This is a genomic window from Romboutsia sp. MSSM.1001216sp_RTP31141st1_G3_RTP31141_220114 (assembly GCF_039031195.1).
In the GTDB taxonomy this organism is placed as follows: Bacteria; Bacillota; Clostridia; order Peptostreptococcales; family Peptostreptococcaceae; genus Romboutsia_C; species Romboutsia_C hominis.
Genome location: NZ_JBCIUO010000007.1, coordinates 57,672 through 141,585, shown reverse-complemented (window position 1 = coordinate 141,585; position 83,914 = coordinate 57,672). Strand labels below are relative to the sequence as shown.

The window sequence follows — 83,914 nt, the reverse complement described above, 5'->3', positions numbered from 1 at the left end:
AAAAAGTTACATTATGTAGTAGTAAGAAAATAAATTTAGTTGATGCTGAGTTAAATGAATTTTTACTAGGATATAAAAATGTATTTAATAATAAAATAAAAGTAGTACTTTGTGAAAATTGTACAGAGTATGATTATTAATAAAAAATTCGCTTCATCTCATAATAAAAAAAGTGTATGATTAATTTTACTTAATCATACACTTTTTTATTAATAATTTATAGTTTTTACAACTTCTATTCCATTTTGTAGCATACTATTTAAAAATACCATGTTTAGAAGATTTGCAGGATGAACTTCGCTATCATATGTATCTACTAAATCAATAGGAACTATAATATTTTTACTTATATTATTTTGATTAAAGTATGACTTTAACGTTATTGCAAATTGATATACACATATATCTGTACAATCCCCTACAACTATTATATTTTTAGTATTTGAAAAATTTATATCTTTTAATGTGAAAAAGGCATTAGTAGAGTTTTTCGGAATAACTTTGATGTTTTCTATAGACTTAAGTTCATCTATTATATCACTTTCAAAACTATCTACCATACAGTGAGGAGGATAACTTAAAAGTTCTATAGAATCAGTAGTATGACAATCTGTAAAGGCAGTTATATCAGACACTTTATTAGATAAATATTTTGTAAAATTATAAATAGGATTTATCAAAGCATTTATCCTAGGTGAATAAAGGGAACCACCTTTTGCAAATCCATTATTCATGTCAACTATAAATAACTCAGTTTCATTTAGATTTAAATCATTAATATTTTTAGATTTAATGTTATCAATATTGTTTTTAATAGATTTTAATTCATTTAATAGATTTTCCATAATACACCCCTTATATATAAACTAATTATAGTTATTTTACATATATATAATACAGGTGTCAAGACATAAAAGAGCTATCTTCAAAGTTGAAGATAGCTCTTTAGAGGAATTAGTTATCTGCTAAAAGGTCAAATACATTCCTCTTAATATATATTATGCACTTTATATATAAATTGATACTAATTTAGAATAATAGATTAGCTATTAAAGTTATAATTGGTAGTGCTATAGCTGTACGTATTAAGAAGATAATAAATAAATCTTTTAGGTTTAATGGTATATCTGATTTTAATATTACAGCTCCAGTTTCAGTTAAAAATATTAATTGACTTATAGATAAAGCACCTATTATAAATTGAGTTATTTGGCTAACTCCATCCCCAGATACCATAATAGATGGTAAAAACATATCTGTAAATCCGACTAATACAGCAGGAGCTGCTATATGAGCATCAGGTATTTGTAATAAGTTTAATACATAAACTATTGGTAAAGATATTATATTAAATACTGGTGTAAACTCTGCAGCTATAAGTGCTAATGTCCCCCAAGCCATAACTAAAGGAAGTAATCCTAAGTACATGTCTATAACAGTTTTTATTCCTTGTATTATAATAGTATTAAAAGAAGGTGCATTTTCTGCTCTATATAAAGCTTTTTCAAAAGCAAATTCAAAAACATTTTTACCACTAGGAACTAATTCTTCCTTTAAATGAGCCACTCCGTTATAAGTAGAATCACTAAACTTATTTAATGGATATATACGAGGCATTATAAGTGCACAAGCTAGTGATGCAATACAAACTGTTCCATAAAATGGTACAAACATTGACATAAGCCCAAGTTGATCTGCTATAACTGTAGAAAATGGCAGTGACACTAAAGAGAAACAAACAGATATTATAACAGCTTCTTTAGTAGTGTAATAACCTTGTTTATACTGAGTGCTAGTAATCATAACTCCTAAAGTACCATCTCCTAGCCAAGAAGAAACAGCATCTACAGCAGCACGACCAGGAACTTTAAATAATTTATACATAAATTTAGATATTAAAGTTCCAAGTAAATCCATAAGGCCAAAGTCAACCACTAAAGGTAAGAAGAAACCTGATACTAAAAATATTGCAAGAAGACTTGGTAAAAGTCCTATTATTGTTTGACCAGTAACATCAGATATTATAACTTTAGGACCTACATTAAATAAAGTCATAGTTATAAATATAGCACCAAGTATTCTACATAATAGCCAAAATGGAGAGACATTTAAAACACTATTTAAAAACTCATTTTTTATATTTATAAATTTACTCAATATAGATAAAATAGCAGAAGTAATAATAACAACTAAGGCTATGTTTAACATATAATCAGCAAAAACTATTTTTATAAGCTCAGCAATAAATCCTATCCCAATATTTATAGAAGATAATCCTTCTAAAGGAATCATACTACCATAAGGTAGTGGAATAACAAATAATAATAAACCAAATAATGACGGTATTAAAAATTTAAAAAAACTACTTTTCGATGTAGAACCTACTAAATTTCCTTGCATAAATCAAACCTCCTAAATTAAATTTAAATATTAAAAAAGTCCCTTGGTCAAAAGACCAAGAGACGAAAATTCCGCGTTACCACTCTTATTAATAATATATGCGCATATATTACTCACTTAAGTCTCGTAAGGTGAGATATCCCGATTACCATACTTAGTTTCAGATAATCTTCTCCAAAGCTCTCTTCGATTAAACTTCAATGCCAAGCTTCCACCATCCTCGGCTCTCTATAAAATTCATTTAATGTACTCTCTTTTTCATTGAATTTATATTATTTATTTTCTATAATCTTAAAATAAATAATTTTAAATGTCAACAATTTTATTTCGTAAAATTAAAATATTTAGAAAATTTTTATTAACAATTAGTTTTTGCTATTTTCTATTTCTTCGGCTAGATTATTTAAATATTCCCATCTCTCATATTTAAATTCTAGTTCTTTTTCAAGATTAGCTTTTTCATCAAGAACTTCTTGAAGTTTAACAAAGTCAGTTGCATATTTAGTAGAATCACTTTCTAATTGTTCGATTTTTTGTTCTAATTTTTCTATATCAGAATCTATAGTTTCGAACTCTCTTTGTTCGTTATATGAGAACTTAAGTTTTTTGGCTGATTTAGGTTTTTCTTTCTTAGGAGTAGAGTTTTCTTTTATAATTTTTTCATCTTCAAATTCTATACCTTGTACTTCCTTATAAACCTGATAATCACTATAGTTACCAGTATATATATGAATATTTCCCATACCTTCATATGCAAATATTTTATTACATATTCTATCTAAGAAGTATCTATCATGAGATACTGTTATAACAACACCTCTAAATTCATCTAAATAATCTTCTAGTCTATTTAGTGTTTCTATATCTAAATCGTTCGTAGGTTCGTCTAATAATAGTACGTTAGGTGCAGTCATTAGAGTTCTAAGTAGATGAAGTCTACGTCTTTCTCCACCAGATAATTTATTTATTAAACTATACTGAAGTGTTGAGTTAAATAAAAATCTTTCACACATTTGAGAGGCTGATATTTTACTTCCATCAGAAGTTTCTATATAATCACTTCCTTCTTTAACATAATCTATAGCTCTCATATCAGGATGCATGTGAGAGTCATCTTGTGAGAAACATCCAATTTTAACAGTTTCACCAACTTCTATATGACCACTATCGGGGCTTAATTTACCATTTAATATATTAATTAACGTTGATTTACCCATACCATTTTTACCAACAATACCTATTCTATCAGTACGAGCTAGAGTATAGTCTAAGTTGTTTATAAGGCATTTACCATCAAAAGACTTAGATATATTGTGTATTTCTATTATTTTATTACCAAGTCTAGTAGAACCAACAGATATATCCATTTGCTCATCTGGTTTTATAATGTCTTGATTAACTAAGTCGTCAAAACGTTGAAGTCTAGCTTTTTGCTTAGTAGTACGAGCTTTAGCACCACGTCTAACCCATGCAAGTTCCTTTCTCATTAAATTTTGACGCTTTTCTTCCATACTAGCTTCAAGTGCAAGTCTTTCCATCTTTTTTTCTAAGAATAAAGAGTAGTTACCATCATAACTAAATAATCTACCTTTATCTAATTCAATTATTCTATTAGAAACTCTATCTAAGAAATATCTATCGTGAGTTATCATTATTAGTGAGCCACGTCTAGAATTTAGATATTCTTCTAAATAATCGATAGTTTCGTTATCTAAGTGGTTAGTAGGTTCATCAAGTATTAATAAATCACAAGGAGTTATAAGTGCTGAAGCTAGTGATATTCTTTTTCTCTGACCACCAGATAGCTCTTTTACCTTTTGACTAAAATTAGTTATGCCAAGCTTTGTTAAAATCATCTTAGCTTCACTTTCTAAATCCCAAAGACCAAGCGTATCTATTTTTTCTTGTAGAGATATCAGCTTATTGTTTATATCTTCATTGTAAGTTTTATTAAGTTTATCAAGAGTTTCTTGATATTCTAATAAGAGTTTCATTTCGCTAGATGTACCTTTAAATACTTGCTGTAATACAGTGAACTCTTCATTGTAGTCAGGATTTTGAGGTAGATATTCAACTCTAACTCTATTAGCTTTAGTAACAGTACCACTATCTGGAACTTCAACTCCTGCTATTATTTTGAGTAATGTAGATTTACCAGTACCATTGACACCTATAATACCTATTTTTTCTCCTTCGTTAATACCAAAGGATATATTTTCTAGCAATGTTTTTTCTGAATAACTTTTACATATATTTTCTAAAGTCATTAAATTCATAAAATCACCTAAATTCATATTAATTTTGATAATAGATTTTTTATTTAAATAAATCTATATAAGAGATTATATTTATGCATGTTTAATAAACTATTAAATATAGACATTAAAACCAAAAATAATCTATATAAATTACATGATGGGATAAATAGTGTTTAACTAAATTAATTTTACATGTAAAAATAATAGAGTATAATCTATATAAAGAAGTGAAACTTAAAATGCATATAATATAATTTGAGAAAAACATAATTATATTATATTATATCTTATAAGTGTTAAATATACTAAGGTATTTTAAATAGAAAATGGGGGATAATCGATGGATATATATATATCACAATTAGATGAAACACAAAAGATACTTAAAATTATTAAAAAATATAATGTAGGATTAGAAGTTGTTCAATTTGCAAGTCCTTATATACTTGATGATAAAGACATGTATTTAAAAACATATAAAGATGAAATAAAAGATATATATGGAAAAACTAATATATCAATACATGGACCTTATGCAGATTTATCTGTAGGAAGCAGAGATAAAGATATAGTAAAAGTAACTAAAAAAAGATTAAATGAAGGGTATAATATAGCTAAAAAACTAGGTGCTAAAAAAATAGTATATCATAATGGATATACACCAAATACATATACTAAGGAAGAATGGCTTAATAATGCAATAACTTTTTGGAATGATTTTTTAGCAGATAAAGATGACAATATAGACATACATATAGAAAATACTATGGAAAAAGATTATCTTTTTATAAAAGAGTTAGTTGATAATGTAAATCATAAAAATTTTTCAGTATGCTTAGATATAGGTCATGTAAATGTATTTTCTAATATAAGTATTAATGAATGGTTAGAAGGATTGGGAGATAGAATTAAACACTTTCATATACACAACAATTATGGGTCAAAAGATAGCCACAGTAGTATAGAAAGTGGTAATATAAATATAATAGAACTTATAAAATACATAAACAAAAATTTAAAAAATTCAAGTATATCTTTAGAAATAGTTGATACAAATGAACTAATAAATTCTTTAGAAATACTTAAAAAAAATGGATTATTATAGTATTAATAAAACAAAACTGGTCAGGGTGATGAAGATGAAAGCTGAAATAATAACAGTAGGAACAGAAATACTTCTTGGGGATATAATAAATACTAATTCTCAATATTTAGCAAAAGAATTAGCAAGTATAGGAGTAGATGTATACTACCAAAGTAGTGTAGGAGACAATGAAGAAAGACTTTTAAAATCATTTGAGGAAAGTTTAGGTAGAAGTGATATTGTTATAACTACAGGAGGACTTGGTCCAACTAGCGATGATATAACTAAAGAGGTGGCTTGTAAATTTTTTAATCAAACACCAGTACTTCATAAGCCATCACTTCAAAATATAGAAAAATATTTTAAAAAGATGAATATAGAGATAAGTGATAGTAATAAAAAACAAGCTTATTTCCCAGAAAATGCTATGGTACTAGAGAATAAAAATGGTACAGCACCAGGTGCAATACTAAAAAATAATAATAAAATTATAATAATACTTCCAGGACCGCCTAAGGAAATGAAGCCTATGTTTGAGGAGTTTGTTAAGCCATATCTACAAGATAAAACTAAAAGTGTATTAATGTCAAAGAATATAAAAATACTTGGTATGGGAGAGTCTTTGGTAGAAAAAAATTTGATAGATATCATAAAAGAACAAAATAATCCAACAATAGCGCCATATGTAAAAGAAGGAGAAGTTAGTCTTAGAATAACAGCAAAAGCTAAAACTAAAAATGAAGCAAGTAGTTTAATAGAACCTTTTGTAGATAAAATCAAAGAAAGGCTTGGAAATTGCATATATGCAGTAGGAGACATAAATTTAGAAGATGTTATAGCTAATATGTTAATAGATAAAAATATGACCATATCAGTAGCAGAATCTTGTACTGGTGGTATGGTAAGTTCAACTCTTATAAATTACCCAGGAATATCTAAAGTTTTCGTTGAAGGATGTGTTACATACTCAAATGAAGCTAAGAGAGAAAGGTTAGGTGTTAAAAAAGAAACTTTAGATAAATATGGAGCAGTAAGTGAAGAGACAGCAAAAGAGATGGCTTATGGCATAGCAAGTAAATTTAATACTAATATCGGAATATCAACAACAGGTATTGCAGGTCCTGATGGAGGAAGTGAAAAAAAACCGGTAGGACTTGTATATATGGGTATATATATAAATGGTAAAACATATGCTATAGGTCAAATTTTTAATGGTGATAGACAAATGATAAGGTTAAGGGCTACTAAAACTATACTCAATGAATTAAGACTAAAATTATTAGAGCTATCTTAGGAGGACATATGATAAAGTATATATTTTGTGATTTAGATGGAACTTTATATAATGGACATATAGATGATAGAGATATTTATGAGATAAATAAAGTTCAGAAGGAAGATGTAGTATTTAACATAGCAACAGGTAGAATATTTCCACATGCATTAAATATTATAGATAATCAGATTGAAATAAAAGGTTACTATATATGCGAAAATGGATCTTATATTTATAATAAAGATAAAGAATTAGTATTTAAGGGTACTATAGATGATGAGATAGTTAGAAAAGTTATAGCCAGATTTGAGTCAAATGATGCAAAATTATATTTTAAGTATAATCAAACTGTAATACTATGCGAAGAATGTAATGTATTTAGTAAGTATACTAATAATTATATCCTTGATAAAGAATTTATCCATAGAAAAAGTTTTGATAATCTAATAGGAAATATAGGTGTAGTATCAGAAAATATAGAGGAACTAAGCAAAATAGAAATAGACTTAAAAGCAGAGTTTAATGAAGTATTAGATATATATTTTTCATCAGAAAATACATTAAATATTACTCCTAAAAATGTATCTAAGAGAAAGGGTATAGAGTATATATGTAAATCTTTAGGAATAAAAGAAGATGAAATAGCTACTATAGGTGATTCTCCTAATGACATAAATATGCTAAGTGGAGTAAAATATAGTTTTGCAATGAAAAATTCTAGAGATAGCGTAAAAGAACATGCAAACTATATTGTAGATAGTGTAGCTGAAGCTATAAAAACAATAAATTACATAAATTGTAAATAAGAAGGAGGATTAAATAATGAAAAAGGTATTAGTTATGTTAGCAGATGGATTTGAAGAAATAGAGGCAATATCAGTGGTAGATGTATTAAGAAGAGCAAATGTTGTATGTGATATGTGCTCAATAAAAAAAGAATACGTAAGAGGAAATCATGATATAGTTTTAAAATCAGATTGCAGTATAGATGATATAAATGTTAATGAGTATGATGCCATAGTGCTTCCAGGTGGTTTACCAGGTGCTACAAATTTAAAAGACGAAAGAGTTAAAGATTTTGTACAAAAGTTACATAAATCAGGTAAAATAGTAGCAGCAATATGTGCAGCACCAGAAACATTAGAAGAATTTGAAGTATTAAAAAACAGAAAGTGTACATCTTATCCAGGATTTATAAAGGATAAATCTAGTGTATCTTATGTAGAAGAAATAGTAGTAAGAGATGAAAATATAATAACTAGTAGAGGACCAGCAACAGCTATTGAGTTTTCTTTAGAACTACTTAAAGCATTAGGGTATGAAGAAAAAGCGAAAGAAATAAGAGAGGAAATGTTAGTTAATTTTTATAATAAAAATGCTTAACAAAAATATTAAAAAAAGGATATGTAAACTTGCTAAAGCAAGTTTACATATCCTTTTTTTAGTAAATAAATATCTACAATTTTATTTATTATTAAATTTAATACCTTGATAAGAGTCACGTCTTTTTAGTTCTGCATCTATATCATTTAGCACTTCCCATTTTTTTAAACTCCATAAAGGCCCGACAAGTTCATCTCTTTTACCGTCACCTGTTAATCTATGAACTATCATAGTATCAGGAAGTATTTCTAGTTGATCACATACAAGTTTTATATATTCATCTTTATCCATTAGATTAAGCATGCCATTTTGAAGCATTTTTTCCATAGGCGTATCTTTTATTACATGAAGAAGGTGTATTTTTATACCATCAACACCCATATTTGCAACTGCTTTAGCAGTTTCCATCATCATATCATAATCTTCTCCAGGAAGTCCATTTATTATATGAACGACAACTTTTATATTTCTAGCTTTTAACTTTTCAACACCTTTTAAAAATTCTTCATAATCATGACCTCTATTTATAAGTTTAGATGTTTTATCATGAATAGTTTGAAGCCCTAACTCAACCCAAAGGTTAGTCTTTTGATTTAACTCATCTAAATAATCAACAACATCATCAGGAAGACAATCAGGTCTTGTAGATATAGAAAGACCTATGACATCATCAAGCTCTAATATTGTTTCATATTTTTCCTTTAAAACCTCTAAAGGAGCATAAGTATTAGTATATGCTTGGAAGTATCCTATATATTTAGCTGATGGCCATTTTTTATGCATCATTTCTTTTATATCATTAAACTGTTTTATAAGATTATCCTTTGGATTTCCAGCGAAATCTCCAGAACCTTCTTTACTACAATAAGTACATCCACCATAAGAAACCTTACCATCTATATTAGGACAAGTAAAACCTGCATTTATAGAAACTTTGAAAACTTTCTCGCCAAATGTATTTCTAAGATAATAATTCCATGTATGGTATCTTTTATTATCAAAAGCATATTTAAACTTCGTCAAATTTATCACCTTTTCTAATCAATATAATTTATATCTATCTATATTACCATAAAAAAAGTATATGTACAAACTAGAATAACTAGTCTAAAAATAAGAATTACAATACTGTTACATAAAATTTAGAATACAAATAACATCTCTTTAATAATATTTATTAACAAAGTATTAGGGGGGCAAAAATGAGTAGTAATAAAGAAGAAAAATCATATAAAGAGATAATAAAAGAATGCTTAAATACTATAAAAAGCAAAATAAATGGTATAACTAAAAAACAATGTATAATAATCATAGTTTTTTTTGTTATATCATTATGTGTGTGCATAAATATAGTTGTAGCTAAGTATGACAAAAGAGTTTACCCAGGAGTTAGTATATACCAAGAAGACATATCTGGAATGAATTATAATGAACTAAGAGAAAAGTTAGAGGTATTAAAAAAAGAAATAAATGAAAAAGAGGTGAAAATAAAAATAAAAAAAAATACATATGTACTTAGTATGAATGACATTGTATCAAATTATAATACAGATAAATTATATGAAGATATAGTTAATGAAAATAAAAATAAAAATATATTAGAAAAATTTATGACTATAATAAAAAACAAAGAAAAAAATTATAAGTTTAACATAGATATAAATGAAGATAAGATAGTAAGATGTGGATATATTATAGATAAAGAAAATTCTAAAAAGCCACTAGAACCTAAAGTAATTATAGACAATGAAGTTGTAAAATTGAAAGAAGGTAAAACTGGTAAAAGATTAGATTTAAATAGACTTGTAAAAAATATTTTATATAACATTAATAATGAAAATATATACAGAGAGGACATGGTTATAAACTGTAAAGAAATAAATGAACTGCCTACAATAAAAATAAATAGTTTAAAGAATATTAATCATAAGATATCATCATACTCAACTTCATATGCATCAGGTGGAGGAAGAGGAGATAATATAGAAGTTGCAGCAAAAAAAATAGATGATTTATTACTTATGCCAGGAGAAGAATTTTCATATGAAAAAGCTTTGGGACCAATAGATAGAGAAAATGGATATAAAAATGCACCTGTAATAATAAATGGAGATTTAAAAGATGGAATTGGTGGTGGTGTATGTCAAGTTTCATCAACGTTATATAATACTCAATTAAAGTCTGGAATACTACCTACAGAGAGAAGAAACCATTCAAAGCCAGTTAGCTATGTGCCAAGAGGATTAGATGCTACATTAGCTACAGGGAGTATAGATTATAAGTTTAAAAATACTTTAGAATATCCAATAGTTATAAATACTAAAACAAGTAATAACTTATTAACTATAGAATTTTGGTCAAATGAAAAAGCTTTAGATGGAATAGAGTATGAAGCTGTAGGATATTCTAGTGGAAAAGTAGCTAATACGTATTTGTATGGATATAATGAGAAAGGGAAAAAAGTATATGAAAAACATATAGATACTAGTGTATATAGATAAAAAGAGGAGAATGTCTCCTCTTTTTAATTATAAAATTTAATCAACTTTATTTATAATATAATCACATTAAATTTTTATAATATGTCAATATTTTTTAATTTATTACCTACTGATAATATACTAAAACCTATAAGTATCAATATTAATGATAATATAGAAACTATAAATCTAGATAAGAAAAATGGTGAAAATATTAATATAAATCCAAATATGACTTTAATTAAATTAAAAGTACCGAATTTATAGTAAGGGTTATTTTTATTTCTAATTAAGTTTATTATTTGAGAATATATTATATATATTCCAAATATTGAGGAGATAAAAATTTGAATTTTAGTAGGGAATACTATCAATAATATGGCAGAAATCAAAAGTATACATTGTATACCAATAAAAGGTTTAATTTCCTCTTTAGGAGCATATCTTCTAAGTTCATTTATATTCTTTAAATTTAAGTATGCAAAAAATAAAAGTAATAAAGAAAAAGCAAAAGAAAGTAGTTTAATTCCGATTCCTTTATTTATAAAAGATAAAACAGCAAAGCCTATAAGTAATACTCCTATAATCATAAACTTAACCGAGTTTTCTTTTTTATACATGTTACTAAAGTTTATATTAAACATTTGAAACATAGATTGTCACCTCTAACATTATTTTATATAAATTTAAAGTAATTATAACAAAAAATAGATATTTATTAAATAGTGAAAAATAAATTGTAAGTAAGCATTAATAGACAAGCTATATCATAGATTAAATAGAGAACATTTAAAGGAGGGATATAGTGGGGAATTTAGGGGCAGTTTTATTTGCTATATTAGCAGGCGTTTCTACAGCAATAGAAGCATTTGTAAATGGAGAACTTGGAAAAAATACAACTGCATTAATAGCTACATTTATAAGTTTAGTAGTAGGAGCATTATTTTTTTTAATAAGTATATTATTAGCTGGAGATTTTAAGGATTTAGCTAATATAAATAGTATAAATCCTAAACTATTAATAGGTGGTATACTTGGTGGGTTAATTATATATTTTACAGTAAAATCAGTTCCAAGTTTAGGTGTATCTAATACATTAACACTTATAGTGCTATCCCAGATGCTAATAGGTTTTTTTATAGACGCTACTCTTTTAAAAGAAAGTATACATCTTTATAAATACATAGGAGCAATACTTCTTGTTATTGGTACTTTTTTTATATTAAGTTAATCTAAATATAAATTTAAAAATAAAAACTTAATTAAGAATAATAAAGCTATAAGTATATAAAATTATATATTTATAGCTTTATTAATTTTTAGATAAATTTACTCTTTAAAATAATAAGGGATTATATATCTATTGTTCTTTTTCCCAAGCTATAATAACAAAATCTTTTTTAGTTATATTTCTTAATTCTTCCTCTATTTTTTTTATTGCTTTTTCTTCATCCCTAGATACATTTGCTATTTTATAGTTTGTATTGAAAGATTGATTATTCATAAATACCTCCATAAAAATTTATTCAATTATAGTATTTACAAATAAAAAGTATATATTTTAATGACTTATTTACATCTTTGGATAAATTTTATATATGTTATTTACTTAATCCAAATAGGTGATGTTACAGATGTTTTTTCATTGTCTTGAATAATTTTTACATAATAAAAACTATTTTTATTAGACTTCATTGAAAATTCTAATCTAGCTATATTAGAATCGAAATTTTTACTCTTTACTACTTTACCTTTGTTACTTATAACTTGTATCTCTTTTATCTTATCATTTTTGTCATTATCAACAGCACTTATATAGAAGTTTAGTCTTGAACATTTAGTTATTTTACTTCCCATAGGAAGATTATTTATAGTGTAATCTACTTTTAAATTTTTATCTTCAGATGCATATACCCTCATATTTTTTAAAGCGTCGTATAAAGCATCTTTAGTAAGTTCGCTACATAATACTACTGTTCTAAATTCATTTGCTATACCAAAATTAACTCTATGATTATCTTGATTGCATGTAGGCGCGACATGCCATCCTTTATCTAATGCTAACTGATACATATCATAAGACTTAATATTTTTACTATCATCAGAATTATATCCATTTCTTACTTCTAGTAATGAGATAATAGCATCTCCTTTAGGTGAATACTCTAAATTATTGAAATCTCCAAATTTTTCACCAGGATGATTAAATTGACCTATTAAATTTTCTTGGTTATATATATAATTATAAAAATTATCTAAATTCATCATATCACCATGTTTTTCAGTTATAAATCCCTTAGAATTAAATATGTTAATATGTCCTATAGGATTATCTACATTATAAGGATAGGTCATTTCAAATCCATATAGACCTAAAAAATTTTTTTCACATGTAAATTTATCACTAACTTTTACAAGCTCAGACCATTTATTACTTTTAGAAGCATTATTTATATCGCACTTTGAGTTATTATCTAGCATATTAGAATGCTCCGTTATGAAGAAAAAATCTAAATTAGCTTTATCACGAGCTAGATAATAAGCATCACTATAACTACCATGACCATCGCTTGCACTAGTATGAGAATGTAAAAGACCTCTATAATGCTTATAAACAGGTGTTCCAACTGTAAAATACCACTCAATATTAGACTTATTTTTATTTGGAGATAAATCTTTTATTTCAAGATTTACTACTTGGTTTCCTCTTTTAAATTTTTTATCTGGTATATAAGTTATACTAGAATCTGAAATAGTGGCTTTATTAGTTACATCTTCATAATTGACGAGTAATCTAATTGAAGATTTATCTATTTTACTTTCATCAAAGTATTTAATTTTTATAGTAGGTTTTGACACTATATATTCAGAACATTTACCAGGAGATATAGATTTTATAGTAGGAGGAGTATTATCAAAAGAACCAACATGTACAGAATCATTATTTAAATAATTAACATGTAATATATTTCTATTAAAGCCTAAAATAGAAAATGTAAAAGATATAAATAAAATTAAAATTGTTAATAGAAGGTTTAATCTCATAAATAATCAATTCCTTTACCTTATATTGTGTTATTTATCATATGTATTTTTTATATATACATACATGAAAATATAGGTAGTATTAATATAATTTATTAATATCAAATACTATAGGAGGATAGTATGAGAATAGAGGCAATGGAAGTTAATACAAATAAAAAAGATATACTCAAATATATATTAAAAAAGATGCCTTTAATGAGCAGAGTTTTACAATTTAATATATTAATAAAAGATATACATTTAGAATATGTTGAAATTAAAGTTCTTAGCTATGAAATAATAAGTAAAGAAAGAAGTATTGGCATATTTAGAAACAAAATAAGTACATATAAAATAACTATGTTAGTTAATACCTATAATGGATACTCAGAGTCTGTTAATATTATACCAAGTACAATAAGTAAGTATGTAGATAAGAGTTATATAAAAAGATCAAAAATATCGGAAGAGTATATGGTTGAAAATGTTAAATGTGAGATAATGGGATTTTTAAAAAATAAAAAAAGTAAACTTGAAATAGAAAAAGTTAACCTTCAAGATATTAATATAAAAGAAGTTAAGAGTATTTATAAACCTTATTGGGTAGCAAATTTTAGGGGAAAAAATATACTAATAGATGCTTAAAGTAAAGGATACAGAGATATCTGTATCCTTATAAACTATTTATTTTTAACTAGATAATCAAGTGTTTCTAACTTATATCCCTCTTCCTTCCAATGAGTTATAACTTCATCTAATATTTGAGTATTAGTAGTAGAGTTTGGATGAAGTAAAACTATAGCACCAGGATGAGTTCTTGAGTAGATTTTTTCCTTTGCATATTCAGGCGTAGGTTGATTATCATTATACCAATCTACATAAGCAAAGCTCCAAAATATAGAACTATATCCTAAGTCTTGTGTGTATTTTAATGATTGCTCACTAAATTTTCCCATAGGTGGTCTGAAAAACTTAGGCATATCTTTACCAGTGACATCTTTATAAGCATCCTCTACACTTGTTATTTCATCTTTGAATTTTTCAAAATCTGTTATTTTAGCCATTGAAGGATGATTTTTAGAATGATTGCAAACTAAATGACCTTCTTTTTCCATCCTTTTTATAAGCTCTGGGTTATTTCTTATATAACTTTCTACAACGAAAAAGTGGGCTTTTACATTATGTTTTTTCAATGTATTTAGTATACTTTCAGTTGTTCCATTTTCATATCCTGCATCAAATGTTAAGTATATTATTTTTTTATCCTTATCACCGACATAATATGAATTATACTTTTTAAAGAAATTAGCTTCTTTAATAGGTTCTGGTTGTTTTCCATCGTTTCTTGGATTGAAGTACCAGTTATATTCTGTGTTTATAGGATTTAATATTTGAGTTTTAGATTTATTTACTATATTAAAATTTGTAGTAAATATTAATGTAAATATAAGTAAGAAAAATCCTATTAGTAGATAGTTTGTTGTATTTTTTTTATTCATAAAGTCACCTCTAGTAGTGTAGTAAATTTATATATAGTTTTAATAATTAAGTTAAAAATATACTAATAAAAGTAAATGGAAATTATATTTTTACTTTTTGGATAAACTTATCATATAATTATGTATACAAGACAATGAAATAAATATGTTTAAGCACAGACATATTTGATGGAAGGTAAATGAAATGGAGAAATTTATACATCAATTAACTAGTAAGTTATATAGTGTTTTAGATAATATAACTTACTTAAATATAGAAGTTAGCAAAAATTCAAATAAAATTAAGTTAATAGGAGTAAAGTTTTTTAATAATCAAGTATACATTTTTGAGGAAATAATAAATAATGATGATAAAAATTATAAGATAAATAGTTTAAATGATTTTATAGGAGATAGCTATATAGCAATGTTTGATTTATCATCTAATAAAAAGTTTATAGAGAACTATATAAACGAGAAGATATTAGATGTAAAAGAGTTAGTGCATGTAATTAAGCCCTATTATAGTGATTATAATATTAAGGATTTAAATGATATATTAACAAATGATAAGTATATAAGTGATTTAATAAGTATTGTAAATATTGTAAACAATATAATAATAAGTATAAAAAAAGAAGATAAATTAACATTAGAGCCTTTAACATTTAAAATAAATTCTTACTTAAATAAATTTTCACTACCTAATTGGGAGTGGAGTGAGTTAATAGATAGTGTAGATGATATTAAAGAATTAGAAAGTTTAGAAAAAAAAGCAGAAGAAAAATTAAAAGATAATAAAAAAGAAAAACTAGTAATAAGAAAACTAAATGAAAATGAAAGAAATTATGAAGAATTATTAAAAGATGAAAGTATATGGGCTAAAAAAGAAGGATTTATATATGAATACAGGCCAGGGCAGTATGAATTAACCAAAACTATAAGAGAAACTATAAGTAGTGCTACTACTTATAAAATAGCATGTATAGAGGCCCCAACAGGAATAGGTAAAAGTGTAGGATATTTACTTCCAGCTATATTAGAAGCAAGGTTAAACAAAAAGAGAATGATAATATCTACAGACACTAAAGAGCTTCAAATACAATTGATCAATAAAGATATACCTAATGTATTAAACTCATTAGGTCTTATGGGAAAGATAAAGTATGGATACATAAAAGGAAAAAACAACTATATATGTGTAGAAAAATTAGAACAGTATAAGAATGAATATACCTCTAAAAAAACAACTAAAAAAGAAATACTAGGGATACTACTACTAGAACAAATAGTTAAGGAAGGAAAACACGGTGATATAGAGGAGATAAGTCCTTCTATATTAAATGAATTTAATGTAATAGGTGATCATATAAAACATGTTAGTTGTGATCCGAATTTATGTAGACCTAAAAAGTGTAATAAAGAATGTCTATACAAAAATAGGGTAGAAGAATTAAAAGAAGAAGATATAACTGTTATAAATCACTCTTTATTGGCAAAGTGGCCTTATAAAGAAGAGAAACCACTAGAAAATATTATAGTGGATGAGGGTCATAATTTAGCTGAAAAGGGATATGATTTTTTCTCAAGTACTATAGAATACAAAGCACTAAAATATTTTTTAAAAGAAATATATCCATATGAATATATAGGAAATAGTCCTTTCATATATGAAAAATATAAAACATCTAGAAAGATAAAGTATTTTGATAAGTTTTATCATCATGTTCACTTTGGAAGAGATATAAAAGAAAAAATAAGTAGGAATATAAATTTAATTTTAGAGGAACTTAACTCTGTTCTAAGATTTGGTATAGAATCAGATTATAATTATTTAAGTAAGTATAACTTAAGGTGGGAATTTAACCTACAACAAAGTGAAGTGCTAGGAAAGGTAAAAAAAGAAGATGAATATATAGAATTAACATATTTAAGTTATAGTAATAAGATTAGAGATAGTTTTGATAAAATACTAAGAAATTTAATAGCTATATTAGTTATAATTGATAGAAATATAGATGATGATAGTATAGATAAGGAATCTGATATATATAAATTTGGTAAAGCAAGAATAAAAGAACTAGAAGATATAAGGACTACATTTGAACTATTTATGGAATTTGCTGAAGAAGACGATTTTGCAAGAATTATTGAAATAGATAAAAATTATACTAACTTCGAGGCTAAAGTTGTTCCTTTAAAACTAGCCAAATTGTTTGAAGAAAATATATTAAGTCAAGTGGAAAGTGGTATATTTATATCTGCTACTTTGAGCGTAGAAAACAATATGAATTATTTTAAAAATACTCTCGGTATAAATAGGGTTGAAAATATCGAAAAAGTGATAGAGCCTTTATATAATTATAAAAACAAAGTATTAACATTAGGGTTAAGCGATTTATCAAATTATAATAATAAAAACTTTACAACAGACATATCAAATACTATATACAAAATATGTGAGGTAACACATGGACACTTATTATCATTATTTAATAGTACAGATAGATTAGATAAAACATACGAAGATCTAATTCATATATTAAATGGAAAAAACATAGATATATACAAAAACAAAAAAGGAATTAGAAATTTAAAGAATATGAATCAAAATTGTGTGGTATTAGGATCGAAAGGATGCTTTGAAGGTGTAGATGTTCCAGGGGATGGACTTGTGTGTGTAACCTTAGATAAAATTCCTAATCTAAATCCGAAAGATCCTTTATACTCAACTATTATGAAAAAATATGGCTTGACCTATCAATCTATAAACTACCCTCAGATGGCTATTAAGGTAAAACAAGCTATGGGAAGGATCTTAAGAAGCAAATATGATTACGGATGTTTTATAATCTTTGACATAGGAACTAATGGGCATACTTTAAAAAAATTAGAGAGAGATCTTCATGGTTGTAAAATAAATATAGTTAGCAAAAATAATATACAAAACTATACTAATAATCATCTAAATATATGTAGAAAGCAGGTTATGAGAGAGGTATTAGTAGATGTTAGGAACTTACTAACAATTACAGATATAGATGACATAAAAGATATAGAACAGTTTGTAGTTGAGCAAATGAATCAAAGGTATATAAAGTGCAGAGTTACTTCAAATAATAATGATAAATTAAATATAAAGTACTTTAATCATAGATATACTATACCAAAAGAAAAAATCAAATTAAAATCTAAGGTATGAGATTATAAAAAGACTTTACCTATATTTTAATTATTGAATAAGATTAGATATTTAAGAAAAAATAAATCTTATAAAAGTAGTTAAAAGAAAGGATGTAAATATGAGTTATATATTACTTATAATAGGTTTTTTAATTCTTATAAAAGGAGCAGATGTATTTGTAGTTGGCTCATCATCTATAGCAAAAACATTAAAGGCCCCAACACTTATAATTGGGCTTACAATAGTTGCTTTTGGTACTAGTGCACCAGAAGCTGCAGTAAGTATAACAGCAGCATTAAAAGGAAGTAATGATATGGCTATAGCCAATGTAGTAGGGTCTAATATATTTAACTTTTTATGTGTTTTGGGAGTCGTAGCAATAATAAATCCTATAAAGGTACAAAAGAGCACTATAATTAAAGAATTCCCATTTGCAGTACTTGCAACTATAGTACTATCTATATTATCTCACGATATAAAGTTTCAAGGGTATACTCAAAATGATTTAACAAGAGCAGATGGGCTGATGCTACTAACTTTATTTGGTATATTTATGTATTATTTAGTAGAGATGGCCATAACATCTAAAGAGGAAATGGAAATAGATCAAGCTGATGAGAGCATACCTATGAGTAAAAGTATACTAATGAGTATCCTTGGTATAATTGGAATAATAGTAGGTGGTCAGTTTGTTGTAGATAGTGCAAGCAATATTGCTTTAGCTTGGGGTATGAGTGAAAATCTAGTAGGCTTAACTATAGTATCTATAGGAACATCTCTTCCAGAGTTCGTAACAAGTATAGTTGCGGCTAGAAAAGGTGAAAGTGATATAGCTATAGGTAATGTAGTTGGTTCGAATCTGTTTAATATATTATTTGTTTTAGGTATATCCTCATTTATAAGCAATATACAAGTTCATAGCATAGTGTTTGTTGATATGATGATTATGATAATAATAACAATATTAACATATATATTTGCAGGAACTAAGCAACGTATAAATAAAAAAGAAGGTATATTATTAGTTATAATGTATATATTATATATGACATTTATAATAATAAGAAAATAAAAAAGAGTCTTTAAAGACTCTTTTTTATTTTAAGCTATTCCGTTTTCAAATTCTTCTATTAAATCTTCATCAGAAAGTTTTTCTATTGTTAATCCTGTTAATCCATAGAATAATGATATTAAAGGACAAATTAAGTTAAAGAATGCATATGGTAAAAATACGAAAGATCCAATTCCAAGTGTTGCTGACATATATGCTCCACAAGTATTCCAAGGAATAAGTGGAGACGTTATAGTGGCACTATCTTCTAAAGCACGAGAAAGATTCTTAGGAGATAAACCTTGTCTTATAAATGCATCCTTATACATACTTCCTGGTATAACTATGGCTAAATATTGGTCTGCAACTGCTAAGTTAGTACCGATACAAGTAAATATTGTAGCAGCTATAAGTCCAAAAGTACCCTTTGCAAATTTTAGTATAGACTGTGCTATAACTTGTAACATACCAGTTTTTTCTAATACCCCACCTACAGTTAAAGCACAAAGTATTAATGATACTGTCCCTAACATACTGTCAAGTCCACCTCTAGTAAGAAGATCATCAACAAACTTCATTCCAGTAGATGAAACATAACCAGACTTAGCAACTACAAGTATATCAGCTATAGATGCACCTTGAAATACTACTGCACAAACGCCACCTAATATAACACCACCTATAAGTGCTGGTATTGTAGGGACTTTAAATATAACCATTGCTATAACAGCACAAGGAACTAAAAGTAAAAATGGAGATAATGTATTGTAATTACTTAATAAAGCATTTTGAATTTGATTTATTTGAGATATATCCATTTCAGAACCTGCATATTTCATTCCTATTATACCGTATAATACAAGTGATATTAAAAGAGCAGGACCAGCTGTATATACCATATGTTTTATATGATCAAATAAAGTAGAACCAGCCATAGCAGGAGCTAAGTTTGTTGTATCAGATAAAGGAGACATCTTATCCCCAAAATAAGCACCAGATATTATAGCACCTGCAACTATTTTACCAGGTATACCTAAGGCACTACCAATACCTAAAAGAGCTATACCTACAGTACCAGCTGTTGTCCAAGATGAACCAGTAGAAATAGATACTATAGCGCAGATTAAAGTAGTTGCCACTAAGAATATTCCAGGTGATAATATTTTAAGACCCCAATATATCATAGCAGGAACTATACCACCAGCTATCCAAGTACCTATTATCATACCAACTACTAAAAGTATAAGTATTGATTGCATTGTCGTATTTATAGTAGATAGTATACCTTCTTCTAATTCCTTCCAATTAAAACCTAATCTAAAAACTGCAACACCACTTGCAAATGTAGCTCCTATTATAAGTGGTATATGAGCAGATATTTCATACTTTCTTAAAAATACTAAACATGTCACTAAAACTGCAACTAAAACAGAGACACATAGTAATGCATCAAATAAAGTTGCTTGTTTTTTAACCTTTTTTGTCATAAAAGTCCTCCTAAAATTTATACCGAATATAACGTTAAGGAGAAAAGAGATAATAAAAAAAGTCTAGGTGTAAAGATATTATCCTAGACTTAAGCATTCAACCGTACAATTAAAAATACGCTTAATCTAAAGATAGCACTCCACATATAAATGTGACAGTGTTATACATATTTTGCATAACCCCAATATATAAGTTTAAAGCTTCCCTTATATATTTCGGCATAGTTACCTTTTATTTTGCTTCTTCGTGCTTACCTCCACAAAACTACTATTTAACAATGCGACCTCTACCAATAGTTATATTCGATTTATTTGATAATAAAGATTATACCATAAATTAAAAAAAAATAAAGCATGAAATATTTAGGAATAAAAAATTTAAGAAAATTTTCACAATAATATGTAAAATAATAAGTCTTTAAAAACTACTTATTTTACTATAGAATAGTTATTAAATGTATGATTTAGAAAAATATAAATTTTATATAAATAGTTATACGAAAGGAAGTGAAAAATTTGGCTAAGGTTAAGTTTTATGCAGTAAGAAAAGGAAGAAACAATGGTATATATAATACATGGAATGAATGTAAGGAACAAATAAATGGTTTTTCAGGCGCTGAGTATAAAAGTTTTACTACGATAGAGGAAGCAAAATCATATATATATGGTGAAAGTGGTGTAAAAATACAAGAGGGAAAAGAACTTGTAAAAGCTTATGTTGATGGTAGTTATGAACATTCAATAAGAGAATATGGTTCAGGGGTAGTTATAATAAAAAATGAAGAAGTTATAAAAACTTATAGCAAAAAAGGAAATGATAAAGATTTAGTTGGAATGAGAAATGTCGCAGGTGAAATAGAAGCTGCAAAGATTGCGATGAATTATTGTATAGATAATAACATAAATAATTTGATTTTATATTTTGATTATGAAGGAATAGAAAAATGGTGCTTAGGATTATGGAAAACTAATAAAGAAGGAACTACTAAATATAAGAAATTTTATGATAATATAAAAGATAAGTTAAATGTTGAGTTTGTAAAAGTAAAAGCACATAGTGGCAATAAATATAACGATGAAGCTGATAAATTAGCTAAGAAAGCTATAGGAATATAAAAGTCTTGCAAAGTATTTTGCAAGACTTTATTTTTAACTTAATCCAAAATCCTCTAATTCAGCTAAAACAAAAGAAGGTCTATTTATACCATCATACATAGCTTTTGCCAAAATATTTGCCTGGTCATATGTCGATGTCCAAGAAAAAATGCCACCAAGACAATTATCTAATACATATAGAGCTTTTATATAAATAGAAAGGGTATCCTCATAAGACATTGAGAACTCTCCATCTTTTACTAGATAAGGTACTTTAGCATCTCTATCAAACATTACTGTATGACCATTTTTATTTATATAATCCCTTCTAAGTTGATCATATGATCTTGTAATTGCAGCTCCAAGTCTACCATAAAAAGGAACTCCAAGTAGTATTTTTTCACGAGGCATACCGGCATTTATTAAATTTTGTACCATAGAATCTACACTATATCCTCTTAAAGATAAATTAGAAGGATATAAATTAGCATGATGTTTCTTAGCATTTTCACCTGTTTCTCCAGCTGTAAAATCATAACTCATTAGATTAAAATAGTTTATTAAAGGAGCTATTTTAGATATTTCAGCACTTCTATTTATATAACCAATATCTCCAGTACCAGCAACACTTAACCACTTATTATCTCCTATAACATCCCTTAGAGCGGTTAGTAAAAGTGTAAAATTTTCTTTATCTTCAGGTCTAGATTTTATACCCGCACCACTACTTCCTGGATATTCCCAGTCAATATCAATACCATCTAAATTATATTGCTTTATAAGCTTATTTGCTTCTCTAGCAAATGCATATCTAGATGCAGGAGTTAAAGCAGCATCAGAAAAACCTTCAACTCCCCATCCACCAATGGCAGCAATAACTTTTAAAGTAGGCTTAATATTTTTAAGACTTATAAGTTGATTTAAATAATTAGGAGTAGGAACTCGTAATGTTCCATTTTCATTAATTTCTACGAATGCATAGATTACAGCATCAAGTAAATTAGGATCTACGTTTCCAGGATTACCAAATACATACTCCATAACTATTGGACTAACATCAGGACAACTTATAGCAGGCTGTTTATCTGGGTCTGTTATTTCAGGTCTTTGGCACTTTTTAGTATTTTTAGATTTTATAAATACATCTTTATTATGTTTTACATTAATAGTGGGTCTATCCTTATCAGGCATAAAGCAAAGATACCAGTCCATATACGCATATTCTTTCTCACAGTTTTTAATTTTATTTTTTAACTCTTTATAAGTTTTAGGAGATGGTGTTATGACTGGCATACCAGGAAACCAGTTAGCAGGAGTTACTACTTTATCTTTATCACTAGTTTGAAGTGCTTCTATAATTCTTAAAATCTCAGGAATATTTCTACCAGTTGTGAGAGGATAGTAAAGTATAGTTCTGAGTATTTGTTTATCATCTATTATAAAAACAGATCGTACTGTAGAAGTATTACTCATTTGTTCTGAAATCATACCGTATAGCTTAGCTACATATTTATCATTATCATCTATAACTGGAAAAGGAATATCAATACCTGTCATAGTAAATATATTATACATCCAAGCTAGATGAGACGCATTACTGTCAACACTTAGGCCTATTAATTCTGTGTTTCTTTTTTTAAATTCATTATGGTATTTAGCAAAGCATAGAAATTCTGTAGTGCATACTGGAGTAAAATCTCCAGGATGAGAAAATAAAACTACCCATTTACCATTATAATCAGATAATTTTATAGGCCCAAATGTTGTGTTAGCCTTAAAATCAGGAGCTTTCGATCCTAAACTTGGAAGGCATGGCATATATATCACCCCTTAATTAATAAAATATAACCTAATTATATTTTATTAATTAAGGGGTGATATTGTTACGAAGAAAATATAATTGTAAATACTTTTAGAAAAATAACTAATAAGAATTGCTATTTATGTGCATATTTGATATATTTAAAGATAGATAAATGTAAAGATTTGTTATTATACGGGGTGAGAATGTTGAAATCTATCCTAAGAAAGATAGAAAGTATATTTAAGGTTTTAGTTCTATCATCTATTATATCTTTTGTTATAACATTTGGACTTATACTGTTAAATGCTATTATGGGAGTGTTTATAGGGTTAGAATATTACTTTATGTTATTTACAGGATTAACTTTATGTTTAACAGTTATGTTAGTAGTTGTAGACTACAATAGAATATTTAAAAATAAAAAACATATACAAAAGACTAAAGTTAGCAAGAGTAAAAATATTAAAAGAGGAAATACAAAAGAAGTTGTTAAAGCAAAAAGAAAAATATCTTAATATTAAAATGATTTAAAAAGGCACAATAAAATAAACTATGGTGTCTTTTTTGCTTATTAATTATTATATCTATTTATAAATTATGCATAATTATTGAACTTATAGTAATAGGTTAAAAAGTAATGATACCACTTTACACGGTAGCAAAAAAGAACTTTTCGGTAATAGATAAAGTCACTTAAATAAAGTTAAAATTTTACTTAAGAAAATAAAATTTTAGTTATAAATATATAAAACCTATAATAAAAGATAATTAAGAACAATTATAGGAGAGGTTGCTTATGGAATACAATATATTTTCAGAAATGGTAACTGGTTATAAAAATATATTAAAAAAATCGAAATCTCAAGATTATTTAGATTTCGATTTTTTTGATAAAGGAATAGTTTTTGCTGTGTCTGATGGCCATAGTAATGATTTTTTCAAATATAGTGATAGAGGAGCTAAAATAGCTTGTAATATTGCAGTAGGCATGCTTAAAGATTTGGCAGATTTAGATACAAAAGATTTAGTTAATATGCTAGAAGAAAAAAAAATACAAATGGAAATTCAATCAAAATGGATGGATTTAGTTAAGTTAGATTTTGAAAGATTTCATCCATTAGTTTTTAAAACAGAATATATAAAATATTCTACAACATTAATAGCAGTGTTGGTAACTAATAGATTTAGGCTATATTTAAAAATAGGAGATGGAAATATTATAATAAAAGATGATACTGAGTTTAAAGAAGTATTAGAAACTAGAAAAAGTGATACAGTTGATTCTTTAGGAAGAATAGATTCATATAAAAATATTATGTATTATATAGATGATGAAATAAATAAATACAAAGAAAATATTATTATATTTACAGATGGATATGAGCAGTCTTTTGACAATAAAAATGAATTGTACAAAAGCCTTAATGATACAATATATATGTACAATAAGAGTGTATTTTCTAGGGAAGTTCTAAAAAGAACTTACAAACAGCGACTAAGTAAGTTAAGCAAGCAAAAAAGTCAGGATGATATAAGCATTGTGTTTTTAATATAAATAAAAAAATAAGTCAATATTATGTATTTAAAAAGTTTTATAGACATTATATTGACTTATTTTTATTTATAAACAATTAAAATACATATATTTACTAATAATATAAAATATGGTTAAAGATATACATATATGATATAATAAATAATGATATTTACATAAAAACTAAATAGGAAAGGAAACGATAATGAATTTTAAAGAATTATTTTATAAATGTGTAGATTTTATAGATATATATAAAAAAAATATAATCACAATTTCATTATCAGTATTAGGTGTAATAGTATTAGTTATAGTATTTTTCATAAGTAGTGATGAATTAAGCGTACAAAAAGAGGTTGATACATTATTGGAAAATATAGAAAATCGTAGATACAATATAGCTATTGACAATTACTCTAACTACGAAAAGAAATTTTCTGATTCTAAAATGAAGAGAATTGATAAAACATTATCTAAAAAGATAAATAAATTACTTCTTGAAAGTGGAGATAAATACGTAAATAAAGAAATTACAAAGGAACAATATGTAGGTATGATAAATACCATAAATGCAATAGAAAATATTGAGGTAGATGTAGGTCGTATAATAGAACAATCTCAAAGAGTATCTGATATGTATAAGGAAGAAAATACAGATTATGATACAGCTTTATCTTATATAAGTATGGCATCTACTCTAAATGGAATTTCAAATGAATTAGATGGATATAAAAGTAATATAGAACAAATACATGAATCTAGATTGGTGTATGAAAAAGCAAATGAAAACAAAGAAAACCACATGTATTATGAAGCAATACAAGATTATGATAAAGTACTAGACAAAGATGATAAATATTATAAAAAAGCACAAAAAGAAAAAGATGAATGTATAGACCTTATGTATGATGATTATATAGAAAAAGCTGATGAAAGTAACAAAGATGGAGACTATGAAAGTGCATTAAGATACATAGAGTATGTAAAAAAATATTATCCAGATGATGAAAATATACTAAATTTAGAGAAAAAGTATAAGGAAAAATTATCAATATACACATTATCAGCAGATGATATTATTAATTTAATATCTAAAAAAGGAAACATATCTAAAAATAGCCTATCTATAAATTCTTACTACCAAATGATAGATGGTGAAAAATATTATTGTGTTGAAGTGTTAGAGTATGGAATGTTAACCGATGAAATACTAGTAAATGCGAAAACAAAGGAAATATATTCATATAAGGATAGTAATAAAGATTACAAAAACACTTACTGTAATGGGTATTTTAGATATGATAATTCAGGAAAAGTACAATTTGCAATAAGTGAAGAAAAAGCTAAATTTATACTTCAAAATAAATTAGAAAAAAATGACGAAAAGTACAAAGAAATATATGAAGTATCTAAAAATAAAGCTGACAGATATGTAGAAGATGAAAAAGGATTAGAAAATATATTAAAGGGAAATGAAGGCTTATATTACTATGAAATTGTAAATAAAGGATTCTTTAGGCCTAAAGAAGCTTTTATGATAAATATGTATAGTGAAAAAGTTTATATAATTTCTCAAAAAGAGATTAAAGAATATTAAAAGTGTGTTTTTTAACACACTTTTTTTAAAATATTGAAATATAAAAGAGGATATATAAACCTTATAGCTAAGTAATAATATGTGAGAAAAATGGGAGATTGAGGAGAGTAAGACATGAAAGATGTAAAAAAATATGTATACGCTGCAACGGGTGTAATATTATTGGGGATAATCGTTTTTATAGGTTTTATAAGTTTTCAAATAAACGGAAATAAAATACTTAAAAACACATATGTTAACAGCATATCAATAGGAAATATGACAAGAGAAGAAGCTAAAGATGTACTAAATAAAAAATATGACATAAAACAAATATACATTTCATATTCAGATAAGTTATGGAAAATAAATAGTAAAGATATAGATTTAAAATATAGTTTAGACGAGACTATTAATGAGGCACTATCTATAAATAGAGAAGATTCTATGATAGATAATATTAAAAAAACTATAAAAGCAAATTTCGGAGCAAAAAATAACCTTGAGCTTAAAATAGACTATAATAAAGAGAAATTAATAAAATGCGTTAAAGATATATCTAAGGATATAAATATTGATATGGAAGATGCAAAATTAGATATAAATAACTCGAAAGTAGAGGTATTATCAGGACATAAAGGACAAGAAGTTGATGTAAATAAGAGTGTAGAAAATATAATTAGTCAACTTAAAAAAGGCAATAAAAAAGAAGATTTAGCAGTAAAAGTTACTAATCAGAATGTAAAAAAAGAGGATATACAACATATAGATACATTATTAGCTAGCTATTCTACCAAATTTGATTCATCAGTAGCTGGTAGAACAACTAATATAAGATTAGCAGCAAGTAGAACTAGTGATAAATTGCTAATGCCTGGTGAGACATTTTCATACAATGAAAATACTTTAATGAGAACTGTATCAAATGGTTATAAAAATGCACCAGTTATAGTACAAGGAGTAGTACAAGAAGGTGTAGGAGGTGGAGTTTGTCAGGTATCATCTACACTATATAATACGGTGTTATATTCAGGATTAGAAATTGTAGAACTTAAAAATCATTCTATACCATCTACATATGTAGCAAAAGGGAGAGATGCAACTGTAACTGATGGAGGAATAGACTTTGTATTTAAAAATAACTTAAAGCAGCCTATATATTTAAAAAATTATGTATCAGGAAATAGAGTTATATGTCAAATCTATGGTAGTAAATCAGATAAGCAAAATGTAGATATATTAACTAACATAGATGGAGTATCTCAAGCTCCTATAAAAAGAGTCGATGATCCAACTCTTCCAAAAGGGAAAGAAAAACAATTAGAAAAAGCAAGAAATGCATATACAGTATCAACTTACAGAGTATATAAGAACAGTAATGGAGAAGTGCTAAAAAAAGAAAAAGTATATACATCATATTATCCTAAAAAGCAAGGTGTTATCGCTGTTGGAACTATGGAGGTTAAAACACCAGAACAAAAACCTGTAAGACCAGAAAAACCAAATCAACAAGAACAAAAACCTGTACAACCAGAAGCTTTAACACCACCACCAGAACAAAATCCTAATCCAGACACACCAAGTGTATCTTAAGAAAGATTATAATATTAGTTAAAAAAAGATAGCCTATAACGTAGGTTATCTTTTTTTATAATAATTTGCCTAAAAATATGAAAATATGTATATCTTTGACTTGTAGTGTTAAATGTGTTATCTTAGAATATATATTTAAATTAGGAGGAGAATATGATTTTAGGTAAAATTATCAAAAAAGATATAAAGCAAATGCCTAGAAAAATTTTAGATATATCTTTAGTTGAAGATAACAAAAGTGATTTGACATTTTTTAATATAGATGAAGAAGAAACGAATGAGACATTAAAGGCATTAAAGCAAAGTTATGTAACTAATAACTATAAAGAAGAAACAATATTAAACTTACAAAATACACTAAAGAGTAATTCAGAAGATACTTCAAAAGAATTAAAGTTAGAATCATATAAAAGGTATAATAATGCACTTGATTTATCTTTAAAGGGATATTTAACTAGTGCTTATGAATTAATAGAAAAAGCTATAGAGATAAATCCAAAAGATGTAGATATACTTAATTTAAAAGGATTACTTACTCTATTAAAATGTGATTTTGCTAAGGCTTTTGAAAGTTTTTACACTGCTATGTGTTATGGTAACAATGAACTATCTAGAAAGTATGTAGATATGTTATCATCTGATGAATTTAAAGTATTCTTAGGTAGATATAATCACTCTATAAGATTTATTAATGAGGAGATGAATCAAGAATCAATACATATACTTGAAAATATGATAGATGATGACCCAGATTTAATAGAGCCATATATAATACTTTCTTTAATATATGATAAGATAGGTAACGTTAAAAAGAGAGAACATTATCTAAGTAGATTAAGAGAAGTAGATAAAGATAATCCTTTGTTTGAAAATAAGAAGGAAGATAAAGAAGAGAAAAAAGAAGATATTAAGCCTAAGAAAAAGTCTAAGAATAGTAAGCCATTTTTAATATTTGGAGTATGTTTACTTTTGGCATTAGGTGCATATCATATGTATAGCAAAAATAAAATTGATAAATTAAATGAGAAATTAAGTAATCACGAGCAAGAACTAGATAAAGCTGATAAAAAACTAAATGAAAAAGAACAAGAAATAAAAGAGAAAGAAAAAGAATTAGATAATGCAAAAAGCGAAAATAAAAAAGAAGATACACAAGTTATAGTTTCTGATGAGGAAACTTTATATAATAAAGCAGTTGATGAGTCTAAGGATAAAAATTATAAAGAGGCTATAAAAAACTTCGAATATATTGTATCTCAAGGAAAAAGTAAGAAATATATATCAGAAGCTGTATACCAGTTAGCATTATTAAATGAAAAGATAGGTAATGATGATGAAGCTGTAAAATATTATAAAAAATATATAAATACTTATACAAAGAATGATCAATATTATGATGATGCATTTTACCAATTAGGAATGCTTTATTATAAAATGGGTGACTTAAAAGATGCAAAAAACACATTCTATGGGCTAAAAAATGAAGTACCAGATAGTATGTATAACAATTCAAAAGTTAATGATATATTAAAAGAAAAATAAAAACTACCAATAGGTAGTTTTATTTTTTATTATCTTACAAATCACAATCATATATAATACTACCTTTAAATAAACTTATAGAAGGGGATATTAAGTTTTAGCGAGGAGGATAAGTATGGATAATAAAGAGCTTTTTCTCCCGATACTTAGGGATGGAAAATATGGATTTGTAGATAAAGAAGGCAATGTTATTGTAAGGCCTAAATTCAAGTATGTATCAGAGCGACTAAAAGATGGATATAGTGTCATTACATATATAAAAAAAATAAGAGGAATCAATAGGTGGATATTTGGGTATATAGATAAATTAGGAAATACTAAAGTCTATTTACACATAGATAGTATATCTGATTTTAATGAAGGATTATCTAGAGCCAAAGCCTACAATAAATATGGATATTTAGATAAAAATTTAGATTTAGCCATAGATTTTAAATATGAATGTGCGGGTGATTTTAGTGAAGGTTTAGCTAATATAAAAATAAATAAGAGGTGGGGGTATATAAACTCTAATGGAGAAGTGATTATAGCTCCAAAATATACTTATGCAAATCAATTTAAAGATAATACTTCATTAGTAGAATATAAAAATAAGTATGGCTATATAAATAGAAAAGGGGAGTTTATAATAAAACCTACATATGAAATAGCAACAGACTTTAGTGAAGGATTAGCAGCTGTTAGAAATAATAATAAATGGGGGTATATAGATAAATATGGGAAATTAAAGATTGATTTTAAGTTTGATAAAGCAAAGCCATTTAGCGAAGGATTAGCAGCTGTATGTATAAATGAAAAATGGGGATATATAAACAAAAATGGTGATGTAGTTATAGATGCTATATTTGACTATGCTTGTAGCTTTAAAGAAGGGTTAGGTAGGTTTAATATAGATACTAACTCACTTATAAGAGGAATAAATAATAATAAATGTGGGAAATGGGGATTTATAAATAAAAGTGGTGAGATAGAGATACTTCCAATATATGAATCTCTATCTGATTTTAAAGATGGATACTCTGAAATAATAAATGGAAAAAATAACAATTATATAGATAAGTATGGAAAATTACTACTATAAATTTGAAAATATCTAAAAATATGATAAAGTATTATACGGGGGGAGTATTGTAACTCCCTTTACAATTTCATTAAAGATTTAGTCAGAATTAAAGGAGGCAAAAATGAAATTATTTAATCAATTAGTATTAATACTAGGTGTATGGGCTTTAGGTGAGTACATAAGCTCATTCATACAAAATATAGTAATTGTACCGGGTAGTATAGTTGGTATGATATTACTATTTATACTTTTAAAAGCCAATATAATAAAAGTGGACAAGCTTGAAGATATAGGTAATCTATTGCTAGATAATATGGCTTTATTTTTCATACCGGCAGGGGTTTCACTTATAAGATCGTTAGGTCTTATTGAAAAAAATGTATTTGTATTACTAATAACTATATTTTTTAGTACTATTTTAGTTATGTACATAACTGGAATAGTAGTAGAAAAGATGATTAAAAATAAAGTTAAGGAGAATTAGTCATGTATAATGTTTTAAACACACCTATATTTGGGATAGTAATAACTATAATATTTTTTAACATAGGACTTTATATACAAAGGAAAACTAAAAGTGCTTTAATGAATCCACTTTTAATTGCAATAGTTGGAATTATATTACTTTTAAATATAACTAAGATACCATATGAAAGTTATAAAAAAGGTGCAGATAGTATAAATTACTTTTTAGGTCCTGTAACGGTTATATTAGCAGTACCATTATATAAGCAATTTGACTTATTTAAAAAACATATACTAGAAATATTAGTAGGTATAACTACAGGTGTAGTAGTATCATTTATTTCTATAAAGATAATAGCTGGTTTTACAGATGCAGATATTAGTATAATAAATTCTTTAATACCTAAATCTATAACGACACCTATGGGATTATCTCTTACTAATACTATAAATGGTATAGAGTCTATAACTGTAGTGGCAATAATATTTACAGGTATACTTGGTGCTATAATGGCAGAGCTTGTATTTAAGCTTGGAAGAATAAAACATCCTGTAGCAAAAGGAATAGCACTTGGAACATCAGCACATGCACTTGGAACATCAAAGGCTTTAGAATTAGGAGAAATAGAAGGTGCTATGAGTGGATTATCTATAGGTATATCTGGGATAATTACAGTCATATTAATACCTATAATAATCAATATGATATAAAAAGTTTTTTCTTATAAATGAAAATATATATACTAAAATATCAAAAAATGAAGGTTAAAATAAAATATTTTCAAATTAAAAGTATATATTACACAATAAAAGGCAAGGAACAAAATATGTTTCTTGCCTTTTATTGTGAATTAAATTGTTCAGTATTTATATATTATGCAAGAAATTATTCGTTTAAATCTTTTATTGCTAAATAATTTTATAATTATTCAAAAGTTAAAAAAAAGTAAAATAGGTAAAAAAAAATTAACTAGACATATTAAAAAAAAATAATATAATATATCATGTGCAATGAATAAAGAGAAGCATAATTTAAATTACCTATTGATTTATTAGGTGATTTGTTTAGGTCGAATTGAAGGGAGAACAAAATGAGCAAAGTTAACACCACTTTAGAAGATAATGCTTTTTTAAGATATTTAGTGGTAATAGGTGGAATGCTTGTAGCATGTATAGGTGTCAATGGTTTTTTAAGACCAGCGCATCTATTAAGTGGGGGAGTACCAGGTGCCTCTACAGCTATAAATTACTTAACTGGAATAAACATAGGTCTTTTAACATTTTTAATAAATATACCTATATTTATATTAGGGTTTATATACTTAGAAAAAGAATTTTGTATATCTAGCTTAATAAACATGATGATATTTTCTTTTTTACTAGGTATAACTCAAGATATAGCTCAATATATACCTATAAATGATGTATTACTTCAAAGTGTTTATGGAGGGATATTATCAGGAATTGGAAGTGGTATTGTATTTAGAACAAAATCATCACAAGGTGGTACAGATATATTAGCTGCAATATTGAAATTTAAGAAAAATATTCCCATGAAAGATACAACACTATCTATAAATATACTAATAGTATCTATAGGTGGAGTATTATTTGGAATGGATTTAGCATTATACACATTAATAGGTATGTTTATAAGTGCATACTGTATGAACTTTGTAAAAGATGCTATGAATTATCAAAAGTCAGTTATGGTTGTATCTAGAGAAAGCAATAGTATAGCAAAAGAGATAATGAGTGAACTTCATAGAGGTGTAACTTTCTTAGAAGCTGAAGGTGCATATACTCATGAGAAGAAAAAACTTATATATTGTATAGTATCATCAAATGAGATACCTAAAATAAAGGAAATTGCTTTAAAATACGATAAAAAATCATTTATATCTGTAAATGATGTAAGTGAGGTTAAGGGTAGAGGATTTAAAGAAAAGTACTTATAAAATTAAAAATAAATATAACTAAAATATAGATGAGATTGATTAAATATACTTAACTCTACAGTTAAATATATAAACGTATTTGGATTTGGTGAATTAGAATGGCACAAATTAGTTATAAAAAAGGGGTATATCAAATAGATATATCCTTTTTTAATGACATAAATTTATTAACATATCTTATTTCATGTAAATCTATTATATTTAAAAATATATAGAAAAGTATATAATTTATAATATATAATAAGTTTAGACTATAATAAATTTAGATTTGATAGGAGAAACATAATATGAGTTTATCTAATGAATATTTTGATATATATAATCAGTATGTAAAGTTTATAAATAATATAAAAAGAGAAGTTAAATTTATACAAAAGTTAAAGACAAAGAAAAAAGAAGTTGCTACTGAAGAAGAAGTTAAAGCAATAGAAGAAAAGAATACAATTGAAAGTGATATAAAACAAAGAAGACCAGCTAGTAAAGTATACAATTTTTCAAATGGAGATGTATATATAGGAACAGTTATAGATGGCAAGATGAGTGGAAAAGGAATATACACATTTTTAGAAGGAATAGAATATAGTGGTGAGTTTAAAGATAATATGAAAGATGGAAATGGAGAATGCATATTTACAAATGGAAATATGTATATAGGTGAGTTTAAAGAAGATTTAATGAGCGGAATAGGAAAAATGGTATATAGTAATGGTAATGAATATATAGGTGAGTGGTGTAGTGGGAAAAGACATGGTGTAGGAGTATATACATGGAGTGATGGATGTATATATTTTGGAGAGTTTAAATACAATAAAATGGAGGGTATTGGCGAGTGCTATGATCATGAAAAAGAACTTATATATAAAGGAGAATGGAAAAATAATTTAGCTCATGGTAAAGGAACCTATATATGGCCAAATGGAAAAAGATATGAAGGTGAATTTGCACATGGGAAAAAGCATGGTGTTGGAATATTTTATATAGATGATGAATTGGTATATGAAGGCACTTGGAAATTTGATAAACCATCAATATGTAATAGAACACTGGATGAAATATTTTCTTATATAAAATAACCTGCGTTATTTAACGCTAGGTTATTTTTTTATTAAAATTATCACATATAGTATATATTATGTATGATAATTTTAAAGATGTCTATCATCCTAATATAAACTGTATGGGAGAGTGATACATTGAAAAGTATATTATTAATAGGAGGAGTAATAACAAGCTTATTACTTTTTAATTTAAATATAGATAATAGCAAAAAAGAGATAGATGCAAATAATAATGTTAATAATAAGTCTATAAATATTAGTAATACAAAAGACATTTATAATATAAAAATTGGAGAGCGTAAAGAAAAATTATTATCGTTATTTGGTCAACCAGATAGAATAGATGAAAGTGAATATGGATTTAATTGGTATATATATAATAATGATTATAATAATTTTTTTATGGTAGGTATTGAAGATGAAGTTGTCAAAGGAATATATAGTAATTCATTAAATTCATGTGAAACAGAAAATATAAATATAGGTGATAAAAGAGATGATGTAAGGAAGTTGTATACACCTATAGAATATAAGAAAAAAGGAAATATTAAATATATTATTAATTCAGAAGGTCAATATGACATAATAGAGATAAATAATAAATATATAACATTCTTTTATGATATACATGATGAATATAAAATATGTTCATATCAAGTTATAGATTCTAAAAATGAAAGTGATACGAAATCTATATATGCAAGCCCAAGCGAAAAATTAAAAAAGAGTTTTGAACTGCAAGTTATAGATTTAACTAATAGCGTGAGAGCAAAAAATGGATTAAATAAGTTAAAATACAGTGAAATGGCTACTACAAGTTCAAAAAAACATAGCTTAGATATGGTAGATAAAAACTACTTTGATCATATTAATAAAGAAAATGAAACACCTTTTGATAGGATGAATGAAGAAGGTATTAAATATATAAGTGCAGGAGAAAATATTGCAGCAGGTCAAACTAGTGCAATATATGCTCATGAAGCATTAATGAATTCTAAAGGACATAGAAAAAATATTTTAGGTAATTATAATAGTATAGGAGTAGGAGTTGAATTTGGAGGAGATTATAATATTTATTACACTCAAAACTTTTATAGATAATATAATCTGAAAGGAAGACATAATATGAAGCATAGCATAATAAAAGTTATGACAATAGCAATAAGTATAATGCTAATTGCTAGTTTAAAAAATCCAGTAAGTTGTAATGATAAAGTATTTATAAAAAATGGTTCAAGAGATAAAAAATTAATAGCGCTTACTTTTGATGACGGTCCACATCCAAAAGAAACCAATGAAGTGTTAGATGTATTAAAAAAATATAATGTTAAAGCAACATTCTTTGTAGCAGGAAAACATGTTAATTGGTATCCAAAGCCTATTATTAGAGCTAAAGAAGAAGGTCATGAGATTGGAAATCATACATTTAATCATCCAGATATAAGTAATTTAAGTCAACAACAATTAGAAGATGAAATAGTAAAATGTGAAAAAATAATTAAAGAGGTTGTAGGGGTAAAGCCTACTTTATTTAGGCCACCATACGGAAGTTATAATCAAAAAACTTTAGGTCAAATAGCAAGTAAATATAAATATAAAATAGTACTTTGGACAACTGTTGACGCAAGAGATTGGCAAAATCCTAAAGCATATAAAATAGCAGATACAATAATAAACAATGTAAAAAATGGAGATATAGTATTACTACATGATTACGCAACTAATAACACTGTAGAAGCTCTAGATATACTAATACCTAAGATGATAGAAAAAGGATATAAATTTGTAACTGTATCAGAAATGATAGAAAATAGCTAATATATATGAAATAATAATATATAGCAATAATTTATAATATATACACTTTACTATTAAGATATATCTAAAAAATAATTTAAAAATAATGTAAAAATAATAAAAAAACGAAACAATTGACTAAAGAGATAATATACATATATTAAAGACTATCTTGAAAAGGATTGATTTAATATATGTATAATAAAATATATGAAAAAAAAGGTTTTATAATATTTCAAGTAAAAGAAGGATATGTTGTATATAATACTAAAAAGGATTTTCAAGAAGGTCACACACATTTGAAACATTTTGAAGCAGCAAAAACGGCAATAGATTTGGTTATAAATAAAAAAATACCTAAAAGCACAGATGTATATTATTTATCTAGTCTTGTTAGAATTTCAGATGACGATGATTATATAAATCATATTAAAGAATTAATAGAGGCTAGAAAACAAAAAGGTAAAAAAGAAAAATATTATAATAGTGGATATAAAGTAGTAAAGAGAAGTTTATAGCTTCTCTTTTTTTATATAAATAAATATAAAAAATTAGACCAAAGATGACTATATTGACATAGATTTCTATAAAAATATATAATTAATATTGTATATAGGAGATACTTAAAGAGAATAAACATAATAAAAAGTAGTATTTAGGGGAGGGCAATAGATATGATTCTTATGATTGATAATTATGATTCTTTTGTATATAACTTAGTACAATATATAGGTGAACTAGGTGAAGAAATCATAATTAAAAGAAATGATGAAGTAACGATAGAAGAAATAGAAAGAATAAATCCAGAGATTATAGTTTTATCACCAGGACCATGTTCACCAAATGAAGCAGGAGTATGTATTGATGTTGTAAATTATTTTAAAGGTAAAAAGCCAATACTAGGTATTTGTTTAGGTCATCAAACTATAGGATATGCATTTGGTGCTAATGTTATAAAAGCTATAAAGCCAGTACATGGAAAAGTACATAGCATAAACCACGCAAATAAAGGAGTATTTAAAGGTCTTAATAATCCTTTAAATGTAACTAGATATCATTCTTTAGTAGTTGATACAAAAAATCTTCCAGAAGAACTAGAAGTAACTGCAATCACAAATGAAAATGAGATAATGGGAATTAGACATAAAAAATATCTAATAGAAGGGGTACAGTTTCACCCAGAAGCTATTTTATCAGAACAAGGGCATGACATACTTAAGAACTTTATAAACGAAGCTAGATTAGGGGGACAAGCATAATGATAAAATTAATAGATACTAAATTAAACTCATTTGAAATATTTACTATATTTAAAGATGATAGTAATAGTTTTATATTAGATAGTGCAATGGACCCTAATAAACTAGGTAGATATTCATTTATAAGTAGTAACCCATTTAAGATTATTAAATATAAAAATACAGAGAATAACCCACTAGATAATCTACAAGAAGAATTAAATAAATATAAAGTTGAAAATAATACACACCTTCCTTTTATTGGCGGAGCAGTTGGATATTTATCTTATGATTTAGGAAATTATATGGAAAAATTGCCTAGGACTGCAAAAGATGATACAAATGCTTATGATTTATATTTTGGCTTATACAATTGGGTTATAGTCATAGATCACTTAGAAGAAAAGACATATATAGCCACACCAAATTTAAATGAAAAGGAAGAGGGAAAAATAGCCCTTGATATAGAAAAAAGAATTGGTGAAGCTACTAAAAAGGGAATAGACACTATATGTTATGAAAAAATAGAAGTTAATCCTATAAAACTTAAATCAAACTTTACTAAAGAAGAATTTATGAATTCAGTTAGAAAAGTACAAGATTACATAAAACAAGGTGATATATACCAAGCAAATCTTACTCAAAGGTTTGAAGGAGAAACTACACTTTCTAGTTATGAACTTTACAGAGATTTAAGAAATATAAGTCCAGCACCATTTGGAGCTTTTTTAAACTTTGAAGATACTAATGTATTATCTAACTCTCCAGAAAGATTTATAAAATGTATAGATAAAAAAGTTGAAACTAGACCTATAAAGGGAACTAGACCAAGAGGAACAACAAAAGAGGAAGATTTAAGATTACAAGAAGAACTTAGAAATAGTGAAAAAGATAGAGCAGAGCTGCTTATGATAGTAGATTTAGAAAGAAATGATATAGGAAGAATATCTAAAATAGGAACGGTAAAGGTACCTGAATTATTTATAATAGAACCATATGCAAATGTAAATCATTTAGTTTCAACAGTAGTTGGAGAGCTAGATGATAACAGAAGTTGTGTGGATGTTATAAAAGCAACATTCCCTGGAGGATCTATAACAGGAGCACCTAAAATTCGAGCTATGGAAATTATAGATGAATTAGAACCTACTCAAAGAAATATATATACAGGTTCTATAGGTTATATAGGTTTTAATGGTGATATGGATTTAAATATAGCAATAAGAACTATTATAAAACAAGATAAGAAAGTATACTTCCAAGTTGGAGGAGGTATGACTTGGGATTCAAATCCAGAAGATGAATACCAAGAAACATTAGATAAAGCAAAATCTATAATGAAAGCATTAAGAGGCTATTATGAAGAATAATGTGAATTTTTCTAGCAGTTTAGCTAAATTTGGAATAGGGGTTTTTGAAACTATAAAAGTAGATAAAAGCCCAATAGATATAGATATACATATAGATAGAATGTTTAACTCACTTAGTGAGTTAAACATTTTAATTAATAATGATAAAGAATTTTACAAAGAAGAAATATTAAAATATATTAAAGAGAATAATATTGAAAATAAAGCCTTAAGATTAACAGTATTCGATGAAGGATATAATATATCGGTTAGAAATATACTATATAACAAAGAAATGTATGAAGTTGGATTTAGATTAAATATATCCCCTATAAGAAGAGGAGATAGTATAATACATAGACATAAAACTACTAATTACTTTGAAAATATATATACTAAAAATTATGCTACTGAAAATGGATATGATGATGGTATATTTTTAGATGCAGAAGATAACATACTAGAATGTTCTATGAGCAATATATTTTTCATTAAAGATAAACAGATATTTACTATAAGTGATAAATTTCCTATACTTAGTGGAACTGTAAAAAGAAGGATTATAGAAATTTGTGGCGAATTGAATATACAACTATTAGAAACTAATATAAACATAGATGAAATTAAAGAATTTGACTTTGTATTTATAACAAATAGCATAATGGAAATGATGAAAGTTATTGAGATAGAAGGTATCAAATTCAATAATAGAAATGAATTATTTGATAAAATAACAAAAGCATATAAAGATAAAATATATAAATAGAAATTAGGAGAAATAAATGGGAAATAGGGTTTATGACATATATACTAAAGAAATAGAAAAAATTATAAGTTATGAAAATACAGAAAGTGTATTTTTAGTAGGTTCCTCTAAGAGTATAGATATAGAAAATAGTAGTATGATTATAAATGATTTTGATATATTTGTAATAGTTAGTAAGGGGAATACTCAAACTAGAATTATAAAAACTATAGATAACTTAGAATTTGATATAAATATTTTTTCAAAAGAAGGTATTTATAAGTTAATAGATTCAAGAGAGTATTTTTTCTTAAAAGAAATGTCAAATCCAAAAATATTATACGATTTAAATGATGAAGCAAAAGACTTAATAAGCATATGTAAAAAAAAGCTAAGCGAAGGGCCTAAAAAACTTTCACAAAGCGAAAAAGAGTTTTTAAAATCTCAAATAAAAGGTAATCTAGATAGAATAAATAATAATAGTAAAATAGATTTTTTTGAATTTGAGTTTTTGACGAATTTATATTTAAAAGATATAATAGTTGGGTATTTTACTATAAACAATAAGTGGGTACCTAAAGATAAAAAACTACTTAGTACACTAAAAAAAGAAGATATAAATCTATATAATTTAGTTGAACAAACGCTAAAAACAAAAAAATATGAAGACTTACTAAATGTGCATAATTACGCATTTAATAATATAAAAGTAAGCAAAAACATAAAAATAACTTACTAATCAAGGGGGCTAAACCAATGAGCAAGGTAGATAAAGATAAAATAAGAAAAGCTGTAAGAGACATATTAGAAGCTATAGGAGAAGATCCAAATAGAGAAGGGCTAATAGGAACTCCAGATAGAGTAGCTAGAATGTATGAAGAAATATTTGCAGGTCTTCATCAAGACCCAAGTGAGCATTTAAAAGTAATTTTCCAAGATGAAAGTCATGAAGAATTAGTGTTAGTTAGAGATATACCTTTTTATTCATGCTGTGAACACCATATAGTTCCTTTCTTTGGAAAGGCTCATATAGCATATATACCTAAAGACGGTAAATTAACAGGTCTTTCAAAATTGGCAAGGGTAGTTGAAACATTCGCTAAAAGACCACAATTACAAGAAAGAATAACTAAGGGAATAGCGGATATAATAATGCAAGAATTAGAACCTTATGGAGTTATAGTTGTTGTTGAAGCTGAACATATGTGTATGACTATGAGAGGTGTTAAAAAACCAGGTTCAAAAACTATAACATCAGCAGTAAGAGGTATATTTGAAAAAGACATAGCGGCTAGAGCAGAAGCTATGAGCTTAATAACTATGAAGTAATAGGAGATTAAAAATGTTTGATTACTCAAAGAGAACTTATATAATGGGAATATTAAATGTTACACCAGATAGTTTTTCTGATGGCGGTGACTTTAATAATATAGATAAAGCTATAAATCGTGCTAAAGAAATGGTAAGAGAAGGTGTAGATATAATAGACTTAGGTGGAGAATCAACAAGACCAGGTCATAAATATGTTGAAGCTGACGAAGAAATAAAAAGAATCATTCCAGTTATAAAGGAATTAAAAAAAGAAGTAAATGTTCCCATATCAGTAGACACATATAAAGCTAAGGTTGCCGATGAAGCTTTAAAATTAGGTGTTGAAATGATAAATGATATATGGGGACTAAAAAAGGATAAAGATATGGCAAGTACTATTGCAAAATATGATGCACACGTTTGTATAATGCATAACCAAGATGGTACTAATTATGATGGTGATATTATAGAAGAAATGAAAAAATCCTTATTAGAAAGTATAAAAATAGGACTTAATGCAGGCATAAAAAAAGAAAAAATAGTACTAGATCCAGGTATTGGATTTGGAAAGAATGTTGAACAAAATTTAGAAGTATTAAGAAGACTTGATGAATTAAATTCATTAGGGTATCCTATCCTTTTAGGAACATCTAGAAAGTCAGTAATAGGACATGTATTAAATGTAGAGCCAAAAGAAAGATTAGAAGGAACTATAGCAACTACAGTTTTAGGTATTAGAGATGGTATCTCTATAGTAAGAGTGCATGATGTTAAGGAAAATTTAATGGCAGCAAAAATGGCTGATGCTATATATAGAAAGTAGGTATTAAATTGGATAAAATATTAATGAATAACCTAGGTTTTTATGGATATCATGGTGTTTTAAAGGAAGAAAGTGTATTAGGTCAAAAGTTTTTTATTGATATAGAATTAAATGTAGACACAAAAAAAGCAGGAATAAGTGATAATATGAATGAATCAGTAAGTTATGCTGATGTATATGTTGTAGTAAAAGAAATTGTAGAAAATAAGAGATTTAATTTAATCGAAGCAGTAGCAGAAAATATAGCTAAAGAAGTACTTGAGAAGTTTGATTTAGTTAAAGGCATAATGGTTAGAGTTAAAAAGCCAGAGGCTCCAGTAAATGGAATATATGACTATTTCGGCGTTGAAATAAGGAGAAATAAAGATGAATAAAGTATATCTGGGTCTTGGAACAAATATGGGGGATAGACTTAATTACTTAGACTCTGCTTGTGAATTAATACAAAATAACAGTAAAATAAAAGTTTTAAAAAAATCTAAGATATATGAAACAAAGGCTTGGGGATATACTGACCAAGCAGATTTTTTAAATATGTGCTTAGAAATAGAAACAAGTTTAAATGAATATGACTTGCTTGAGTTTTGTCATGAGGTAGAACAAAAGTTAAATAGAGAAAGAATTATAAGATGGGGACCAAGAACTATAGATATTGATATATTATTTTTCAATGATATAATATTGAAGGATGAAAATTTATACATACCTCATCCAAGAATAAGTGAGAGAGCATTTGTGCTTATCCCTCTTATGGATTTAAATAAAAAATTAAAAATTAAAAATAAAACTATAGAGGAATACTTAAATTCGCTAACTTGTGAGGAGAGAGAACAAGTAAAGGAGTACGTAGGCGATGAAGAAAAATTTGTTTGATGACAACATAAGGATTGAGATAAATACGGATAAAAACTCTAAGCTAATAGTAAAGGAAAATAAGCTTGTAATGGCAGGACCTTGTGCTATTGAAAGTTATGAACAACTCTTAGAAACAGCTAAATTTGTTAAATCAAAAGGAGCAAATATTTTAAGAGGAGGAGCATATAAGCCTAGAACATCTCCTAATTCATTCCAAGGATTAAAAGAAGAAGGATTAGAAATATTAAAAGCAGTTAAGAAAGAAACAGGAATGCCTGTTATAACTGAACTTATGGATGCAAGAGAATTAGATAAACTATATGAAGTAGCTGATATAATTCAAATTGGATCTAGAAACATGCAAAATTTTAGTTTACTTACTGAAGTAGGTAAACAAGATAAGCCTGTTATGTTAAAAAGAGGTTTATCATCTACTATAAGTGAGTGGATAGGAGCAGCAGAATATATTGCCATAGGTGGAAATCAAAAAATAATCATGTGTGAAAGAGGAATTAGAACATATAATGATTATACTAGAAATACATTAGATTTAGCAGCTGTACCTATAATACAAAAGGAGACAGGTCTTCCTATTGTAGTTGATCCATCTCATGCAACTGGAGTAAGATATTTAGTAAAACCAATGTCTATAGCATCTCTTGCAGCAGGTGCTGATGGTATAATGGTAGAAGTTCACCCAGATCCTATAAATGCATTATCAGATGGTATGCAGTCACTTCACTTTAATGAATTTGAAGATTTAATGAATTCAATTAATTTATAAAAAAAGAGGTAATTACCTCTTTTTTTATTTTGCTAAAATTAATTTAATTAATATTAAAAAATAAGGGTATTTATATTAAAATAGGAAAAATTATATAAGAATAGATTTAATCTGCAAAAGACATATTTAATTCAAAAAATATGTGATATTTTAAAATTGTAGATAAATAACGTATAATAAATATATAGATAGAATTAAATAATAAAAAAATAAAAAAATAAGAAGGATGTTAACAAAAAAAGTCGAATTGTGTATAATGAGGATTTGACAAATTTAAAATATAATGTAAAATAGTAATGTTAGAAAAAATTACACCAGAAGGTGATAATATGAATGATATAAAAGATATAATAGAAGAAGTTAAAAGTAGATGTGACATAGTAAGCACAATATCCCAGTATATAGAGCTTAAATCATCTGGGATAAACTATAAGGGACTTTGTCCTTTTCATGGCGAGAAAACACCATCATTTTATGTAAATGAATCTAAGCAAATTTATAAATGCTTTGGATGCGGAGAGGGTGGAGATGTAATTAACTTCGTTATGAAGATGGAAAATCTAGATTTTATTGATGCAGTAAAAGTTTTAGCTCAGAAGTATGGAATTGAAATTAATACTAATATGGATGAAGAATCTAAGAAAAAATTAGAAAAGATAAAAAAGTTCCAAGATATACACACAGAAGCGGCTAGATTTTATTTTTCTAACCTACACACTAAGAAAAATAGTGGATATGCATACCTAAGAAGTAGAGGATTAGATAACAAAATCATAAAAAAATTTGGACTTGGGTATTCACTAGCATCTTGGAATTCACTTATGGACTATTTAACATCAAAAGGTTATAGTAACAAAGATCTTATAGAATGTGGGCTATTAGCACATAAAAAAGAAAGTAACAAAATTTATGATAAATTTAGAAATAGAGTTATGTTTCCCATATTTGATTATAGAGGAAATGTTATAGGGTTTGGAGGTAGGGTACTTGATGATTCATTACCTAAATACTTAAATTCCCCAGATACAATAACGTTTAATAAAAGGTATAATTTATATGGCCTTAATTTCTCAAGGAAAGAAATAAAAAATAAGACTTTGATATTAGTTGAAGGATATATGGATTTAATATCTCTTTATCAATATGGTATAAAAAATGTAGTAGCTACGTTAGGTACGGCACTTACTAAAGAACAAGGTATGTTAATTAAAAGATATGCTGATAATGTTATTATATCATATGATTCGGACGAAGCAGGTATAAAAGCTACATTAAGGGCTATAGAAATATTAAGTGATATAGATATAAATGTTAAAGTATTAAATTTAAAGGATTGCAAAGATCCAGATGAATTTATAAGAAAATATGGAGTTAAAGGATACCAAGAGGCAATAGATGAGTCAATAAATCAAATAATATTTAGAATAAATAATCTAAAAAAACAATTTAATCTAAATAAAGATGAAGATAAGGTTAAATTTGCAAAAGAGGCATCTAAAATAATAAAAAAAGTAAAAAGTCCTGTTGAAATTGACTATTATACTAAATACTTAAGTGATTTAATACAAATAAGTATAGATTCCATAAAAAGGGAAATATATGGAAAAAGTTATAATAAAAATGGAAATAATAAATACCAAAAAAGTAAATATATAAAAAAAGACGAAGTTGTAATAGAAAAACCTAAGATTATAACAAATGGAGAAAAGTTTGTTGAGAAAAATCTTATAAAATTAATGATAGAAGATAAAAAACTAAGAGATATAATCGTACTAAAAGTAAATGACAATGATTTTTTATTAGATGAAAGTAAAGAAATTTTAAATTGGATAATTAAAAATCAAGAATTGGACAAAATAACTATTGACAAAATTAAAAGTTTAAACATATCCGAAGAATACATTAAAGATATAGAAAATATATCATTGAATAATATGAGCTTGAATAATGTCAAGGGTGTAGATGATATTATTAAGAATGTAAAGAAAAATACTCTTAATGAAAAAATGAATAGATTATTAAAAGAACAAAAAGAAATTGAAAAAAATAAAAATAATAGTGACACGAAAGAGGTAGATGGTAAGATTATGGAAATTGCTTTAAAAATCGTGGAAATAAGAAGAATGCTACAAAAGCTTTAATGAAGGGAGGTCTGAGTGTGGAAAATAAAACAAATAAAAAAGAATCAAAAAGAATAACAGCTAAGGGATTAATTGAAAAAGGTAAAAAGCAAGGATCTCTTACTTTAGGGGAAATAATGGAAGCTTTCTCTGAAACTGAACTTGATAAAGATCAAATAGAAAATTTATATGAAACTTTAGGAAACTTAGGTATAGAGGTTATAGAAAGCAAACCTCAAAATGCTGATATTAATTTCTCATCAGATGATGATTTAGATATAGATGTGCTAGAAGATGGTGTAGATGAAGAATTATCAAAAGATGATGCACCTATGGAATTAGAAGCTATAGATTTATCATTACCTAAAGGTATAAGTATAGACGATCCTGTTAGAATGTATCTAAAAGAAATTGGTAAGATACCTTTACTTAAGCCGCATGAAGAAGTAGAATTAGCTAGAAGAATGAATGAAGGGGACGAAATGGCTAAACAAAGACTAGTTGAGGCAAACTTAAGACTAGTTGTAAGTATAGCTAAAAGATATGTAGGAAGAGGTATGCTTTTCCTTGATTTAATACAAGAAGGTAACCTAGGTCTTATAAAAGCTGTTGAAAAATTTGACTATGAAAAAGGATTTAAATTTAGTACCTATGCAACATGGTGGATAAGACAAGCTATAACTCGTGCTATAGCTGACCAAGCAAGAACTATAAGAATACCAGTACATATGGTAGAGACTATAAATAAATTAATAAGAGTATCTAGACAGCTTCTTCAAGAATTAGGTAGAGATCCAAAGCCTGAAGAAATAGCTAAAGAAATGGATATGACAGAAGAAAAAGTAAGAGAAATAATGAAAATAGCTCAAGATCCAGTATCTCTTGAGACTCCAATAGGAGAAGAAGAAGATAGTCATTTAGGAGATTTCATAGAAGATGATGCAGCACCAGCACCAGCAGAAGCTGCAGCATATTCACTACTTAAAGAACAAATAGAAGAAGTTTTAGGATCTTTAAATGAAAGAGAACAAAAAGTATTAAAGTTAAGATTTGGTCTTGAAGATGGAAGAGCAAGAACTCTTGAAGAAGTTGGTAAAGAGTTTGATGTAACAAGAGAAAGAATAAGACAAATAGAAGCTAAGGCTTTAAGAAAATTAAGACACCCAAGTAGATCTAAAAAATTAAAAGACTACTTAGACTAGATTATACCAAAAACTCGCCTTTATATAAGGCGTTTTTTTGCATCTAAGAAATAAGGAAAGGACTATATAAATGAAGTTAACAGATAGATTATTAAAAATAGCATCTTTAGTTACTAAAGGCAAAAAAATTGCTGATATAGGAACAGATCATGGATATATACCAGTACATTTATTAAATGAAGGAAACATAGATTTTGCAATACTTGCAGATGTTAATAAAGGACCGCTTGAAAATGCAAGAAAAGAAGTTAGACATAATAATTTAATTGATAAAGTTGATTTGAGATTAGGATCAGGTATAGAAGTATTAAAGAAAGGTGAAGTTGATGAAGTTATAATAGCAGGTATGGGTGGAATACTTATAAGTGAATTGTTAGAAGCTAATATAGAAGTAGCACAAAGTACTGAAAAATTTATACTTCAACCAATGCAAGCACAAAAAGAACTTAGAAAATATCTATTAAATAATGGATATGAGATATTAGATGAGGTTTTAGTTAGAGAAGATTTCAGAATATATGAAATAATAGTGGCTAAATATACTGGGAAAAATACTAATGTAGAAGATGAAATATTTTATGAAGTAGGAAATAAACTTATAGAAAATAAAGATGAATTACTAAATGAGTTTATAGATAAAAGAATACATACATACACTTCAATACTTAATAAATTAGAAGGAAAAAGTGGAAAAGGGATAGATGAGAAAATAGAAGATAGTAGACTTAATATATCTAAATTAGAAAAATTAAAAACTTTATAAGGGGAATGATATTATGTTACTTAAAAGTCTTATAAAAAATATAGAAGCTAAATACCCATTAAACTTAGCTTATGACTGGGACAATGTAGGCCTTTTAGTGGGTGATTTTAACAGTGATATTAAAAAAGTATTAGTAGTTCTAGAAGCAAATGAAAGAGTTATAGATGAAGCTATAGAAAATAATATAGACTTAATAATAACTCATCATCCATTTATATTTAAAAAGATGAATAAAATAAATACATCGGATTTAAAAGGAAGACTTATACATAAATTAATAAAAAATGATATAGCACTTTATTCTATGCATACAAACTTTGATATAGCATTTGATGGTTTAAATGATTACTTCATGGAATTAATGGGATTTGAAGATTGTAAGGTATTAGAAGTTACAAATAACGAAGTATTATATAAGCTAGTAGTTTATGTTCCTGAGACTCATATAGATAAGGTTAAAAATGCTTTAGGAAAAGCAGGAGCAGGTCATATAGGAAATTATAGTCACTGTAGCTTTACATCAAGAGGAGAAGGTAACTTTATGCCTTTAGAGGGCACAAATCCATTTATAGGAACAAAAGGAGAGATAGAATGTGTTAAAGAGGTAAAAATAGAAACTATTGTACCTCAAAAAATATTAGGCGGAGTCTTAAGCTCTATGATAAATGCTCATCCTTATGAAGAAGTAGCTTATGATTTATATAAACTAGAGAATAAAGGAAATTCAGTTGGTTTAGGTAGAGTTACTAAGTTAAAAGAAAAGATTAGTTTAAAAGATTTAAGTAATTCTATAAAAGAAAAGCTAAATATGAAACATATTAGAGTAGTAGGTAGTTTAGATACTACTATAAGTAAAATAGCTTTAGTTACAGGTTCTGGTGCTGATATGGTTAAGAAAGCTCAAAGAAGTGGTTGTGAAGTTATAATAACTGGAGATGTTAAATATCATGATGCACAAGATGCAATAGACATGGGGATGTGTATAATAGATTGTGGGCACTTTGAAACTGAAGATATATTTAAGGATGTTATGAAGAGATTTTTAGATGATATACATGATATAGAAGTTTTAAAAAGTAATATAGATTTAAATCCATTTAAAATAGTATAAAACACAAAAAATAATGACATATTTTTATGTCATTATTTTTTTTACTATTTATTAGAAAACATATCTATATATTAAATATAAGCTTATAGAATGCTTACTAATATGAATAATATACTTTCATTATAGCAAATACTATATATAAATATATGTATGAGGAGAAGTAAATGAAAGATAAAGAAAGTGTATTTTTAAATTCAGATATAAATAAGTTATTTTATAAGTATTTAATTAATAGTGTCTTGGGTATGCTAGCAGTATCGTTCTGTATACTAGCAGATACTATGTTTATAGGACAAGGTATAGGAAGCGATGGATTAGCTGCTTTAAATATATGTATACCTATATTTAATCTATTTAATGGATTAGGGCTTTTGTTTGGTATGGGAGGGGCTACAGCCTTAAGTATAAGTAGAGGAAAAGGAGAAATAGTTGAGTCACAAAGGATATTTACAAAATCTATTATAATAGCTATTTTAGTAGGAATTACATTATCTACTTTAGGGAAAATATTTACTGAGAAAATAGGGTATATACTAGGGGCTAATATAAGTAATATATATATGGTAAAAGAGTATTTAAGTGGTGTTTTAATATTTTCATTTAGTTATATCTTAGCTCATACTACATCAGCTTTTATAAGAAATGATCATAATCCAAGACTTGCTATGATAGCTACTGTAACTAGTGGTTTATCTAATGTTATTTTGGATTATTTACTAATATTTATTTTTGATATGGGTATAAAAGGTGCTGGTTTAGCTACATCAATAGCATCACTTATAAACCTATTAATACTTTTAACTCACTTTATATCTAAAAAATGTAGCTTAAGATTTATAAAATTTAAAATCAATGTAAAAGATATATCAAGGATACTATTTAATGGTTTACCAAGCTTTATTGTTGAAATATCATCTGGAATAGTAATATTTATATTTAACTTGAAATTACTAAATATAGTAGGTAATATAGGTGTTAGTGCATATAGTATAATAGCAAATGTATCTTTAGTAGCAGCAGCTATATTTACGGGGATATCACAAGCTATGCAACCTATAATAAGTGTAAATTATGGTGCAAATAAGATAGATAGAGTAAAGAGAGTAAGAAAAAAAGGTCTGAAGACTTCTATAATTGTTGGATTAAGTTTCTATATTATAGGTATATTATTTCCACAATTTATAGTAGGAGTGTTTACAAGTGAAAAAGGTCAGATTGTAGATATAACTGTGAATGCCATAAGATATTACTTCTTAGCATTTATATTTATGGGGATAAATATAGTTAATGGAGCATATTATCAATCCATGGAACATAGGATATTATCTAATGCAATATCATTATCAAGAGGGATTATACTAATTATAATAGGTATAACTATACTTCCCATATTCTTAGGTGTAAATGGAGTATGGTTAAGTGCTGTGTTTGCTGAAGTATTAACTTTAATTATAACTTATATATATGTATATAAAAAAAAATGACCCTAATTTAAGGGTTATTTTTTTATTTTTAATAGAAGAATTTTTTATTAGATAATACAAATACTATTAATATAGTATATGACATTTAAGGAGGAAAAAGTTCTATGGTAAAGTACTTAGTTAAACGTAAAATGAAAAATGAAGTCAACGTAAAAAGTAAAAAAGCCTTAGTATATACAGGAGGAGTTTTAGTTGGATTAGGGGGCTATTTTGCATATAAGGCTATTAAGAATAAAAGAATGAATAAAAATTTCAATTGTTGTAATGATTATAAAAATGAATCTTATTATTATGATGATTATGATAGCAGAGCTTATTGTTGTGATGAAGACATGGATAGTTTTGACGATGACTTAAAATCCAAAGTAGATGAATTTAATTCAAATAGAATAATAGAAGAAAATTGTACAAATGTAAGTAAAGAAGAGTTAGAAGGATATGTAAATAAAGCAATAGAAGAAAGAGAACATGAAGAACGAGAAGTAAATAAGCATAGACCTGGAGTTGGTATACATTACGACGACATAAAACATTAATATGGTAAAAAGTCTTCCTAAAGATTATAGGAAGACTTTTTACCATATTAATGTTTTATATTAAATTTTAATGTCCAGTTAAGTCACTTTCATTAAATTTATCAGTTATAGGTTTTGTATATTTATTAATAATACCTTTAAATAGTATAGTTAATATTATAGGTATTATTAAGAATACTATTAATACATATATATCTTTTATCAATACTGGTTTGTAAATACCACCTACAGTCTCTCTAAGAGCAGATATAGCATAAGTAAATGGTAAAAATGGGTTTACGTATTGGAAAAATGGAGGAGTAACTTGTATAGGGAAAGTACCTCCTGATGCAGCAACTTGTATAACTAATAGTATTACACCTATTGCTTTTCCTACATTTCCAAATATAGAGACCAATGAGTATACAATAGCTGTAAATACAATACTTGTAAACATTGATAATAATACAAATGATAAAGGATCAATAACTTTAACATTTAGAATATATAAATCACCAGCACTTACGATAAAAGCTTGTATTATAGCTATAGTTAAGAAAGTAAGTCCTCTACCAAAGTATATCTCAAATGGTTTGTAATCTCCATGTACATTAGCAGACAGTAATGACATTAATAAAAGTACACCAACCCATAAAGATAATACTGTATAAAATGGAGTCATACCAGCTCCGTAGTTAGCTACTGGATATAATTTATCTGTAACTAGCTCTACTGGTTGCTTTAAGAACTCAGCACGTTTTATAGCATCGCTTTTAAGTAAAGATATTAACTCATTAACATCGTCACTTGAGTTTATTTTTTTCATAGCATTAACTAATTCATCAATTGTTGATTTAGCTATAGGTAGTTTTTTTCTTATAAATGATATATTATCTTTTGCACTATCTGATAATGATATCGTAGTATTTAGTATATCCTCAACTTGAGGTAGTTTTGCTTGAGCTTTATCTAACACACTAATAACTTCATTAGCAGTATTGAAACTTCCCTCAAATATGTTATTTATAGGATTTACTATTTTTGAATCAAAATTATTTAAAATTGATGTAGAAATTTGGTTTACATCATTTACAACCTTTAATATACTATTTAACTTATCTAAAGAAGGTTTTTCTCCATTTGCAATCTGTCCTTTTATAGCATTTAAAGCGTTAGTAGCATTATTTAAACTATTATTTATAGACTGTAAAGATGATATAGCATTTTCTAGAGGCCCACCTGGTTTAATAGCATTTAATTTATTTAAAAAGTCTAGTACTGTATTACTTGTACTTGATAAAGTAGAAAGCTTTGATGATAAGCTATCTATAAGTTGAGGTATATTATCAGCACCGTTATTTATCGCATCTATTATAGATGATATATTTGATGAAGCACTTGATGAAACTTTAGATACTATTTGCAAATCTTCTTTTATTACAGGAGCAACTTTATCTAAGCTACCTTTGCTATCTTGCAAAAATACTTTTACATCTGATGCTAACTTTTTAGTATTAGATATAGTAGAAGTTATTAAAGGAACATCTTTTTTTAATTCCTTAGCAAGATCTTGTACTTTATCTGTAGCATCTGAAGCAAGATTTACAGTTTTATATATATCTTTAAATTTACTTTGAACATCTATAAGTTCACTTTCTAAATTAGATAGCTTTGGAAGTTGATTTTCAAGTTCTATACCTAAATTATTAGATACTTCAAATATAATTTGACTAACAGTTTTTACTACTGTTTGATTAACTTCATTTTGTATAGTTGAAGCACCTTTATCTGTAATTTTAGGGGCTATCGCGTTTATTTTTTCATTAACTGTGTATACTATCTTACCTTTTTTTACTTCATCAGAAGTTAATGAAGTTAAATCTTTAGAAAAGCTTTCTGGAATTTCAACTGAGGCATAATATGTACCTTTTTTAACTCCATTTATTGCGTCAGCTTTATCTACAAATTTCCAACCTAAATTATCATTTTCTTTAAGTTTTTTTACTAATTCATCACCAACATTTATATCCTTACCCCTTATTTCAGTACCTTTATCATTATTAACTATAGCAACTGATATATTTTTAGTACTACCATAAGGATCCCAAGATGCCTTTATATTAAACCAGGCATATAATGATGGTAAGACAGTTAGTCCTAGTATTATTACTAACAATACTTTGTTTGTAAAAATATCCTTTATGTCTTTTTTATATATTTTAAAAATATTTTTCACGTCTTTACACCTCCATGTTGACTAAATAAGGTTAGATTTAGAACTATTTTATATTATATTATTTATACAATAAAAAGTAAAGTTAAAAAATTGTAATATATATTAAAATAGTAAATTTATAATACCTGTATGATCATTGAATATGTTCAAACCTATTAAAATAAGTAATACTCCTCCTATTATTTGAGCAGATGATTTGAATAAATTACCAATTTTTTTTCCTAATAAAACACCTAAAAAACATACTATAAATGTAACTAAAGATATAGTAAGTGATATAGGAATTATATTTACACTTAAAAAGGAAAAACTAACTCCAACAGCAAGTGCATCTATGCTAGTTGCAATTGACAATATAATGAGATCTTTATTATTTATGTAATATGAAGTAGTATCTTCAGGTTTGTCTTTTGCATCTAAAATCATTTTCAAACCGAGAAAGCTTAGTAAAATTAGAGCAATCCAGTGATCAAATGCTTTTATATAGCTTTCAAAATTTACACCTAATAAATAACCAATTAAAGGCATACCGCCTTGAAATAATCCAAAGAAAAAAGCTACTTTAGAAGCTAGCCAAAAATTTATATTCTTTAGAGTCATACCTTTTGTAAGAGATACGGCAAATGCATCCATTGAAAGTGCAAATGCTGTAAAAAATATAGTTAAAAATCCCATAATATCCTCCTTGTTTAAAGTTATAGCTAATCTTATTTTATAAAAAATATGATAAAAATATTCGTAATTTAGTGATAAGTAGATTAGGCAAAATAAAAACAGCTTAAATATATTAAGCTGTTAATAGTTAAAGCAAAAATTATTATTTAAAATTTATATAAGATTTTATAGTTAAATAAAAAATTAAAGCATCTTTAAAGTTTTTCAAATCAAGATTTAGTATTTCTTTAATTTTATCTAATCTATATATAAGTGTATTTCTATGTAAAAATAATGATGATGAAGTTTTAGAAATATTTTGATCATTTTCTATAAAGCATATTCCTGTATTTAACAAGTTTATATCCATTGTTTTTATAGACTCAAAATCTATCAAATCGTAAAAAGGTCTGTCGTGTTTTATAAAATATATAGATTTATATATTATTAAATCATTTAAAGTTATGTAGTTTTTAAAAAAAGTGTTATTTATAAGGAAGTCTTTAGGTATTTCATTAAAAATAGATACTCTAGACTTAAATATATTTATGTCATATATTTCACCTAAATTAATAATATAAGTATTTCTATAAGTCTCTGATTCTATTATTTCTGGTGTATGAAAATTAATATCTAATTTATAATCTGAATTTAATATTAATAAATTTTCATATAAAAATAATTTTATATTATCATATAAGTTATATAATATTCCCTTTAAATTATCTAGTTCACAGTCTTGTTGATAGAATATATAAAAATAACCTTTTATATTATCTATAGTTATATCTTCTATAAACTCTATAACATAAGCTTTATCATTAAATGTTACTACATTTTGGTTTTTGCTAATACTTTGATTATTATACTCGAAAAAATTAATTTTTTTATTTGTCTTTCCCTCTATAAATTGTATCAAATTTTGCATGAAGACCACCCCTGAAGTTTTCAATTAAAAAAGTAAGATGATTAATCATCCTACTTTAAATATATCATTAATTTAGAAATATTTATATATAAACTAGAGATTTATTTATAGCTTCTTGTGTTTCTTTATCAAATATATGTATTTTATGTTTATCCATAGCAAGTTTTAATTTATCTCCCATTTTAACTCTATACCTACCATCAAATCTTGCAGTTATACTTTGATTACCTGTTTTTAAGTAAGCATATATTTCAGCACCCATAAGTTCCCCAAGTTCAATAGTAGCTTCAAAAGTACTATCTAAGCTATTTTCGACAAATATATCTTCCATATGTATATCTTCAGGTCTTATACCTAGAACAACTTCCTTACCTATATATCCTTTTTCTATTAAACTAGATGATTCACCTTTATTTAATGCTATATCAAAACCATCAGCTTTTGCATGTATTTCTCCATTTACTTCAGTTAGAATAACATTTATAAAGTTCATTTGTGGAGCGCCTATAAATCCCGCAACGAACATATTGTTTGGTTTATCGTATATTTCTTGTGGAGTATCTATTTGTTGAACTATACCATCTTTCATAACAACTATTCTATCTGCCATAGTCATAGCTTCAACTTGGTCATGTGTCACATATATAAATGTAGTACCTAAAGACTTATGAAGTTTAGTTATTTCTGTTCTCATTGATGTTCTAAGTTTTGCATCTAAGTTTGACAAAGGTTCATCCATTAAGAATACTTTTGGGTTTCGAACTATAGCACGCCCTAGTGCAACTCTTTGCCTTTGACCACCTGAAAGTGCTTTTGGTTTTCTATCTAATAATTGATCTAAGTCTAATATTTTAGCTGCATCCCTAACCTTTTTATCTATTTCATCCTTAGGCAATTTTCTAAGTTTAAGAGCAAATGCCATATTTTCGTATACTGTCAAGTGAGGATAAAGTGCATAGTTTTGAAAAACCATAGCTATATCTCTGTCTTTAGGATCTACATCATTTACTAAATTTTCTCCTATATAAAGTTCACCATCACTTATTTCTTCAAGGCCTGCTATCATTCTTAGAGTAGTAGACTTACCACAGCCAGATGGTCCAACTAGTACTACAAATTCCTTATCTTGTATATCTATATTTACATTTTTTACTGCATTAAATCCATTTGAATATGATTTACATATATTTTTTAAAATTACCTTAGCCATTACCATTTCCCCCTTTTAACAACTATATTTTAATTTCATTTTATATTTTAATAATATCAAAAAAATGTTTTCTTAGTAATGTAAAAAATAACTAAAACTATTTAGATAAAATATACAGATTGTATAAAAAACATAAAAATTTTAAATAACATGTTTAAATAAAAAAACAAAAGGTATATATATAGTATGTTAAAAAGAAACTAAATAAAATTTATATAAATTTGGAGGAATAAAATTATGAAAAAATTTGTTTGTACAGTATGTGGATATATACATGAAGGAGAAACTGCACCAGAGAAATGTCCAGTATGTGGAGTTGGAGCTGATAAGTTTGAAGAAATGAAAGGTGAAATGGTTTGGGCTGACGAGCATAGAATAGGGGTTGCTAAAGGTATAGATGAAGAAATATTAGAAGGACTTAGAGCAAACTTTGTTGGAGAATGCACAGAAGTAGGAATGTATTTAGCAATGAGCAGACAAGCTGATAGAGAAGGATATCCAGAAGTTGCAGAAGCTTATAAGAGAATAGCATTTGAAGAAGCAGAACATGCTGCTAAATTTGCAGAATTATTAGGAGAAGTTGTTGTAGCTGATACAAAAGCTAACTTAAAAGCAAGAGTAGATGCAGAGTATGGAGCAACAGAAGGAAAATTAAAAATAGCTAAGAGAGCTAAAGAATTAGGACTTGATGCTATACATGATACAGTACATGAAATGTGTAAAGATGAAGCAAGACATGGTAAAGCATTCTTAGGTTTATTAGAAAGACATTTTGATGCTAAGTAATATATAGAATATAAAGGCTGCCTTATACAGGTAGTCTTTTTATATATTAATCACTGTTACTATATAAATATAAAGAGGTGAAATTATTGGAATTAAAAAATATAATAGAACATTTTATGATGAATTATGGACTTATAAGTATATTTATAATAGTAGCACTAGAGTATGCTAATGTACCTCTTCCTAGTGAAGTAGTACTTCCAATTGCAGGTATGTTTGCATATAAATATAACTTTGGATTTGTAAATGTAATAGTAGTATCTACTTTAGGTGGGGTTATAGGTTCCTTGCTAAATTATTTTCTAGGATTTAAATTTGGAAAGCCTTTAATAGATACTATAGGTGAAAAGTATCCAAAGACCAAATCAATTATAAACTCATCTTATATTTGGTTAAAAAAGCATGATAAATTATCAGTAATTTTAACTAGAGTAATACCTTATGCTAGGACATTTGTGTCAATAATAGCAGGGTCTATAAAAATGAATATATTTACATTTATGATGTGTTCTGCTATAGGAATAGGGATTTGGAATACTTCATTAATAAGTATAGGTTATGTTTTAGGAGATAACTTAAAATTTGTAATGTCTTTAGTTACTAAATACTCATATATAATGGTTATTTTATTATTAATAATAACTATAGTATATGGATTTATAAAATATAGATTAAAAAATAAAAAAATATGCAAATAAATGTTTAAAACAATGTATATGAGGTATATATATAGTATGTTAAAAGAAAGTAAATAAAATTTATATAAATTTGGAGGAATAAAATTATGAAAAAATTTGTTTGTACAGTATGTGGATATATACATGAAGGAGAAACTGCACCAGAGAAATGTCCAGTATGTGGAGTTGGAGCTGATAAGTTTGAAGAAATGAAAGGTGAAATGGTTTGGGCTGACGAGCATAGAATAGGGGTTGCTAAAGGTATAGACGAAGAAATATTAGAAGGACTTAGAGCAAACTTTGTTGGAGAATGTACAGAAGTAGGAATGTATTTAGCAATGAGTAGACAAGCTGATAGAGAAGGATATCCAGAAGTTGCAGAAGCTTATAAGAGAATAGCATTTGAAGAAGCAGAACATGCTGCTAAATTTGCAGAATTATTAGGAGAAGTTGTTGTAGCTGATACAAAAGCTAACTTAAAAGCAAGAGTAGATGCAGAGTACGGAGCAACAGAAGGAAAATTAAAAATAGCTAAGAGAGCTAAAGAATTAGGACTTGATGCTATACATGATACAGTACATGAAATGTGTAAAGATGAAGCAAGACATGGTAAAGCATTCTTAGGTTTATTACAAAGACATTTTGATGCTAAATAAATTATAATATATTTAAAGGTTGTCTAAATTTAGGCAACCTTTTTTTACGCTTAAGGAAATTATGATATTTTAAAAATGTGGATAAATATTGTAGTTAGGTAATATGTGAGTTAAAGTTACAATAGCTAATTAAAAGGACCTATAATTTTAAATAGTTATATTTTTGAAATAATTGTATTATATAGACATATTGCAAAAAATAAGGTAATATGTATGAGTAAAAAGTCGAAAGTTTTAAAAGAGGTGGTTATAAATGACAAATCCAGATGCAATAGCAAAAGAAGTGTCGAGTAAGGTACAACAAATGAGTAAAATGCCACTTGATACACTTATTGAAAAATTTATAGGATGGGTTACTGAATATGGAATAAAGCTTATAATAGGTCTTATAGTTATATCTATAGGATTAAAGATTATAAAAAAGGTAGTAAAACAATTTGGAGTATTTTTAGAAAAAAGAGATGTTGATATAACATTAAGAAGATTCATACAGTCATTAACAGCAGGTGTGTTAAAAGTTATATTATTTATAGGAATTCTTGGCTATTGGGATGTTAAATTGACAGGTCTTGCAGCGATTGTAGCTTCTGGTGGGGTTGCCATAGGTTTAGCCCTTCAAGGCAGTTTATCTAACTTTGCAGGTGGTTTTATAATATTATTACTTAGACCATTTAAAGTAGGGGATTATATACAAACTGGAGTTTATGAAGGTACAGTTGAAGAAATAGGGTTATTCTATACTAAATTGACAACTATAGACAATAAGTTAATATTAATACCAAATGGAACATTGTCAAATGGTAGTTTAATAAACTATTCAGCAAAGGAAGAAAGAAGAGTTGATTTAACATTTAGTGTAGGATATGAAAATAATATACTCCATGTTAAGGAAGTATTAACGGATATCGTAAAAAAACAAGAGTTTGTTTTAGATAATCCTAAACCATTTATAGGTGTTAGTGCTCATAGTCCAAGTTCTGTTGACTTTATAGTTAAAGTATGGTGTAAATCGGAACATTATTGGGATATACATTTTAGCCTATTAGAGAAGGTCAAATTAAGATTTGATGAAGAAAATATAAGCATACCTTATCCACAAATGGATTTACATGTGAAAAAGGAAGGTTTAGGTCTATAAATAAAAGCTAATACGGAAGTTTATCTGTATTAGCTTTTATTTATTTTAATTAATATATTAGAAGGAGCTATTTAAAGGTTAAATGGCAGCAATTGTTATATGAAGTTTTAGTCAAAATATGGTGAATTTAAGTGAAAATAGTGTATACTATAATATATAATAGACATAAGGAGAAATAGATTATGGAATATATTCAAGAATTAAATCATTTTGCACAAAACTATTGGATTTTAACCATGATAATAGGATTACTAGCAAGCTTTATTGAAAGCTTTTTACCTATACTTCCTCTTATGGCTATAGTAGGAGCTAATGCACTTTTACTTGGGCTATTTGGAGGTCTTGTACTATCTTGGATAGGATCTGGTTTAGGTACTGCATTGCTATTTTTAATTATTAGTAGATTTAACGATAATAAGTTATTTAATAAATTTAGAAATAAAAAAGTAAATAAAGCAATAAAATGGATGGACAAAAAAGGATTTAAGTTACTATTTTTTGCTTATTCTTGTCCCTTTGTACCAAGTTTTTTAGTAACAATAGCATCTGCATTTTGTAAAGTGGATCCTAAATGTTTTATACCTGCAATGCTATCAGGAAAGTTTATAATGTTTTTATTTATAAGTTATCCAATGAGTGACATAAAAGGTTTTATAAACAGTCCTGTTAAAATATTAGTATTTTGTTTATTAGTATTTTTATCATGGACTATAGGTAATAAAGTTAAGAAAAGTTTAGAGAATCATGAAAAAGATAATGAAACTGAAAATGTATAGAATATATAAAATAACCCATCTAATATTAGGTGGGTTATTAAAGTAATATATAAAATCTATATCCTAGTAAAAATATAACTATAAAGTTTAAAGCTTTGCATATTAACTTTTCTGTCTTAGAATTAGTTTTTATAGGAAGGAATGAAAAATTAATGGTTATAGGGTAAAAAATCTCTATACCTTCCTTAGTTAGCAGATCTAAAACTAGATGAGATACATATCCTACTAAAAAGCCGCAAGATACACATATAAATACTATATTACTATCTGTAGATTTTATTAAAAAATTGAAACCATAAGCAAGTAAAGATATAAAAATTAGACTATGTGTAAAGCTCCTATGCCTAAATCTAGAACCAAAATATTTATATATAATAGGATATCTTTTACTTATATAAGAACCTCTCATATCGATATCAGGATATAATGAACCTATATATGCAAAATATGTGTATATTAAAAGCAAAATAGCTTTATAAAATACACTATAATTATTTAAAAATGTTTTATATAAATAAGGGAGCGCTAAAAGTGCAAATATATAGCCTCCCTTAGTATGAGTTTCTTTTACCATTAAACCTCCTAGGTGATAGTATAATATTATTGATAATTATATTTGTATTAATTATATAGTAAATTGTAAATATTTTCAAAAACTATTTTTAAAATATAATTTTAAAAGGATTGAATATACTTAAAATCTACAAATTATTATAAATTTTTATTTTAGATTTTGAATATAGTTTTCTTCCGCTTTACTCCAATTTATAATATTAAACCAATTATTTATATATTCGGCCCTTTTATTTTGATACTTTAGATAGTAAGCATGTTCCCATACATCGATTCCAATTATAGGTTTTAAGTTTAATGTAATAGGAGTATTTTGATTTTGAGTAGTTATAATCGATAGATTTCCAGAGTCATCAGATACAAGCCATGCCCATCCAGATCCAAATACACTTAGTGAAGCTTTATTAAATTCATTTTTAAAATTATCAAAAGATTTAAAGTCTCTGTTTATGGCACTTTTTAATTTTCCATGTAATTTTTTCCTATTAGGAGACATTATTTCAAAGAAAAATTCATGATTATATACTCCTCCACCATTATCTTTTATAGTTTTAGCTATTTCACTAGGCAAACAATCTAGACAAGTTAATAAATCAGAAATACTACAAGCATAAAGGTCAGGGTATCCTTTTATGGCATTATTTAATTTATCTAAGTAAGATTTATAATGTTTATCATAATGTAAGATCATAGTCTCTTTGTCTATATAAGGTTCAAGAGAATCATAAGAATAAGGTAGAGGCATAGGTTCTTTGGGGGTATATATTGGAGATAAAGAGAAAATATTTTGTGGATTAAAAAATATAGTTAATAATAAAGTTATAAATAAAAATTTTTTCATAAAATCACCTCATAATTAGTATGTTTACTATTTATAAAAAAATTTACAAAAGGTATAATAATTTATAAATTTAAATATAAATAACAAAATTATTATATATTATTTATAAATGATATAAAAAAAATCTTTTATACTTGAAAATAAAAATAAAGGTATATATACTATTAATAATAAAAGTGAATAAAATAAAAAGGGTAGAGGTCGCAATATTTAAAAGTACTAATGAGGAGTTAAGCGCGTAGAATCATTAGGAAAGGAACTATTGCCGAAGGGTATAGCTGATGCTTTAAGGTTATATGCCTGGGGGTACATAAAATATATGTATCACTGTCACAATTTATTTTGTGAAGAGCTACATTTGAGAAAAATTTATACATAGGTATAGTTATATTGCTGTGTCTAAAAAGTTAATGTATAACTTTATGTAAAAATTTATAAGTCTTGAGTGTATACTCAAGACTTTTTTACGCTTTAGGAAAATATGATACTTTAAAGAATGTGGATAATTATTGAAGTTGAGTAATACCAATCAGTTTGCAGAGCGTAAAAAAGACATTTTGAGCAACGGACGAAGTCGTTGACGACATGAGCGAAGCGAATTTTTTATACCCTTATATTCACTAGAGACTAAACAATTTTAAGGGGGAAGTTTTATGAGAAGCAAGAGAAATTTTAGGGTATTATTAATGACTATTATAATTTTTATGATGTCTATGCCATTAGTATTTGCAGGGGGGGATGATATATCAACTATAAATTCAGAAAGACTTAAGATGATAACTTTAATACCACCATTAGTTGCTATAGTTTTAGCATTTATAACTAAGAATGTAGTAATATCGTTATTTGTAGGTATATTTTCAGGAAGCTTTATAATAAACATGTCATCTGGAAATGTTATAGTTGCTTTTGTTAATGCATTTTTAGATATAGTAAATAGGGCATTAAATTCATTAGCAGATCCATGGAATGCAGGTATAATACTTCAAGTTTTAGCTATAGGTGGGGTTATAAGCCTAGTAGCTAGAATGGGTGGTGCAAAAGCTATAGCAGAGAGCCTAGCCAAAAGATCAAAGACCGCTAGAGGGACTCAACTTATAGCATGGTTTTTAGGATTATTAGTATTCTTTGATGATTATGCAAATTCATTAATAGTTGGTCCTATAGTTAGACCAGTAGCAGACAAAATGAAACTATCAAGAGAAAAACTAGCGTTTATAATAGATGCTACAGCTGCACCTATAGCTGGGCTTGCTATAATATCTACATGGATAGGTCTTGAAGTTGGACTTATAAATGATGCATTTAACGGTATAGGAGTAGAAGCTGATGTATTTGGAGTATTTTTAAATACCATACCATATAGATTTTATAATATATTAATATTAGCATTTATAGTTATATCAGCAGTTCTAGCTAAGGATTTTGGACCAATGAGAGAAGCTCAAATTAAAGCCCGAAGTGTTAATAAAAATAATAACAATTCAAACAATGTTAGTAATGATAATTCTGATTTAGAGCCAAAAGAAGGTATAAAATTAAGTTCATGGAATGCAATAATACCTATAGGAACATTAATAATAGCTGCGTTAATTTCTTTTTATTATAGCGGATACACAGCAGCTATGAACTCAGATAACCAAAATCTAATACAATTATTTACTAATTCTCCATATTCATTTGATGCTATAAGAGAGGCGTTTAGTGGAGCAGATGCTTCGGTTGCATTATTCCAGTCAGCTTTATTTGCAAGTATTGTAGGCATAGTTCTTGGAGTTAGTAAAAATATACTTACAATCTCTGAAGCTATAGATGCTTGGATAGATGGAATGAAGGGACTTATTATGACTGGGGTTATATTAATACTTGCATGGTCATTAAGTTCTGTTATAAAAGAACTAGGAACAGCTAAATACTTAGTAACATTATTATCTGGAACACTACCAAATTTTTTATTACCAAGTGTAGTATTTATACTTGGAGCCATAATATCATTTGCTACAGGAACAGCTTATGGAACAATGGGAATACTTATGCCTCTTGCAATACCACTAGCTCATTCTATAAACCCAGAAATGTCGTTTATAGTAGTTAGTACTAGTGCAGTACTAACAGGCGCTATATTTGGAGATCACTGCTCACCAATATCTGACACTACAATAATGTCATCAATGGGAGCTGGATGTAATCATATAGATCATGTTAATACACAGATGCCTTATGCATTATTTACAGCCGTAATAACAGTATTATTTGGATATATACCGGCAGGACTTGGTATACCTGTTTATATAGTATTACCAATAGCTTTATTAGCTACATTTATAGGTATACATGTATTAGGTAAGAAAACGTATGAAGAAGTTGATAATATTATTTATACTATGGATTAGTTTTATTAAAAATAATAGAGTTTGTATTATATAGAATAATAATTATAAAATAAGATAATAATAATTGTAAAAAAAGAAAACGTAAAATATATTTTACGTTTTCTTTTCATCTAAAAGCAAGGAGTTATTCTATGGGATATATAAATTTTGAAGAAGAAAAGGCCGTAGTGAATGAACAATTATCAAATAGAAAAAAAAATAACGAAATATTTTATAAAGATGCAACTACAAAAAAAATAGAACTAAATGATTATGATAATAATTCAAAATATAGCTATAATAAAATAAAAGATAAACTAATCGGCAAAGATGGTATATTTGACGAACAAGATTTTTATGAAATAGTAGAGCAAGATATAATTTGCGCTAAATTTAGAAAATGTGATTTTAAAAATATTAAATTCAAAGACTGCACATTTATAGGTTGTACTTTTAATGATTGCAATTTTAGCGGTGGAGGAGTTGTATTTGAAAATTGTATATTCATAAAAGAAGGAAGTGAAAAACGACCTTCTTTAAATAAAAAAGACAATATAGGGTGTAGTTTCTATAATTGTGATATATATGCAAAATTTTTAAATAGTGACTTATCATATTGTATTTTCGAAAAATGTAAGATTAGTAACACAAGTTTTGAATTAACATATTTAAAATCTTCAATTATAATAAATAGTGAAATTGATATGTTTGAGATTATAGATTGTGATCTTTCAGGCTTTAAAATTTCAAATACATATATACAAGATATAATGTTTGATGATAAATTTACAACTAAATTTGATGCTAAAACATTTTTTGATAAAATTGAACCTAGAGTTAAGGATAAAAATGAATATGAAGGTATATATATGACATATAAAACTTTGTCCGAAAAATTTAAGGAAAATAACTTGAATAATAATTTTGGAGAATATTATTATATAGGGAAATGTACACAAAGAAAATGTGTTAAATTTTTACCTAAAATAAATTCGTATATATATTGGTTAGCATGTGGGTATGGAGAAAGACCTTGGCTTTGTGTATTATCATCTTTAGTAATAATGATAATATTTGCATTTATATTTTTAGCAGTAGGTATTGAGTTAGATGGACAGGTTATAAAATATAGTTTAAGTAATATTGGTACATGGAACCTAAAACAGTTTATTAAAGATTTTAATGAGGTTATAAATTTAAGTGTAGGTATGTTTGGAGCTGTTGGGTTTAACAATTCAAAGCCCACAGAAGTAGCATACATGGTAGCAAATATTGAAATGCTTGTAGGAATCATTATGATGGGAGTAGGTATAGGAACTCTAACGAGAAAAGTTGTAAGATAGTAATATATATAAAAAGAACGTAGAATTATCTACGTTCTTTTTTTTATATATTATGCTGCAGAAGATTCTTCTGTTCCACGTATCTCATCAGCAGTAAGTATTTTTGTATTTTTGAATAATGTATGTCCTATTAAAGCACCTATTATACTAACTACTATACATCCAACAGCAGCTATTAAAGCAGGAGTTCCGTTTTGACCAACTGCAACAGCGAAACCAGCTATAGGAGTTGCCATACCAGGAACACTTATTGCAAGTGGTGCAACATAAGAACTTACTAATGCAACTACAACACCTGATAATGCTCCACCTATGAAGTTAGTAACAAATACTGGTATTGGATTAGCAGTTATTATATCTGATTGAGTTAAAGGCTCTATAGCAACAGCTATTGTATCTTTCTTTGAACCAAATTTCATTTTTGAGAAGAATACAAAGTTCATGAAAGAAGAACCAAATACTGCTAATGCACCTATTGCCATTGGAAGACCTGTTAATCCTATTATAGATGTTAAAGCCATTGATGATAATGGAGCAGTAGCAACAACTGTTATTAAACCACCAAGTATTATACCCATTAATATTGGAGATGTAGTAGAGGCAGCTGTTAAAGCTTGTCCTATTTGCATTAATGTATCATTAACTATAGGATCCATAAATCCTGCTATTGCTCTTGTTAAAGGAGCAGCAATTAATATTATAACTATTAAATCAAGACCAGCAGGAGTTTTCTTTTCTAAGAACTTAACAACGAATGATATTAAGTATCCTGCAACGAATCCTGGAAGTATTCCAAATCCTGAAACTGTTAAACCAACTAATACAGCGTATACTGGAGATACACCTAATGCTAAAGGTACTAATATAGCAGCAGCTACACCACCTAAAGAACCGTTAGCAGCTCCAACTTTCTCTAAGAAAGATATACCAAATTGTTGTCCAAATAGCGAAGCGTGGAATGCTTCAACTAAGAAACTTGCGCAAGCAGCACTTGCTAATGCACCCATTGCCTTCATTCCGTGAGGTGCCTTGTAACTAAATAATGTGAATAATGCCAGTACAACCAATAATAATGCTGTACTTGTAAGTATTTGCATCATGCTAATTTTCCTCCTAAGTATATAAATGTAATGTTTTATTTGCTTAAGGTATTGTTTTCCTTAACGTCATATTTACTTAAAGAAATCTTAAGACAATTTTGATTATAAAGCACATTTCGACAATTGTAAATAGTTTTGTTAAAAAAATGCTAAAATTAAAAGAAAAATGTATTATTATTTTAAAATATGTAAGAAAGTTTACAGTAAATGTTAATTGAATTTAAAAAAATGAAAATATTACCTCTAAAAAGTATTGAATACATAAAATATAATAAAAAAATAAATTATTATTTTAAAATACAATAAAAATATATAATATAAACTATAACACATAATTTTGTCTAAATAAAACTCTTATGATAATATGTAGGTATAAATTAACTAAATTACAAGGAGAAAAAAATGACAGCAAACGAAAGAATAAAAATATTTTTGCAACTACAAAATAAAAACTTAAAGTTTCAAGATATAGCAGATAAGATGGAGATAAAACCACAAACATTAAGAAGTTACTTAAATAAAAAAGGGTACAAATTAACAAATGGAAAGTACGAATTAAAAGATGACATAAAAGAAGAGAAAAAACAAATAGAATTTAATGAAATTAAAAACACTAAAGTAGAAAAAAAGGAAAATGTAAAAAAAAATAATACTAAAAGAAAAACACAAAAACCTAAAAGAGATAAGAAAGTAAATTTAACACCTGAGGATATGGACAAGTTATGTGAAGTATATGATTGGTACTTACAAGTTAGGGATGTTAAGGCAATAAAGCCTAAGACAAAAACTTCTAAAAAAGACATAGTAATAGAAAAAAATAATATAGATGAACTAAAATCAACTAGCATAAGGGTAGATAAAAAAATATGGGAAGATTTTGAAAGGTTATGTAGTAATTCAAGTTTTACTAAACAAGAAATAATAACTCAAGCATTAAAAAACTTTTTAAAGGAAAATAAACATTTACTATAAAGGGTTAAGTATACAAATAAAAAAGAGGGGATTGAAGTGAATAAATCGTATTTATATGATTAATAATAAGGTTAAATAAAAAGGGGTGGTAAACATGAATGAAAATAATTACAATAAAGAAGAGATAGACTTTGAAAAATTAAACTCAACATTAGCTAACCCTGATTTTGCAAATTGGTACTACAATGAGTTTATGGTAAAAGACAATGTCGTTTCTATTGATGAATTTGTAAACATAATAAATACTTATAATTCAAATAATATTCAAAGTTAATAAGTAAGGCTTTAAATAGACATTCCTATATTAGACAGTGTTAAAGATGTAAAAGTTATATACATTAAATATGAGGAAAAATAAAATTATGATTAAAAATGATGAAAAACCTATTGTTAAGTTTATATTATAAGCTATACATTAGGTTTTTTTATTTGGTGACTGTAAATGTTTTAAAAAAATATATATGTATTGTATAATTATTTATATTATATAGGAAATTAATAGTAATAAACTTATATTAAAATTAAGGAGATTGGTATGAAGGTTTTAATTGTTGAGGATAATTCTAAACTTTTAGAAAGTCTAGAGGAGGAACTAAAAAATCATTTTGAAATAGATTCATGTAGTTTTGGAGAAGAAGCCATATACAATATTAAACAAAATATATATGATTTAATTATACTAGACTTAATGTTACCTGATATATCAGGATTAGATATATTAAAGTCTATAAGAAAAAACGGAATAGATACATTAGTACTTATTTTAACTGCTAAAGAAAGTTTAAACGATAAGGTATCAGCATTTGAGATAGGAGCAAATGATTATCTAACAAAGCCATTTTATATGGAAGAATTAGTAGCAAGAGTATATGCAATGTTAAGGACTAATGGAAAAATAAAATCTAATAATAAAATTGTATTTAAAGATTTATATTTAGATACAAATAATAAAACTGCATCTATAAATGGTGAAGATTTAAATCTTCAAAATAAGCAGTTTAATTTACTTGAGTATTTTATAATAAATAAAGGAACAATACTTTTAAAGGAACAAATATATGATAGAATTTGGGGAATAGATTCAGATGCTACTATAGAAATAGTTGAAGTTTATGTTAGCAATTTAAGAAAGAAGCTTAGCAAGTACGGATATGATAACTATATAAAAACTAAAAGAAAAGTAGGATATATATTTGATGATAAATAAAAATGTATTTAGTAAAACTAAAAATCGTTTAATAAAAATAAATATAGCCGTAGTAGTAGCATTTCTTATAATATTTTCTATATTTATATATTCTTACTTTAAAGGACTTACATATAGCAATATAGACAAAAATCTTAAAGCTGAATTAGAAAATATAACTATGCAACTTAATAATAGATCTATATTTTATCCAATAGTGTTAAAAGACCCAAGTAATATGGTCTATGTTTATGAGGGAAATAGAATAAGATATTACACAGAAAATGGCTATTTTAATGAACTATTACCAAGACCTAAAAATAATAAGAATGATACTTTCTTTACGTACACTGAAAATGGATATACTTTTAGAGAATTAAACATTGATATTGGTAAATATAAAATACAAATAATAAGAAATATAGATTCGGAAAGAAACTCGTTAAAACAACTTATATTTGTATTTATAATAGGAGTATTAGTAGCTGTAATAATAACATATTTTGTAGCACTTTATTTAACTAAAAAAGCACTAATACCAATAGAAACTGCTTGGAATAATCAAGCTAAATTTGTTCAGGATGCATCTCATGAGCTTAGAACTCCAATAGCCATAGTATCTTCAAAGTTAGAAAGCTTATTAAAGCATCCAGATAGTACTATATCTGATGAAGTTGAATCTATAGCTGATGCTATGAAAGAAACAAGAAGAATAAAGAAGATGATAAGTGATTTATTATCATTAAGTAAAGAAGATAGTACTAATGATATTATAAAAGAAAATGTAGATATAAATATAATGATAGATGAGATAAGTAAAAATTATGCAGATATAGCAGAGATTCAAGAAAAAGAATTTCATACTAATATTAAATTAAAGAATAAAAAAATATTTACAGATAAAAATAAGTTAAGACAGTTATTATTAATATTTATAGATAACTCTTTTAAATACACAAAAAGTGGGGATAGTATATCAATAAGTGCTTATGAACAAAATAACGATATTATAATATATATAAAAGATACTGGAATGGGTATAAAAAAAGAAGATATCGATTATATATTTGACAGATTTTTTAGAAGCAATAGTATAAGACATAAAGATATAGATGGCTCAGGAATAGGATTATCTATTGCAAAAATGATTGCTATAAATCTTGGTATAACAATAACTGTAGATTCTAAAGAAAATGAGTATACATATTTTAAACTAATAATCCCTAGATAAACAAATTGTTTAGTGATATATATAGGGGGTATATAAATAATATAAATTAATGTTACAAATAATAACTATATTGTAATATAATTCATATTATAGATAAGAGAGTATTTAGGAGGTAAGAAAATGGCTAAAATAATAAAAACATCACAATTTAAAGGGGAAGTAGAAGAAAGTAAAGGGGTAGTTGTAGTAGATTTCTTTGCAACTTGGTGTGGACCTTGTAAAATGTTAGCACCAGTATTTGAATCATTAGGAAATGAAATGGATGATGCAAAATTTATAAAAGTTGATATAGATCAAAGCTTAGAAATAGCTCAAAAATTTAATATATCTACTGTACCAACAATGATGATATTTAAAGATGGAAAACCAGTAGAATCATTAGTAGGATTTATGCCAAAAGAAGCAATTAAATCAAAAGTTAAGTCACATTTATAAAATGATAGGTGGTTAATATGAGATATGATATGGCAATAATTGGAAGTGGGCCAGCAGGACTTTCTGCTGCAATAAATGCAAAAATAAGAAATAAAAATATAATAGTATTTGGAAATGATAATTTAAGTAATAAATTAGTAAAAGCTCCATCAATAGAGAATTATCTAGGATTTTATGATATAAGTGGAGAAGATTTAAGAGATAAATTTAAAGCACATATAGAAAGTATGGATATTGAAATAGTAGATAAAAAAATAAATAACGTATATGCTATGGGAGATTACTTTGCTTTAATGTCAGGGGATGAAATGTTTGAAGCTACTACAGTTATACTTGCAACAGGTGTAGAGTATGGTAAGCCAATAAAAGGTGAAGAAGAATTTCTAGGTAAAGGTGTAGGGTATTGTGCAACATGTGATGCTCCTTTATATAGAGATAAAAAAGTAGCTATAATAGGTTATAATAAAGAGTCTGAAGAAGAAGCTAACTTCTTAAGTGAAATAGCATCAAAGACTTACTTTATACCTATGTATAAAAGAGAAGGTCTTATGAGATCTTCAGATGGTTTAGATAGTTCTATAGAAGTTATAAATGATAGACCTGTTCAAATCCATGGAGAAAATTTAGTAAATAAAGTAGAATTAAAACAACAAGAAATAGACGTAGATGGAGTATTTGTAATAAAAGATAGTGCTTCGCCTAAATCATTAGTGCCAGGAATAGAGACAGAAGGACCACATATTAAGGTTGATACTAATATGAACACAAGTATAAATGGATGCTTTGCAGCAGGAGACTGTGTTGGTAAACCATATTCTTATATAAAGTCAGCTGGTCAAGGTCAAATAGCAGCATTAAATGCAGTAGCTTATTTAGATAAATTAAAAATAGAACAAAAAAAGAATAATTAATAAAAAAAGCACTTAGATTAAAATCTAAGTGCTTTTTTTATGCCATATTTCAATACATCTGTTATAAAAAACACTTTTACAATAAATGTAGATATGATACAAGCTAATATTAATAAAGAGATAAGTTAATAATTATATTAATAACTTACCTATAAAATAAATTAACATAATAAAATAAAATTAAAAGACACTTAGAAAAGTTAGTAAAATAACTAAAATCAATGGTTTAAGTTAAATTGAATTTATTGTAAAATTAGAAATTTGCAAATGGAAAAATTAATTATGCAAAAAATGACTTGAAAAGTATTGAAAATATAGTTATAATGAATAAAAAAGAAATATTAATTCAAAAATATTTATTAGCCAGTAATTTTTGAAATATATAATAATATTTTTAAAAAGGGCAATTATATAAAAGTATTTATAATTAATTTAGGAGGGATTGAAATTGGAAAATTTAAATAGCTTAATATTAAGCATTAACGATTTTATATGGACATATATATTAATAGCTATGTTAGTAACACTTGGAATTTACTTTAGTGTTAAGACTAAGTTTGTACAATTTAGATATTTTAAAGAAATGTTTAAGCTTTTAGGAGAAGGTGCATCTAAGGAAAATAAAAAAGAAGGACAGGTATCGTCGTTTCAAGCATTTTGTATAAGTACTTCATCTAGAGTTGGAACAGGTAACATTGCAGGGATTGCTATGGCTGTTGTAGTTGGAGGACCTGGTGCTATATTTTGGATGTGGATAACAGCATTAATAGGTTCTGCATCAAGTTTTGTTGAAAGTACATTAGCACAGATATTTAAGATAAAAGACAAAGATGGATTTAGAGGTGGACCTGCTTATTATATAGAACAAGGGCTAAACAAAAAATGGATGGGAATATTATTCTCTATTCTAATAACTATATGTTTTGGATTTGTATTTAATGCTGTTCAAGCTAATACAGTTTCACTTGCATTTAATTCAGCATTTGGAATTGATAGATTAACTATAGGGATAATAATTACAATACTTACAGCAATAGTTATATTTGGAGGAGTTCATAGAATAGCTAAAGTATCTGAGATAATAGTTCCAATATTTGCAGGACTTTATATATTAGTAGCATTATTTGTAGTTGTAATAAATATAGGTGAAATACCAAATGTACTTAAGCTTATAGTTGAAAATGCCTTTAATTTTAGAGAAATGTCAGTAGGTACGACAGCAGGAATAATACTTACTGGAGTAAAAAGAGGACTATTCTCAAATGAAGCTGGTATGGGTAGTGCACCAAATGCAGCAGCAACTGCAGATACATCACATCCTGTTAAACAAGGATTAATACAAACACTTGGAGTATTTACAGATACTATCTTAATTTGTACATGTACAGCATTTATAGTACTTTTATATCCAGGATACTCAACTAGTGGATTAAGTGGAATAGAGTTAACTCAAGCAGCACTATCTTCTCATATAGGAAGTTTTGCACATATATTTATAGCTTTATGTATATTCTTATTTGCTTTTAGTTCAATAGTAGGTAACTATTACTATGGAGAATCAAATATAGAGTTTATGAATAGCAATAAAACTGTTTTAAATATATTTAGAGTGTTAGTTGTATGTATGGTTTTATTTGGTTCAGTAGTTCAAGTAGATGTAGTTTGGAATTTAGCAGATGTATTTATGGCCCTTATGGCTATAATAAACTTAATAGCAATAGCTCTTTTAGGAAAATATGCTTTTATAGCACTTGAAGATTATACTAATCAAAAGAAAAATGGAATTAAAAGTCCAGTATTTGATGCATCAAATATAAAAGGACTTGAAAATGTTCAGTGTTGGAACAATACTGAAATAAGAAAAACAAAGAGTATGTAATATTGAATAAATTTAAGTGCCTTTTAATTAAAAGGCACTTTTTTAGTTAAAATCATTAATTTTAATTATAATTCATAGCTTTCTAGGTATCTACAAAAATCATGAAACTCATCTATATTTTTAATTTCTTGTAAGTTTCTAATATCAATAATTACATTACTAGGAATATGCAACATAAACTCCATATCAAATAGCTCACACTCTATAAATCCTTTTTTGTAGTCATATTTATAAGGTATATATTTATTGAAATTTTTTTCAAAATACTTTATTTTAGCATAACATAACTTGTGTATATAAAATAATAAAGCTAGAGTTGAGTGATTTTTAGCAAACTTATTGGAAAAATATTTAACTTTAGGGTATTTCTTATGGTTTGATTCCCAATATAAATCATCATTTAATTGAAGGTTATATTTTTTTAGTAGATTATATTTTTCTTTAGAAAGATATTCGGTTTCTTTTAACATAAATTCCTCCAGTATTAAGAGAATTTAATATATTATTACTACTTAATAATATGAATATTGAAAATTTTAAATACATAATATAAGCTTTTTCTATAATGAAGTTAAATTATATATAGATATTAAATATATAAATTTTGTAGTTACTAAATAGTTAAAATTAAAATCTTGTGGTAAGATAAAGTAAATTAATAGAATTAAAATTAATTAAGATCTAAATACTCCAAAGGATATATTATGCAGTTAGGAGGGTTATAAATGAATATTACACCGTTAGATATATTAAATAGGTATTATGGATATACAAACTTTAGAAAAGGGCAAGAAGATATTATAAATTCTATAATTAATAATAACGATGTTCTTGCTATAATGCCAACAGGAGGAGGTAAATCCATATGTTATCAAATACCTGCCATGGTACTAGAGGGAATAACTATAGTTGTATCTCCTCTTATATCACTTATGAAAGACCAAGTAGATACACTAAAGGTTATGGGAATAGAAGCTGAGTACATAAATAGTTCTCTTTCAAATAGTGAATATGAAAAAGTACTTAACAATATAAAAAATGATAAATGCAAAATATTATATGTAGCACCAGAAAGGTTAGATAGTTCTGATTTTTTAACAGTAATATATGATAAAGTTGTATGTCAAGTTGCAATAGATGAGGCACACTGTGTATCACAATGGGGACATGATTTTAGAGTAAGTTATAAAAAAATACCATATTTTATAAATAACTTAAGAAATAGACCAATAGTAACGGCTTTTACAGCTACAGCAAGTGATGAAGTTAGAAAAGATATAGTAGAAGTACTTAATTTAAATAATCCAAAAGTATTTATATCAGGGTTTGATAGAGAAAATTTATCTATAAATATAATTAAATCCCCTGCTAAAAATAAATACTTATTAGATTATGTTAAAAATCATGAAAATGAATGTGGGATAATATATGCATCAACTAGAAAAGAAGTAGAAAATATACATGATGGACTTTTAAAAAGAGGTTATTTAGTATCTAAATATCATGCAGGTCTTAGTAATGAAACAAGAAAAGAAAATCAAGAAAAGTTTATAAATGATGATATTAAGATAATGGTAGCAACAAATGCTTTTGGTATGGGAATAGATAAACCAAATATAAGATGGGTAATTCATTATAATATGCCACAAAGTATAGAAAACTACTATCAAGAAATAGGTAGAGCAGGAAGAGATGGCGAAGAAAGTGAGTGTATATTATTATTTGCTCCACAAGATGTTCATACGCAAAAATATTTAGTGGAAGCGTCCATAGAAAATCCTCAAAGAAAGATAGCTAAATATACTAAACTTCAGCAAATGGTAGATTTAATATATACTAGTGATTGCTATAGAAAATGTATACTAGATTATTTTGGAGAAACTATGGAAGATGAATGCAATAACTGTAGCAACTGTTTAAATGATGGAGAGGTAGTAGATAAGACACTAGATGCTATGATGGTAATATCTTGTATTGCTAGAATGAAAAGAAGCTATGGAATAACCATGATAGTCGATGTTCTTAGGGGTTCTAAAAATAAAAAAGTATTAGAATTAGAATTTGATAAATTATCAACTTATGGTCTTATGAAAAAGTACTCTAGTGAAGATTTAAAAAACTTTATAAATACATTAGTATCACATGGATTTTTAGATATAGTAGAAAATTTAGGACATAGAGGAACATTTCCAACTATAAAATTAAATGAACAATCAATGAGAGTTATAAAAAAGGAAATAAAAGTTGAATTAAAAGAAGCTAAAGCAAGTAAGTCTAAGTATGTAGAAAATGAATTATACGAAGAATTAGTAAGCTTAAGAAGTAATATAGCAAGAGAAGAATCTATAGCTCCATATATGGTATTTGGAGATGCAACTCTTAAAGGTATGGCAAGTATTTATGCTACATCAAAAGAAGAAATGCTTAGTGTATCTGGTATAGGCGAAGTAAAGTATGAAAAGTATGGTTCTAGATTTAAAGATGTAATAGAATCATATATAAATAGAAACAATATTGATAAACAAAAAGTATTAGATAATAATACAAATAAAAAAGACAACACAAAAATTAAAGATGAATATTTTGAAGTTACTACAGATAAAGATCTATATAATATTTTAGATGATTTAAGAAAAGATATAGCAAAAAAGGAAAAGACTATACCTTATATGGTAATTAGCAAAAATTCTTTAAAAGAAATAAGTGGGAGGTATCCAACTACTAAAGAACAATTAAAAGATATAGGTGGTATGGGTCCAGTTAAAATAAATAGATACGGTGAAAGTATATTAGATGTAGTAAATTCATATATAAATGAAAAAAATATAAGACCAGAGTGGGAAGATAAAAAAAGACTTAAGCTTATAATAGATGGAGAAAATAGAAAAAATAATGAAATAGCCCTAGATTTATTGAATCAAGGGAATGATATAAAATATGTATGTGAAGAAATAGAAACATCTCTTTCTACAGTTTTAGGATATATATATGATTATATAAAAGAAGGAAATTGCATAAACTTTAATATAGATTTAGAGAGTATGTATGAACAAAAAGATAAAGCAATGATATTAGATGCATGTGAAAGGTTTTCTGAAGATAAGATAAGTGTAATAAAAAAGTCACTACCAGATTATATAAAGTATGAAAATATCAGAGCTGTAATACTTGAAAAATATATATAAAATATTGAATAAAAAATAGCTTGATGCTAAAAAGTATCAAGCTATTTTTTATGTTAAATTAAATTTTATGTAACTTAATGAATATTTTGGAAATAATCTAAAATATGTAAAAAATTAACTTTAAAATATTGAAATAAAAATATTATTATGCTAAGATATTGATACCTGGTATTAAAACTTAAAGTAATAACTTAGATATAAAAGAAGAGTTAAAAAGTTGGAGGAAAAATGAATAATATAAAAATAATATGTGATAGCTTATCGGATATACCTAAAGAATTTATTGATAAATATGATATAGAAGTAGTACCACTTAGCATAATTTTTAATGGTAGAGAATATATAGATGGAGTAGATCTAACTGAAGATGAATTTTATAAAATGCTAAGGGAAAATGAAAGTTTACCAAAAACATCTCAAGTTACGTATATGTCATTTAAAAATGCATTTGAAAAATACATAGATAAATATGAAGAGATTTTGTATATAGGAGGATCATCTAACGCATCTGGTACATATCAAAGTGCTGTTATGGCTAAAAATGATATAGAAAACAAAAATATACACACATTTGATACATTATCATTATCTATAGGAAGTACATGCTTAGTACTTAGTGCAGCTAAGTTAGCTAAAGAAGGCAAAAGTATAGAAGAGATAATAAAACATCTGACAAATTTAAAAAGTAACTTATCTGTTTTATTTACAGTAGAAACGCTAGAGTATTTGCAAAAGGGTGGTAGAATGTCTTTAGCTAAGGCTACAATAGGAAATATGTTAAATATAAAGCCAATACTTCGCTTAGATGAAGGATTAGTTAAACATTTTTCACAAGCGAGAGGTAAAAAACAAGTAATAAACAATATAGTAGAAATTATAAAAGAACAACAAGGTGAAGATTTAACTAATAAGACTATAATAATTGGTTATGGAGATAATGAAGGAGATTTAAAAATATTAAAAAATAATTTATGTGAAAATCTAAAAGTAAAAGACATTGTTGTTGTAAATATAGGAAGCTGCATATGTGCACATACAGGACCTGGAGTGCTTGGAATTGCATGTTGTGATATATAATAATGAAGATAAACTATAAAAGTTATATAATTTAATTTTTATAGTTTATTTTTTTATTTAAAAACATAAATTAACGTATATTGCTTTAGTATTTACATTTAAAAATTCTAAATTTATCTAAAATTTTAATTATTATAAATATACAAAAACATAATATAAAAAATAAATATTATGTTATAATGGAATCTGTGTGAATTTAAGGGGGGTGTATTATGAACATTGATAGAATTTTAGATTTTTCATCCAATGCAGGAAGACTTATGCTTCAAAGTGGAGGAGAAACGTATAGAGTAGAGGAAACTATATCAAGGATCTGTCAGTCTTTTGATGTAGATGAAGTAGAAGTATTTGCAACACCTACAGCGGTAATGGTTTCTATATTTCTTAATGGTAAGATATATTCAGTAGTTAAAAGGATTAACTCAAGAGGTGTAAATTTAAATAGAGTTCATAATATAAATTCTCTTTCGAGAAAGATATATCATGATAAGTTAAGCATAGATGAATGTGAACTAGAACTAGAAAAAATATGTAAGGATGATATGTATAAGGATAATATAGTATTATTATTTTCAGGTATATCAACAGCTATGTTTACATTATTGTTTGGTGGTAATTTTAATGCTATTTTAGGATCTTTTATAATTGGTATCATAATAAAATATATATATAACAAATTAAGAAAATCATCATTAAATGAATTTTTTATAAATAGTTTATGTGGAGGAGTAGTAGCTATATTTTCTGTATTAATGTATGATATTGGTTTTATACATGAGATAGATAAAATAATAGCTGGAAGTATAATGCTTTTAGTTCCAGGCCTTGCACTTACAAATTCTATAAGAGATATTATGCAAGGAGAATTAATATCAGGGCTTACTAAGGTCGCAGAAGCTTTATTAATAGGTGTATCTATTGCAGTTGGCACAGGATTTGTAATAAGTATGTATCTTCAGATGGGAGGGATGTAGTATGATTATAGAATCAATAGCATCTTTTTTTATAGGAATAGGATTTGGAATTATATTTAATATAAAAGGAAAGCGACTAATAGTAGCAGGAATAGGTGGAGGCATAGCTTGGTTTTCATACAAATTTTCTCTACATTGTATAGGATCAGATGTAATATCATATTTTATATCTGCTATATGCTTTAGTATATACTGCGAAATATGTGCAAGAATATATAAAACACCAGCTACAACATTAAGTGTATGTTGCCTTATTCCTTTGGTTCCAGGATATGGAGTATATAATACAATGTATCAGTTTATAGTAGGAGATTATATGAAGGCTATAGAATATGGGGTAAATACATTAGCAATATCTGGTGCATTAGCATTAGGTATAATATTTGTATCTACTATATTTAGAAATATAAAGCTAGGAAAGTTTATAGGAAAAAGTACTAAAAATAAAAATAACTCTAGTATAAAATCAGGAGAAAATAATTTAGAAATAGTTTAAAGAATACCGATAATTTTTATCGGTATTTTTTTATATTAAAATAGTAAAGTTTATAGAATAAAATAAGGCAATAATATATACTCATTAGTAATAGGAAAATATTTTAGTATAAAATAAGATGGAGGATATATATGTTAATATTAACTACAGAATGTATACCAGGTAAGAATATTATAGAAGTTAAGGGATTAGTAAAAGGAAGTACAATTAGAGCAAAGCATATAGGAAAAGATATAGGTGCAAGTTTTAAGCAATTAGTTGGTGGAGAACTTACAGGATACGATGAGATGTTAGCAGAAGCTAGAAAAATAGCAATAGCTAGAATGGTAGAAGATGCTAAAGCACAAGGTGCTAATGCAATAATTGGATTTAGATTAACATCAGCAGCAGTTATGCAAGGAGCTGCCGAAATGTTAGCATATGGTACTGGAGTTGTTATTGATGAGTAATATAGGGCTCATAATAGCTTTAATACTTGCTGTAGGAACACCACTTGTTATTATAGTTGGAAGTATAGTACTTATTATAGTTAAAATAATAGAAAGAAAAAAAGAAAAGAAAAATGAAGATTTTGATAAATATGATAAATATTAAACTAGAAAGTATAGCGATACTAATACGTGTGGCTATACTTTTTTGTATGAAAATTAAAGCTTTTAATAAAAATTATTATATTTAATAATTACGAATTATAATATATAAAAAAATATAAATGTATTGTATAATACTATTAATAAAAAAATTTACATTGATAAATGTTTGGAGGATTGGACGAAATATGATAGTAGTAAGAGGTGCAGGAGATTTAGCCAGTGGAGTAATACATAGATTAAATAGATGTGGGTTTGATGTGGTTTGTTTGGAAGTTGAAAAACCATTAGCAATAAGAAGAAATGTAAGTTTTAGTGAGGCTGTTTATGAAGGAGAATTTAGTGTTGAAGGTGTTTGTGCAAAGCTTTGTAATAGTATAGATGAGATAAAAAAGACTATAAAAGATAATAATGTAGCTTTAGTTGTTGATGAAAAAGGAGAGTATATAAAGTATTTAAAACCAGATATAGTAATAGATTGTATTTTAGCTAAAAAAAATTTAGGGACAAATAAAGATATGGCTAAACTTACTATTGCATTAGGCCCAGGATTTTGTGCGGGTAAAGATGTAGATATAGTAATTGAGACTATGAGAGGTCATAATTTAGGAAAAATCATAAATAGTGGATATGCTCTAAAAAATACTGCTACCCCAGGAGTTATAAATGGTGTAGGAAAAGAAAGAGTCGGGTATGCGAAAGAAAGTGGTATTATAGAAAATATAGCTAGTATAGGAAGTATAGTAAAAAAAGACGAGGTACTAGCTTATATAATAAATAAAGAAAATGAAAAAATTGATGTAAAAGCAAATATAGATGGGGTTTTAAGAGGAATTATAAGAAATAAGTCTAATATAGTAAAAGGATTAAAAATACTAGATATAGATCCAAGAATTGAAGAAGTTAATAATTGTTATACAATATCAGATAAAGCTAGATGTATAGCTGGAAGTGTTTTAGAGGAAGTTGTAAGATTTTATAATAAATAGTCAAAAGCTAGATAGGAGAATTAATTATGGATGAGATGATATTAGACAGAGTAAGTAAAGAAGTTAAATGTGGAAATAGGGTAGCTTTTGCAACTATAACTGAAGTAAAAGGTTCTAGTCCAGGAAAAGTAGGTGCTACACTAGCGTATTTTAATGATAAAAGTATACTAGGAACTGTAGGTGGAGGAATATTAGAACATGAAGTAATAACTGAATGTGAAAAAGCATTAGATAGTGGATTTGATAGAGCTTTTAAACATGCTTTAGATGAAAATTCTAAAGATACTCCTATGCAGTGTGGAGGAATGGTTTGTGGTTTTATAAAAGTATTTAAACCAAGACCAAGACTTTTAATAGTTGGAGGAGGACATGTAGGTTATAATATATATAAAATTGCAAATACATTAGACTTTTATAAAATAATAGTAGATGACAGAGTAGAATTTGCAAACAAAGAAAGATTTGAAAGTGCAGATGAAGTATATGCTGGAAATATAGATAATATATTAAATGATATAAATATAGATGAAAACACATACGTAATAATTGCAACCAGAGGATATGAAAAAGATTTAGAGGCATTAAGAGAAATAATAAAGAAAAATCCTTCTTATATAGGCATGATAGGAAGTAAGAAAAAATGGAATACCTTAAAAGAAGAACTTTTAAAAGAAGGTGTAGAAAAAGAATTATTAGATAATGTATATGCACCTGTAGGTCTTAATATATCGTCAAATGATGTTTCAGAAATAGCCTTTGGTATAATGGCTGAATTATTACTAGTAAAAAACAAAGGGGAATTATCACATAGAAAACATACTAAATAATATAAAATTGGGAGGTAAATATGTTTAAAGTAGCTATAGTAACACTTAGTGATAAAGGATATATAGGAAAAAGAGAAGATATAACGGGAAAAAAGCTAAAAGAGTATATAGAAGAAAGTAATGAATACAAAGTAGTACATTATAATCTGCTAAAAGATGATAAGGATATGTTAAAAGAAGAGCTTATAAATATTTGTGATAATAATATAGCAGATTTAGTGCTTACTAATGGGGGAACTGGTTTTTCTAAAAGAGACACAACGCCAGAAGCTACAAAAGAAGTTTTAGAAAGGGAAATTCCAGGTATAAGTGAATATATGAGATTAAAATCTAGTGAAATAACTAAAAAAGCGATACTTAGTAGAGGAGTAAGTGGTATAAGAAACAATTCTATTATAATTAACTTACCAGGAAGCCCTAAAGGTGCAATAGAAAATTTAGGATTTGTATTAGATGTATTACCCCATGGAATAGAAATATTAAAAGGTGAGGCAACAGAATGTGCCACTACAACTAAAAATAGTATATAATTAGTTATATAAAATAGGCAAAAAAGAGGGTAGCTAGTTATGATTGATAAATATGGAAGAAATATAAATTATGCACGTATTTCTTTAACTGAAAAATGCAATCTAAGATGTGTTTATTGTATGCCAGATGATGTAAGCTTTAATGAATACGAAAATACACTTAGTTTAAATGATTATAAATTTATTATAAATGGATTATCACAAGTAGGAATAACAAAAATTAGATTTACAGGAGGAGAACCTTTATTATATGAAGGTTTATCAGAAATTATAAGATACACTTATGAAGAATGTAATATAAAAGATGTAGCTATAACTACTAATGGGATAGGCCTTTATGATATGGCATATGAATTATATGAAAGTGGCCTTAGAACTGTAAATATAAGTCTAGATTCATTAAAAGAATATAAATATAAAAGTATTACTAGAAATGGAGATATAAAAGAAGTATTAAAATCCATATCTAGATGCTTAGAACTTGGAATGAAAGTTAAAATAAATTGTGTACTTATAAATGGATTTAATGAAAATGAAATAACAGATTTTATACTTATGACAAAATTTAATAATATTGATGTAAGATTTATTGAACTTATGCCTTTAGGAGAGGCTAGTAAAATATATAGAAATGGATATGTTAATATACAAGATATAATAAGTCAAATAGATGGACTATATAAAATAGAAAGTAGTGAAAATTCTACTGCTAAATACTATAAATTAGAAGACTCAATGGGAAGGGTTGGAGTAATAACTCCTATGTCATGTTCGTTTTGTAGTGAGTGTAATAGAATAAGAATAACTCAAAATGGAACAATTAAATTATGTCTTCATTCAGAAGGAGAGTATGATATAAAATACTACTTAAATAAGCCATTAATTTTTAGAGAAGTATTAAAAGAAATAATATTAGACAAACCAGAAAGACACTACTTAAATGAAAATAAAGTTAGTGATACTAAAAGGAGTATGTATCAAATAGGAGGATAATATGCTAACTCATATAAATGAAAAGGGATATGCAAAAATGGTTGATGTAGGAGATAAAGAAAATACAAAAAGAACTGCAACTGCAAAAGCTAGCATATTAGTAAGTGAAGAAATAATAGATAAGATATTAAATGGACAAGTTAAAAAAGGTGATGTATTATCAGTAGCGCAAGTTGCAGGCATAATGGGTGCTAAAAATACACCAATGAATATTCCTATGTGTCATCAGATAAATTTAGTAGGTTGTGATTTAGATTTTAATATAGATGAAAAAGAGAATATAATAAATATATATGCAACATGTAAATCAGTTGGAAAAACTGGTGTTGAAATGGAAGCTGTAAGTGCAGTAACAATAGCAGCACTTACAATATATGATATGTGCAAAGCTATAGATAAAAAAATGGTAATAAAGGATGTACATCTACTAGAAAAAAGTGGCGGTAAGTCTGGAAATTTTAAATTTTAAAAAAGGATGGGGAGTATGGCTAAGATCGTATCTATAAATATAAGTGAAAAAAAAGGTGTAGTAAAAGTACCTGTAGATAAAGCTACTTTAAAAATAAATCATGGAATAGTTAATGATGCACATGCAGGAAATTGGCATAGACAAATATCGTTACTAGCAAAAGAAAGTATAGATAAAATGAGAGAAAGAGGATTTGATCATTTAAAATTTGGTGATTTTGCAGAAAATATAACAACAGAAGGAATAAATGTATACAAACTTCCTGTAGGAACTAGATTAACTCTAGGTGAATGTGAAGTAGAAGTAACTCAAATAGGTAAAAAATGCCATGGAGGATGTGAAATAAAAAGAACTACAGGTGACTGCGTTATGCCTAGAGAAGGTATATTTGTAAAAGTTATAAGTGAAGGAACTATAAATATAGGTGATGAAGTAAAAATATTAAAAGAGAGTATGGTTTAAGCCATACTCTTTTCTTCTTTATAGTTAAACTCTAACATTTTATATTCCATTTTATTTTTTATATGGTCAGCTAATATACTAGATTTTAACTTAGTATTTTCTATATGTTTATATATAGGGTCTAAAAATTCAACCTCTATAGATTTTGAGTGAATTTTACCGATAGGTTCATAGCCATCATAAATACCTTGAGAGTTTTTTATAACTAAAGGAACTATAGGACAATTTGCCTTATAAGCTATTTTTAAAGCACCACTTCTAAAAGTTGATACTAAAGAATTAGGTTCTTTTACCCAAGTTAAATCACCCTCTGGGAATACTGCCATACTGTGTCCTAAGGTTATATTTTTAGATGCTTGTATAATACTTTTTATGCCTTCTCTATTATTTTTTCTATTTATGTATACACATTTTATAAGTTTAGTCCAATCTTTTAAAATAGGAATATTTCTCCAAATAGGCTCATCTGCTATAACACACCCAATAGGTCTATCTACACTAGAAATTAGTATAAAACTATCTAAC

84 protein-coding genes, 2 riboswitches and 1 other annotated feature (1 of these 87 running past the window's edge) are annotated in these 83,914 nt (G+C 26.5%); of the genes, 65 read left to right on the top strand and 19 right to left on the bottom strand.

Annotation, left to right across the window (positions count from 1 at the left end; all coding sequences use genetic code 11):
* Window positions 1-140, top strand: a 140-nt coding sequence (locus ABCP60_RS11490) for a DUF3867 family protein (RefSeq protein ID WP_343101790.1), incomplete at its 5' end; no start/stop codon positions are given.
* Window positions 141-209: 69 nt separating this feature from the next.
* Here ABCP60_RS11490 and ABCP60_RS11485 read toward each other — a convergent pair.
* The 3 genes from ABCP60_RS11485 to ABCP60_RS11475 all read right to left on the bottom strand — a co-directional run bounded on the left by ABCP60_RS11485 (window position 210) and on the right by ABCP60_RS11475 (window position 4,676).
* Window positions 210-845: an isochorismatase family cysteine hydrolase gene (locus tag ABCP60_RS11485; RefSeq protein ID WP_092924870.1), complete on the bottom strand. Its 636-nt coding sequence runs from the start codon at window positions 843-845 to the stop codon at window positions 210-212.
* Between the two features lie 184 nt (window positions 846-1,029).
* Complete coding sequence (locus tag ABCP60_RS11480) at window positions 1,030-2,400, bottom strand: YjiH family protein (protein WP_240275671.1); 1,371 nt, start codon at window positions 2,398-2,400, stop codon at window positions 1,030-1,032.
* Between the two features lie 55 nt (window positions 2,401-2,455).
* Window positions 2,456-2,671: a binding site (T-box leader), on the bottom strand.
* A 94-nt stretch (window positions 2,672-2,765) separates the two neighbouring features.
* Window positions 2,766-4,676 carry an ABC-F family ATP-binding cassette domain-containing protein gene (locus ABCP60_RS11475; RefSeq protein ID WP_092924872.1) on the bottom strand — a complete coding sequence of 637 codons (1,911 nt, stop codon included), beginning with the start codon at window positions 4,674-4,676 and terminating at the stop codon, window positions 2,766-2,768.
* A gap of 322 nt (window positions 4,677-4,998) precedes the next feature.
* On the opposite strand from ABCP60_RS11475, the gene ABCP60_RS11470 reads away from it, so the two are divergent.
* From ABCP60_RS11470 to ABCP60_RS11455, 4 genes are read left to right on the top strand one after another with little or no spacing between them, the layout of a single operon-like run.
* Complete coding sequence (locus tag ABCP60_RS11470; RefSeq protein ID WP_092924874.1) at window positions 4,999-5,763, top strand: sugar phosphate isomerase/epimerase family protein; 765 nt, start codon at window positions 4,999-5,001, stop codon at window positions 5,761-5,763.
* A gap of 34 nt (window positions 5,764-5,797) precedes the next feature.
* On the top strand, window positions 5,798-7,036 hold the full coding sequence (locus tag ABCP60_RS11465; RefSeq protein ID WP_166505747.1) for a competence/damage-inducible protein A: 1,239 nt from the start codon (window positions 5,798-5,800) through the stop codon (window positions 7,034-7,036).
* Between the two features lie 8 nt (window positions 7,037-7,044).
* Window positions 7,045-7,824 (top strand): HAD family hydrolase, encoded by a 780-nt coding sequence (locus tag ABCP60_RS11460; protein ID WP_166505746.1) that lies wholly within the window; start codon window positions 7,045-7,047, stop codon window positions 7,822-7,824.
* Between the two features lie 16 nt (window positions 7,825-7,840).
* Window positions 7,841-8,401 (top strand): DJ-1 family glyoxalase III, encoded by a 561-nt coding sequence (locus ABCP60_RS11455; RefSeq protein ID WP_166505745.1) that lies wholly within the window; start codon window positions 7,841-7,843, stop codon window positions 8,399-8,401.
* A gap of 81 nt (window positions 8,402-8,482) precedes the next feature.
* Here the strand turns inward: ABCP60_RS11455 and ABCP60_RS11450 are convergent, their stop codons facing one another.
* Window positions 8,483-9,424, bottom strand: coding sequence for a TIGR01212 family radical SAM protein (locus tag ABCP60_RS11450; protein ID WP_092924880.1), 942 nt, complete (start codon window positions 9,422-9,424; stop codon window positions 8,483-8,485).
* Window positions 9,425-9,603: 179 nt separating this feature from the next.
* On the opposite strand from ABCP60_RS11450, the gene ABCP60_RS11445 reads away from it, so the two are divergent.
* The gene (locus ABCP60_RS11445) at window positions 9,604-10,902 is read left to right on the top strand and encodes a VanW family protein (RefSeq protein ID WP_092924882.1); all 1,299 of its coding nucleotides are present in this window, start codon (window positions 9,604-9,606) and stop codon (window positions 10,900-10,902) included.
* 74 nt (window positions 10,903-10,976) lie between these two features.
* Here the strand turns inward: ABCP60_RS11445 and ABCP60_RS11440 are convergent, their stop codons facing one another.
* The gene (locus ABCP60_RS11440; protein WP_343101789.1) at window positions 10,977-11,534 is read right to left on the bottom strand and encodes a DUF308 domain-containing protein; all 558 of its coding nucleotides are present in this window, start codon (window positions 11,532-11,534) and stop codon (window positions 10,977-10,979) included.
* Between the two features lie 152 nt (window positions 11,535-11,686).
* Here ABCP60_RS11440 and ABCP60_RS11435 point away from each other — a divergent pair, with 152 nt between their 5' ends.
* Entirely contained in the window at window positions 11,687-12,112 is a 426-nt protein-coding gene (locus tag ABCP60_RS11435; RefSeq protein WP_343101788.1) for a DMT family transporter, read from the top strand.
* 129 nt (window positions 12,113-12,241) lie between these two features.
* Here ABCP60_RS11435 and ABCP60_RS11430 read toward each other — a convergent pair whose 3' ends face one another.
* Both ABCP60_RS11430 and ABCP60_RS11425 read right to left on the bottom strand, forming a co-directional pair.
* Window positions 12,242-12,385: a hypothetical protein gene (locus ABCP60_RS11430; RefSeq protein ID WP_166505742.1), complete on the bottom strand. Its 144-nt coding sequence runs from the start codon at window positions 12,383-12,385 to the stop codon at window positions 12,242-12,244.
* 101 nt (window positions 12,386-12,486) lie between these two features.
* Entirely contained in the window at window positions 12,487-13,926 is a 1,440-nt protein-coding gene (locus tag ABCP60_RS11425) for a CehA/McbA family metallohydrolase (RefSeq protein ID WP_343101787.1), read from the bottom strand.
* A gap of 123 nt (window positions 13,927-14,049) precedes the next feature.
* Here ABCP60_RS11425 and ABCP60_RS11420 point away from each other — a divergent pair, with 123 nt between their 5' ends.
* Entirely contained in the window at window positions 14,050-14,553 is a 504-nt protein-coding gene (locus ABCP60_RS11420; protein ID WP_092924890.1) for a hypothetical protein, read from the top strand.
* 35 nt (window positions 14,554-14,588) lie between these two features.
* On the opposite strand, the gene pdaA is transcribed toward ABCP60_RS11420, so the two are convergent.
* Entirely contained in the window at window positions 14,589-15,407 is an 819-nt protein-coding gene (gene pdaA, locus ABCP60_RS11415) for a delta-lactam-biosynthetic de-N-acetylase (protein ID WP_092924892.1), read from the bottom strand.
* A 184-nt stretch (window positions 15,408-15,591) separates the two neighbouring features.
* On the opposite strand from pdaA, the gene ABCP60_RS11410 reads away from it, so the two are divergent.
* Window positions 15,592-18,588 (top strand): ATP-dependent DNA helicase, encoded by a 2,997-nt coding sequence (locus tag ABCP60_RS11410; protein ID WP_092924894.1) that lies wholly within the window; start codon window positions 15,592-15,594, stop codon window positions 18,586-18,588.
* Window positions 18,589-18,688: 100 nt separating this feature from the next.
* Entirely contained in the window at window positions 18,689-19,642 is a 954-nt protein-coding gene (locus ABCP60_RS11405; RefSeq protein ID WP_343101786.1) for a calcium/sodium antiporter, read from the top strand.
* Window positions 19,643-19,671: 29 nt separating this feature from the next.
* Here ABCP60_RS11405 and nhaC read toward each other — a convergent pair whose 3' ends face one another.
* Window positions 19,672-21,108 (bottom strand): Na+/H+ antiporter NhaC, encoded by a 1,437-nt coding sequence (gene nhaC, locus ABCP60_RS11400; protein ID WP_092924898.1) that lies wholly within the window; start codon window positions 21,106-21,108, stop codon window positions 19,672-19,674.
* A 125-nt stretch (window positions 21,109-21,233) separates the two neighbouring features.
* Window positions 21,234-21,406: riboswitch (Lysine riboswitch) on the bottom strand.
* A gap of 218 nt (window positions 21,407-21,624) precedes the next feature.
* Here nhaC and ABCP60_RS11395 point away from each other — a divergent pair.
* Window positions 21,625-22,224, top strand: coding sequence for a ribonuclease H family protein (locus tag ABCP60_RS11395; protein ID WP_092924900.1), 600 nt, complete (start codon window positions 21,625-21,627; stop codon window positions 22,222-22,224).
* Between the two features lie 33 nt (window positions 22,225-22,257).
* Here the strand turns inward: ABCP60_RS11395 and ABCP60_RS11390 are convergent, their stop codons facing one another.
* Window positions 22,258-24,021 (bottom strand): peroxiredoxin, encoded by a 1,764-nt coding sequence (locus ABCP60_RS11390; RefSeq protein WP_092924903.1) that lies wholly within the window; start codon window positions 24,019-24,021, stop codon window positions 22,258-22,260.
* A 189-nt stretch (window positions 24,022-24,210) separates the two neighbouring features.
* Here ABCP60_RS11390 and ABCP60_RS11385 point away from each other — a divergent pair, with 189 nt between their 5' ends.
* From ABCP60_RS11385 to ABCP60_RS11250, 28 genes are all read left to right on the top strand, one after another.
* Entirely contained in the window at window positions 24,211-24,522 is a 312-nt protein-coding gene (locus ABCP60_RS11385) for a hypothetical protein (RefSeq protein ID WP_141664380.1), read from the top strand.
* Between the two features lie 281 nt (window positions 24,523-24,803).
* Window positions 24,804-25,562 carry a protein phosphatase 2C domain-containing protein gene (locus tag ABCP60_RS11380; RefSeq protein ID WP_092924907.1) on the top strand — a complete coding sequence of 253 codons (759 nt, stop codon included), beginning with the start codon at window positions 24,804-24,806 and terminating at the stop codon, window positions 25,560-25,562.
* Window positions 25,563-25,746: 184 nt separating this feature from the next.
* On the top strand, window positions 25,747-27,138 hold the full coding sequence (locus tag ABCP60_RS11375; RefSeq protein ID WP_166505733.1) for a UbiD family decarboxylase: 1,392 nt from the start codon (window positions 25,747-25,749) through the stop codon (window positions 27,136-27,138).
* Between the two features lie 114 nt (window positions 27,139-27,252).
* Window positions 27,253-28,710 (top strand): VanW family protein, encoded by a 1,458-nt coding sequence (locus ABCP60_RS11370; protein ID WP_195928698.1) that lies wholly within the window; start codon window positions 27,253-27,255, stop codon window positions 28,708-28,710.
* Window positions 28,711-28,863: 153 nt separating this feature from the next.
* On the top strand, window positions 28,864-30,252 hold the full coding sequence (locus ABCP60_RS11365; protein ID WP_243240000.1) for a tetratricopeptide repeat protein: 1,389 nt from the start codon (window positions 28,864-28,866) through the stop codon (window positions 30,250-30,252).
* Window positions 30,253-30,367: 115 nt separating this feature from the next.
* Complete coding sequence (locus ABCP60_RS11360) at window positions 30,368-31,333, top strand: WG repeat-containing protein (protein ID WP_195581251.1); 966 nt, start codon at window positions 30,368-30,370, stop codon at window positions 31,331-31,333.
* Window positions 31,334-31,436: 103 nt separating this feature from the next.
* Window positions 31,437-31,799, top strand: a complete 363-nt coding sequence (locus ABCP60_RS11355) for a CidA/LrgA family protein (protein WP_092924914.1) — start codon at window positions 31,437-31,439, stop codon at window positions 31,797-31,799.
* A 2-nt stretch (window positions 31,800-31,801) separates the two neighbouring features.
* Complete coding sequence (locus ABCP60_RS11350) at window positions 31,802-32,491, top strand: LrgB family protein (RefSeq protein WP_343101785.1); 690 nt, start codon at window positions 31,802-31,804, stop codon at window positions 32,489-32,491.
* 380 nt (window positions 32,492-32,871) lie between these two features.
* Complete coding sequence (locus tag ABCP60_RS11345) at window positions 32,872-33,738, top strand: YitT family protein (protein ID WP_092924918.1); 867 nt, start codon at window positions 32,872-32,874, stop codon at window positions 33,736-33,738.
* Window positions 33,739-34,025: 287 nt separating this feature from the next.
* Window positions 34,026-34,811, top strand: a complete 786-nt coding sequence (locus tag ABCP60_RS11340) for a hypothetical protein (protein ID WP_343101784.1) — start codon at window positions 34,026-34,028, stop codon at window positions 34,809-34,811.
* 120 nt (window positions 34,812-34,931) lie between these two features.
* Window positions 34,932-35,897, top strand: coding sequence for a CAP-associated domain-containing protein (locus ABCP60_RS11335; RefSeq protein ID WP_343101783.1), 966 nt, complete (start codon window positions 34,932-34,934; stop codon window positions 35,895-35,897).
* A gap of 24 nt (window positions 35,898-35,921) precedes the next feature.
* Window positions 35,922-36,614 carry a polysaccharide deacetylase family protein gene (locus ABCP60_RS11330; RefSeq protein ID WP_092924924.1) on the top strand — a complete coding sequence of 231 codons (693 nt, stop codon included), beginning with the start codon at window positions 35,922-35,924 and terminating at the stop codon, window positions 36,612-36,614.
* 173 nt (window positions 36,615-36,787) lie between these two features.
* The gene (locus ABCP60_RS11325; protein ID WP_092924926.1) at window positions 36,788-37,111 is read left to right on the top strand and encodes a hypothetical protein; all 324 of its coding nucleotides are present in this window, start codon (window positions 36,788-36,790) and stop codon (window positions 37,109-37,111) included.
* A 156-nt stretch (window positions 37,112-37,267) separates the two neighbouring features.
* Window positions 37,268-37,852 carry an aminodeoxychorismate/anthranilate synthase component II gene (locus ABCP60_RS11320; RefSeq protein ID WP_092924928.1) on the top strand — a complete coding sequence of 195 codons (585 nt, stop codon included), beginning with the start codon at window positions 37,268-37,270 and terminating at the stop codon, window positions 37,850-37,852.
* Window positions 37,852-39,201: an aminodeoxychorismate synthase component I gene (gene pabB / locus ABCP60_RS11315; protein ID WP_343101782.1), complete on the top strand. Its 1,350-nt coding sequence runs from the start codon at window positions 37,852-37,854 to the stop codon at window positions 39,199-39,201. The genes ABCP60_RS11320 and pabB overlap by 1 nt, the downstream gene beginning before the upstream one ends.
* Complete coding sequence (locus ABCP60_RS11310; protein ID WP_166505730.1) at window positions 39,191-39,946, top strand: aminotransferase class IV; 756 nt, start codon at window positions 39,191-39,193, stop codon at window positions 39,944-39,946. Before pabB ends, ABCP60_RS11310 begins: the two co-directional genes overlap by 11 nt.
* A gap of 16 nt (window positions 39,947-39,962) precedes the next feature.
* Window positions 39,963-40,664 carry a hypothetical protein gene (locus ABCP60_RS11305; RefSeq protein WP_166505729.1) on the top strand — a complete coding sequence of 234 codons (702 nt, stop codon included), beginning with the start codon at window positions 39,963-39,965 and terminating at the stop codon, window positions 40,662-40,664.
* Between the two features lie 17 nt (window positions 40,665-40,681).
* Complete coding sequence (gene folE / locus ABCP60_RS11300; protein WP_092924936.1) at window positions 40,682-41,254, top strand: GTP cyclohydrolase I FolE; 573 nt, start codon at window positions 40,682-40,684, stop codon at window positions 41,252-41,254.
* Window positions 41,255-41,267: 13 nt separating this feature from the next.
* Entirely contained in the window at window positions 41,268-42,059 is a 792-nt protein-coding gene (folP, locus tag ABCP60_RS11295; protein WP_166505728.1) for a dihydropteroate synthase, read from the top strand.
* A gap of 8 nt (window positions 42,060-42,067) precedes the next feature.
* Window positions 42,068-42,433 (top strand): dihydroneopterin aldolase, encoded by a 366-nt coding sequence (gene folB / locus ABCP60_RS11290; protein ID WP_092924940.1) that lies wholly within the window; start codon window positions 42,068-42,070, stop codon window positions 42,431-42,433.
* Window positions 42,426-42,932, top strand: coding sequence for a 2-amino-4-hydroxy-6-hydroxymethyldihydropteridine diphosphokinase (folK, locus tag ABCP60_RS11285; RefSeq protein ID WP_092924942.1), 507 nt, complete (start codon window positions 42,426-42,428; stop codon window positions 42,930-42,932). The genes folB and folK overlap by 8 nt, the downstream gene beginning before the upstream one ends.
* A complete protein-coding gene (gene aroF, locus ABCP60_RS11280; protein WP_166505727.1) occupies window positions 42,913-43,698 on the top strand; it encodes a 3-deoxy-7-phosphoheptulonate synthase in 786 nt (261 codons plus the stop codon). Before folK ends, aroF begins: the two co-directional genes overlap by 20 nt.
* A 329-nt stretch (window positions 43,699-44,027) precedes the next feature.
* Window positions 44,028-45,839 (top strand): DNA primase, encoded by a 1,812-nt coding sequence (gene dnaG / locus ABCP60_RS11275; RefSeq protein ID WP_166506273.1) that lies wholly within the window; start codon window positions 44,028-44,030, stop codon window positions 45,837-45,839.
* 17 nt (window positions 45,840-45,856) lie between these two features.
* The gene (rpoD, locus tag ABCP60_RS11270; RefSeq protein WP_242871306.1) at window positions 45,857-47,020 is read left to right on the top strand and encodes an RNA polymerase sigma factor RpoD; all 1,164 of its coding nucleotides are present in this window, start codon (window positions 45,857-45,859) and stop codon (window positions 47,018-47,020) included.
* Between the two features lie 70 nt (window positions 47,021-47,090).
* Window positions 47,091-47,783: a class I SAM-dependent methyltransferase gene (locus tag ABCP60_RS11265; protein WP_092924946.1), complete on the top strand. Its 693-nt coding sequence runs from the start codon at window positions 47,091-47,093 to the stop codon at window positions 47,781-47,783.
* A gap of 13 nt (window positions 47,784-47,796) precedes the next feature.
* Window positions 47,797-48,894 carry a Nif3-like dinuclear metal center hexameric protein gene (locus ABCP60_RS11260; protein ID WP_343101781.1) on the top strand — a complete coding sequence of 366 codons (1,098 nt, stop codon included), beginning with the start codon at window positions 47,797-47,799 and terminating at the stop codon, window positions 48,892-48,894.
* 164 nt (window positions 48,895-49,058) lie between these two features.
* On the top strand, window positions 49,059-50,378 hold the full coding sequence (locus ABCP60_RS11255) for an MATE family efflux transporter (protein WP_092924950.1): 1,320 nt from the start codon (window positions 49,059-49,061) through the stop codon (window positions 50,376-50,378).
* Between the two features lie 104 nt (window positions 50,379-50,482).
* Window positions 50,483-50,914: a hypothetical protein gene (locus tag ABCP60_RS11250; protein WP_092924952.1), complete on the top strand. Its 432-nt coding sequence runs from the start codon at window positions 50,483-50,485 to the stop codon at window positions 50,912-50,914.
* A gap of 67 nt (window positions 50,915-50,981) precedes the next feature.
* On the opposite strand, the gene ABCP60_RS11245 is transcribed toward ABCP60_RS11250, so the two are convergent.
* From ABCP60_RS11245 to ugpC, 4 genes are all read right to left on the bottom strand, one after another.
* The gene (locus ABCP60_RS11245; protein WP_092924954.1) at window positions 50,982-53,129 is read right to left on the bottom strand and encodes a YhgE/Pip domain-containing protein; all 2,148 of its coding nucleotides are present in this window, start codon (window positions 53,127-53,129) and stop codon (window positions 50,982-50,984) included.
* A gap of 102 nt (window positions 53,130-53,231) precedes the next feature.
* Complete coding sequence (locus ABCP60_RS11240; RefSeq protein ID WP_195237438.1) at window positions 53,232-53,804, bottom strand: manganese efflux pump MntP family protein; 573 nt, start codon at window positions 53,802-53,804, stop codon at window positions 53,232-53,234.
* Between the two features lie 142 nt (window positions 53,805-53,946).
* The gene (locus ABCP60_RS11235) at window positions 53,947-54,711 is read right to left on the bottom strand and encodes a helix-turn-helix domain-containing protein (RefSeq protein WP_166505720.1); all 765 of its coding nucleotides are present in this window, start codon (window positions 54,709-54,711) and stop codon (window positions 53,947-53,949) included.
* A gap of 82 nt (window positions 54,712-54,793) precedes the next feature.
* A complete protein-coding gene (gene ugpC / locus ABCP60_RS11230; RefSeq protein WP_195237439.1) occupies window positions 54,794-55,921 on the bottom strand; it encodes a sn-glycerol-3-phosphate ABC transporter ATP-binding protein UgpC in 1,128 nt (375 codons plus the stop codon).
* 237 nt (window positions 55,922-56,158) lie between these two features.
* Between ugpC and ABCP60_RS11225 the strand changes: the two genes are divergently transcribed.
* From ABCP60_RS11225 to ABCP60_RS11205, 5 genes are all read left to right on the top strand, one after another.
* Window positions 56,159-56,707, top strand: a complete 549-nt coding sequence (locus tag ABCP60_RS11225) for an NADH peroxidase (protein ID WP_092924962.1) — start codon at window positions 56,159-56,161, stop codon at window positions 56,705-56,707.
* An 86-nt stretch (window positions 56,708-56,793) separates the two neighbouring features.
* Complete coding sequence (locus tag ABCP60_RS11220; protein ID WP_092924964.1) at window positions 56,794-57,405, top strand: DedA family protein; 612 nt, start codon at window positions 56,794-56,796, stop codon at window positions 57,403-57,405.
* A gap of 86 nt (window positions 57,406-57,491) precedes the next feature.
* Window positions 57,492-58,040, top strand: coding sequence for an NADH peroxidase (locus tag ABCP60_RS11215; RefSeq protein ID WP_092924966.1), 549 nt, complete (start codon window positions 57,492-57,494; stop codon window positions 58,038-58,040).
* Window positions 58,041-58,293: 253 nt separating this feature from the next.
* Window positions 58,294-59,178 carry a mechanosensitive ion channel domain-containing protein gene (locus tag ABCP60_RS11210; protein ID WP_343101780.1) on the top strand — a complete coding sequence of 295 codons (885 nt, stop codon included), beginning with the start codon at window positions 58,294-58,296 and terminating at the stop codon, window positions 59,176-59,178.
* A 182-nt stretch (window positions 59,179-59,360) separates the two neighbouring features.
* Window positions 59,361-59,954: a VTT domain-containing protein gene (locus tag ABCP60_RS11205; protein ID WP_092924968.1), complete on the top strand. Its 594-nt coding sequence runs from the start codon at window positions 59,361-59,363 to the stop codon at window positions 59,952-59,954.
* Between the two features lie 37 nt (window positions 59,955-59,991).
* On the opposite strand, the gene ABCP60_RS11200 is transcribed toward ABCP60_RS11205, so the two are convergent.
* The gene (locus ABCP60_RS11200; RefSeq protein WP_092924970.1) at window positions 59,992-60,528 is read right to left on the bottom strand and encodes a metal-dependent hydrolase; all 537 of its coding nucleotides are present in this window, start codon (window positions 60,526-60,528) and stop codon (window positions 59,992-59,994) included.
* Window positions 60,529-60,675: 147 nt separating this feature from the next.
* The gene (locus ABCP60_RS11195; RefSeq protein ID WP_092924972.1) at window positions 60,676-61,368 is read right to left on the bottom strand and encodes a superoxide dismutase; all 693 of its coding nucleotides are present in this window, start codon (window positions 61,366-61,368) and stop codon (window positions 60,676-60,678) included.
* A 187-nt stretch (window positions 61,369-61,555) separates the two neighbouring features.
* Window positions 61,556-61,731: riboswitch (Lysine riboswitch) on the top strand.
* A gap of 290 nt (window positions 61,732-62,021) precedes the next feature.
* On the opposite strand from ABCP60_RS11195, the gene ABCP60_RS11190 reads away from it, so the two are divergent.
* A complete protein-coding gene (locus ABCP60_RS11190; protein ID WP_343101779.1) occupies window positions 62,022-63,761 on the top strand; it encodes a Na+/H+ antiporter NhaC family protein in 1,740 nt (579 codons plus the stop codon).
* Window positions 63,762-63,892: 131 nt separating this feature from the next.
* Window positions 63,893-65,083, top strand: coding sequence for a pentapeptide repeat-containing protein (locus ABCP60_RS11185; RefSeq protein ID WP_343101778.1), 1,191 nt, complete (start codon window positions 63,893-63,895; stop codon window positions 65,081-65,083).
* A 50-nt stretch (window positions 65,084-65,133) separates the two neighbouring features.
* Here ABCP60_RS11185 and ABCP60_RS11180 read toward each other — a convergent pair whose 3' ends face one another.
* Entirely contained in the window at window positions 65,134-66,183 is a 1,050-nt protein-coding gene (locus ABCP60_RS11180; RefSeq protein WP_330383720.1) for a PTS sugar transporter subunit IIC, read from the bottom strand.
* A 402-nt stretch (window positions 66,184-66,585) separates the two neighbouring features.
* On the opposite strand from ABCP60_RS11180, the gene ABCP60_RS11175 reads away from it, so the two are divergent.
* From ABCP60_RS11175 to ABCP60_RS11145, 7 genes are all read left to right on the top strand, one after another.
* On the top strand, window positions 66,586-67,155 hold the full coding sequence (locus ABCP60_RS11175) for a DNA-binding protein (RefSeq protein WP_343101777.1): 570 nt from the start codon (window positions 66,586-66,588) through the stop codon (window positions 67,153-67,155).
* A gap of 94 nt (window positions 67,156-67,249) precedes the next feature.
* Window positions 67,250-67,429, top strand: coding sequence for a hypothetical protein (locus tag ABCP60_RS11170; protein WP_092924980.1), 180 nt, complete (start codon window positions 67,250-67,252; stop codon window positions 67,427-67,429).
* Window positions 67,430-67,690: 261 nt separating this feature from the next.
* Complete coding sequence (locus ABCP60_RS11165) at window positions 67,691-68,362, top strand: response regulator transcription factor (protein WP_092924982.1); 672 nt, start codon at window positions 67,691-67,693, stop codon at window positions 68,360-68,362.
* Window positions 68,352-69,572, top strand: a complete 1,221-nt coding sequence (locus tag ABCP60_RS11160; protein WP_166506271.1) for a HAMP domain-containing sensor histidine kinase — start codon at window positions 68,352-68,354, stop codon at window positions 69,570-69,572. The genes ABCP60_RS11165 and ABCP60_RS11160 overlap by 11 nt, the downstream gene beginning before the upstream one ends.
* A gap of 120 nt (window positions 69,573-69,692) precedes the next feature.
* A complete protein-coding gene (trxA, locus tag ABCP60_RS11155; protein ID WP_092924986.1) occupies window positions 69,693-70,007 on the top strand; it encodes a thioredoxin in 315 nt (104 codons plus the stop codon).
* A 17-nt stretch (window positions 70,008-70,024) separates the two neighbouring features.
* A complete protein-coding gene (locus ABCP60_RS11150) occupies window positions 70,025-70,918 on the top strand; it encodes an NAD(P)/FAD-dependent oxidoreductase (RefSeq protein ID WP_343101776.1) in 894 nt (297 codons plus the stop codon).
* Between the two features lie 448 nt (window positions 70,919-71,366).
* Window positions 71,367-72,797, top strand: coding sequence for an alanine/glycine:cation symporter family protein (locus tag ABCP60_RS11145; RefSeq protein WP_092924990.1), 1,431 nt, complete (start codon window positions 71,367-71,369; stop codon window positions 72,795-72,797).
* A gap of 65 nt (window positions 72,798-72,862) precedes the next feature.
* Here the strand turns inward: ABCP60_RS11145 and ABCP60_RS11140 are convergent, their stop codons facing one another.
* Window positions 72,863-73,267 carry a hypothetical protein gene (locus ABCP60_RS11140; RefSeq protein WP_243240001.1) on the bottom strand — a complete coding sequence of 135 codons (405 nt, stop codon included), beginning with the start codon at window positions 73,265-73,267 and terminating at the stop codon, window positions 72,863-72,865.
* A 255-nt stretch (window positions 73,268-73,522) separates the two neighbouring features.
* On the opposite strand from ABCP60_RS11140, the gene recQ reads away from it, so the two are divergent.
* From recQ to ABCP60_RS11080, 12 genes are all read left to right on the top strand, one after another.
* On the top strand, window positions 73,523-75,982 hold the full coding sequence (recQ, locus tag ABCP60_RS11135; RefSeq protein WP_092924994.1) for a DNA helicase RecQ: 2,460 nt from the start codon (window positions 73,523-73,525) through the stop codon (window positions 75,980-75,982).
* Between the two features lie 228 nt (window positions 75,983-76,210).
* Window positions 76,211-77,059, top strand: a complete 849-nt coding sequence (locus tag ABCP60_RS11130) for a DegV family protein (protein ID WP_343101775.1) — start codon at window positions 76,211-76,213, stop codon at window positions 77,057-77,059.
* Window positions 77,060-77,271: 212 nt separating this feature from the next.
* Window positions 77,272-78,033, top strand: coding sequence for a threonine/serine exporter family protein (locus ABCP60_RS11125; protein ID WP_343101774.1), 762 nt, complete (start codon window positions 77,272-77,274; stop codon window positions 78,031-78,033).
* A 1-nt stretch (window position 78,034) separates the two neighbouring features.
* Window positions 78,035-78,529 carry a threonine/serine exporter family protein gene (locus tag ABCP60_RS11120; RefSeq protein ID WP_092925000.1) on the top strand — a complete coding sequence of 165 codons (495 nt, stop codon included), beginning with the start codon at window positions 78,035-78,037 and terminating at the stop codon, window positions 78,527-78,529.
* 131 nt (window positions 78,530-78,660) lie between these two features.
* Window positions 78,661-78,978 (top strand): heavy metal-binding domain-containing protein, encoded by a 318-nt coding sequence (locus ABCP60_RS11115; protein ID WP_092925002.1) that lies wholly within the window; start codon window positions 78,661-78,663, stop codon window positions 78,976-78,978.
* Window positions 78,971-79,123: a hypothetical protein gene (locus ABCP60_RS11110; RefSeq protein ID WP_343101773.1), complete on the top strand. Its 153-nt coding sequence runs from the start codon at window positions 78,971-78,973 to the stop codon at window positions 79,121-79,123. The genes ABCP60_RS11115 and ABCP60_RS11110 overlap by 8 nt, the downstream gene beginning before the upstream one ends.
* Window positions 79,124-79,307: 184 nt before the next feature.
* Entirely contained in the window at window positions 79,308-80,108 is an 801-nt protein-coding gene (gene yqeB, locus ABCP60_RS11105; protein WP_343101772.1) for a selenium-dependent molybdenum cofactor biosynthesis protein YqeB, read from the top strand.
* A 26-nt stretch (window positions 80,109-80,134) separates the two neighbouring features.
* Window positions 80,135-80,935, top strand: coding sequence for an XdhC/CoxI family protein (locus tag ABCP60_RS11100; RefSeq protein ID WP_343101771.1), 801 nt, complete (start codon window positions 80,135-80,137; stop codon window positions 80,933-80,935).
* A 20-nt stretch (window positions 80,936-80,955) separates the two neighbouring features.
* Entirely contained in the window at window positions 80,956-81,465 is a 510-nt protein-coding gene (locus ABCP60_RS11095) for a MogA/MoaB family molybdenum cofactor biosynthesis protein (RefSeq protein WP_343101770.1), read from the top strand.
* A gap of 39 nt (window positions 81,466-81,504) precedes the next feature.
* The gene (moaA, locus tag ABCP60_RS11090; RefSeq protein ID WP_343101769.1) at window positions 81,505-82,458 is read left to right on the top strand and encodes a GTP 3',8-cyclase MoaA; all 954 of its coding nucleotides are present in this window, start codon (window positions 81,505-81,507) and stop codon (window positions 82,456-82,458) included.
* 1 nt (window position 82,459) lies between these two features.
* On the top strand, window positions 82,460-82,927 hold the full coding sequence (gene moaC / locus ABCP60_RS11085; protein ID WP_343101768.1) for a cyclic pyranopterin monophosphate synthase MoaC: 468 nt from the start codon (window positions 82,460-82,462) through the stop codon (window positions 82,925-82,927).
* A gap of 15 nt (window positions 82,928-82,942) precedes the next feature.
* The gene (locus ABCP60_RS11080; protein WP_176579609.1) at window positions 82,943-83,389 is read left to right on the top strand and encodes an MOSC domain-containing protein; all 447 of its coding nucleotides are present in this window, start codon (window positions 82,943-82,945) and stop codon (window positions 83,387-83,389) included.
* Here ABCP60_RS11080 and ABCP60_RS11075 read toward each other — a convergent pair.
* Window positions 83,386-83,914, bottom strand: the 3' portion of a protein-coding gene (locus ABCP60_RS11075; RefSeq protein ID WP_092925016.1) for a lysophospholipid acyltransferase family protein. The gene runs 233 nt beyond the window's last position; only the last 529 of its 762 coding nucleotides appear in the window; its start codon lies beyond the right edge, outside the window — the gene reads right to left on this strand; the stop codon is at window positions 83,386-83,388. The two genes, ABCP60_RS11080 and ABCP60_RS11075, sit on opposite strands and share 4 nt — an antisense overlap.

Coding starts and splice junctions, on each gene's coding strand:
- ABCP60_RS11455 (WP_166505745.1), top strand. CDS start 7,841: ATGAAAAAGGTATTAGTTATGTTAGCAGATGGATTTGAAGAAATAGAG.
- ABCP60_RS11370 (WP_195928698.1), top strand. CDS start 27,253: ATGAAAGATGTAAAAAAATATGTATACGCTGCAACGGGTGTAATATTA.
- ABCP60_RS11420 (WP_092924890.1), top strand. CDS start 14,050: ATGAGAATAGAGGCAATGGAAGTTAATACAAATAAAAAAGATATACTC.
- ABCP60_RS11260 (WP_343101781.1), top strand. CDS start 47,797: ATGTTACTTAAAAGTCTTATAAAAAATATAGAAGCTAAATACCCATTA.
- pdaA (WP_092924892.1), bottom strand. CDS start 15,407: ATGAATAAAAAAAATACAACAAACTATCTACTAATAGGATTTTTCTTA.
- ABCP60_RS11410 (WP_092924894.1), top strand. CDS start 15,592: ATGGAGAAATTTATACATCAATTAACTAGTAAGTTATATAGTGTTTTA.
- trxA (WP_092924986.1), top strand. CDS start 69,693: ATGGCTAAAATAATAAAAACATCACAATTTAAAGGGGAAGTAGAAGAA.
- ABCP60_RS11080 (WP_176579609.1), top strand. CDS start 82,943: ATGGCTAAGATCGTATCTATAAATATAAGTGAAAAAAAAGGTGTAGTA.
- ABCP60_RS11345 (WP_092924918.1), top strand. CDS start 32,872: ATGAGCAAAGTTAACACCACTTTAGAAGATAATGCTTTTTTAAGATAT.
- ABCP60_RS11160 (WP_166506271.1), top strand. CDS start 68,352: ATGATAAATAAAAATGTATTTAGTAAAACTAAAAATCGTTTAATAAAA.
- ABCP60_RS11265 (WP_092924946.1), top strand. CDS start 47,091: ATGAAGTTAACAGATAGATTATTAAAAATAGCATCTTTAGTTACTAAA.
- ABCP60_RS11340 (WP_343101784.1), top strand. CDS start 34,026: ATGAGTTTATCTAATGAATATTTTGATATATATAATCAGTATGTAAAG.
- ABCP60_RS11485 (WP_092924870.1), bottom strand. CDS start 845: ATGGAAAATCTATTAAATGAATTAAAATCTATTAAAAACAATATTGAT.
- folE (WP_092924936.1), top strand. CDS start 40,682: ATGAGCAAGGTAGATAAAGATAAAATAAGAAAAGCTGTAAGAGACATA.
- ABCP60_RS11480 (WP_240275671.1), bottom strand. CDS start 2,400: ATGCAAGGAAATTTAGTAGGTTCTACATCGAAAAGTAGTTTTTTTAAA.
- ABCP60_RS11250 (WP_092924952.1), top strand. CDS start 50,483: ATGGTAAAGTACTTAGTTAAACGTAAAATGAAAAATGAAGTCAACGTA.
- ABCP60_RS11375 (WP_166505733.1), top strand. CDS start 25,747: ATGAATTTTAAAGAATTATTTTATAAATGTGTAGATTTTATAGATATA.
- ABCP60_RS11170 (WP_092924980.1), top strand. CDS start 67,250: ATGAATGAAAATAATTACAATAAAGAAGAGATAGACTTTGAAAAATTA.
- ABCP60_RS11350 (WP_343101785.1), top strand. CDS start 31,802: ATGTATAATGTTTTAAACACACCTATATTTGGGATAGTAATAACTATA.
- ABCP60_RS11465 (WP_166505747.1), top strand. CDS start 5,798: ATGAAAGCTGAAATAATAACAGTAGGAACAGAAATACTTCTTGGGGAT.
- ABCP60_RS11165 (WP_092924982.1), top strand. CDS start 67,691: ATGAAGGTTTTAATTGTTGAGGATAATTCTAAACTTTTAGAAAGTCTA.
- pabB (WP_343101782.1), top strand. CDS start 37,852: ATGATAAAATTAATAGATACTAAATTAAACTCATTTGAAATATTTACT.
- dnaG (WP_166506273.1), top strand. CDS start 44,028: ATGAATGATATAAAAGATATAATAGAAGAAGTTAAAAGTAGATGTGAC.
- ABCP60_RS11310 (WP_166505730.1), top strand. CDS start 39,191: ATGAAGAATAATGTGAATTTTTCTAGCAGTTTAGCTAAATTTGGAATA.
- ABCP60_RS11130 (WP_343101775.1), top strand. CDS start 76,211: ATGAATAATATAAAAATAATATGTGATAGCTTATCGGATATACCTAAA.
- recQ (WP_092924994.1), top strand. CDS start 73,523: ATGAATATTACACCGTTAGATATATTAAATAGGTATTATGGATATACA.
- ABCP60_RS11175 (WP_343101777.1), top strand. CDS start 66,586: ATGACAGCAAACGAAAGAATAAAAATATTTTTGCAACTACAAAATAAA.
- ugpC (WP_195237439.1), bottom strand. CDS start 55,921: ATGGCTAAGGTAATTTTAAAAAATATATGTAAATCATATTCAAATGGA.
- ABCP60_RS11355 (WP_092924914.1), top strand. CDS start 31,437: ATGAAATTATTTAATCAATTAGTATTAATACTAGGTGTATGGGCTTTA.
- ABCP60_RS11190 (WP_343101779.1), top strand. CDS start 62,022: ATGAGAAGCAAGAGAAATTTTAGGGTATTATTAATGACTATTATAATT.
- ABCP60_RS11365 (WP_243240000.1), top strand. CDS start 28,864: ATGATTTTAGGTAAAATTATCAAAAAAGATATAAAGCAAATGCCTAGA.
- moaA (WP_343101769.1), top strand. CDS start 81,505: ATGATTGATAAATATGGAAGAAATATAAATTATGCACGTATTTCTTTA.
- ABCP60_RS11445 (WP_092924882.1), top strand. CDS start 9,604: ATGAGTAGTAATAAAGAAGAAAAATCATATAAAGAGATAATAAAAGAA.
- ABCP60_RS11330 (WP_092924924.1), top strand. CDS start 35,922: ATGAAGCATAGCATAATAAAAGTTATGACAATAGCAATAAGTATAATG.
- ABCP60_RS11325 (WP_092924926.1), top strand. CDS start 36,788: ATGTATAATAAAATATATGAAAAAAAAGGTTTTATAATATTTCAAGTA.
- ABCP60_RS11215 (WP_092924966.1), top strand. CDS start 57,492: ATGAAAAAATTTGTTTGTACAGTATGTGGATATATACATGAAGGAGAA.
- ABCP60_RS11200 (WP_092924970.1), bottom strand. CDS start 60,528: ATGGTAAAAGAAACTCATACTAAGGGAGGCTATATATTTGCACTTTTA.
- ABCP60_RS11255 (WP_092924950.1), top strand. CDS start 49,059: ATGAAAGATAAAGAAAGTGTATTTTTAAATTCAGATATAAATAAGTTA.
- ABCP60_RS11195 (WP_092924972.1), bottom strand. CDS start 61,368: ATGAAAAAATTTTTATTTATAACTTTATTATTAACTATATTTTTTAAT.
- nhaC (WP_092924898.1), bottom strand. CDS start 21,108: ATGACAAAAAAGGTTAAAAAACAAGCAACTTTATTTGATGCATTACTA.
- ABCP60_RS11235 (WP_166505720.1), bottom strand. CDS start 54,711: ATGCAAAATTTGATACAATTTATAGAGGGAAAGACAAATAAAAAAATT.
- folP (WP_166505728.1), top strand. CDS start 41,268: ATGTTTGATTACTCAAAGAGAACTTATATAATGGGAATATTAAATGTT.
- ABCP60_RS11225 (WP_092924962.1), top strand. CDS start 56,159: ATGAAAAAATTTGTTTGTACAGTATGTGGATATATACATGAAGGAGAA.
- ABCP60_RS11380 (WP_092924907.1), top strand. CDS start 24,804: ATGGAATACAATATATTTTCAGAAATGGTAACTGGTTATAAAAATATA.
- ABCP60_RS11360 (WP_195581251.1), top strand. CDS start 30,368: ATGGATAATAAAGAGCTTTTTCTCCCGATACTTAGGGATGGAAAATAT.
- ABCP60_RS11095 (WP_343101770.1), top strand. CDS start 80,956: ATGTTTAAAGTAGCTATAGTAACACTTAGTGATAAAGGATATATAGGA.
- ABCP60_RS11320 (WP_092924928.1), top strand. CDS start 37,268: ATGATTCTTATGATTGATAATTATGATTCTTTTGTATATAACTTAGTA.
- ABCP60_RS11125 (WP_343101774.1), top strand. CDS start 77,272: ATGAACATTGATAGAATTTTAGATTTTTCATCCAATGCAGGAAGACTT.
- ABCP60_RS11150 (WP_343101776.1), top strand. CDS start 70,025: ATGAGATATGATATGGCAATAATTGGAAGTGGGCCAGCAGGACTTTCT.
- ABCP60_RS11110 (WP_343101773.1), top strand. CDS start 78,971: ATGAGTAATATAGGGCTCATAATAGCTTTAATACTTGCTGTAGGAACA.
- ABCP60_RS11405 (WP_343101786.1), top strand. CDS start 18,689: ATGAGTTATATATTACTTATAATAGGTTTTTTAATTCTTATAAAAGGA.
- ABCP60_RS11305 (WP_166505729.1), top strand. CDS start 39,963: ATGGGAAATAGGGTTTATGACATATATACTAAAGAAATAGAAAAAATT.
- aroF (WP_166505727.1), top strand. CDS start 42,913: ATGAAGAAAAATTTGTTTGATGACAACATAAGGATTGAGATAAATACG.
- ABCP60_RS11140 (WP_243240001.1), bottom strand. CDS start 73,267: ATGTTAAAAGAAACCGAATATCTTTCTAAAGAAAAATATAATCTACTA.
- ABCP60_RS11100 (WP_343101771.1), top strand. CDS start 80,135: ATGGATGAGATGATATTAGACAGAGTAAGTAAAGAAGTTAAATGTGGA.
- ABCP60_RS11390 (WP_092924903.1), bottom strand. CDS start 24,021: ATGCCATGCCTTCCAAGTTTAGGATCGAAAGCTCCTGATTTTAAGGCT.
- ABCP60_RS11205 (WP_092924968.1), top strand. CDS start 59,361: ATGGAATATATTCAAGAATTAAATCATTTTGCACAAAACTATTGGATT.
- ABCP60_RS11475 (WP_092924872.1), bottom strand. CDS start 4,676: ATGAATTTAATGACTTTAGAAAATATATGTAAAAGTTATTCAGAAAAA.
- ABCP60_RS11430 (WP_166505742.1), bottom strand. CDS start 12,385: ATGAATAATCAATCTTTCAATACAAACTATAAAATAGCAAATGTATCT.
- ABCP60_RS11210 (WP_343101780.1), top strand. CDS start 58,294: ATGACAAATCCAGATGCAATAGCAAAAGAAGTGTCGAGTAAGGTACAA.
- ABCP60_RS11180 (WP_330383720.1), bottom strand. CDS start 66,183: ATGATGCAAATACTTACAAGTACAGCATTATTATTGGTTGTACTGGCA.
- ABCP60_RS11115 (WP_092925002.1), top strand. CDS start 78,661: ATGTTAATATTAACTACAGAATGTATACCAGGTAAGAATATTATAGAA.
- ABCP60_RS11440 (WP_343101789.1), bottom strand. CDS start 11,534: ATGTTTCAAATGTTTAATATAAACTTTAGTAACATGTATAAAAAAGAA.
- ABCP60_RS11460 (WP_166505746.1), top strand. CDS start 7,045: ATGATAAAGTATATATTTTGTGATTTAGATGGAACTTTATATAATGGA.
- ABCP60_RS11385 (WP_141664380.1), top strand. CDS start 24,211: ATGTTGAAATCTATCCTAAGAAAGATAGAAAGTATATTTAAGGTTTTA.
- ABCP60_RS11425 (WP_343101787.1), bottom strand. CDS start 13,926: ATGAGATTAAACCTTCTATTAACAATTTTAATTTTATTTATATCTTTT.
- ABCP60_RS11240 (WP_195237438.1), bottom strand. CDS start 53,804: ATGGGATTTTTAACTATATTTTTTACAGCATTTGCACTTTCAATGGAT.
- folK (WP_092924942.1), top strand. CDS start 42,426: ATGAATAAAGTATATCTGGGTCTTGGAACAAATATGGGGGATAGACTT.
- ABCP60_RS11185 (WP_343101778.1), top strand. CDS start 63,893: ATGGGATATATAAATTTTGAAGAAGAAAAGGCCGTAGTGAATGAACAA.
- ABCP60_RS11470 (WP_092924874.1), top strand. CDS start 4,999: ATGGATATATATATATCACAATTAGATGAAACACAAAAGATACTTAAA.
- moaC (WP_343101768.1), top strand. CDS start 82,460: ATGCTAACTCATATAAATGAAAAGGGATATGCAAAAATGGTTGATGTA.
- yqeB (WP_343101772.1), top strand. CDS start 79,308: ATGATAGTAGTAAGAGGTGCAGGAGATTTAGCCAGTGGAGTAATACAT.
- ABCP60_RS11120 (WP_092925000.1), top strand. CDS start 78,035: ATGATTATAGAATCAATAGCATCTTTTTTTATAGGAATAGGATTTGGA.